The organism is Xanthomonas sp. WHRI 10207, assembly GCF_040202975.1.
Taxonomy (GTDB): domain Bacteria; phylum Pseudomonadota; class Gammaproteobacteria; order Xanthomonadales; family Xanthomonadaceae; genus Xanthomonas.
In genome coordinates, this window is record NZ_JBEGDX010000004.1 from 1 (window position 1) to 113,643 (window position 113,643).

Here is a 113,643-nt window from a genome sequence, read left to right on the forward strand (position 1 = left end):
CCTCGCCTGTGCTCCTGGAGACCGCTATCTGGTGGCTTACTGATTGCCGCTCGATTGCTTTTCTGCATGCCGACCTCTAGCCGTACGCGACCTGCAAATAGAGAGGTGCCGCCCGTGAGGCATTGCCCTCGCTGCAAGGGGCGACTCATGCCAGCGGAAGGTGACGCTGCCGCTGCCAACATGCCGGCGAGTGAGCTCGGCATAGCGTGTGACACTGGCACTGGCACTGGCACTGGCACTGACACTGACACTGAGGCATTGAGGCAGACGTACGATCATCGATCGAGCTTTATTGATCAACCTCGCTGTATTGGGTCGAATTCCGACAGAGGTGAGGCTGCTGCCGGCATTTCTCCGGCTAAAGGGATTTTTAAACAAGGGCTTGCCGAACGATGACGCGAAACCAGGCTGCAGTGACCGGATGACCCGATGCATTCCACGACGCCAACCTCGATTGGCGACCCAAGGCGCCTGGCTTGCTGGCCGCTTCATACGTGAATCGGCGGCACTTGATTGACCTGTTTCTATCCCAGGCATAAAAAACCCCGCTCTCGCGGGGTTTTTCTTGCCTGGCTGTGGATCAACCAGCCCTTCTTCAATCACCCAGTGTCAGCAGCGAGGCGTTGCCGCCTGCTGCGGTGGTGTTGACGGTGACAACCTTCTCCGTGGCGAAGCGCAGCAGATAGTGCGGGCCGCCGGCTTTTGGGCCGGTGCCGGAAAGGCCTTGGCCGCCGAAGGGCTGGACACCGACGACGGCGCCAATCTGATTACGGTTGACGTAGACGTTGCCGACGGCGACGCGCGATGTAATGCGCTCGATGGTGTCGTCGATGCGCGAATGCACGCCCAAGGTCAGGCCATAGCCAGTGGCGTTGATCTGGTCGATAACGGTATCGAGCTGGTCGGCTTTCCAGCGGATCACATGCAGAACGGGACCGAAAACCTCGCGTTGCAACTGGGTGAGCGACGTCAGTTCATAGGCACGCGGGGCAAAGAAGCTGCCGTGCGCGGTGACGTCCTCCAGCTTGGTGGTTCCGATGAGGCGGGCTTCGCGGTCCATACGAGCTGCGTGATCGTCGAGGATCTTGAGCGCATCTGCATCGATTACCGGGCCAACGTCGGTCGAAAGCAAGCCAGGGTCGCCGATCTTCAGCTCGCCCATGGCACCGGCGAGCATGGTCATGACCTTGTCGGCGATGTCGTCCTGGACGAACAACACGCGCGCCGCCGAGCAGCGTTGCCCGGCGGAGATGAAGGCGCTGGAAATTGCATCCTTCACCACGGCCTCGGGCAGCGATGACGAGTCGGCGATAAAGGCGTTTTGGCCACCGGTCTCGGCGATCAGCACGCCGATAGCGGCATCGCGCGCGGCCAGAGTGCGATTGATGATGCGCGCGGTTTCGGTGGAACCGGTGAACGCCACGCCCGCCACGCGCGGATCGTTGGTCAGTGCAGCACCCACGGTGGCGCCGTCACCAGGCAGGAATTGCACGGCGGCTTCCGGTACGCCGGCTTCGTGCAGCAGCTTCAATGCCGCATAGCCGATCAGATTGGTCTGCTCGGCGGGTTTGGCGATCACGCTGTTACCGGCAGCGAGCGCGGCGGCGACCTGGCCCAGGAAAATCGCGAGCGGGAAATTCCAGGGGCTGATGCAGACGAACACGCCGCGACCGTGCAATTGCAGTTCATTGGACTCGCCGGTCGGTCCGGGCAGGCGCTCGGGTGCGCCGAACTGAGCGCGCGCCTGACCAGCGTAATAGCGCAGGAAGTCGACTGCCTCGCGGACTTCGGCCACGGCATCGGGCAGCGTCTTGCCCGCTTCCTTGACGCAAATCGCCATGAACTCGGGCATGCGCGCCTCGAGCAAGTCGGCGGCGTGTTCCAGGATGGTGGCGCGGCTTGCCGCCGGGGTGCGGTTCCAGCCCGGTTGGGCTGCAGCGGCTGACGCCAGCGCCTTCTGCACGGTTGCAGGGTCGGCCGGTTGCCAGTGTCCCACCGTCTCGCGGCGATCGGCCGGGTTCAGCACTGCTTCGCTCTGGGTACTGATCACCGCGCCCGGTACCAGCGGAGCTGCCTTCCACGGTTTGACGGCGGCGTTGAGTTGCTCGGCCAGCTGCCGCAGATCGTTGTCGTTGGCGAGATTGGCGCCCATGGAGTTCTTCCTGTTCTGGTTCTGGCTGCGCAACAGATCGGTCGGCAGCGGGATCTTGGGGTGCGGGATGGAGACAAACGACGACACCGCCTCGACTGGATCGCGGATCAGGTCTTCGATGGCGACGTCCTCATCGGTAATGCGATTGACGAAGCTGGAGTTGGCGCCGTTTTCGAGCAGACGACGCACCAGGTAGGGCAGCAGATCTTCATGCGATCCAACTGGTGCATACACACGACACGGCAGCCCCAGACGATCGGCAGGAATCACCTCGGCATACAGGTCATCGCCCATGCCGTGCAGTTTCTGATGCTCATACGTCTTACCCGCTGAAATCGCACGTACCGCAGCGATGGTCTGCGCGTTGTGGGTGGCGAACATCGGATACAGCGCATCGCTGTGCGCAAACATGCGACGTGCGCAGGCCAGGTAAGACACATCGGTGTTCTGCTTGCGCGTAAACACCGGGTAGCCGGGGTGGCCTTCGATCTGCGCACGCTTGATCTCCGCATCCCAATAGGCGCCCTTGACCAGACGCACCGGAATGCGTCGGCCAACGCGCCGCGCCAGGTCGGCCAGGAAGTCGATCGTATAGGGCGTGCGCTTCTGATACGCCTGCACCGCCAGGCCATAGCCTTCCCAGCCATCCAGCGACGGGTCGGAAAAGGTGGCCTCTATGATGTCCAGCGACAGCTCCAGGCGATCGGCCTCTTCGGCATCGACGGTGTAGCCGATGCCATACGACTTGGCCAACTGCGCGAGTTCCAGCACGCCGGGCACAAGTTCGGCCATCACGCGTGCGCGCTTGGCATGCTCGTAGCGCGGATACAACGCAGAGAGCTTGATCGAAATGCTGGGCGCGGCGAACACATCGGTGCCGACGAAACTGCCGCTACGGCCGATCGCATGGATGGCATCGCGATACGCCTGCAAATAGCGCTGCGCATCCTTCATGGTCAATGCGCCTTCGCCGAGCATGTCGAACGAATAGCGGTAATCGGCGTTGTCGCCCTTGCGCGAACGCGACAACGCCTCGCCGATCGTGCGTCCCATGACGAACTGGTGGCCCATGATCTTCATCGCCTGCCGCACGGCCAGACGAATCACCGGCTCGCCGACGCGGCCGATCAGGCGCTTGAAGGCACTGGGTACATCGGCGCGGGTAAGGTCGTTGAGCTGCACCAGCCTGCCGGTGAGCATCAAGCCCCAGGTCGATGCGTTGACCAGCACCGAGTCGCTGCCGCCCATGTGCTTTTTCCAGTCCGCATCGCCGAGCTTGTCGCGGATCAGCTTGTCTGCGGTGTCCTGGTCGGGAATGCGCAGCAGTGCCTCGGCCACGCACATCAGCAGCACGCCTTCCTCGCTGCCCAGATCGTACTGGCGCATGAAGGCTTCGATCGCGCCCTGATCCTGTGCGCGTGCACGCACCCGGGTGACCAGATCGGCGGCGAGTGCCTGCACCTTGGCCTGCTCTGCGGCCGGCAAGCGCGCCTGGTCGAGTAGTTCGTGCACGTGCTCGGCTTCGTCCTTGAGCCAGGCAGCGGTGATGGCAGCGCGCAATGCGCCGGGCGCGGCCGGTAACTCGGGCGCGAGCAGCGGGTGCGCGGCGGCGGTGGAGGCAAGCGAGTCGAGCTGAGCGTTCATGCGAAAGGTGCCTGGGAATCCTTGCGCATTCTAGAGAGCAGGAGCACCCGCACACTTGTGTGGAAGCGGCAGCTTTCCCGCCGTTTTGTGCAGGTCGCCCAGGGATGTGATGGTGGACCCGCTCACGGGCCTGTGCCGTCCGCTGTTTGGATGAAGTATTTGATTTATGCGCATTTTTAGCTGCACTGCAGCAATTTGCTGATCGGCGGAAACGCTTGCCGCATGCGTTCGCGCGGGTCTACCATCGGGCTGTTCCCGCAGTCCGCTGCGTGTTGCCAATGATCGAAGTGCTGCCGTTGATGTCCGAAGGGGTTGGGACGCAATTGCGGTTGCGACCTCCGCGGGCGCTGTCGGCCAGGCAATTCGTGCTGTTGTTCGCAGTTCTGTCCGGAACGATGTGGGTCTTTGCGGGCCTGGGGTGGTGGACCGGTAATGTATTCGCGCCGGTATTCGCCCTGTTGCACAGTGGAATGGTGGCGCTGGCGCTACGGCAATTGTGGCGAAGTGGCGAGCGCGAAGAAGCGATCCGGGTAGGGGAGACTGCAGTTGAGGTGTTTCCGTCCGGGCATGCGCCACCAGCGTTTCAGGCACATCCGCACTGGGTGCGGTTATGCATGGAACGCGACGACAGGGTGCTGTTGGTGAGCAGCGGCAGGCAGATCGAGATCGGAAGTTTTCTCGGGCCGGCCGAACGTGTGGAACTGGCAGATACCCTGAAACGCTTGCTCGCGGCCGCCAATGGCCGTCACCGATGACGTAAGGGTCTAGGCAATGACGCAACGCAGCAGCTGGAAGTCGACGTACACAAGGTTGGGCCTGGCGATGGCAGCGCTGGTCGGCGCACCGGGCGCCTGGGCGCAATCGGCCGATCCCAAGGAATGGCAGCTCAATATGGGCCGCGGGGTGACGCAGACCGCACGCATGGCCTACGAGGCGCATATGGTGGCGCTGTGGGTGTGCGTGGTGATCGGCGTCCTGGTGTTCGGGGCGATGGGCTATGCGATGTTCAAGTTCCGCAAGTCCAAGGGCGCGGTGGCTGCACAGTTCAGCCACAACACGCGGGCAGAGGTGCTGTGGACGGTGATTCCGGTGTTGGTGCTGATTGCGATGGCGTGGCCGGCAACGGCCAAACTGATTGCGATGTATGACACTCGCGAGTCGGAAATGACCGTCAAGGTCACCGGCTATCAGTGGATGTGGAAGTACGAGTATCTGGGCCAGGGCGTGGAATTCACCAGCCGTCTGGCGCGCGAATCGGACCGCATCCGGCAGAGCGGCGAACGCCCTACCGCAGCGTCGCAACCGCATTATCTGCTCGATGTCGATAATCGCCTGGTGCTGCCGGTCAATACCAAGATCCGCTTCGTGATCACCGCCGACGACGTGATCCATGCGTGGTGGGTGCCTGCACTGGGTTGGAAGCAGGACGCCATCCCGGGCATCGTCAACGAGGCGTGGACCAATATCGAGCAGCCGGGCGTGTATCGCGGCCAGTGCGCGGAGTTGTGCGGCAAGGATCATGGCTTCATGCCGATCGTGGTCGAAGCGCTGCCCAAGGCCGAGTTCCAGCGTTGGCTGGCATCGCGTCGCAGCGCCACACCTGCAGCGCCCACGCCCGCAGCACCAGCGACAGCACCTACCGGTGAGGCTGCACCCGCGGCGGCACCGGCAGCACAAGCTGCCGCACCGACCGCCGCTCTCTAATACCGCTCGCAACCGCACCGCTTCACAGAGGTCGTTCCGTCATGGCGCATACCGCAGTCGATCACCACGGACACCATCAGCCCGGCTTCGTCGAGCGCTGGTTCTTTTCGACCAATCACAAGGATATCGGCACGCTGTACCTGCTGTTCTCCTTCGTGATGTTCATCATCGGCGCGGCGATGAGCGTGGTGATCCGCGCCGAACTCATGCAGCCCGGCCTGCAGTTCGTCAAGCCCGAATTCTTTAACCAGATGACCACCGTGCATGCACTGGTGATGATCTTCGGTGGGGTGATGCCGGCCTTCGTCGGTCTGGCGAACTGGATGATTCCGTTGCAGATCGGCGCGCCGGACATGGCATTGCCGCGCATGAACAACTGGTCGTTCTGGTTGCTGCCGGTCGCCTTTACCTTGTTGTTGTTGACGTTGTTCCTGCCCGGTGGTGCACCAGCCGGCGGCTGGACGCTGTATCCACCGCTGTCGCTGCAGGGTGGCTACAACGTGGCCTTCAGCGTGTTCGCGATCCACGTGGCTGGCGTCAGCTCGATCATGGGGGCGATCAACATCATCGCCACCGTGCTCAACATGCGTGCGCCGGGCATCGATCTGCTCAAGATGCCGATTTTCTGCTGGGCCTGGCTGATCACCGCGTTCCTGCTGATCGCGGTCATGCCGGTGTTGGCCGGTGCGGTCACGATGTTGCTGACCGACAAGTTCTTCGGCACCAGCTTCTTCAACGCGGCCGGCGGCGGCGACCCGGTGATGTACCAGCACATCTTCTGGTTCTTCGGGCACCCGGAGGTGTACATCATGATCCTGCCGGCGTTCGGCGTGGTCAGCGAAATCATCCCCACCTTCAGCCGCAAGCCGCTGTTCGGCTATCAGGCGATGGTCTATGCGATCGCCGCGATCGCGTTTTTGAGCTTCATTGTGTGGGCGCACCACATGTTCACCGTGGGCATGCCGCTCGGTGGTGAGATCTATTTCATGTTCGCCACGATGTTGATCTCCATCCCGACCGGGGTGAAGGTGTTCAACTGGGTCAGCACGATGTGGAAAGGCTCGCTGACGTTCGAATCGCCGATGCTGTGGGCGGTGGCGTTTGTGATCCTCTTCAGCATCGGTGGTTTTTCCGGCCTGATGCTGGCGATCGTGCCGGCAGACTTCCAGTATCACGATACGTATTTTGTGGTGGCGCATTTCCATTACGTGTTGGTCACCGGCGCGGTGTTTGCCTTGATTGCAGCGGTGTACTACTGGTGGCCGAAGTGGACCGGGCGCATGTACAACGAGGCCTGGGCCAAGTTCCATTTCTGGTGGACGATGATCTTCGTCAACCTGTTGTTCTTCCCGCAGCACTTCCTCGGCCTGGCCGGCATGCCGCGGCGCATCCCCGACTACAACGTGGTGTTTGCCGACTGGAATCTGGTCAGTTCGATCGGTGCGTTCGGCATGTTTGCTACGCCGTTCCTGATGGCTGCCATTCTGCTTGCGTCGCTACGCAGCGGTGCCCGCGCCGATGCGCGCGCCTGGGAAGGTGCAAAGGGTCTGGAGTGGACGGTGCCTTCGCCGGCGCCTGCACATACCTTCACCGTGCCGCCGGTCATCAAGCCTGGAGATCTTGCGCATGAAGACATCGGCCACTGAATCGGCGTCGGAGCCGGCGGTGACGCGTCTACTTTCCGCTGCCGAGCGGCAGGCGCAGCAGCGCCGCGCGGTGCGCCGCACGGCAATCACGGTGGGGATCATTGCGTTGCTGATCTATGCCGGCTTCATTGCCTCGGGCGTCATCGGCCGATGACTGCGCGCGCGCCCACGCATGCGCCGACCGCCGGCTTGTTCAAACTGCTGGGCGTGGTGCTAGGCGTCTTCGTGCTGACCTTTTCGCTGGTGCCGCTGTACCGCATCGCGTGCGAAAAAGTCTTCGGCATTCGCATGGAGCGTGCACCGGGTAGCACCCGCGAGGGTGCGTCCAATGCGGTGGGCGCTGGCAAACGCACGGTGCGGGTGGAGTTCGATGCCGGGGTCAATTCCAAACTGCCCTGGACGTTCCATCCCGAGCAAATGACGATGGACGTGGTGCCGGGGGAGCTCAACGAGGCACTGTATTTCGCGCGCAACGACAGCAAGCGGGCGGTGGTGGGTAGCGCAGTGCCGTCGGTTGCGCCGGCGCGTGCGTCGGGCTACTTCAACAAGACCGAATGTTTCTGTTTCACCGCGCAGACACTGCAGGCTGGGGAGACGCGCGACATGCCGCTGCGTTTCATCGTGGACCCTGCGTTGCCTGCGGAAGTCACCACGATCACCTTGTCCTACACGTTCTATCGCAACGACGCGCTGACCTCGGAACTGCAGGGCGGTGCCGTGTCCGGCACGCCGCGCGCGGCGCCGTAACCTTCATCCACCCGTACCACGACACGGAAGCAACGCCATGGCCGATCACAGTCCCAACGCCGATGCGTATTTCGTCCCGACGCAGAGTAAATGGCCCTTTGTCGGGTCGATTGCGATGTTCGTGATGATGATTGGCGTGGCCAGTTGGCTCAACGATGCGGCCTGGGGGCGCTGGACATTCTTCGCCGGCATGGCGATGTTGCTGGCGACCTTGTTCATGTGGTTTGGCGATGTCATCCGCGAGTCCAACGCCGGCAACTACAACCGCCAGGTGGACGGCTCGTTCCGCATGGGGATGGTGTGGTTCATTTTTTCCGAGGTGATGTTCTTTGGCGCCTTCTTCGGCGCCTTGTTCTACACGCGCGTGCTGACGCTGCCCTGGCTGGGCGGCGAAGGCGATGGCGTGATGACCAACGAACTGCTGTGGAACGGCTATTCCGCTGCCTGGCCGACCAATGGTCCGGGCACGATCGGCGGGCAATTCCAGACCATTCCGGCCTGGGGATTGCCGCTGATCAATACGCTGATCCTGCTCAGCTCCGGTGTGACGCTGACCATTGCGCATCACGCACTGAAAGGCGGCCGGCGCGGTGCGCTGCTGCTGTGGTTGGGGTTGACGGTGCTGCTGGGTTGCGTGTTTTTGTTCCTGCAGGCGGAGGAATACATCCACGCCTACACCGAACTCAATCTCACGCTGGGCTCGGGAATTTACGGCTCCACGTTCTTTATGCTCACCGGCTTCCACGGCATGCATGTGCTGCTAGGCACGATCATGCTGGCGGTGATGTGGCTACGCGCGGCCAAGGGCCACTTCAGCCGCGACAACCACTTCGCCTTTGAAGCGGCCGCATGGTACTGGCACTTCGTCGACGTGGTGTGGCTAGCGCTGTTCCTGTTCGTGTATGTGCTTTGAGAATCGGGAATCGGGAATCGGGAATCGCCAGAGCGAGCTTGCTTTTGCTTCTACGATTCCCTACTCCCGATTTTCCATTCCCGGCCGCGTCAGCGTCCGATGGCATGCGGCTTGATCCAGCCGGTGTAGATGCCGATGATCACGATGACGATCAATGCGACTGACAATCCAATGCGCCAGGTCAGTGCGTTGACGGTGCGTTTGGTCTGGCCGCGGTCGGTGAGCAGGTAGTAGAGACCGGCACCCAGGTTCCACAGGATCACGATCAGGAAGGCGACAATCAGCAGCGTCTTGAGCGAATCGTTCACAACAGCCCCGGTGGTCGTCGACGTGGTCCGGGCATTGCACGCTTTTTTGCGTCGCTTGTCATGACGCGCAAGCACACGGCGGTGTTGGGTTGGGCGCTGGCCGTGCTGGTCAGCGCGGGATTTGTTGCGCTCGGGCAGTGGCAATTGCAGCGCATGCACAGCAAGCAAGCGTTGTTGGAACGCGCCGCGCATGTGCGCGAGACACCGTTGACCCTGGTGCAGGCAGTGGCCGCGCGGCAGGAGTTGGCGTGGGTGAGCGGACGCGTAGGGTTCTTGCCGCAGCAGGTGCTGCTGGACAATCAATTGCATGCCGGACGTGCCGGTGTGCGCGTCTACCAGCTCGCCGCGGCGCAAGGCACATCGCATACGTTGCTGGTCGACCTGGGCTGGTTGCCGCTGCCGGCGAATCGGCAACTGCCGAGCATCACTGCACTGGAAGGTACGCGCGACCTGCAGGGGCTGTTGAGCGCGCCGCCGTCATCCGGTCTGGCAATCGGGCCGGCACTGGCGCCCACCGCCACGTCCAATACCTGGCTGGCGACACGGCTGGATGTGCAGGCGGTGCGCAGCACGCTGGGAAGGCGCGACATTTCGTCGCAGGTATTGCGCCTGGATCCAGTGGTGCCGGTCGGTTACGAGCGCGATCTGGAGATGCTTCCGAACACGTTGCCACCCGCGCGGCACTTGGGTTACGCGGTGCAATGGTTCGGTCTTGCAGCGGCGGTGCTGGCCACTGCAACGCTGCTGACCTGGCGTGCGCGGCGCCGTCGGCGGCGCGGGCACTGACCCGCGCGGCATGAGAAAATCGCCGGCATGACCTCTCCTACATCGGCCACGCCGCACTCGGTCAAACGCGGCCGCAGGATGCTGATTGCCCTGGCAGTGCTGTTCTTCGGCTCGATGTTGCTGGCCGGCGTGCTGCGCTTCTCCGGTTGGCAGCCGGCGTCGATGCGCAACAACGGACAATTGCTCAATCCGCCCGCCGACCTGCGTGCGCTGGTGCCGGTGCGCGCGGACGGGAAACCGTACGCGTGGGCACCTGGCGAGCGCATCTGGCGGATCGCGCTCGCCCCACCGGCAGACTGTGCGCAGCAATGCGTGGCATTGGCCGCGGAACTGGACAAGGTCTGGCAGCTGCTTGGGCATCGCGCGGACAAGGTGGAGGTGCTGTGGATCGGCACGCCGCCCGCCGGTCTGCCGCCGATGCCGGCCTTGCGCGTCCTGCGTGACGATGCCTCGCTGCGGCGCGCACTGCCGCGTGGCAACGATGCGGCCGGCGTGCCGGTGTATGTGATCGACCCCAACGGCTTCGTGATCCTGCGCTATGCCCCGGGTTTCGACCCGGCCGGCTTGCGTGCGGATCTGGTCAAGCTGCTGAAATTGATGTGAGCCCGTATCGATGAATCTGTTTGCGCCACCGGCATTGTTCCGCCACTTCCACCGCATGGCCTGGCTTGCGGCGCTGTTCACTGCGAGCACGATTTTGTTCGGCTCGTTCGTGCGCCTGTCCGATGCCGGCATGAGCTGTCCGGACTGGCCGACCTGCTATGGCCGCGTCACCTGGCCGCAGACTGCCGACGAAGCCAACACGCACGTGGCCAGCAAGATTCGCCCGCTGGAATCGCACAAGGCCTGGCGCGAGCAGGTGCACCGCTTCCTGGCCGGCGCGCTGGGCGTGGAAGTGTTGGTACTGGCGCTGCTGGCCGCGCGTCGCCGCCGCATGGGAATTGCGCAGGTCGTGTCGGCAGCGGCGCTGGTGGCGCTCTCGATCCCCTTGTACATGTCCGGCTGGCACACGCTGGCGATGGGTGTGGCAGCCGCGGGCGAGGCGATCCTGCTGCTGGCGGCGCTGCGCTGGAGCAATATCGATCTGGCACGTGCCGGCGTGCTGACGCTGGCGGTGGTGATCTTCCAGGCGCTTTTGGGCATGTGGACGGTGACGCTGCTGCTCAAGCCCATCGTGGTGATGGGCCATCTGCTCGGCGGCATGCTGATGTTTTCGCTGCTGGTCTGGATGGCGTGGCGAGCGACCCATTTGCCGATCACGCTGGCCGACGCCTCGCGGCTGAAGTGGCTGCTGCGTCTGGGCGTGGCGGTGCTGGGCCTGCAGATCGCGCTGGGCGGCTGGGTCAGCTCCAACTATGCGGCGCTGGCCTGCGGCGGCGGTAGCTGGTCTGCGGACAACTTCCCGCGTTGCGTCAGCCAGTGGTGGCCGACGCATGATTTCCGCGAAGGCTTCACGCTGTGGCGCGGGATCGGTGTGGATTACGAAGGCGGCGTGCTCGATGGTGCGGCGCGTATCGCCATCCAGATGGCGCATCGCTTGTGGGCGATCGCGACCGCCCTGTATCTGTGGTGGCTGGCGTGGCGCTTGTCGCGTTCGCCGGGGATGCGCGTGTGGGCGACGGCGCTGGCGGTGCTGGTGGCGGTGCAGGTGACGCTGGGCATGCTCAACGTCAAGCTGGCCTTGCCGCTGGAAGTGTCGGTGCTGCATAACGGTGGCGCGGTGGCATTGCTGTTCGTGCTGGTGTCGCTATTGGCGCGGCTGCGCGCGCCGGAATGAGCATGGCTGTCAGTGCACGCGATTACTGGGATCTGACCAAACCAAAGGTGGTGGCACTGATCGTGTTCACCGCGCTGGTGGGCATGTTCCTGGCCATTCCCGGCGTACCGACCTGGGCACAGGTGCGTGCGGGCACGTTGGGGTTTGTGGGGATCTGGCTGGCCGCCTCGGCGGCGGCAGCAATCAATCAATTACTCGATGCCAAGATCGACGCGCAGATGGCGCGTACGTCCTGGCGTCCGTTGGTGGTGGGCAAGGTGCGGCCGTGGCAGGTGATGGTCTTTGCCAGCGTACTGATCGTGATCTCCATGACCATGTTGGTGGTCTGGGTGAACGTCATCACCGCGGTGCTGACCTTCGCCTCGATGATCGGCTATGCGGTGATCTACACCGTTTACTTGAAACGGGCGACCTCGCAGAACATCGTGATCGGCGGGCTGGCCGGCGCCACGCCGCCGATGCTGGGCTGGGCGGCGGTCACCGGGCTGCCGACCACGGCCGACTGGATCAATGCTTCGATCCTGGTGCTGATCATCTTCATCTGGACGCCGCCGCACTTCTGGGCGCTGGCGATTTTCCGGCGTGCCGATTACGCCAAGGCGGCGATCCCGATGTTGCCGGTGACCCACGGTGTGCCGCACACGCGCAAGCAGATCCTCATCTACACGATCGTGTTGGCGATCGTGACGTTGCTGCCGGTGGCAGTGGGCATGAGTGGGGTGTTTTATCTCGGCGGCGCGGTGGTGCTCAACGCGGTATTCCTCTGGTATGCGTGGCGCATGCTGGACCCGCCGGACGAACTATTTTCGATGAAGATGTTCGGCTATTCCATCGTGTATCTGATGGCGTTGTTCGCGTTCCTGATGGTGGATCACCTGCTGTTACCGTGGGTGCGGTGAGAACCGCGGCAGACATCTGAGGCAGCCCGATTGCCGCTGCGCAGATGCCTGCCGGGTTGTGCAGGCTCAGCTTAGCCAGCTACTGCACGCGCTGGTGTTCTTGCTGTCGCAGCTGGCCTGCATTTTCTGCCGGAGTCGTGCCAGCACCGCGTTGCCTTCCTGGTGATGCTGCTTGCTCCAGGTTTTCAATGAGGCGCCCAGCCGGTCGAAGCGCTGACGGGTGCGCTGACGGTAGCCATCGGACTGTGCGGCCAGCTCGCCGATCACCTGGGTGGCGGCTGCTTCAATGCCGGCGGTGTCGTCGGGGCTAAGCCGGATCAGTCCGTCCACATACATCACGCCCCACTGCATGCGGGTCGCGGGGCCGTCGGCAGTTTCATAGCCCTTCTTGAGCCAGGACGCCGCGGTCTTGCGATCGCCGCGTTCTTCGGCGAGCTGGGAGAGTTCCGCCATGTAGTAGTACGGGGTCTTGCTGCGTCCCAGTTCGGCCAGCAGCAATTGCTCGGCGGCGCTGCTGTCGCCTACCCCGCTCAACAACGAAGCCGCGCCGCTGATGATGGATTGCCGTTCCTCGGTGGTCTTGGCCGCGTCTACTGCCGTTTGCACGCGCTGGTGCACGGCAGCGACCACCGCTGCCGGCAACGGCGGTTGTGGTCCCTTCGGCTCGGTCTCGGTCGGCTGCCCTTGTGCAAGGCGTGCAAGTTGCATCTTCGCGTACGCAGTGCCCAAGCGGTCGCTGATCGACACGCTGGTATCGGCATAGACGGTGTCCAATGCCAGATCGAGCTTGGTCGACAGGGCGGCACGTTCGTCGGCGTCGGTGCTGGCCGCACCGACCAGACGCGCGGCGACGTAGCTCAGCGTGCCGAGGTTCGCGCGCAGTTCGGCCGGATCGGCCAGGACCGCTTCCAACAGGGTGCGATAAGCCGGGTCTGGCGCGGGGGGCTTTTCTGCTGCGGCCAGCGCCGAGAGCGCAAACCGGTGTTGCAGTGCCGGTTGCGGGGCGGCCTTGGACAGGCGTGCGAGCAACCCGGCGGCGTCATCGGCCTTGATCAGCCGGTCGTCCATGCCCCAGGCATAGTTGCTGAGCACGGCCCAATCGTCCGCGCTGAGTTCCTGCGGTGCGCGCTGCGCCTTGTCCAACAGCTGTTTGACGGTGGTGGTGCTGGTGGCCGCCACCCGCAGCACATCGGCAAGACGGGCGTTGTCGCTATCGCCGGCCAGACGGGTGATTTCGCTGCGGTCCGCGCGTAGCACGATGATGGTGGGGTAGCCCTTGATGCCGAATTGCTCGCCCCAGGCCTGCGCGCCCTGCGAGTCGCCATCCAGGTGCACCGCGACGAACTGCCGCGTGCGCGCGATGAACGCCGGATCCTTGAACAAGGTGGCCTTCAACTGGTTGCACGGTGGGCACCAGGCCGCGCCCCAGTACAGCAGGATCGGCTTGCCGCTTTCCTTGGCTTCGGCAAACGCGTCTTCGACATCGCCTTCGTGCCAGGCGATCCCGGTGTCTGCGGCAGGTGCGGCGGCGGGTGTGATGTGTGCGGGTGCCGACGGTGGCGCGGGCTTGTTGCAGGCGGTCAGGGTCGCAAGCACCGCAAGCAGTGCGATCAAGGACGGGGAAGGGCGTCGGCGGGACAGCTTCATGGGATCACCAGGGGAGGCGGCAGGGGATAGATCAGCGACTCTGGCGAGCGGGGCTGCGCCCGCGCCGATGGAGGTCATGACCGTTGTATCTCTGCACACACGCCGGCAACGGCATCCGATGCGAATTGTTGTTACGCGCAACGCACCGGTCTGGGTACGTTCGACGGCCAGCGCACGGCCCATCGTGCGAGCGCAGGCGGTCGCATCGGCGCCGCCTGATCGCCGGGGTTCCCGCTTCAGTGGCGGCCGGTGGCCGGCGGCGGATCGCCCGGCGCGTTAAGCGCGTAACGCGCGGCCACGAACGCGCACACGATCAGCTGCAACTGGTGATACAGCATGATCGGCAACACGATCGCACCCAGGCCGCCACCGGCAAACATCACCTTGGCCATCGGCACACCGGTGGCCAGGCTCTTTTTCGAGCCGCAAAACACAATGGCGATTTCGTCGGCGCGGTTGAAGCCAAGCCGGCGCGCAAGGAAGGTGATCGACAGCATGGCCACTGCCAGCAACAGCGCCGCAGCGCCCAGCACCGCGAGCAATGCCGGCAGTGGGGTCTTCTGCCACAGTCCTTCGTTCACCGATGCGCTGAAGGCGGTGTAGACCACCAGCAGGATCGTGCCCTGATCGGTGTAGCGCAGCACTGCGCGATGGCGCTCGACCCAGCCGCCGATCCACGGGCGCATGAAATGGCCAGCCAAAAACGGCACCAGCAGTTGCAGCAGGATCTTGCCGATGGCCTCGGCCGGGTGCGCCATCGCGCCCTGGCTGCCGACCATCGCGCCCATCAGCAACGGGGTGAAAAACACGCCCAGCAAGCTGGAAAGCGAGGCCGCGCACACCGCGGCCGGCACGTTACCGCGCGCCATCGAGGTAAAGGCGATCGACGACTGCACCGTGGAGGGCAGTGCGCACAAGAACAGCACCCCGATGTACAGTTCCGGCGTCAGTGCGATATGCGCCACTGGTTTGAACAACAGGCCGAGCAATGGAAACAGCACGAACGTGCAGGCCAGGATCACCAGATGCAGGCGCCAATGCAGCGCGCCGGCCTTGACCGCTTCGCGCGACAGCCGTGCTCCGTGCAGGAAGAACAGCGCAGCGATCGCCACATCGGTGACATCGTCCATGATCGCGGCGGCAGCGCCGGAGACCGGCAACAACGAGGCAAGCGTGACCGTGCACAGCAGCGCGAGGGTGAAAGGGTCAATGCGCAACCGCGCCAGCAGCTTCTTCATCGAGATCCGACGGTATCGCGCGAACGTGCGCGGGGAGCGGATCATTCTACGACGCGTGTGGGCGCTGCCTAATAGCGGTCAACACAACGACTGCGCAGCCGTCATGCGGGCGCGGCCTGTGCTCGGTGCGGCATGTACCACTCGGACACGCCGGTTCTGAGCGCGCCGTCCACATCCGCCCGACGACTGCTCGCTACGTGTTGTTAGCCGCTCTAAGCCTGAGTCGTTGTTGCCGCCGGTGTCCCCGCCGGGTCTCAGCGCTGCGGTTCGACGCCGAGTTGCTTGCTTACCGCCGCTTCCAGCGATGGCTGCATGCCGGCATCGCGCCCGATCTGCAGCGCCTGTTCGGGGTTGGCGCCTTCGCGTGCGGCGAGCAGGGCCAGCAGCGCGCCGGCGCGATTGCCGCTGGCGCAATGCAGTAACACCGTGCCCTGCTGTTGTTGATTGAGCACCCGCTGCAAGGCGCGTGCGGCCTCTGGCGTGAGTGCATCGGCGTTGCGGATCGGTAGGCGGACATAGCGCAGACCCAATGCGTCGGCGGCTGCGATTTCGTCGTAACCGCGTGGCTCCTCGGGGGCGCGTAAATCGATCACGGTGGTAACGCCCTGGGCAGCGGCATCGCGCAGGTGTGCCTGCGTGGGCTGGCCGGAACTGATGAGATTGCGGGTGGTGCCTGTGGGCGTTGCCTGCGCCAACGCAGCGCCGCTGAGCAGCGCAATGCACCAGGCCGCATGGCGTAGGCACTGGAGCATCACAACGCTGCGAGCGCCTTCAGCAACTCGCGCATTTCGTATTTGTCGGTGTTGTCCAGGCCCTGCGCGCGCTGTTTGGTCTGCAGTTCTTCCACGCGCTGACGCAGTAACTGTTTGTCGAGTTGGGCGACGACGTCATGCAACTCGATCGCCCAGCTGTGCTCGTCGCCGGGGAGCTCCTGCGCGGCCAGCTTCTGCAGCGCAACCAGTTCCTCGCGCTCGGCGAAGTGTTCCAGCAGCGCGCCGGTGCTGATTTCCGGCCGTTGCCGCACCAGCGCCAGCAGCTCCATCAACAGCTCGATGCCGGGCAGGCGTAACCCGGAAAAATCGTGGTCGCCTTCCAGGCTCATCGCCAGTGAGGGTTGTTGCAACAGGATGGCGATCGACGCACGCACCAGGCTGCGTTTCTGCGTGGGCGCCGCCATACGCGCAGGCGGCCGCGCTTTGGACGAGGACTGCTGCGCGGACATGCTCGCACCGACGCCGGTCATGCGCGCCAGTTCCTGCTTCATCAGATCGCCGAAGGCGCCTTCGGGAATCTGCGCCAGCATCGGCTTGGCACGCTCGGCCAGGCGCGCTTTGCCATCGAGCGTGTGCAGATTGATCTCGCGCGACATTTCGTCGAAAAAGAACTGCGACAGCGGTGTGGCCTGTTTCAGGCGCTGATCGAAGGCCTGCGCACCTTCCTTGCGCACGATGGTGTCCGGGTCTTCGCCATCGGGCAGGAACAGGAAGAACGCCTGGCGGCCGTCCTTCATGCGCGGCAGCACCGATTCGAGCGCGCGCCACCCAGCCTTGCGGCCGGCGTTGTCGCCATCGAAGCAGAAGTACACATCCGGCGCATTGCGGAACAGCAGTTCGGCATGTTCGGGCGTGGTGGCAGTGCCCAACGTGGCCACCGCCTGGGTGACGCCGAACTGGAACAGCGAGACCACGTCCATGTAGCCCTCCACCACGATCAGCCGCTCGATCTTCTGGTTGGCCTGGCGCACCTGCCACAGGCCATACAGCTCGCGGCCCTTGTGGAACAGTGCGGTTTCCGGCGAATTGAGGTACTTCGGTCCCGGGTCGCGTCCATCGGCCGGCGCGCCCATGATGCGACCGCCGAAGGCGATCACCCGGCCACGGCGATCAAAGATCGGGAACATCACCCGATCGCGGAATTTGTCGTAGACATGGCCGCGGTCGTTTTTGGAAAACAGCCCGGCGCGTTCGAGCACGCTCATGCGGCGCGCATCGGTGCCCAGGGTGTCCTTCAATGCGCTGTAGCCATCGGGCGCATAGCCGATCTGGAAACGCGCGCGGTTATCGGCGTCCACGCCGCGCCCATCCAGATACTCGGCCGCGCGCGCGCTGCCTTCGAGCTGACGCTGGAAGAACTTGGTGGCCGCTTCCAGTGCCGAATACAACTCGCGGCTATCGTCCTGCTGCTGCGGTGTGCGCTGTTGGGTATCGCGCGGAATTTCCATGCCGGCGCGCTTGGCCAGCTCGTCGACCGCATCGAGAAATTCGAGGCGGTCGTAATTCATCAAAAAGCTGATCGCGGTGCCATGCGCGCCGCAGCCGAAGCAGTGATAGAACTGTTTGGTCGGCGAGACCGTGAACGAGGCCGAGCGCTCGTCGTGGAACGGGCAACGCGCCGAATACTCCTTGCCCTGACGCTTGAGCGGCACGCGGCCGCCCACCACTTCGACGATGTCGGTGCGTGCAAGCAGTTCGTCGATGAATGCGTCGGGGATGCGGGCCATCCCGCTAGGATATCGCAGCGGCCAGCGGCCGCCTTGTTTTAGAGGACGTCGGTATGCGCTAGCGATGCCCGCATCAGCTCACGCTCAGCTGTGCTGCGACGACGTCGGCTGCGGGGCTGCGGAAACCGCCTGCGCATCGGCTGGCGGCACCATGATCGGCGGGTGCTCCGGGTCCACGCCTGCTTCGCGCAACTTGCGATGCGAGCGCACCCGCTCGTCGATCACCGCGGTGATCAATGCACCGACGAAGAACACCACCGAGGCGTAATACATCCACACCAGAAGGATCACCAGCGTGCCCATCGAGCCGTACGCGCTGCCGGGCGCCGCAGTGGCGATATACACGCCAATGGCATAACGGCCCAGCGCAAACAGCAGTGCGGTGATGATGCCGCCCAGAAACGCCTGACGCCAATCGACCGTGCGGTCGGGCAGATAGCGATACAAAAACGCGAACGCCAACGAATACAGGGCCAGCGTGGTGACGTAGCCCACGGCCGGCAGCACCGACGGCAGGCGTGCAAACACCACCTGCAACGCAGTGGTGGCGATCATCGACACGATCAGCAAAAAGCCCAACGCCAGAATCACACCGAACGAGAACACGCGCTTTTTCAGCCACGCCATCAGGCCGTCCAGCCGCTCTTTGTCGGTACGGAAAATCAGGTTCAGGGCGTTCTGCAACTGCGCAAACACCGCAGTGGCGCCGATGAACAGCAGCAGCGTGCTCCACAAGCCCGCCAGTGAACCCACGCCGGGCTGAGCGGTGGCGTTGCGGATGATGGTCTGGGCGACTTCGGCCGCGCTGCTGCCGGCCAGTTGCGCAACCTGCTGCACCAACGCCTCCTGCGCAGGCGGATACAGCGAGGCCGTCAGCCACAACAGCAGCACCAGCAGTGGTGCCAGCGACAGGAGTGCGTAAAACGACAACGACGCGGCCTGCGTCATGACGTCGATTTCGATAAAGCGGTTCAGCAGGGCCATCGGCACGCTGCGTTGCAGGCGGCTCACATGCTTGTGCAGATAGGCGGTTGAAAGCGTCGTCACCGGCGGGAACATCCTTGGCGCATACCGTTGTGCGCGCAGGTGGGTCGGAGCAAGGTCGGTATGCGGAAGAACCTTGCCTACGCCTGCGCTGGCGCACCCGTTCTAGCAGGGCCTGCTCGAAGGAGGGGTGAAAGCACGCGCGTGGCGGTGCTGCGTGAGTGGGGTTGCGCGCGATGCGTGGGCGCAGCATGCGATGCAGCCGCTGGGTCGCGCCGTTGGCGACAGCGCTGGGGCTGCGGCGTACGCAGTGTTTGGCGGGCGATGCCTGCAACGGCGGTGACGCGCGGGAGCCAGCCCGGACTGCGGCAACCCAACTGGGGGCCAGCATCTGCAAGGGGAAACTGGCCGATGATGCATCACCGACGCGTTACAGCCCGACACCACCACGCAACGTCCGCAGTGCCCCGGCCGTTGGCGCAGGGCAATGCGGACGCGTGGATCAGCCTGCCAGGTGCTGCTTGACCAGGGTCGAGACCAGGCCCATGTCGGCCTGACCGGCCAGCTTGGGCTTGAGTGCGCCCATCAGCTTGCCGATGTCGGCCGGGCTGCTGGCACCTGTTTCGGTGATGGCGGCCTGGATGGCGGCGACGATTTCGGCTTCGCCCATCTTGGCCGGCAGGTAGCGTTCGATCACCACGATTTCCTCGCGCTCGATTTGCGCCAGGTCCTCGCGTGCGGCGGCTTCGAACTGGGTGACCGAGTCCTTGCGCTGCTTGACCATCTTGTCGAGCACGGCGATCACTGCGGCGTCGTCCATCTCGATGCGCTCGTCCACTTCCTTCTGCTTGATCGCGGCGTTGATCAGCCGGATCACGCCCAGGCTGTGCTTGTCGCCGGACTTCATGGCGGCCTTCATGTCATCGGTGAGCTGCTGCTTGAGGGGCATGTGGTGACTCCTGGTTACGTGGTGAGGGGGTGCCGACGCGCTGCGGCTGGCAACGCGCACCGGCGAAACAGATGGGGCGGGCGAGATGGCTGTGCCCGGCGCGGGGCCGGCGGCGCATCGCCCATGACGGATTTCGATCCGGTCAGCGGACCAATACAAAAAGCCGGCGACGCTTACGCGTGCCGGCTCTTGGGTTCTCTTTCGATGAGTCGCGCCTACAGCGCAGACCCACCGGCAAGAACCGCGTTCGATCAGTACAAGCGCTGGCGCTTGGTGACGTCGCGCGAGGAACGACGCAACTGACGCTTCACAGCAGCGGCAGCCTTGCGCTTACGCTCCTGGGTCGGCTTTTCATAGAACTCGCGCTTGCGGGTTTCGGCCAGCACGCCGGCCTTTTCGCAGGTGCGCTTGAAACGGCGGAGCGCAAATTCGAAGGGCTCGTTCTCGCGGACTTTAACGCTGGGCATGGGTTCTCCAGATAATGGGATTTCCGTCCGGGAGCCCCGGGCGGGTGCGAGCGGACTCGCGTGACGGAATTTCCGGGTTGCCCCGGCGAGCCGCGCATTATAACGACTTGCCAACGACCTGCAAGCCCCTGCCGCAATTTGTGTCGAGAAGCCCGCCAGAGCGTGCGCTTGCGCCCGATCCGGCGCTGTGGATGCGGGCGCGCAGCATATCGCCAGCGGCGCATCTGCGCAGCACAAAAGCTGCGAAAATAGACGCTTGTTCTGCTTGCCGAGCTGCCGTGAAAGTCCTTGGGATCGAATCATCGTGCGATGAGACCGGCGTGGCGGTCTACGACACCGCCTTGTCCGGCGTGCCGGCGCTGCGCGCCCATGCGGTCTACAGCCAGATCGCGCTGCATGCCGAATACGGCGGCGTGGTGCCGGAGCTGGCCAGCCGCGACCATGTGCGCAAGCTGCTGCCGCTGATCCGCCAGACCCTGGACGAGGCCGGGTTGCGTATCGACGAACTGGATGGGGTGGCTTACACCGCCGGCCCTGGCCTGGTCGGCGCACTCTTAGTAGGTGCCGGCGTGGCGCGCTCGCTGGCCTGGGCGCTGGATGTGCCGGCGATCGGCGTGCATCACATGGAAGGCCATCTGCTGGCGCCGTTGATGGAAGACGACCCGCCGCAGCCGCCGTTCGTGGCGCTTCTGGTCTCCGGCGGGCACACCCAGCTGGTGTCGGTGAAGGCGCTCGGGCATTACGAGGTCCTGGGCGAGACCCTGGACGATGCGGCGGGCGAGGCCTTCGACAAGACCGCCAAGATGATGGGCCTGCCGTATCCGGGCGGGCCGCAGCTAGCGGCGCTGGCCGAAACCGGCACGCCGGGACGCTATAAGTTCGCGCGGCCGATGACTGACCGGCCAGGCCTGGATTTCAGTTTCAGCGGGCTCAAGACCCAGGTGCTGCTGGCCTGGCGCGCCAGCGACCAATCCGACACCACGCGGGCGGATATTGCGCGCGGCTTCGAAGATGCGGTGGTGGAGACGCTGGCGATCAAATGCCTGCGCGCGCTGGATGCGGCCGGCTGCACTACGCTGGTGGTGGCCGGCGGGGTGGGCGCCAACAAGCGCCTGCGCGCGCAACTGCACGAGGCCGCGCAGCGTCGGGGTGGCCGGGTCTGCTTCCCGCGGCCGGCCCTGTGCACCGACAACGGTGCCATGATCGCCTTCGCCGGCGCGCTGCGCCTTGAGGCTGGCGAGCGTGCCGGGGCCGAGGTGCATGTGACGCCGCGCTGGGATATGGCGAGCTTGCCGCCGCTGGCGGCGCGGGAATCGGAACTAGGGAATCGGGAATAGTTAACAGCTTTACTCCGACCCTGTCCGTCGTGCGCGCCGTGCTCTTGCTTCTACCGATTCCCCATTCCCCATTCTCGACTCCTGATTCCCCATGGATAAAGTGTTTATTGAAGGTCTGGACATCGATGCGCTGATCGGCATCTACGACTGGGAGCGGCGGATCCGGCAGACCTTGCGGTTCGATCTGGAGATGGGGTTCGACAACCGCATTCCGGCGGCCAGCGACGACATTGCCGACACCTTGAACTACAAGGCGGTGAGCAAGCGCCTGATCGAATTCGTGCAGGCCTCCGACTTCGGGCTGGTCGAAACGCTGGCCGAGCGCTGCGCGGCGATCGTGCTGGACGAGTTTGGCGTGCACTGGCTGCGGCTGAAACTGAGCAAGCCCGGCGCGGTGCGCGGCGCGCAGGCGGTTGGCGTGATCATCGAGCGCGCACGCCCGAACCTGAAGATGACAGACCACTCATAGCGGACTGCGGGCGGGCGATGACGTCGATTCCTGGCGACAATGCGTCCGCAAAGCGTGCGCTAGATGTCTCCAATCCCGAATATCCGCTCCCGAAACTTGCATCATCGCGGTCGCGTCAGGCTAGAATTGCCGGCCATGTAAACGTTTTCTCAAGGATCTCATGGCTGCTGATCGCATCGAAACCCTGATTGCCCGGATGACCGTCGAAGAGAAGGTCGGACAGTTGGGTGTGTTCGCCGACATGGTGCGGCCGTTCGCACCGGACGTGAATCCCGAAGCCAATGTGCTCAACGCCGACGAGGTGCTGCAGCAGGTGCGGCAGGGCAGGGTGGGCTCGCTGTTCAATGGCGTTGGCGCCGCGCTGGGCGTGCAGATCCAGAAGGTGGCGGTCGAAGAAAGCCGCCTGGGCATTCCGGTGATCCTGGCCGCGGACGTGATTCACGGCATGCGCACGGTGTTCCCGATCCCGTTGGGCGAAGCGGCCAGCTTCGAGCCCGAGTTGGCCGAGCGCACCGCGCGCGCCACCGCGATCGAAGCCACCGCCGCCGGCCTGCACTGGACCTACGCACCGGCGGTGGACATCGCGCGCGACCAGCGCTGGGGCCGTGGCGCGGAAGGCGCCGGCGAAGACGTATTACTGGGCGCCGCGTTTGCCGCCGCGCGCGTGCGCGGTTTTCAGGGCGGCGACCTCACCGCCGACGATTGCCTGCTGGCGACCCCGAAGCACTTTGCCGCCTATGGTGCGGTGGCGGCGGGCATGGAATACAACACCGTCGATATCGCGCCGCAGACGCTGCGCGATGTGCATCTTCCGCCGTTCAAGGCCGCTTTCGATGCCGGCGCATTGACGGTGATGTCTTCCTTCAACGACATCAACGGCGTGCCGGCCAGTGCCAACCACGAATTGCTGACCGAGATCCTGCGCGGTGAATGGCAGTTTCCGGGCGTGGTGATTTCCGACTACACCGCCGATATGGAATTGATCGCGCACGGCTACGCCGCCGATGAGCGCGATGCGACCAAGAAGGCGTTTCTGGCCGGGTTGGACCTGAGCATGCAGAGCGGTTTCTATGCCGCACATCTGCCGTCGCTGGTGGAAAGCGGCGAGGTGCCGATGGCCACGCTGGATGCCAGCGTGCGTCGCATGTTGCAGCTGAAAGAGGCCATTGGCCTGTTCGACAATCCGTATCGCTCGCTGGACCCGGCGCGCGAAGCCGATAATGCTCACTTGCCTGCACACGATGCGTTGTCGCGCGATGCGGCGCGGCGTTCGATCGTGTTGCTGAAGAACGACGGCGCGCTGCTGCCGCTGAAGAAGAGCGGGCAGCGGATCGCGTTGATTGGCCCGTTCGTGCAGGACCGCGAGAACATCGAAGGGTGCTGGACATTGTTCGGCGACAAGGCACGTTACGTGACCCTGGAGCAGGGCGTGCGCGCCGTGGTCGGCACCGATGATCTGAGCGTTGTGCAGGGCTGTGGCCTGGAAGAGGCGCTGCCGGGCGGTATTTCGGCGGCCATCGATGCCGCACAGGCCGCCGATGTGGTGGTGCTGGCACTCGGCGAGCCGCAGCGCTTCAGCGGCGAGGCGCAGTCGCGTACCGACATTACGTTGCCGCCGGCGCAGCAGGCGCTGGCCGAAGCGGTTGCCGCCACCGGCACGCCCATCGTGGTGCTGTTGCGCAACGGCCGCGCGTTGGCGCTGCATGGCGCGGTACGCGACGCCGAGGCGATTGCGGTGACGTGGTATCTGGGCACCCAGACCGGCACCGGCGTGGCCGATGTGTTGTTCGGCGACTACAACCCGTCCGCGCGCCTGCCGATCAGCTTTCCGCAGGTCACCGGGCAGCAGCCATATTTCTACAATCATCTGCGCACCGGCCGTCCCGAGCTGCCGACGTTGTCCGAATACAAGGCGCGTTGGCGCGAAATGCCCAACGAACCGCTGTATCCGTTTGGGCATGGCCTGAGCTACACCACGTTTGCCTATGCGCAGCCCCAGTTGAGCGCCGCGCAACTTGGTTGGGGCGACACGCTGACCATCACCACGCGCGTGACCAATACCGGAACCGTGACCGGCGAAGAAGTGGTGCAGTTGTATGTGCACGATCGCGTGGCAAGCCGGGTGCGCCCGGTGCGCGAGCTCAAGGGGTTCCGCAAGGTGTTGTTGCAACCCGGCCAACACAAGGATGTGGTGTTCACGCTGACGCGCGATGCGCTGGCGTTTACCAATCCCAAGGGCGTGTTCGGTGCAGAGCCCGGCGTGTTCGATGTGTGGGTGTGCGCGTCGGCCAAGAGTGGCGAAGCGGTGACGTTCGAGTTGCTTGGCGCCTGAGCGCGCTGGTCAAGGCGGTGGTGTGCCGTCGCGTCGATAGGCAGTCTGCTGCAATGAGATCGCGTGCAAGACGTGACCAACGCCACTGACTGTAGCTTGTGCTGTTAGCGGCAAGTAGCGCGTGATGGGGCAGGGGGAGCGTGGCCTGGCCTGCTGTCGCAGCGCAGGTGCGTGTTGAGATTGGCGCACCCATGCATGCACGCGTTGAGTCATCGTCGCTGCGGAGACAAGCGCGTCCAAGCGCGTTAGCACACAGGCTTACGCTGGCAGTGACAGATTGCGTTTGTGGCGCATGCAGCGCGCCGGCGAGACAGAATCGCCGCCATTGATGTGACTGCTGACGGACGGCAGAACGCGCGCCGAGACGCCGCGGTGCACTGCCTGCGTGCATCGACGCGCAGGCAGTGCCGGCACTGGCCTATCTCAGGCCGATCACGCGTCGTTTTCGACCGCAGCCTTGCTCTTGGGCGTGAGCTTGAGCAGACGCCCGGTGCTGCCGCTGGCTTCGTCTTCCAGCAACCACAGCGCGCCGTCGGGACCTTGCTCCACTTCGCGGATGCGTGCGCCCATGTCGTAGCGGGCCACTTCGCGTGGCTGATCGCCCAGCGAGACCTGCACCAGCGCCATCGACGACAGGCCGCCGATAAAGCCCTGGCCGCGCCACGCCGGGAACTGCGCGCCGTTGTAGATCACAAAACCTGCCGGCGAGATCACTGGCGTCCAGCTGATCTTGGGCGCGGCAAACTCCGGGCGCGTGTTGTGGTCGGGAATCGGCCGGCCGTCATAGTGGTCGCCATTGGAGACGATCGGGTAGCCATAGTTGGCGCCGCGCTGGATCAGGTTGAGCTCATCGCCGCCGGCCGGACCCATCTCGTGTTCCCACAACCGGCCCCTGCCGTCGAATGCGATGCCCAGGATGTTGCGATGCCCCAGCGACCACACCTGTGCAGCCACGCCACCCTGCGCGGCGAACGGATTGTCGGCCGGTACGCTGCCGTCGTCGTTGAGGCGGATCAATTTGCCGAGATTGGCTTTCATGTCCTGCGCCGGATCGAACTTCTGGCGCTCGCTGGAGGTGATCCACAGCTTGCCATCGGGGCCGAAAGCGAGCCGATGGCCGAAGTGGCCATTACCGGACACCTTGGGGCTCTGACGCCAGATCACCTTGAGGTCGGACAAGGTGCCGCCACCGGTAGCATCCAATGTGAGCTTGGCACGCGCGACTGCCGCGCCGCGGATGTCGCCCTGGCCCGGTTCGGCGTAGCTCACATAGACCAGGCCATTCTTGGCGAAGCGCGGATGGGCCAGAACATCGCCAAACCCGCCCTGGCCGCCGTAAGCGACCGCCGGCACACCGGTCACGGCGCTCTTGCGATTGGTCTTGGGGTCCAGACGCATCAATGCGCCGCGCTTTTCGCTGACCAACAGCGTGCCATCGGGCAGGAAGGTCATCGCCCAGGGTTCGTCGAAGTCGGCAACGGTGGTGGCCTGGAATGGCCATTGCGCCTTGGGAATGGAGGCGGCCGGGGCGGCCGCAGGTGCGGCCAGCGCGGCGCCGGTGGCGAACAGAGTGGCCGAACAGGCCAGAGCAAGCAGACGACGGATAGACATGAGGTCCTCCAGGGGATAGGCACGGTCACGCTGCAGCCCTCCCACAACGTGTTCCGCGTCGGGTTTTCAAGTACCTTACACGACGCTAGCGGGGCCGCCCTGTCGCAGATCACTCTCCGCAGGTCGGCCGCGTCTCACATCGTTGTTTCATCCTGCAGTTTCACCATGAAAAGGAGTTTCCATGGCCACGCAAAAAACCTCGCCCGCCTTTATCGCTGCGTCGTGGGCTGCCTTGTTGGCAGGCAGCGCTGCGTATCTGATCGGCTTATGGAACGCGCAGATGTTGCTCAACGAGAAGGGCTACTACTTCACGCTGCTGTTGTTTGGTCTGTTCGCCTCGGTGTCATTGCAAAAAAGCGTGCGTGACCGCGCGGACGGGATTCCGGTGACAGGTCTTTACTATGCCATCTGCTGGTTCTCGCTGATCATCGCCCTGGTGCTGCTGGCGATCGGCTTGATCAACGCAACGTTGCTGCTGAGCGAAAAAGGCTTTTATGCAATGGCGTATGCGTTGAGCCTGTTTGGCGCAGTCGCCGTGCAGAAAAATACGCGCGATGCGATGGATGCAGACGCAACCCAGCACACCTCGCGTGTCGCACCGCCGCCGCTCGACTGACGGAAAACTCTCTTGTTGATACAACAACGCCACCTCGACGGTGGCGTTGTTTGTTTACGGCTTTGGCTTGCTGTCGCCCGAGACGAAATCCGCTGCGTTTTCCCACGCGCGCTTGACCGCGTGTCGGGCCTTGCTCCAACTCAGGCCATCGGTGCCGCGCTTGGCTTCCCAATCGCGATGCAGTTCGGCTTCGACCTGATCGTAGGCGCGCGCATTCTCGCGGATCCGTGCTTCATGCCCGACCAGATAAGCGCTTTCGTAATCTTCGTAACGGTCGCCTTCGGTGTAATACGGCTCTTCAGTAAAACGTTCACGCCAATAGCTGGATACGTTCTGGCTGCGGTCTTCGTCCGGCGCGCGGCCTGGAATCTGATACGGCACGTTCATGCTCGTCTCCGTCATTGCGAATGTGCGGACCAACTTAGGCAGCGGCGTGTTAACAGCGCGGCACGCGGGGTGACGGTTGGGTCAAGGCGACGTTGCAGCTTCGCTCATGCATCGCTCCAAACAGGCGTGCTGCGTTTATCCGCGTGCGATGCCTTTCATACCGCAGCAGACGCTGCCTCATACGGCAGCGGCTTGGCGCCGGCAGCGACGATTGACGGCTCCGCGGCCTGCAGCGCCTGTTCGTCGGCATCGATGACGACCAAGATGCGGCCGGCTTCGATTTCGTCCTCGAACTGACGACGCACCGGGTCGGGCACGGTGGCGCCGATCAGGGCCGACGACCAACTGCCCACCAGCGCGCCGGCCAGTGCCATGACGCCAACGCCGGCCAGGGTCAGGCCGATTGGCGGCACAGCGACTGCCACCAGGCCTGCCACCAACCCGGCCGCGCCACCGGTGGCCGCGCCGCGCGCTGCGGCCGGTACAAAATCAGTTTTGGCGTCCTTGCGCTCGTCCGGTACGTCGTGCAGTTCGATATCCGAGCGGGCGATCAGCGACAACGCCTCATTGTCGATGCCGGCGCTGCGTGCGGACTGCAGTACGCGTTGCGCGCTTTCAAGATCAGGTGTGCTGTAGACGCGACGCAGTTTCATCGCAAGCTCCCATGCAAGTGAGAGTGCAGCGTTGGGCGTGCCTGGTTAGACCTGCGTGAGCGCGGCGCGAGCGTGTTGCGAAGCTGCTACACCGTCTTGCGCGGAAACAGGTAAAACGCCCAGCCCACCAGCAATGCCACGCCTGCCGCTGCCAGATTTTGCCAGCTGGCGCTGGCCAGCAAGCCGAGCGACAGCAACAACGCAGCGATGGGAATGAGTGGGCCTCCCGGCAATCGTAGCGTGTCGGTACGTTGCCGATAGCGGCGCGCCAGTACGATCACCGCCGCCGCCGTGCCGATGTAGGCGAACAAGCGCGTGACCATCGACAGCAGCGCCAGCTGGGTGAACGAGCCCGACAATGCGAGCGCCAGCGACAACACGCCCTGGGTGAGCACCGCGGCTGCGGGGGTATGAAAGCGCGGATGCACGCGTGCCAGAAACGCCGGCCCGTAACCGTCCTGCGCGAGCGCGAACAGAAAGCGCGGACCGAGCATCACTGTGTTGCTGGTCGTGCCCAGGATGGAAATGGTGGCGCCCACGGTGAGAATCAGCGCCAGCGCCTCGCCGCCGAAGCCGCTGGCCGCATCCGCCAACGGGGTGGGCGAAGCCGCAAGATTGGGCAACGTCCCTTGCGCGACGACCTGTACGGCGGCATAGATCACGGTCACCGTGACTATCATGGTGATGAGCGCAAATGGCACGTCGCGGCGCGGGTTGCGGTATTCGCCGGCCGCTGCAGGAATGTTTTCGAAACCTGCATACGCAAACAGCAGCAGCAGGGCGGCCTCGCCGAGATTGCCCAGGTCGCGCAGGTCAGGAGATTTGCCGGCAAACGCCCACGACCAATCCACATAGAACAGCCCGATTGCCACGAACAACAGCAACGGCACCAGTTTGCCGATCACCAGGGCGATGCCGGTGCGCGCAGCCGACTTGACGCCGATGACGTTGATCGCGGTCAGCACACCTAGCGAGCCGACCACGACCAAGGTGCGCGCCCATGCATCGGTGGAAGCGGTGGGCCAGAACCGCGCCACCGCATCGGCCAGCCCGTTGCTCAAGGCCGCTGCCGAACTGATACGGGTGAGCCAGATCATCCAGCCGATCTGAAACCCGACAAAGGGGCCAAACGCCTCGCGCGTGTAGAGGTAACTGCCGCCGGGCGTATCGAAATAGCTTGCCGCCTGCGCGTAACACAGCACCAGCAAGGCCACCGCCAGCCCGGCCAGCATCACCGCCCACAGGCTCATCGGCCCCAGCAGTGCCGCGGTGGCTGCGGGCAATAGATAGATGCCGCTGCCGATAACATCGTTGATCGATAAGCCGACGATCTGCCAGCGGCTGACCACACGCACCAGGCCGGTGCTATCGGACGGGGGCGCCGGCGTGCTCATGGTGCGGCCTCGACCAGCTCGGGCAACTGCCACTGCGCTTGCAGGCGCGCGTAGTCGGCGCGCGGCAGCAACACGAAGAGCGGCTTGTCCGCGGGTTTCAACCAGGCCAGCAGACGCTGCATGTCTGCCGGCTGCATCGCCGTGCAGCCGGCGGTGAACTGCCCCGGAGTGCGCCACAGATGCGCAAAGATGCAGCTGCCGCGCCCGGCAATATTGTTGGGGTTATGCGCGATGACGAAACCTTCGCGATACCGCGCATCGCCGGGATGGCGCAGGTCCAGGCGCATCGGCTCGGTGGAACCGGCCACCGCCGCTTTACCGACCTGCGCGGCATCGACGATGCGGTTGTACAGCGGCGAGCTGGGCACATCCATGCAGTAATGCGTGGCGCTCATCGCCTGATACGGCATGGCGCTGTCGATGCTGGCGGAATAGCCAAATGCCGGGCCGATGGCAAAGACCCCGGCCGGGCTGCGGCCATCGCCTTCGCGCTTCTGTGGGCCTTGCGATTGCGCCGGGTGCAGACCTTCGCCCCAGGCGCTGCCATGCCGGCCGAGTGCGACCGCAAAGCCTGGCGCGGCCGGCGTCCATTGGCCATCGACACGCGTAAAGGTCTGCAGCCGCGCCTGGGTGCTGTTCCAGTCCGGCGTGGTCACCACGATCAGTGCGCGTGCCTGCTGCAGCGCTTCGATCGGTTCGCCTGCGGCGGCGCCATTGCTACACAGTGCCAGCGCCAGGAGCAGGGTGTATCGCAACAGGATGGCAAGGCGCATGCGGGCTCCGGACGGCAGGGGACGAACTGGTGAGAGTGGCGATGCATCTGTGTGGATGACGGCACGCCTACCGTAACCGATGGTGTCGGGTGGGGCAGGCCTACTGTACCCAGCAATGCGCGTGTGTGGCGCATGGCGATGTCGACTGCATGTGCGTCTTTACAGTGCTGCGCTGGAATCACGATCGCTGCGTGCGTCGTTTTTGTACGGCATGGATCGCGCAAGCGGCTGGTTAGGAAATGCGCATATTCCTAATCGCGTGCTCGGTTACTTGCCGCCCGACATGCCGCTTGCAACGGCCAAGTCAGTCGGGCAACAGCTCCAACCCGCGGATACGGCGGATACCCAGCCCCGGCGAATCGTCGATATGGATCTGCGCCTCATCGAACTGCACGCCGCCCTCGGTGGGGTCGAACTGTCCCAGCGCCGGCGCATCCAGATCGGCCAGGGTGATGCTGTCTGCCTTGGCCACCGCCAGATGCACGGCTGCCGCAACGCTGATGCTGGATTCGATCATGCATCCGATCATGCACGGCACGCCGTACAGCGCAGCGATATCGGCGATGCGGATGGCACTGGACAGGCCGCCGGTCTTCATCAGTTTGATGTTGACGATGTCGGCCGCGCGACGCTGGAGAAGGTCGATCACCTGCGATGGTGAGAACACGCTTTCGTCGGCCATCACCGGGGTGTCGATACGCGCGGTGACGAAGGCCAGGCCATCGATATCGGCGGCCTTGACCGGTTGTTCGAGCAATTCCAGCACGATGCCGGCGTCCTCCAGCGTACGCATGCTGCGCACCGCCTGTTTGGGTGTCCAGCCCTGGTTGGCATCCAGGCGCAGCGATGCGCTCCCATCGACGGCTGCGTGGATCGCCTTGACGCGTTCCACATCCGACGCGCTGTCCTTACCCACTTTGATCTTCAGCGATCGATAGCCGCGCGCCAATGCCGCCTGCGCCTGCGCGACCATGATGTCGATGCTATCGGCACTGATGGTGATGTCGGTGGTGATACGCGGCGTGCCGCCGCCGAGCAACTGATAGAGCGGCGCACCGAAGGACTGCGCCCATAGATCGTAGAGCGCGATTTCCACCGCGGCCTTGGCGCTGGTATTGCGTTCCAGCGCATGCTGCACCAGACCGCACAGCCGATTGAGATCGGCTACATCCTGGCCGATCAAACGCGGTGCGATGCACTGCTGGATCGCGGCAATGATGCTGCCGTGCGTATCGCCGGTGATCGGCGCGGTCGCCGGTGCCGCGCCGTACCCGATATGTCCGCTATCGGTTTGCAGCAGCACTACCACGTCTTCGATCGCCTGCACGGTGCGCACCGCGGTCTTGAACGGTGTTTTCAATGGCACGCGCAGCATGCCGAGGCGGAAGCCGGTGATCTTCATGGGGAGCCGATCGGCGCGATGCGCTGGATGCGAGTGATGTGGTCGATGAAGGGTGTGCCATCGGTGGCCAGCAATGGCAACAGCGGCGTCACCGAAACGCCGTTCAAGCGCGCGCGCTGCACACTGCCATCGGCAGCGCGATAGTTGGCGCCGGCGACATCGTGAATCACCCACGGTGTGCCGTGCTCATGCCCGATCACCAACATCACGTGACCGGGGATATAGATCAGGTCGCCGATGCGCAGCAGCGCCAGCTGCTGCAGACGTTGCGACCGCGGCGCGCGTGCATCGAACGCAACAGTGCGCAGCACCGGGCTGCGCGCCTGATCGCCGGTATTGCGTGGCAGCGCAATCCCCAGACTGCGATAGATATCCAGCACAAACCCACTGCAATCGCGGGCGTCGTAATCGTTGCCCCAGCCGTAGCGTTCGCCCAGAAACTTGAACGCCTGGCGCAGCAATGCGGCATCGGTCGCGGGCAAGGGGGCAATGCGCACATCGGCGCCACGCGGGATCAGGGCAGGCAGCAGTTGCAAGCGACCATCGGCATCGCGCACTGGGAGTTGCACTACGTGGGCCGCCAGCGGCAGTTGTCCGTTGACCGGCTGTTGCGGTGGCCAGTCGGCATGCAGGGGTAGGCTGGTGCCCATGTCCAGCGACAGTGCCGAGAGGGCAGGCAGTTCGGGGGTGTACGCGGTTTGCACGCGTGCACCGGTGACGAGTATGCGTGGGCTGCGGTGCGCGTACTGCAGCACCTGCTCGCGACGGCCTTCGGCGATCTTGTCGGCAGCGATCCACGCCGCGTAGTTGGCCGCAAGCACAAACCGCCACGCGCCATCGGCACTGGTGTGCAGCACAGCCACCGGCATGCCTGGATACAGCGCGGACTCCTGAAAGCGGTCGATATCAAGATCGTCGGGACTGGTGAACACGCGCTGGGAGGTAGGGAAGGTGCGCAGTGCCGCGCGCTGGACGACCAGTGCGAAGTGCGGTGCCACGTTTTCAGGAATTGCGTCCAATGCCAGCGTGCGGCGCAGCTCCGACAGGCGCGCTGCGTCGATACGCTGTCCATCCGTACCGTACAACGCACGGGTTGGTGGCGCCGACAGCGCCTCGATCCGCGCTCGCACTGCAGCGCTGGGCATGACCTTGGGCAGCTGCGGCAGATCGTGCATGGACGCATCGTCGCGCAACAGGCGGGCATTGAAGGTTGCGATCTGTGCGGCGTTCAAATGCGGCGCCTGCGCATTGCCGCTGCGCTGGATCCAGTAGTCCGGCGTCAGTTGCGCGTCGCTGACGGCGAAGGGTGCGGCTTGCGAAGCGGACATGCTCGCGGGCGCGGCGCCGCACGGCAGCGCGAGTGCGATCAGCAGCAACGTCAGCAGGCGGCGCAACAGTGGCATGAAAAGCTCTGGATGAATGCATGTGGCGTGCAGTGCAGCGTGGAGGGAACAACAGCGTGCCGGCCTCCTTTTGCTGCAACTGCGAGCCTGATCGGGAGTGTACGCGGGACGCCTCGCGGTGCGGAGACTGCCAGCGGTGATCGCTTTGCAACGTCGCGTGATTCCCTGAGGTGTGATGACATGCTGCTGCCATGGGAGACGCGTCGGTCGAGTGGTCGTTGCCGCGCGCCTTGCCGCCGCGCCAACGCTGGCGCGTTGCCTTGCCACCCGCACCTGCGGCACTCGGCAGACCATACCGTTGCCGGAAGCTGCATGCCGCAGCGGTCGCGGGCGAAGGTTTGCGACCAGTCATACATAACTGCAGTGGCTGTCAGCGGACGCGGCCACGACGCGGAATCGGCATCGCCTCTCGTACACTGCAGTTGTACGCGTCTGTGTCCATCTGGCGACTGCTTGCCACCTGGTGTCAGCCGCTCTGAATGCCCGTCAAGAGAAACCCGATGTCGCCTATTTCCCAATCGTGTTCATCGGCCTGGCTGCGGGCACTGGTCTGCCTGGCTGCGTTGTCGCTGGGTGCTTGCGCGCATGCGCCGCAGCGCAACCCGCTTGCGCAGTGGGTGCCGTCGCCCAATTACGACACCCGGCGGCCGATTCTGATCGTGCTGCACTTCACCGACCAGCACTCGGTGCAGCAGAGCCTGAGCACGTTGCGTGGGCGCAACAGCGGCGGCCGCGTCAGTGCGCATTACCTGATCGGCGAGGATGGGCAGCGCTACCAATTGGTCAGCGACGCGCAGCGCGCCTGGCATGGCGGTTCCGGTCGCTGGGGCACCATCACCGACATCAATTCGGCTTCGATCGGCATTGAACTGGACAACGACGGCAGCGAAGCGTTCGCGCCAGCGCAGATCGACAGCCTGCTGGTCTTGCTGCAAGACCTGTGCACGCGTCTGCGGATCCCGCGCACCCAGATCGTCGGTCATGAAGACGTCGCTCCTACACGCAAGAACGACCCGGGCCCGCTGTTTCCCTGGAAACGACTGGCCGATGCCGGCTTCGGCCGCTGGCCCGCGCCGGACGCTCCGCCGGCACCGGCAGGCTTCGATCCATGGCAGGCGCTTGCATTGCTGGGCTATAGCCTCGACGACCCCGCCGCCACGCTGCAGGCCTTCCATCACCACTATCGCGGCAACACCGCCAGTACGCTGGATGCCGAGGATCTGCGGATCCTGCATGCGCTGACACGACTTACCACTTCTCCCGCTGTGCCACTGACTCCGGGTGAGCTCGAAGCCAAGTGACGCGGTGCATCATCGCGCGGGAAGACGGGTTCCATTGGCGGCATAGCGGGCCGCGTTAGGTGTGGAAGTAGGTGGGTGCCTTTCGTGATTGCTGCGCTTTTGTAAATCCACTGGATCTGCAGCGCATTCTTGATAGGATTTTCCCCCGCCAACAATTGAAAGGATGTCGCGTGATGAGTCTCAGGAAGACAGCACTGTGGGCGGCAACGATGCTGGTCCTTGCCGGTTGTTCGGACAAGGCCAGCGACACGGCGCAGGCCGGCGCGCCGCCTGCGCCTACCGAGACGGCAGCCGCAACACCGACGACGTCTCCCGCAGCGCAGCCCCAGCAGGTGGCCACTGAGGTGCCGGCTCCTGGGCAAGTGCTGAACGACGTTTATGGAATGAAGGGCGACGGCTCAGCGTCCTACACCGTCGACAACGGTGCGCTGGCCACTTTCTGGTATGGCTATCGCTTCGACTTGGGCGGCAAGCACTACTACACCGGCTTCGCCAATGCCGGGCCCGGAAAGTATGGCAAGGCAGAGGAAAGCGACGGCCCAGATCCCGGTGTTGGGGTCAGCATTAGCCAGGCGACGTATGTGCTGGACGCAGTGCACGGCAAGCCGACCTGGACGCTGTTCCACGCCCAGCAGTGGGCCGGCGATTTCGGCGCGAACGAGAAAGCCGATCCACTCGATGAGAAACGCAAATCGCAAAGCACCGAAACCAAGGACGGCCACCTGCTTCTGGCGGTGCCGACCACACGGTTCGCAACCGGCGTCAGCATCCTGGGCTTCGCTATTTTCAGCTTCGACCCGAACAAGAACGACCTCGGCGATTACAAGGGCTGGGTTTACTTGGGTACCGTTGCGACCGGTGAAGACAACAGCGCAGCGTGCGACGACGGCGGGACGATGAAATGCGCCTCCAGCAGCGGGACGCTGAGCTTTGAACCGGACAAGACTGGTTCCATGCCGACGCTGCGCGTTGTCATGACAGGCACTGCCGTCTCCGGTCCAGGCAAGGTCCGTGTCCTGGACGCCGCCGATACGGTGACCTACACCTTCGACGCGTCCAAGCAGCAGTACACCCCGCCGCTGGATCAGTGAGCACCTTCTGCCATCTGGCTTTTCGGCGGATGCGCCGGCCAGATGGCGGTAGCTCGAAGAACTGGTTAAGCTACTCCAACGGGGCCTGATGTTCAGGCGGGTTATTCGTGAGCGGCAATGGATGCTGCACTCGCCCGATAGACCGGATGAAATTGCCGGTTTGTGGCTTGCCAAGCGCAGCCACCATTGCCGCCCCCGGTGCCGGGGCTGGACTTGATCGTTATTGTCCGTTCCGCCCCACAAGCAGCTGCGCTGCCTGTGGGCCGCGCCGTGTATGTGGAGTCACAGGATGGTGGCATGCGGCGGCCGCAACCGGCAGCAGTGCACGTCAGCTGGAGGCTTTCGTCTTCTTAACGACAACAGGATGTTATGGCTATGTCCAGTGAAAAAGCGGTCGTCGCAGTGACCGATGTGGCGCCCTACGCAGTTAGCGTGCTTTATCTGATTTACGGCATTGACGGAGATGGGGCTACCTCGTACGAGATCGATAATGGCGCGGTGGCAACCTTCTGGTGCGGTCAGCATTTTGAGCTTGAAGGCAAGCATTACTACACCGGCTTTGCGTACGCGTCGCCGAACAAGTATGGCAACGACCCTGCAGAGACGTTTCCAGATCCAGGCCAAGGCGTGTCCATCAGCCAAGCCACCTTTCAGCTGGTCGCGCCGGGCAGTGAGCGGCCGTGGATGCTGTTCCATGCGCAGCAGCACGTAGGCACCTTTGGCGGCTACGAGCGCGCCGATGCATTCGATGACAAACGTCCAACCCAATCGTTTGTACTGAATAACGGGCATCTGTTATTGGCAGTGCCGACGTCCAGCTTCAGTAATGGCGTGACCAGCAATGGACTGGCCTTGTTTACGTTCGATCCTTACAAGAACGATCTGGGCGATTATCAGGGTTGGGTCTACCGCGGCACGCTTCCGGCAGGTGAAGACAACGGAGCCTCTGTGGATGAAGAGGGTGGCGTTCCGCATGTCACCAGTACGGGAAATTTGCGCGTGCAATTCGATACAGATGCACCCATGCCCGCGCTGGAGGTCGCACTGCAAGGTACCGCCATCGCCGGCTCAGGTGAGATCCGCGTGCTTGGAGCAGGAGACATCGTGCGCTACGGCTACGACCAGCCAAGCGGCCAATACGTGCCTGTTGCAGGCTAAAAGTAGGGCAGTGCGGACGCTGCAGCTGCCGCATTGCGAAGTAAGAATGTTGCATCAACCGTTTTGTTAACCGCGAACTCAAGCTAAAGGACGAGCTCGGTTGACTCTGGCGGCACATGCCGCTGTTTCTCAACCTCAAGGAGTAAGACGAGATGGCCCGCGATTACACGAAATCCGAAAACTTGAACATCATCGAAAGCGAAGCAAAGCAGCGCCACATTCCGGTGGATGACTTCATGCGGTTTGCCTATATCGAAACCGGCGGAAAGTTCGACGAACAAGCCAGCCGTGGACCAAGAGGAGCCAAGGGCTTGTTCCAGTTTACGCCTGGTACTGCCGAGGCCTACGGTATCCGTGGTCAGGAACTCGACGCGGTCGCGAATACGGATGCGGCGGCACGGTTGTATCAGGACAACCAGAAGTCACTGACTCGGCAGCACGATCGCGACCACAATCCTTATCTGTCTGGCAAGCCTCAGCCAGATGGCCTGGACATGTATATGGCACATCAGCAAGGTGCTGCCGGGTATCGCTCGATCCAGGCTGCCGTTGCTACCGGGGATTTCGTGCGAGGCGACACGCGCTCCAACATCCTCAACAATGTTCCTGGCGAAAAAGATCGGGCCGGTGCAAAACAGTTTGAGGCATACACCGGCTCGTCCTTGGCAGACTTCAAGAAGATGTCCGATCAGGACATGGCCAAGACCTTCGTCAAGTATTGGGACACCAAATTCGACCATATCTCGATCCCCGAAAAGGGTATCAAGCCGGTCTCTCCGGGTCAGACGTCGGATCGAGCACCTGAGACAGTGCCGCAGCGGACCCAGACCCCGACGCAGGCCACGCCAGCTGCACCCAAGCAAGATGCTGATGGCATCAAGCTCACCGCCGCGCACGCGATGGGCATCGAGCATGACGATGTGAAGTACGCCATCAACATCAAGGGGCACAAGCTTTACCACCCCGGCGTGGACGGCAAGCATCTGGATCAGGGCTATATCGACTGCTCCGGGTGGGTGACCGAGCTGCAGAACGCCACCATGCGCGAGATCAATCAGAAAGCCGGCCAAGACGTGTTTGGGCGTCAGGATATGCTCGTGCAGGGCATGACCGGCTCGGGCGGCATCGTCAAGAAGGCCTTCGACAGTTCCGGGGTGCTACTGCAAGGCCAGGACGTATTCAAGCCGGGAGCGTTGAAGGAAGGCATGGTCATCGGCGTGGATGCCGGTAATACCAAGCACGAGCACTGGAAAGGCATCGACCACATCCTGATGGTGGTGCGTGATCCGAAGAGTGGCGAGCTGCAGGTCAGCCAATCCAGTGGCACCAAGGGTGTTAACACCCTGCCGCTGGACGATTATCTGGCAGCGAACAAGAACGCAAAACTATTTGTATCCGATCCTATCGCCAAGGCACGCGAACTTCTGCAGGACAGGCAGCAGACGCAGTCTCACAGTCAGGACGCACGCGATTCACTGAAGCCAGGCCAGCAGGGAAGCGATGTCAAAGAAATGCAGCAGAGCCTGATCGCACTGGGTATCAAGGACAACAGCGGCAACCTACTCAGCGGCACCGGTTTCTATGGCGACAAGACCAAGGAAGTTGTCGCAAATCTGCAGCGCGAAAAGGGTGTCGAGCCGACCGGGATTGCAGACAAAGCAACGCTTGAGGCACTGAACAAGCAGCAGGCCCAGGGTAAGTCGGCTACTGATCCGGGGCGTCACACCACTGCTGCCGTCAGCGATAACCCGCTGATGAAGCAGGCGATGGACCAACTTGAAAAGCATGGTCCCAATGGCGGTTTCAAGAATCGTGACGAAATGCAGCGGGCGGCTGGTCAGGTCGCGTTCGAAGCCAAGGTCAGCGGGATGTCGCGGATCGATGATCTGGTGGCAAGTACCGACGGCAAGGGTTTGATTGCGGTGCAGCGCAATCCGAACAATCCGCTCGACGTCAATCGTGCGTACGTGGACAAACAGCAGGCCGCAACTGTGCCGCTGGAGCAGAGCCAGCAGCAACTGGCGTCCGAAACTCAGCGGCAAACGCAGGAAGACCAGCGAACGCAGGCGGCAACGCAGGCTGCTCCGTCGCGGTAAGCGTTGGGATACCGACCGTGCCCCACCAGGCGCGGTCGGTATCACGGAGGCCTTACGCATCGACGTGCCGCACGATGATCGCGTCACGCCACGGTGGCTTTGTAACAACGTGGGCGGCGCCGTGTGAAGTCGCGACGCGCGAAGCGTTGGTTGGTGCACGCGTATTGCCGGCATCGCCAGGATGAGTTGCCTGAGTGGATGCATTTGAGCAGTGCCAGGGACCTGATCCGCATCTCGCATCTCGCATCTCAAGTAGCAAATCCAAAATCCCAAATCCCAAATCCCGGCACAAATAGGTTCGGGTCGGACCATCCGCGTAACAGCGAGCTGCCGCAATCCTGACACGACCTATAGTGTCCAGATGTAGGTCGACCTGCGTAGACCGCGTCAGCCACAGATCGCCCAGGCAATTCCTGGGGCATCGATCGCCTATGCTTCGCAAATGACACATCCACCCCTAGTCCACATTCCGGTGATTCCTTCGAGCTGCCAAAAGCTTGCTCTGCCGTGGCTGTTACTTACAGGGTCGTTGGTAAGCACATGCTTCGCTGCCACCGCAGCGCCGGTCATTTCGCCGGCGACCACTGCTGCAGAAGCTGGCCTGATCGATGTGCGCACGCTTGCGCTGGAGATCGTCGTCGACATGCGCTATGCGGGAAGCGATAACTTCACCGGACGCGTGGTGCCTGGGTATCTCGCACCGCGGTGTTATCTGTTACACCCGGCAGCCGAGGCGTTGGCCAAGGTGACGCGTACGCTCAAGGCAGCGGGATATCGCTTGCAGGTGTTCGACTGTTATCGGCCTGTGCGTGCGGTGCATGCATTCGTGGCATGGGCGGCGGATCTGCAGGATCAATCGACCAAGCCGCAGTACTACCCACGTGTGGACAAGCGGGCGCTGTTGGGCGACTACATCGCCGAGACCTCTGGACATAGCCGCGGCGCGACCCTGGACCTGGGCTTGCTCGACTGCCGGCGCGGTGCGTGTGATGCGGTGGAGATGGGCACCGATTTCGATTTCTTCGATCCGCGTGCGCATACCGATGCACCCGAGATCAGCAGCGCGCAGCGTGCGCATCGCCAGCATCTGTTGCGTGCGATGGCCGCCGAGGGATTTGCCAACTATCCGATGGAATGGTGGCATTTCACCTTCCGTCCCGAGCCCACGCCTGATACCGCTTACGATGTACCGGTGGACTGAGCGCGCCCACGCTCGGCCGCAACGGCTGCCGGTCTGGTTCTACGCGTGCAGTCGGTCCATCACTCGTACACTGCGGTCTTTGGCGCGGTGTTTGCCGCTTGGTCGGCCAACCGTCACGGTGCGCCTGCCGCTTGAGGAATCGTCATGTCCGACCCGGAACGCTTTTTGGATATTGCCTGCCCGTATTGCGGGGAGTGGATTACGCTGACGCTGGATCTCAGTGGTGGCGATCAGCAGTACATCGAAGATTGCCAGGTGTGCTGCAAGCCGATTTCGGTCAACGTGCAATGGGACGAGGATGGCGAGGCGCAGGTGACCGCGCGTGGTCAGGACGACTGAAGCGGCGTTGCCTACCAGACCTTTGCTCTCAGAGGCAGCAGATCGGGTGACCTGCCGTACTCTCCTTCATGCAGACGCCTGGCACGCAGTCGCTGCTGCCTCGTTCGCGCGCTCGTCCACCAATTCGGCTTGCGCCCGGATCCCTTGCCCTTAGCCGCTAGACTGGCACGCCTGCTGCCTGGATCGTCACGATGAACCTGCCCCTGCACTTCGGCCTGCTCGGTTCGCTGGAGGCCGGCTTGATCGCGCTGGTGCTTGGGGTGCTGTTGTTCGCCGCAGTCGAGTACATCGGCCGACGTCTGCAATTCACCCACGGCCACACGCTGGGAATCGCCTGCCTGCTTGCCGTGGCCATCGGTGCCGGCTACGACATCTGGAATCTCGTCTACACCAGCATCGTCCGGCTGGAGTCGCCGCTGTATGCGCGGCTGGCATTGGCAAAGATTCACGACCCCAACGAACTGGGCTCGCGCGTCGTCCTCGAAGTGGCCGGTGCGATCGCCGGCGTTGTCTTGGGTTGGAAACTGTTCAGTTCTGGAAGCTGGGACGACGATACCCCGAACGCCTGAGACATATCGAAAAAATGCGGCGCAGTTCGCAAAAATTTCCACGTTGAATGCGCTGCTTCTGTTTGACTCACCAGCCGCTAACAGGCGGCTACGCACAACGCTCGGCGCTGTGGTTAAAAGGATGTTTTGCCGGAAATCAGCGCAGGTTGAGCGTTCATTTGCGATGGGTAGGGTGGTGCCATGTGCGGCGACACCGTGCATTCCCAAGCCAAGGAGACCACCCAAATGAAGAATCGCAACCGCATCTCGCTGCTCGCCGCCACTGCCGCTCTTGCTGCCGTTCTGGCGCTGCCGGCCATGGCGCAAAGCACCTCTCAGGATGCCGCAGCGCAGTCGGGAAGTTCGGCAACCGGAGCTCCGACCGGTAGTTCGAATTCCGGCGGTGGTGGGCAGACCTGGGCCAGCGTGGATACCGACAGCGACGGCGCGATCAGCAAGCAGGAAGCGCAGGTCAACGCAGGGCTCGCGCAGATTTTCGACCAGGCCGATGGCAACACCGACGGTAAGTTGACCCCGGATGAGTACAAGGCATTCGTCGCCAAGCAGCAGGGTGGTGGCGCAGCCGGCTCGCAGGGGAACTGATCGGCACAGTCGCGAGACATCCCTTGGATTTCCATCGATCGAAGAGGAGTAGCGTCTGGATGAGAAACAGCGAATGAGCCGCGTGCCGTAGAGCAGGCGCGCCATCGAACAGGATGGACACACGGGAGCGGCCTGCCAGGGTTGCTCCCGTTTTCTTTACGTCATCCCCGTTACGGTGAAACGGTCCAACTCCGGCTTTCTTCCCATGTTGCAGCTGCGCGTTACCTTACTGGCCGGCCTGTGCAGTCCGCTGCTCGCGTTCGCCGCGCCGCCGGAGTTGCCGCCGGCCACCGCGCAGCAACCGCTTGTGCCGCCTGGCAGCAATGCTCCGGCTATGTCGCCCTTGCCGATCGAGCCGCCGCCTTCTGCAACGACTCCGCTGTTACCCACCGATCCCTCTGGTCCGCCCCGCGCCCGGAGCGGTGCCGAGTCCTCCGTGGCGTCGCCTGCCGGGACGCTGGCGCCGCGCAGCTTCCGCAGCCTGGATCGCGATGCCGACGGCTCGCTGACGCCGACAGAGGCCGGTGCCGACCCGATCCTGCGCGAGAAGTTCGGCGACTTCGACAGCAACGGCGACGGACGCCTGTCGCGCGATGAATTTGCCAGCTATCAACCCGGACCGGGCGACGCCGCGGGCGACTGACCGCAGCAGCGCGTTGGTGCGCTGCTAGACTTGCGCGATGACTCCTTTTGCACAGCGCGACGGCCAGGCGATTCAACTGGTCGGCTTCGATGGCGACGATACCCTCTGGAAAAGCGAGGACTATTACCGCAGCGCCGAAGCGGATTTCGAAGCGATCCTGGCCGGCTATCTCGACCTGGGCGACAGTCGCATGCAGCAGCACCTGCTGGCAGTGGAGCGGCGCAACCTGAAGGTGTTCGGTTACGGCGCCAAGGGCATGACGCTGTCGATGATCGAAACCGCCATCGAACTGACCGACGCCCGCATCGACGCGCGCGACATTCAGCGCATCGTCGAGATCGGACGCGCCACGCTGCAGCATCCGGTAGACGTGATCGCCGGGGTGCGTGAGGCGGTCAGCGCCATCGCCGCCGACTATGCGGTGGTGTTGATCACCAAGGGCGACCTGTTCCATCAGGAGCAGAAGATCGCGCAGTCCGGCCTGACCGATTTGTTCCCGCGAGTCGAAGTGGTGTCCGAGAAGGATCCACAGACCTACGCGCGCGTGCTCGGCGAATTCGACCTGCCGGCGCAGCGCTTCGTGATGATCGGCAACTCGTTGCGCTCCGACGTGGAGCCGGTGCTGGCGATCGGCGGCTGGGGCATCTACACCCCCTACGCGGTGACCTGGGCGCATGAGCAAGAGCACAGCGTCGCTGCCGACGAGCCGCGCATGCGCGAAGTGCCCGATGCCGCAGGCTGGCCGGCCGCCGTGCATGCGCTGGATGCGCTGGCTGGGCGGCACGCGCTAAGCTAAGCGCCGCGGCACGCGTCTGCGGTTAGAAGGAGCGGTCGCGACCGCTTGGGATACGTGCTCCGTGCCGACGCGCCTTAAACGGTCGCACTGCCGTGGCAATGGCTGGATCTTCCACGTCAGCTGCAGTGGCCAGGGCGGTCGTTACTGCGTCGCCGGTTTGCAGATGCTATGAATCGACATGCGGGCACATTGCGGTGCCCGTCAACAGGACGTTCCGGCCAGCAGGCGTGCATGGCCGACTTTGGAGGGATTGCCCATGAACATGTTGTCCGTCACCCATCGTGCAGTGCTGGCCGTTGCGCTGGGGCTGCTCGCCGGCACCACGCCGCTTGTGGCTGCCGAGCTCGAAGAAGAAATCATCAACCCCAGCGAGGTGATCTTTCGCGACGGGCAGCCGTACTACGAAGATGCGGGCGACTATGTGCGTCTTCGCACGCGCAAGGTGGGTGGGGAGATCATGTATTTCCGCACCGTCCGCTTCGACAGCGAACAAGGCTATGTGGATGCGCACGGTGAGAGCATCGCGAAATTGCAGTCCCGCCCGACTGCAAGCGACCGCAGTTCTGCGTTTTCGGCCGATCGATATTCCGACGTCCGCTACGGCGGTGGCTATGGCGGTTACGGCTATGGCCGCGAACTACGGTTTGGTGCATCGCGCAACCGTCCGTATGGGCAGATCTACTACGGCAACGGCCTGTATGGGCCGGACCCTTACAGCAGCCCGCACAATCGCGATGCGCGCCAGCGTTACATCGGTCCCGGCTACGTGGGCTCTTGCGATCTGAGCGGCTGCCGCGAAGTGCGCACCATCGGCTTCTACGATCTGCGCTGACACGCGTGTGGCCTGACACCGGCGCGAGCATGCGGCATCATCGGGGCATGCCTGTCTTACGCTCACCTCGGTTGCGATCGCTGCCATTGCTGGCGGCCATGCTGGTTCCGGTGCTGGCGCTCGCGCAGGGCGTGCCTGCGCCTGCTGCCGGTAGCCAGGCGCAGGAGGCCGCGCCGGCGGTGATGCCCGGTACCGGCGATGCCTGGGTGGACCAGCATCTGGCCGACATGGGGAGCTATGCGCAGCGCTACCCCGACAGTTTTATCGATGAGGTGGCGCGCTACACCCAGACCCCGCGCGGCTACGTGCAGGCACTGTTGCAGGTGCACGGCTGGCATGCCGGCGACATCTATTTCGCCTGCGCGTGGGCCCACACAGTGCAGCTGTCGTGCCGCGACAGCGTGCGCGCCTACACGCGCGACCATCATGACGGGTGGGCAGGCGTGATCACACGGCTGTCGGTGGAGCCGGATAGCGCGCATGTCCGCGCGCTGCGGCATGCCATCGTCGCCAGTTACGACCGTTGGGAACGGCCGATCACCCTGGACGCGCTGCTGCGTCGCCAGCTCGGCGATCATGCGCAGCGGCTGGAGGCTGCGCGCGAGTCCAGCGAAGCGGCCGACGCCGCAGCGCAGGCGGGGTTGTAACGCGCAAGGCATGTCGCCAGCCCAGGTGCCCGTCGGCTGTCTACGCGCCAACGCGCGGATGCGATGCTGCCGTGCAGCTGGTCGCCGCAGGGCGTGGTCGGCGAGAATGCGCTAACGCTGGCATCGGCCGGCCTCTGCCAAGACCACGCCATGCGCGATACCGTGTTTGTCTCTCCCGATCACATTCGCAGCCTGTTCGCGCAGGCGATGTCGGACATGTATCGCACCGAGGTGCCGTTGTACGGCGACCTGATGACGCTGGTGGCGCAGGTCAACGCGCAGGTACTGGATGCCGATCCGGCATTGGCGGCGCGGCTGCAGCGCAACGATGAGCGCGCACGGTTGGATCTGGAGCGGCACGGCGCCATCCGGGTCGGCACGGCGGCCGAACTGGCCACCTTGGGCCGCCTGTTCGCGGTGATGGGCATGCACCCGGTGGGCTATTACGACCTCTCCGTGGCAGGCGTGCCGGTGCATTCCACCGCGTTCCGCCCGATCGACGAGGCAGCGCTGTCGGCCAATCCGTTCCGCGTGTTCACCTCGCTGCTGCGGCTGGAACTGATCGAGGACGCCGCGTTGCGCGCGCAGGCCGCGCAGATCCTGGAGCAGCGGCAGATCTTCACCAGCGGTGTCGTGGAGTTGATCGAACAGCGCGAGCGTGTCGGCGGGCTGGATGCCGAGCAGGCGCGGCGCTTCGTGGCCGAAGCGCTGGAAACCTTCCGCTGGCATGGCGATGCCACGGTGTCGTTGCCCACCTACCGCGCGCTGAGCGATGCGCACAAGTTGATTGCCGATGTGGTGAGTTTCCACGGCCCGCATATCAATCATCTGACGCCGCGGACGTTGGATATCGATGCGGCGCAGGCGCAGATGCAGCGCGCCGGCATCGATGCGAAGGCGGTGATCGAAGGGCCGCCGCGTCGGCGCGTGCCGATCCTGCTGCGCCAGACCAGTTTCAAGGCGCTGGAAGAGCCGGTGGGCTTTGTCGGCGACGGCGGGCAGCCCGAGCACGGCACGCACACCGCGCGCTTTGGCGAGATCGAACAGCGCGGGCTTGCGCTGACGCCCAAGGGTCGCGCGCTGTACGACGCGCTATTGGCGCAGGCACGCGATGCCGAGGGTGCCGGCAGCACCGGCGTCGATTACGCCACACGCCTGCAAACCGCGTTCGTGGCCTTTCCCGACGACGAGGCGCTGCTGCGTCAGGAAGGGCTGGGTTATTTCCGCTACGCGCTGACCGATGCCGGCCGCGCCGATCCGGCACAGGTAGCTGCAATGCCGGCGGAAACTGCCATCGCGCTCGGCCTGGTCAGTGCCGATCCGATCATCTATGAAGATTTTTTGCCCGTCAGCGCGGCCGGCATCTTCCAGTCCAATCTTGGCGGTGCCGAGCAACGCGCGTACGCCGCGCATTCGAGCAAGCGCAGTTTCGAGCAGGCGTTGGGCGCGCAGGTGCATGACGAGTTCGCGCTGTATGCGCAGCTGGAACGCGCATCGTTGCTGGCGTTGGTGGTGTAAGGCAGCACCAATCGACGGTATCAGGTGGGTGTGTGAGGTAGCGGTATCCCGCAGTTTCAGTTGCTGCATGCAATATCGCCCAACTGCACGCACGACGAAGGGCGACTGATAAAGCTCTCAGCGCTGTCTCGATAGCGGCGGCGTGTTGGCCACACGCCCCTGCTTTGACGAATGGGTTGGTGTTGGAGGGAAGTGACATCGATCGGATAGAACTAAGCTGATCAGACCGCACCCAATCGAACTACTGCGCTCCATCCCCTGCTTGTAACCACGCACACCGACCATCTCCACTGGTCCTTGCCCGCCCACCGTCGCGGGACCTTACGCGGCATGGATGCCGCGCAAGAGCTGACAATGACGTACTTGTAGCGTGTCCCGCGATGGTGGGCGGGCAAGGGCGCTGCAACGCAGCCGAAGACCATCTGCTCTGTACTCCGCGGCATCTCAACACCGTTCGATTACCTCACAAAGGCGAGAGAGGTCTTGAGCTTCAGCGTTGCTTGGATGTTCCGAAGCCGAGTGCGTCGAGGGCGCGCTGCCCTCACCGCTGGCGGGACACGCCGTGAATCCGTCTCTGGAGGCTCGGTGGCGGCATCCATGCCGCCACACGGTCCCGCGAGCGGCGAGGACACAGCACCAGAGAGTTGATCGGTAGCTTTGTTTAAAACCCTGCACACCGACACTCTCGACTGGTCCTTGCCCGCTCACCGTCGCGGGACCTTACGCGGCATGGATGCCGCGTAAGAGCTTACAAGGACGTACTTGCAGCGTGTCCTGCGATGGTGAGCGGGCAAGGGCCTTGCAGCCAAGCCGCAGATCAGCCGCTCCACAACCGCAACGCATCCACACCGTTCAATCACTACTCTTCGGTATTTGTCAGCGCAGCCTCAGTGCGCCGACGCCGCCGGGCGACGTGCCGCCGCGCGTTCTGCACGTCGTGCGCGCGCACGCGCGCGGCGCGCTTTCCAACGCTCGCTCAGGCACGAGAAGATCACATACAGCGCCGGGGTGCTGAGCAAGGTCAGGCTCTGCGAAAACACCAGGCCGCCGATCATCGCGATGCCGAGCGGGCGGCGCAGTTCCGAGCCTTCGCCCAGGCCCACCGCCAGCGGCACCGCCGCCAGAATCGCCACCATCGTGGTCATCATGATCGGGCGGAAGCGCACGATCGACGCTTCGCGGGCGGCCGCGCGCGCATCCATGCCATGCACGCGCTGCGCGACCAAGGCGAAGTCGATCATCATGATCGCGTTCTTTTTGACGATGCCGATCAGCAGCACCAACGCAATCATCGAGATCACCGACAGCTCGGTGTTGGTGAGAAACAACGCCAGCAGCGCGCCCACGCCGGCCGCCGGCAGAGTGGACAGGATGGTCACCGGGTGGATCAGGCTCTCGTAGAGCATGCCCAGCACGATGTAGACGGTGAGCACGGCAGCCAGCAACAACACCCCCATCGAATTGGGGCTGAGCTGCACATTGAAGCTGTTGTCGCCGCTGAGGCGGATACCGTCTGGCATGCGCAATCCGTCCACCGTGGACTTGATGATCAGATCCGCCTCGCCGGTGCTCACGCCCGGGGCGAGGTTGTAGCTCAGATCCATCGTGGTGTACTGGTTTTCGTGGATGATCTGCGGCGGCGCCAGGCCGGGGGTCTGGGTGGCCACCGCGGTGATCGGCACCATCTGCCCGGCACGGTTGGGCACGAAGATCTGATCCAGCGCCTTGGGCGTGGCGGTCTGCGAGGGCAGTGCGTTGACCACCACGCTGTACTGGTTGAGATCGGAGTAGATGGTGGAAATCGAGCGCTGGCCGAAGGCGCCATACAACGCGCCGTCGATCGCACCGACCGTGATCCCCAGGCGCGCGGCCTTGGCGCGGTCGATCACGATGTTCTGACGCAGCCCGGCGGTATCCACGTCGGTGCCGACATCGCGCAGTCGTGTGTTTTTCTTCAACGCCGCCTGCAGCTTGGGCAGCCATTGCTGCAGCTGTACAAGATCGTTGCCCTGCAGCGACACGCGGTATTGCGCGCCCTGGCTGGTGCCGCCGCCGCCGTCGCTGGGCAGGTCCTGGATGGCGCGCAGGCGCAGGTCCAGATCCGGGTAGCGGTCGGCTTTGGCGCTCAGGCGTGCGACCACCTGCGCGGTGGTGTCGCGGCGGCCCTCGTTGCGTTTTTTTAACTCGATGTTGAACGACGCGCTCGACCCCTGGCGGCCGGAACCCAGCCGCGCGCCCACGGTTTTCACCGCCGGGTCGGCCATCAGCATGTCGGTGATGCGGCGCTGGCGGCTGACCATGTCGGCGAACGACACCGTGGCGCTGGAATTGGCGCGGCCCCAGATCAGGCCGGTGTCCTGCGCGGGAAACGAGCCTTTCTTGACTGCGCTGCCGAGAAAAATGGTGGCGGCGATCAACAGCAACGGCGTCAGTGACAGCAGCAGTGCGTGGCGCAACGAAAAGTCCAGCGCCACGGTGTAAATGGCGAGCATGCGCTCGTGCATGCGGTCCAGCCAGGCGCCGAAACGGCCGGGTTTTTCCGGCTCGGTATGCGCCGACAGGAAGCGGCTGCACAGCGCCGGGGTCAAGGTCAGCGACACCAGCATCGACACTACGATCGCCGCCACCAGGGTCACGGTGAATTCGCGGAAAAACGCGCCGACCATGCCGCTGGCAAACAGCATCGGAATGAACACCGCCACCAGCGAGGCAGTGATCGACACGATGGTGAAGCCGATCTCGCGCGCACCGGTCAGGGCGGCCTCCAGACGTGGCATGCCTTCGTCCAGATGCCGCATGACGTTCTCGATCACCACGATTGCATCGTCGACCACAAAGCCAATGGCGATCACCAGCGCCAGCAGGCTCAAGTTGTTCAAGGTGAAGCCCAGCACGTACATCACCAGCGCCGAGCCGGCCAGCGACAACGGCACGGTGACCGCGGCAATGAGCGTGGGCGCGAGCCGGCGCAGGAACAGCGCCATGGTCAGCACCACCATCGCCAGGCTGATCATCAGCGTGGCCTGCACCTCGTGCAGCGAGGCGCGGATGGTGGGCGTGCGGTCGAAGTAGGGCGTGAGCGTGGTGCCGGGCTGCAGGTAGGCGCGCAACTCGGGAATCTGCGTTTTGACCTGGTCCACGGTCTCGACGATGTTGGCGCCGGCGCGGGTAAAGGCATACATCACCACCGCCGGTTTGCCGTTGAACCAGGCGGCTTGATACGCATCCTGCTGGCCGTCGTAGACGGTTGCCACATCGCCCAGCCGCACGATGCGCCCGTTGGATTGGGTGGAGATCGCCAACTGCGCGAAATCGGCGGCCTTGGCCACCGAATCGTTGGCGATGATGGCCATGGTGGTGTTGCCGTCGGACAGGAATCCGGTCGGCGAGGTGACGTTGGCGGCGCGCACTGCGTTGCGTAGGTCGTCCGGGGTCAGCCCGAGTGCGTTGAGCGCACGCAGGTCCACGTCCACGCGCACTGCCGGCGTGGACGCACCGGCGATATCCACCGAGCTGATGCCGGTGATCTGGCGCAAGCGCTGCGCCAGCAGCGAATCGGCCACGTTGTAGAGCTCATCGGCCGACTGGGTGTCCGAGGTCAAGGCGATGGCGATGACCGGGTCGTCGTTCGGATTGGCCTTGGAGTAAATCGGCGTGCCGAGCCCGGAAGGCAGGTCCGATTGCGATGCATTGATCGCGGTCTGGATGTCCTGTGCGGCCGAATCGATGTTGCGATTGCTCTGGAATACCAGCACCACCAGGCTGCTGCTCTCCGAACTGGACGAGCGCATGCGGTCGATGCCCGGCAGCTGGCCCAGGTGGCGTTCCAGTGGCGCGGTGACGGTGGAGGCCATGGTGCTGGCATCGGCGCCGGACTGCGTGGCGTGCACGAAGATCACCGGGATCTGGATGTTCGGCAATGCCGCCACGCCCAGCCGCAGATAGCACATCAATCCGATCACGAACAAACCGATCGCCAGCAACGAGGTGCCGATCGGGCGCTTGATGAAGGGCGCGGAGATGTTCATGCCTGTGGCGCCGGGAATCGGGAATCGGGAGTCGGGAATCGGCAAGCAAGGCCAACGCAACGCCCGAGTGCGCGCGTGGGCAGGCGAGGCCGCAGGCCGGCAATCCGATCAGCAATCGCTGCACCAGTTCTCATGCAGGGCGCTCCGAGGTGGGTGCGGGGTTTGCGCCATCGCGGCGTGCGGCACGCTGCGCACGCCATGCCCGCAAGCGCTCGCCGGCGCGTTCCATGTACAGATAGATCACCGGGGTGGTGTACAGCGTCACCAGCTGCGACAGCAACAGGCCACCTACAATCGCGATGCCGAGCGGGCGACGCAGTTCCGAGCCGATGCCGGTGCCCAGTGCCAGCGGCAACGCGCCCAGCATGGCGGCGGCGGTGGTCATCATGATCGGGCGGAAACGCAGCAGGCAGGCGCGGCGGATCGCCTCGTGCGCGTTGGCGCCTTCGCGGCGGGCGTCGATGGCGAAGTCGATCATCATGATCGCGTTCTTCTTGACGATGCCGATCAGCAGCACGATGCCGACGATGCCGTCCACCGACAGGCTCAGCCCGCACATCATCAACGCCAGCAACGCGCCGACACCGGCCGGCGGCAAGGTGGAGATGATCGTCAGCGGGTGGATATAGCTTTCGTACAACACGCCCAGCACGATGTAGATCACCAAGATCGAGGCCAGCAGCAACCACACGATATCGGTCTGGCTGCCGGTGAACTCGGCCGCCTTGCCGACGAACTGCGCATGCACCTGGGTCGGGATCTTGAGGTCTTCGCGTGCCTTTTCGATCGCTGCTACCGCCTGCGACAACGAGTGCCCCGGCGCCAGATTGAACGAGATGGTCACCGCCGGCAGCTGCTGCTGGTGGCTCACCACCAATGGCGTGTTGGTGACCTTGGCTTCGGCCAGCGAGGCCAGCGGAATGATGCTGCCGGCGCCGACCACGATGCCGGTGTTCTGGTTGCCCACGCCGGTGGCGGTGGACGAGTTGGACGAGGTCACCTGGCCGAAGCTGGTGGCATTGGTGCCGGTCAGTGCGCCGCTGCCGTTGCTGGCCACCGCCAGCTGATTCATCAACGCGGTGCTGCTGCGGAATTCCGGCGCCACTTCCAGCACCACGCGGTACTGATTGAGCTCGGTGAAGATGGTGGAGATCTGGCGCTGGCCGAAGGCGTCGTACAGCGTGTCGTCGATGGTCTGCATCGGCACGCCGAGCATGCTGGCCTTGTCGCGGTCGATGGTCAGCTCCAGCGCACGTCCCTGATTGGCCAGGTTGTTGTCCACATCGGCCAGCTCGGGCAGCTTGCGCATCGCCTCGGTCATGCGCCCGGCCCAGGTGGCCAGCTCGGTGCTGTCCACGTCCGAGATCGAATACTGGTATTCGGTGGCGGCCACGCGGGTGTCCAGGGTGACGTCCTGCACCGGCTTGAGGAACAGTGCCACGCCCGGAATGCCGGACACGGCCTTTTGCAGGCGCGGCAGCACCTCGTCCAGGCCGTCGCGGTCGCCGCGCGTCTTCAGCACGATCGACAACTGGCCCTGGTTGAGGGTCGGGTTCATGGTGCCGGCGCCGATGAAGGCGGCCACGCCGGTCACCGCCGGGTCTTTCTGCAGCGCGGCGGCCACCGCCTGGGTGCGCTGCTCCATCTGCGGGAAGGCCACGTTCTGGTCGGCCTGCACCACGCCGGTGATCAGGCCGGTGTCCTGCTCGGGCAGCAGGCCCTTGGGGATCGCCACGTACAGCACCACCGTCAACGCCACCGCGCCGATCGCCACCGCCAGGGTCAGCGGCTGGTGCGCCAGCACCCAGTCCAGGCTGCGCTCGTACGCGCCCACCGTGCGCGTCCACAGATTGGTCTTGCCGGCCGCTGTTGCGCGTTCGTGCGCGTCCTCGCCTTCGGGCAGAGCGTCGGGCTTGAGCAGGTAGGCGCACATCATCGGCGTCAGCGTCAGCGACACCAGCATCGAGATCACCACCGCAATCGACAGCACCCACGCAAATTCATGGAACAACCGACCGGTGACGCCCGGCATCAGCAGCAGCGGCAGGAACACCGCCACCAGCGACACGGTCAGCGACAACACGGTGAAGCCGATCTGCTTGGCGCCGATTTCTGCCGCTTCCGGACCCGTCTTGCCCTGTTCGATGTAGCGCACGATGTTTTCGATCATCACGATCGCATCGTCGACCACGAACCCGGTCGCCACCACCAGCGCCATCAGCGACAGGTTGTCCAGCGACATGCCGGCGAACGCCATCACCCCGAAGGTGCCGGCCAGCGACAGCGGTACTGCCACCGAGGGAATGATGGTGGCCCACAGCCGGCGCAGGAACACGAAGATCACCGCCACCACCAGCGCGATGGTCAGCACCAGGGTGAACTTCACCTCGTGCACCGAGGCGCGGATGGTTTCGGTGCGGTCGGAGAACACCTCCAGATGCACGTCGGCCGGCAACACCGATTGCAGCTGCGGCAGGATGCTGCGGATCTGCTCCACCGTCTGCACGATGTTGGCGCCCGGCTGGCGGCGGATTTCCAGCAGCACCGCCGGCTTGCCATCGGCCCACGCGGCGAGCTGGTCGTTTTCTACCCCGTCCACCACGTTGGCCACATCGGCCAGCCGCACCGGGCGGCCGTTGGCGAAGCTGATGATGGTCTCGCGGTACTGCGCCGCATCGGTGAGCTGGTCGTTGGTGCCGATGCTGTAGGACTGGGTCTTGCCGTTGAGCGAACCCTTTGGCGCACTGACATTGGTCTGGGTCAGCGCGCTGCGCAGCGACTCCATGGTCAGGCCCATGTTCGACAGCTGCGCCGGGTTGACCTGGATGCGCACGGCCGGGCGCACGTTGCCGGCGATCGACACCAGGCCCACGCCCGGCACCTGCGACAGGCGCTGGGCCAGGATCGCATCGGCGTAGCGGTTGACCTCGCGCAGCGGCAGCGAATCGGAGGTGAGCTTGAGAGTGAGGATGGCCGCATCGGCCGGATTGACCCGGTTGTAGACCGGCTGGTACGGCAGCGACGAGGGCAGGGTGGCCTGGCGGATCGCCGCCTGCACGTCCTGCGAGGCGATGTCGATGTCGCGGTCCATCGAGAACTGCAGAATGATCGTGGACAGGCCCGCCGACGAATCGGAAGTCATCATCTGCAAGCCGGAGATCTGCCCGAACTGGCGTTCCAGCGGCGTGGTCACCAGCGAGGCCATGGTGGTCGCGTTGGCGCCGGGGTACTGGGTGGTCACGACCAGGCTGGGCGCGTCGATTTCCGGCAATGCCGACACCGGCAATTGCCGGTAGCCCAGGATGCCCAGCAGCAGGACGCCCGCCATCAACAACGAGGTGGCGATGGGGCGGCGGATGAAGATGGTCGAAAAGCCCACGGGGGAGTCCTTGCTGAAGACGTCAATCGGTGCCGGCGCGCAGGGCGCCGACGCGCACTGGCGACGGGGTGTCCCGTCGCCAGTGGTCAGGCATTAGCGCGGGCCGCCGCCACGTCGGCCGCCGCTGCCGCCGCCCTTCTGCTTGTCCTGCGCCGCCTTGAGTTCGGCTTCGGTGGGCTCGGGCGGGGTTTCGCCCGGCTTGAGCGCGCTGACCTTGCTGCCCGGCTTGAGCCGGAACTGGCCTTCGGTGACCACGCGCTCGCCGGGCTTGAGGCCCTTGGTGACCTGCACATGGCTGTCGTCCACTTCCACGCCCTGCAACACGGTGCGCATCTGCGCGGTGTTGTCGTTGCCCACCACGTAGACGTAATCGCCTTCAGGGCCACGCTGCACGGCCTGGGTCGGCACCACGGTGCCGCCGGAGATGGTGCGCAGTTGCAGCCGCACGTTGACGAACTGCCCCGGCCACAACGCGTTGTCGGTGTTGTCGAAGATCGCGCGCGCGCCAAAGGTGCCGCTGTCGGCGGCGATGCGGTTATCGATGACATCCAGCTTGCCGTCGCCGCTGATGACGTGGGCATCGCCGCGGTCCAGCGCCGCCACATCCAGCGGGGTGGCCGCCTGGCCGCTGCGCACCGCCTGCAGCTCGCGCTCGGGCAGGTTGAAGGACACGTAGATCGGGCGGATCTGGGTCAGCGTGACGATGGTGGAGCTGGCGCTGACGATATTGCCCACGTCCACGCCACGGATGCCGGCAATGCCGTCGATCGGCGCGGTGACGCGGGTGAACTGCAATTGCACCTGCGCCGAGCGCATCTGCGCATCATTGGCCGACACCGCCGCCTCGTACTGCGCCACCTGGTTGCGTTGGGTGTCCAGGTCGGTGCGCGAGACGTATTGCTTGTAGGCCGGGTCGTTGGAGCGCTGGTAGTTCACCCGCGCCGTCGCCAGCAGCGACTGATTCTGCCGCTTGGCCGCCAGCGCCTGGTCGTAGCTGGCCTGCAAGGTGCGCGGATCGATCTGGGCCAGCAGCTCGCCCTTCTTCACTTCCTGGCCTTCCTTGAAATTCAGGCTCATCAGCTGGCCGCCAACCTGCGGGCTGACCGTGACCGTGTTGAGCGCGGTCACCGTGCCCAGCGCGCTGGCATAGACCGGCACGTCCTGGGTCGTGGCGGGCACCACCGTCACCGGCACCGGGCCGCTGTTTTCGGTGCCATTGCCATCCGGCGCGTCCGCCCCTTTGCCGCGATTGCCCCCGCCCATCATCCGCATTGCGACAAACACCACGACGAGCACCGCTACGACCAGCAGTGTGATCTTCCAAAAACGCGACATGCGACAACTCCTGAGGGCGGGCCGGGCGCTTGGGGCGACCGTGGGGCGGCATTGCGAAGCATATCGTTGCGTCCGGGCAATTGAGCGTTACTGAAGTAACGGCTCATCGAACGAAACGCCCGCATGGTTCACGGATGCGTGCAGCGGCAACGCGTCAGTGGCGCTGCGGTTGACCGCCGGGCTGAATCGGTCCCCACCATGGCCCGGGAGCCGGTGGCGCCGGCCAACCAGGCCTTCGCCACCGGCCACGCTGCGCTCTGGCGGTGCGGTGCACTACAGTGAAGGCCACTCATTGGAGGATTCTCGATGCGCCATTCCCGCCTGCTGACCAGCGCGCTGCTGCTGGCTCTGCCTACGCTTGCCGCCGCACAGGCCGCGCCACGGCCCGAGGTCCAGACCGTTGCCAGCACGTTGCAGCCCAAGGTGGTGCAGTGGCGCCGCGACTTCCACCAGCATCCGGAGCTGTCCAACCGCGAAGAGCGCACCGCCGCCACCGTGGCCGCGCAGCTGCGCAAGCTCGGCCTCAAGCCGCGCACCGGCATCGCCCATCACGGCGTGGTGGCGATCATCAAGGGCGGCAAGCCCGGCCCCAGGATCGCGCTGCGCGCGGACATGGACGCGCTGCCGGTCAAAGAGCAGACCGGGCTGGCCTTCGCCTCCAAGGCCACCGCCGAGTACCGTGGCGAGCAGGTCGGGGTGATGCATGCCTGCGGCCACGACGCCCACACCGCCATCCTGCTCGGCGTGGCCGAAGCGCTGGTGGGTATGCGCGACCAGCTGCCCGGCGAAGTGATGCTGATCTTCCAGCCCTCCGAAGAAGGCGCGCCCGGCAACGAAGAAGGCGGCGCCTCGCTGATGCTCAAGGAAGGCCTGTTTGCCGACTTCAAGCCGCAGGCGGTGTTCGGCCTGCATGTGTTCTCCAGCGTGCAGGCCGGCAAGATCGCCGTGCGCAGCGGCCCGCTGATGGCGGCCTCTGACCGCTTTGCGATCAAGATGATCGGCCGCCAGACCCACGGGTCGGCGCCGTGGAACGGCATCGACCCGATCGTGGCCAGCGCCGACATGATTTCCACCGCGCAGACGGTGATCAGCCGCCGCGCCAACCTGTCCAAGCAGCCGGCGGTGTTGAGCTTTGGCGCGATCAAGGGCGGCATCCGCTACAACATCATCCCCGACGATGTGGAAATGGTCGGCACCATCCGCACCTTCGACGAAGGCATGCGCCAGCAGATCTTTGCCGACCTCAAAAACGTGGCCGAGCACACCGCCGCCGCACACGGCGCCAAGGTGGATGCGAAGGTGCCCGACCAGGACGGCAACCCGGCTACGGTCAACGACCCGGCCCTGACCGCCAAGATGCTGCCCAGCCTGCAGGCCGTGGTGGGCGCCGACAACGTGTACGAGCCGCCGCTGCAGATGGGCGCCGAAGACTTCTCGTTCTACGCTCAGCAGGTGCCGTCGATGTTCTTCTTCGTCGGTTCCACCGCCCAGGGGATCGACCCGGCCACCGCGCCCAGCAACCATTCGCCGCAGTTCCTGCTGGACGAATCCTCGCTGGACGTGGGCCTGCGCGCGCTGTTGCAGGTGTCGCTGGATTATCTGCATCAAGCTGAGACAGGCTGAATCGGGAATCGGGAATCGTGAATCGTGAATCGGGAATCGGGAATCGTGTGCAGTTGCACGATTCCCGCTGACCGTTGCCAATCAAGTGGGGCGGCGGGCTGCTTGAGGATCCGCTACTGCTGTCGCCAGCTCGGTGCTCCAGTGTCCGCCATATAGCTCACGGCCAGTCGGCTCGGCCTAAAATGGCGCGATGAATACCCCAGAAGATTCCACCCTCGGTCGTGAGGTCGCTTACCCCAGCGGCTACGATCCGTCGCTGCTGTTTCCCATTCCGCGCGCGGCCGGTCGCGAGGCGATCGGCCTGACCGGCGCGTTGCCGTTCATCGGCCGCGACCGCTGGCACGCCTACGAGCTGAGCTGGCTGGATGCACAGGGCAAGCCGTGCGTGGCCACGGCCACCTTGCATGTGCCCTTCGATTCGCCGTCGTTGATCGAATCCAAATCGCTCAAGCTGTATCTCAACTCGCTCAATGCCACGCGCTTCAACAGTGCCGAAGCGGTGCGCACGCGCATCGTCACCGACCTGTCCACGCGCGCCGGCGCCGATGTATCGGTGGAATTCGGTTTGCCGCCGATCGATGCGGTGGGCGAAGGCGAGTCGATCGATACCCTGGATGTCAGCATCGACGATTACGGCCCGCCCAATGCGGCGTATCTGCGTGCGCAGACAGCGGCGGCCGTGGAAGAAGTGCTGACTTCTGCATTGCTCAAATCCAATTGCCCGGTGACCGGCCAACCGGATTGGGCCAGCGTCACGCTGCGCTATCGGGGCGCGCCGATCGACCGCGAAGGCCTGCTGCGCTATCTGGTGAGTTTCCGCGACCACGCCGAGTTTCATGAGCAATGCGTGGAGCGTATTTTCAATGACGTGCTGACCCGTTGCGCCCCTGAGTGGCTGGTGGTCGAGGCGCGTTATACCCGGCGTGGCGGGCTGGATATCAACCCGCTGCGTAGCTCGCCCAGCGTGCCCACGCCGCTGTCGATCTTTCGAGATTTGCGCCAGTAATCGGTCGCGTTCGAGGATCGCGCCAGCTTCACGGCGGCGCGATCCACGCTTAACAGCGCTCCGCGCACCCTGCAATCCTCGTGATGCACGAAGGAACGCAGCAATGAGTGCTGATAAAAAAGCAGATTTCTCCAACGTCACGTCGTCGGTCGATAGCACCGCCGACGTGACGCCTGCGCCGGATTTTTCCAACGTGCGCACCAGCGTGCAAAGCACCGCAGAGCTGGTCGAGGAATCGGTCACTGTGCAGGCAGGTGACAGTCTGTCCAGCATCGCCAAACGTAACTTGGGTGATGGCGCATTGTGGCCGCGTATTTTCGAAGCCAACCGCGAAACGCTCAAGGATCCGGACAAGATTTTCCCGGGGCAGGTCCTGCGTTTGCCGCACAAAGCGTAGCTGCCCGCGCGATCGCCACTGCATTGCAAGGCGCGTGGCGCGACGCGTGTGCGTCTTGCAAAAACATTCCAGAAACAACGATCTTTTCGATCATCGGAGATTGATCCATGCGTACCAAATCCGTTTCCAGCACCCTCGTGATTGCGCTTGCCGGCGTGCTCGCATTATCCGGTTGCAAGAAGGACGAAGACGCCAGCGTTTCGAAGGATCCCACCTCCGGCGCTGCCACTGAGGCGATGCCGGGTCCGGCCGCCACGCCGCCGGCCAGCGACCAAGCCGGGCAAAGCACCGCGACCGGCGCCGCCAGCACCGACACCGCAGCCGCGATGGGTTCTGCGGTGAGCGTCTCCAGCGTCGTAGTCGGGACCAAGGCCGCCGCCGACAAGACAGTGACACCGTCCGCCACCGTCGGCGCCAAGGACACCATCATTGTGTCGGTCAAGACCGATGGCAGCGCGAGCAACGTAGCGGTCTCGGCCAAGCTCACCTATCAGGACGGCCAGGTGGCCGGCGAGCAGAACGCCACGCTGACCACCACGGGTGCAGAAACCACCAATCTCAGCTTCAGCAAACCCGATGGCTGGCCCGCCGGCACGTACACCGCGCAGGTCATGGTCGACGGTAAACCGGCAGGTAGCCCGCAGACCATTACGGTCAAATAAGTGCCGTAATTGGCAGCCACCTGTGGCGACGGCTCTCTACGTGAGCGCCGTGATGTCTGCAGCCGGCAACGTCCGCCCGCACCAAACCGCAGCACAAGGCGCAATCGCAAGATTGCGCCTTTTTGCTATGCATTCATTCGGCAACGGATTCGTTACAGCTGCATCCATGTCGATTGGCCGTGTGGCGGGATGAAGCGTCCGCCTGTGGTCGCTTTACCCGGGCGCGGCTCAGACGCGACAATGCCGTGCTGATCCAATGCCGCGTCCGCCGCGCTGGCCGATCGGCGTGCCGCTAGCGACCCCCGTCGTGCACGCCAACGTCAACGTCGCCGGGCATCGGCGCTCCTCCCGACCACAAGAGCCATCGCACCTCATGTCGAAGACACCGAAGATCCTCTACACGCTCACCGACGAAGCTCCCTTCCTGGCCACGCAGTCGCTGCTGCCGATCATCGATGCCTACACCGATACCGCCGGGATCGTGGTCGAAACGCGCGATATCTCGCTCGCCGGTCGCATTCTGTCGTTGTTCCCCGAGAGCCTGACCGACGCGCAGAAGATCGCCGACGACCTCGCAGAACTGGGCGAACTGGCCACCACGCCGGAAGCCAACATCATCAAGCTGCCCAACATCAGCGCTTCGGTGCCGCAGCTCAAGGCCGCGATCAAGGAACTGCAGGCCCAGGGCTATGCGTTGCCGGCGTATCCGGACGAGCCCAAGGACGCCGCGGAAAAAGACATCAAGGCGCGCTACGACAAGGTCAAGGGTAGTGCGGTGAATCCGGTGCTGCGCGAAGGCAATTCCGATCGCCGCGCACCGCTGTCGGTCAAGAACTACGCACGCAAGCATCCGCACCGCATGGGCAAGTGGAGCAGCGATTCCAAATCGCACGTGGCGCACATGGACGACGGCGATTTCTTCGGCAGCGAACAGTCCACCACGCTGGCCGAGGCCGGCACGCTGAAGATCGAATTCGTCGCTGCCGATGGCAGCAGCAGCGTGCTCAAGGACAAGGTTGCAGTGAAGGCCGGCGAGATCGTCGATGCCGCCGTGCTGAGCAAGCGCGCGCTGGCCAGCTTCATCGACGCGCAGATCGCCGATGCCAAGGCCCGCGACGTGCTGTTCTCGGTGCATCTGAAAGCCACCATGATGAAGGTCTCCGACCCGGTGCTGTTCGGCGTGGTGGTCGGCGAGTTCTACAAGGACACGCTGAGCAAGCACGCCGACGCGCTCAAGTCGGTCGGCTTCGACCCCAACAACGGTATCGGCGATCTGTACGCGCGCATCGGCGCGTTGCCGGACGCGCAGCAGGCGCAGATCAAGGCCGATATCCAGGCCGAATATGCGCAGCGTCCGGGCCTGGCGATGGTCAATTCGGACAAGGGCATCACCAGCCTGCATGTGCCCAGCGACGTGATCGTCGACGCCTCGATGCCGGCGATGATTCGCGACTCCGGCCAGATGTGGAATGCGCAAGGCAAGCTGCAAGACACCAAGGCAGTGATTCCGGACCGTTGCTATGCCGGCGTGTATCAAGCGGTGATCGACGACTGCCGCAAGCACGGCGCTTTCGACCCGTCCACCATGGGCTCGGTGCCGAACGTCGGCCTGATGGCGCAGAAGGCCGAAGAATACGGCTCGCACGACAAGACCTTCCAGCTGTCGGCTGCCGGCACCGTCAAGGTCACCGATGCCAATGGCAAGACGGTGTTCGAGCATGCGGTGGAAGCCGGCGATTTGTGGCGCATGTGCCAGGTCAAGGACGCACCGATCCAGGACTGGGTGAAGCTGGCGGTCGAACGCGCACGCCTGAGCGATACCCCGGCCGTGTTCTGGCTGGACGAGGCGCGCGCGCATGACGCGCAGGTCATCGCCAAGGTCGAGACGTATCTCAAGGATCACGACACCAATGGTCTGGACATCCGTATCCTGCCGCCGGTGGAAGCCACCACCTTCTCGCTGGAGCGCATCCGCAAGGGCCAGGACACCATCTCGGTCACCGGCAACGTGCTGCGCGATTACCTCACCGACCTGTTCCCGATCATGGAGCTGGGCACCAGCGCCAAGATGCTCTCCATCGTGCCGCTGATGGCAGGTGGCGGCCTGTTTGAGACTGGCGCCGGCGGCTCGGCGCCCAAGCACGTGCAGCAGTTCGTCGAAGAGAACTGCCTGCGCTGGGATTCGCTGGGCGAATTCCTGGCGCTGGCCGCGTCGCTGGAACATTTGGGCAACCGTTACAACAACCCGTCGGCCACCGTGCTGGCCAAGGCGTTGGACGTGGCCAACGGCCAGTTCCTGGACAACAACAAGTCGCCGGCGCGCAAGGTGGGCGAGCTCGACAACCGCGGCAGCCATTTCTATCTGGCGATGTATTGGGCGCAGGCCCTGGCCGCGCAAACCGAAGACACCGCATTGCAGGCCAAGTTCGCACCGCTGGCCAAGGCGCTGACCGAGAACGAAGCCACCATCGTGGCCGAGCTCAACGGCGCACAGGGCAAGCCGGTGGATATCGGTGGCTACTACCACCCGGACCTGGCCAAGGTCAGCGAGGCGATGCGCCCGAGCAAGACCTTCAATGACGTACTGGCGACGTTGAAGGCCTGATCCCCGCGCACCGCATGGCGGTGCGTGCAGTCAGTGCGATATGCAGGGCCCGCCTCGTTGACAGGCGGGCCTTGTCGTTTCAGCGAAAGGGCGACAGCGCGGTCATTGCCCGGACCAAGCGGCGTGCACGCCGCGCCATGCGGTGCTCGGCGTGCTGCTGAGGTGTCGCCGCGCTCGCCACCGCCGCGCGTAGCGCGGTCTGCTCTGTCGCTTCGGCTTGGGCTTCGATTTCGGTTCCGGCCTCGACCTCGGCTTTGGCTTCCACTGCCGTGCCTGCTTCTGCCAATTGCCGTGCAAGCGCCACGTCGGCAATGTGCCCGTGCTGGAACAGCAACTCGGTAAAGATGCGCATGATCCTGCTCCCACTTGAGTGGAAGCCACAGTAGGCGCAGGCTTGGCCCTGCAAAAGCGAGGTTTTTGCAAGTCTGTATTGAATTCCATTCAAGGGTGAGCCATGTCGCGTCCGCCGCTCCACGCATTGCAGGGCTTCGTCAGTGCGGTGCGTCTTGGCAATCTGTCGCGCGCTGCCGCGTCGATGCATCTCACCGTCAGCGCGCTCAGTCACCAGGTGCGTGCACTCGAACAGCGCCTGGGCTATCGGTTGCTGCAGCGGCACGCGCGCGGCGTCAGCGCCACGCCGCAGGGGCAGCAATTGCTCGACCGCATCGCCCCACATCTGGATGCGATTGCCGAGGCGTTCCAGCCGTTCGCCGCGCGCCGCGAGGACACGCTCACCCTGAGCATTACCCCGTCGATGGCCTCGGCGTGGCTGGTGCCTCGCCTCAGCGATTTTCTGGCGGCCCATCCCACCATCGAGATCAATCTGCTTTCCAGCGAGCGACTGGTGGATTTCGAGCGCCAGCCGGACGTGGATGCGGCCATGCGCATCGGCGCCGGGCAATGGCAGGGCGTGATCGCCGAACCGTTGTTCGACGAATGGCTGGTGCCGATGGCCAGCCCTGCGCTGATCGCGCGCATGGGTGGCATCGATGCGCAGCCGCTGCAGCAATGGCCGCTGCTGGGCGACCCGGATGGCGACTGGCCGCGCTGGTTTGCGACCTTCGGTGGCGAGCCGCCACGTCGCTATGCCGCCGTGCTCGACGACTCCGAGTCCCATCACCGTGCCGCGTTAGATGGCGTCGGCGTGGCGATGGGGCGGGTGACGCGCGCACGCCTGTTGCTGGCATCCGGTCAGCTGGTGGCGCTGTCCGCGCAACGGCTCAAGACCAGCTGGTCGCATTACCTGGTGTACCCGCCACGGTCGGCCGCACACACCGGTTTTCTCGCGTTTCGCGCATGGCTGCAAACACAGGCGCGCGAACATGCCGCGCACGCGCAGCAGGCAGCGATCATCCCGCCTGCTGCGCTGCCCGCCCCGCGTCGCCGCAAGCGCTGAGTACACTGCTGCCATGAGCCAGCTCCCGCTACCGCCGCAATCCGAACGCCGTGCGCTGGCGATCGCGCACGCCGTGTACGAAGCGTTCGAGGACTACCACGCGCGGTTTTCCGAGATCACCGCACGTGCCAAGCAGCGCTTCGAAGCACGCGATTGGAGCGCTGCGCGCGATGACGCCGTCGCACGTATCGCGCTCTACGACCAGTACATCACCGAATGCATGCTGCGCCTGCGCGCCGTTCTGCTGGGTCAGGCGCACGACCGCGCGTTATGGATGCGCGCACGCAGTCATTACGCCACGTTGCTGGCTGGGTTGATCGATCAGGAGTTGTACAAGACCTTCTACAACACGCTGACGCGGCGTTACTTCGGCACCCATGGCGTGGATGCCGATATCGAATTCATCGCGCTGGATATCGAACCCACCGATGCCATCACCGTGCCGGTCGCACGGCATACCTACGCCGTGTCGCCGGGTCGGCTGACCGACATGCTGGTGCGCGTGCTGGGCGATTACGCATTCGCCGTGCCGTATGCGCACCGCACCCGCTGCGCGGCGGCTATTGCGGTGCGTCTGCTCGACGATCTGGCGCATTGGGGCGAGCACCCGGTGCGCAGTGTCGAACTGCTGGAAACGGTGTTCTATCGCGAACGTCGCGCGTATCTGGTCGGGCGTGTGTTCGGCGAGCATCGGTTTTCGCCGTGCGTGATCGCGCTGATCAACGACGGTGCCGGCTTGCGCGCCGAAGCGGTGCTGACCAAGCGCAGCGATGTCGCACAACTGTTCAGTAACTCGCGCAGTTATTTTCAGGCCGATCTGTCCACGGTCGGCGATGCGGTGGTGTTTCTGCGCAGCCTGCTGACCCACAAGCCGGTCGACGAGCTCTACACCATGCTGGGCCGCGCCAAGCAGGGCAAGACCGAGCGCTATCGCACGTTTTTCAGCCATTTTCAGGCGCAGCCGTCCGAGCAGCTGGTGCATGCCGATGGCACACCCGGCATGGTCATGGTGGTGTTTACGCTGCCCAGTTATCCGCTGGTGTTCAAGCTCATTCGCGACCGTTTCGCCTATCCCAAGACCATGAGCCGCGCGCAGGTCGAAGGGAAATACGAGTTGGTGTTCCAGCTCGATCGCATCGGCCGCCTGCTCGACGCACAGCCGTACCGATTTCTGCGCTTTCCCAAGGCGCGCTTCTCGCCAGCGTTGCTGGAAGAGCTGCAGACCAGCTGCGCGATGAGCCTGAGCGAGGACGGCGACGATGTCCTGATTGCGCTGTGCTACGTGCAACGGCGGCTGCGCCCGCTCAATTTGTACCTGCGCGAACAACTGCCCGAAGCCGCGCATGCCGCCGCGCTGGACTATGGCCAGGCGATCAAGGACATGGCGCGCAACAACATCTTTCCCGGCGACATGTTGCTGAAGAACTTCGGCATCACCCGCCATCAGCGCGCGGTGTTCTACGACTACGACGAACTGTGCCTGATCACCGACTGCACCTTTCGCGACTGGCCCACGCCCACCACCTACGAAGAACAACTCGCCGCCGAACCCTGGTTCCACGTCGGCCCACGCGATGTGTTTCCCGAGCGCTTCGCCTTGTTCATGGGCTTGCCGGCCTCGCAACTGGAGGCGGTCAAACACATCCACCCGGAACTGTTCGACGCGCAGTGGTGGCGCAACCTGCAAGCCCGGCTGCGCGAAGACGATTATCCGGATACCCCGCCGTATGCGGAGTCGCGGCGGCTTGCCTAGGCCGTTTCGTTTACAGCGGCAGGCTGGTAAAACGTGCGATCAACCAATGGAGTAAGACAATGCAGTGGAAGCAACGTATAGGTATGGGCATCCTTTTTTCGCTGGCAGCGATGGGCGTGGCGCACGCCAAACCGGACGCTGCGCGTCTGCAGATCGAAGCAAGCATGAATGTCACCGGCGAGTTGACGCTGACCCCCGACGGCACCGTGACCGCGGTGGCGCTCGTCGACGAGGAGCGTTTGCCTGCAGCTGTCCGCGAGCGCATCAAGCACTCGGTGGCCGCGTGGCGGTTCGATCCGGTCAAGGACGATGGCAATGCCTTGCCGGCGCGGCTGCCGATGAGCTTGCTGCTGGTCGCCAAGCCTGGCGATGACAATCAATATCGGGTGTCGATCCGCAGCGCGCATTTCGGCGGCCAGACCCCGCAGGGCGTCAGCGCACAACCCAACGGGATGGCGCCGCCGCCCTATCCGGCCAATGCCTTCAGGGGCGGCGCTACCGGCGTGGTCTACCTGCTGCTCAAGATCGGACGCGATGGCAAGGTGGAAGATGTGGTTGCCGAACAGGTCAACCTCACCGCACTGGTTCCCGAGTCCAAGCGTGCGCGATGGCGCAAGGAATTTGCCGACGCCTCCATTGCCAAGGCGCGCAGCTGGACCTTCACTCCGGCCACTGCCGGGTCTGAGCGCAATGCGCCGTTCTGGGAGATGCGCGTGCCGGTGACGTTCGACATCGCAGCGTCCGAGAAGGACCTGGATGCCAAGCAGAAAAAATGGCAGTCGTATCTCCCGGGCCCGCGTCAGACCGCGTCGTGGCGAATGCAGAACGACGCAGCCGCGACGACCGACAGCCCGGACGCACTGCCGGGATCGGGATTGTTTTCCGTCCGCGGCGAAGGCGTACGCCTGCTCACGCCGCTGCAGGAAGGCTGAGACGACTGGCGGTTCTGAATCGGCGCGGCGGGTGTCGCGCAGTCGGCCCGCCATCAGATCAGCCCTCAGATCAGCCATCCGACGGCCGCTTGCACCACATACGGCCGTCGAGCTCTCGGTCAACACGGCAGTTGATCGGCAACGACCGCGCGCCAGTTCGAGCGAGCTCGGAAGACCAGGTGCTTTCTCACGCGAACGCCGCCCACAAAAAAGCCCCGCAGTGCGGGGCTTTCTCGTCGCGCTAATCCAGACCGACCTCAGCGCTTCATCGAACTGAAGAACTCGTCGTTGGACTTGGTGGTCTTCATCTTGTCCAGCAGGAATTCCATCGCTGCGATTTCGTCCATCGGATGCAGCAGCTTGCGCAGGATCCAGATCTTCTGCAGCAGCTCCGGCTCGATCAACAGATCTTCGCGACGTGTGCCCGAGCGGTTGATATCGATCGCCGGGTAGACACGCTTTTCGGTGATGCGACGGTTCAAATGCACTTCGCTGTTGCCGGTGCCCTTGAACTCTTCGTAGATCACCTCGTCCATCTTGCTGCCGGTCTCGACCAGCGCCGTGGCAATGATGGTCAGCGAGCCGCCTTCTTCCACGTTACGTGCCGCACCGAAGAAACGCTTCGGGCGGTGCAGCGCGTTGGCGTCCACACCACCGGTGAGCACCTTGCCGGAGCTGGGCACCACGTTGTTGTAGGCACGTGCCAGGCGGGTGATCGAGTCGAGCAGGATCACCACGTCCTTCTTGTGCTCGACCAGGCGCTTGGCCCGCTCGATCACCATCTCGGCGACCTGCACGTGGCGTGCGGCCGGCTCGTCGAAGGTGGAGGAGATGACCTCGCCGCGCACGGTGCGCTGCATTTCGGTCACTTCTTCCGGGCGCTCGTCGATCAGCAACACGATCATGTGCACTTCGGGATGATTGCTGGTGATGGCCGTGGCCACCTGCTGCATCATCATCGTCTTACCGGCCTTGGGCGGGGAGACGATCAGCGCACGCTGACCCTTACCCTGCGGTGCCATCAGATCCAGGATGCGGCCGGTGATGTCCTCGGTGGACCCATCGCCACGTTCCAGACGGAACCGGCGACGCGGGAACAGCGGGGTCAGGTTCTCGAACAGCACCTTGTTCTTGCTCGCTTCCAGCGGCTCACCATTGATGGTGTCCACGATCGACAGCGCGAAATAGCGCTCGCCATCCTTGGGGAAGCGGATGCGGCCGGACAAATGATCGCCGGTGCGCAGATTGAAGCGGCGGATCTGGCTGGGCGAGATATAGGTATCGTCCGGGCCGGCCAGGTAGCTGGCTTCGGCGGCACGCAGGAAACCGAAGCCGTCCGGCAGGATTTCCAGCACGCCGTCGGCGGCAACGCCTTCGCCATGGCGGGTCAGCACCTTGAGCAGGGCGAAGATCACGTCCTGCTTGCGCGCGCGCGCCACGCCTTCCTGGATGTTGAGCTGATCGGCGATGTCCAGCAGCTTCTGCGCCGGCATCCGCTTGAGATCGCTCAGCGAATACACCGGGAAGCCTTCTGGCACGGCCGGATGCGGACGCGCGATGAACGGCTCGTTGCTGCCATCGGAGGAGGGCATGCCGCCGCTTTCGTTGCCGAACCGATCGCGCGGGCCGCGGTCGCGACGGTTGCGGAACCGGTCACGGCGGTTGCCCTGCTGGTTCTGCCCCTGACCCTGGCCTTGCTGATTCTGACCAGCGTTCTGGCCCTGGCCCGGCTGCTGGCCTTGACCCTGACCTTGGGGCTGGCCCTGGCTTTGCGCCTGATTCTGGTTCTGCTGTTGCTGCGCCTGATTGAAGCGCTGCTGCTGCGACTGGCCGCCTTCGCGGGGCTCGCCGTGGCTGTCGCCGCCCTGGCTGTTACCGGGCGAACTGCCGGCGCCTGCGCCATCGCCGAACGTCTGCGCCGATGCCGAATCGGCAGCGTGCGACGGTGCCTGCGGGGCGCGTGGAGCGTCGGGTGCGGGGCTGGCGGGCAAGGGCAGATTGGACTGCTGTGCGCCGGCATCGTCATGGGAGGCGGCGGTCTTGCTCACGCGCGGCTTGCGCACGCGCTTCTCGACGGGAGCGTCGACGCTGCTCCCGGTATCGGAGGAAGGATGATCGGACAAGTGCGTGATTCCTCGCTAAGGTGCGAGCGCCCGGCTGGGGGGCGAACTATTGGTAGATGGGAGTCTAGAAGAAGTTTCTAGAGGGGTACGGCGGCGCACGAACGTGTGCCGGACCAACTGACACTATCACCGCGACGCGCAACCGCGCAAGCGTCCGCCGTGGCAGGGTTTAACTACCGGCGAACCGCAGGGCGCCCATCGCTGGACGCCCGTTCACTCAGGCAGCCGCGCCGCCCAGGGTCTTGTCGATCATCTGGGTCAGCTGGCCCTTGCCGACCGCCCCGATCTGGCTTGCCTGCACTTGCCCGTCCTTGAACAGCAACAGCATCGGGATCGAGCGCACGTGGTATTTGATGGCCAGGGCGCGGTTCTGGTCCACATTGACCTTGGCAACCTTGAGCCTGCCCTGGTATGTATCGGCCAGATCGTCCAGCACCGGTGCGATCATCTTGCACGGGCCACACCATTCGGCCCAGAAATCCACCAGGACCGGTTCGCCGGATTGCAGTACTGCTGTATCGAAGTCGGCATCGCCGACATGTTGAACCTTGTCGCTCACGTTGGGTCTCCTGGAAACCAAACGGCCCACCCGGATCGGGCAGGCCGCCACATTGCGTTAAACTGGGGCATTGCGCGACTGAATCAAGTGTCAGTCCTGAAGCCGCGCTGTCCGCCACAAGAGCCGCAGTTTGCGACGCTGTCGGCATCGATGCAAGCCGCGCCCGGGCTGCCCAGGGCGCCTCACGAAGACGGAATAATGAGCGACAAACCGCTGACCGATTTGACTTTTTCCTCGTTCGACCTACAGCCGGCGTTGGTTGCCGGGCTGGAGAGCGCCGGGTTTACCCGCTGTACCCCGATCCAGGCATTGACCTTGCCGGTCGCGCTGCCGGGCGGCGATGTCGCCGGCCAGGCCCAGACCGGCACCGGCAAGACGCTGGCGTTTTTGGTGACGGTGATGAACCGCCTGCTGATCCGCCCGGCGCTGGCCGACCGCAAGCCGGAAGACCCGCGCGCGCTGATCCTGGCGCCCACCCGCGAGCTGGCGATCCAGATCCACAAGGACGCGGTCAAGTTCGGCGCCGACCTGGGCCTGCGCTTTGCGCTGGTCTACGGCGGGGTGGACTACGACAAGCAGCGCGAGCTGCTGCAGCAGGGTGTGGACGTGATCATCGCCACCCCGGGCCGGCTGATCGACTACGTCAAGCAGCACAAGGTGGTCTCGCTGCATGCCTGCGAGATCTGCGTGCTGGACGAAGCCGACCGCATGTTCGACCTGGGCTTCATCAAGGACATCCGCTTCCTGCTGCGGCGCATGCCCGAGCGCGGTACCCGCCAGACGCTGCTGTTCTCGGCCACGCTGAGCCACCGCGTGCTGGAGCTGGCCTACGAGCACATGAACGAGCCGGAAAAGCTCGTGGTCGAGACCGAAACCATCACCGCCGCACGCGTACGTCAGCGCATCTACTTCCCGTCTGACGAAGAGAAGCAGACGCTGCTGCTGGGCCTGCTGTCGCGCAGCGAAGGTGCGCGCACCATGGTGTTCGTCAACACCAAGGCGTTCGTCGAGCGCGTGGCACGCACCCTGGAGCGCCACGGTTATCGCGTCGGTGTGTTGTCCGGCGACGTGCCGCAGAAGAAGCGCGAGTCGCTGCTCAACCGCTTCCAGAAGGGCCAGTTGGAGATCCTGGTCGCCACCGACGTGGCCGCGCGCGGCCTGCACATCGACGGGGTCAAGTACGTCTACAACTACGACCTGCCGTTCGATGCCGAAGATTACGTGCACCGCATCGGCCGCACCGCGCGTCTGGGCGAAGAGGGCGATGCGATCAGCTTCGCCTGCGAGCGCTACGCGATGAGCCTGCCGGACATCGAGGCCTACATCGATCAGAAGATCCCGGTCGAGCCGGTGACCACCGAGCTGCTGACACCGTTGCCGCGTGCGGCGCGCGTGGCGGTGGAAGGCGAAGAGGTCGATGAAGACGCTGGCGACAGCGTGGGCACCATCTTCCGCGAGGCGCGCGAGCAGCGTGCGGCCGAAGAACAGCGCCGTGGTGGTGGTCGCAGCGGTCCGGGCGGCGCATCGCGCAGTGGCAGTGGCGGCAGCCGTCGCGATGGTGGCAGTGCCGATAGCAAGCCGCGTCCGCGTCGCAAGCCGCGCGTCGAGGGCGAGGCTCCGGTTGCTGCGGCAGCTGCAGCGGTCCCACCGGTAATTGCTGACGCCGCTGCCGTTGCGCCGTCCATCGACGTCGAGGGCGAGCGTGCACCGCGCAAGCGTCGTCGCCGTCGCAACGGCCGTCCGGTCGAAGGCGCCGAGCCGGTCGCATCCACGCCGGTGCCCGCACCCGCCGCGCCGCGCAAGCCGACCCAGGTGGTCGCCAAGCCAGTGCGTGCCGCCGCCACGCCGGGCGGCAGTCCGTCGCTGCTGAGCAGGATCGGCCGCCGTCTGCGTTCGCTGGTCTCGGGCAACTGACCACTGGCGGCATCAATCGCATCGCCGGTCTTCGGCGATGCGACGTAAGCGCTGGCGCTCCGGCATAATCGCTGGATGACCGTTCTGCGTTTCGACAACGTCAGCAAGCACTACGCCGGGGGCCACCAGGCGCTGACCGATGTCAGCTTCGAAGTGGCCGATGGCGAGATGCTGTTCGTGACCGGCCACTCCGGTGCCGGCAAAAGTACCTTGCTCAAATTGATCCACCTCAGCGAGCGTCCCAGCCAGGGCGCCGTGCTGTTGGGCGAGCGCAACCTGCTCAAGGTGCGTGGCCGGCAGATTCCGCTGCATCGTCGTCAGGTAGGCGCGGTCTATCAGGACCATCGTCTGCTCAACGACCGCAGCATCGCCGAGAACGTGGCATTGCCGTTGATCCTGCGCGGCACCCGTCGCGCCGAGATCGGCAAGCGGGTGCGCTCTGCATTGGAACGCATCGGCTTGGCTCATCGCGAAAAAGCCTTGCCGTCGCAGCTGTCGGCGGGCGAGCAGCAACGCGTGGGGATTGCGCGTGCCATCGTCGGTGAGCCGCGCCTGCTGGTGGCCGATGAGCCCACCGGCAATCTCGACCCGGCACTGGCCGCCGAAATCATGCAGTTGTTTGCCGAGTTGCCCGCGCGCGGTACCAGCGTGCTGGTGGTCAGCCACGACCTTGCCTTGCTCAAGCAGATGCGCAAGCGGGTGCTGATCCTGGATCACGGCCGCCTGGTCGACGACATCTCGCCGCAGGATCTGGCCGAATGAGCAAGCTCGCCAATACCGAAGCCGTGGCGCCGTCGCGCTTCGGCGTGTGGATCGACCACCACCTGCACAGCATCGCCTTCAGCCTGGGCCGCGCGATGCGCAAGCCATGGGCAACGCTGCTGACCATCGTGGTGATGGCCTTGGCGCTGGCGCTGGCGCTGCCGCTGGGGCTGTCGATCGCGCTGGACAACGTCAAGCTGTTGGCCGGCAGCGTGCAGCAGTCGCGCGAGATCAATCTGTTCCTCAAGGTCGATGTCGCCGCCGATGCCGCGCAGACGCTAGCCGGCGAGTTGCGTGCGCGCCCCGATGTGGCCCAGGTGACGCTGCGCACACCGGAGCAGGGGCTCGCCGCGTTGCGCGAGAGCGCAAAACTCGACGAAGCCGCCGATGCCCTGGGCGAGAATCCGCTGCCCACGCTGCTGATCGTCACCCCCACCGATGCGGCCGACGACGCGCAGCTGGCTAGCGCGTTGCAGGCCTTGCCGCAGACCGACCAGGTGCAGCACGACGCGTTGTGGCGCAAGCGTCTGGATGGCTGGCTGCATTTCGGCGAACGCCTGGTGCAGGTGCTGTCGGCGCTGCTTGGCATCGGCGCGGTGCTGGTGGTCGGCAACACCGTGCGGCTGGATATCCAGTCGCGGCGCGAAGAGATCGGCGTGCTGCAATTGCTCGGTGCCAGCGATGGCTTCATCCGTCGCCCGTTCCTGTATCTGGGTGCGTGGTACGGGCTGGGCGCTGGCGCTGTTGCGCTCGCTCTCATCGCCGCCTCGGGCTTGGCATTGCGCGCGCCATTGGCCACATTGGCCGATAGCTACGGCAGTTCCTTTACCCTGCACGGGCTGGATCTGCTGCATTCTGTGATGGTGCTGATCGGCACCCTGGTGCTGGGTTGGCTGGGCGCCTGGCTGGTGACCGGCCATTTCCTTCGTCAGACCCGTCCCACCGAGACCTGAGGCCTGCCATGCATCCACCAGATCTCAAACACCTGATCAGCGACGCACCACGTGTGATGGTCGTCGATGGTTCGAAGCTGGTACGCAAGCTCATTGCCGACGTGCTCCGGCGCGACCTGCCCAATGTGCAGGTGATCGGTTGCGCCAGCATTGCCGAAGCGCGCGCTGCGCTGGAGTCCGGTGCGGTGGATCTGGTCACCACCTCGCTGTCCTTGCCCGATGGCGATGGCCTGACCCTGGCGCGCAGCGTGCGCGAAGCGGCCGGGCAGGCCTATGTGCCGGTGATCGTGGTCTCCGGCGATGCGCAGCAGCATCTGGTCGAGCGTCGTTTTACCGAGTACGTCACCGATTATTTCGACAAGGCGCTGGGCCATGAAGCCCTGGCGACCTTTATCCGCGGTTATGTGCAGCCAGAGCCGGTAGTGGGCGCCACCGTGCTCTACATCGAAGACAGCCGCGTGGTGGCCGAGGCGACCAAGCGCATGCTCGAGCGCCAGAGCCTGAAAGTGGTGCACGTACTCACCGCCGAGGATGCGTTTGCGCTGCTTACCGCCGAATCGCTGGGCCGCACCGAGCGCCGCATCGACGTGGTGCTGACCGACGTGACCCTGAAAGGCGAGCTCAACGGCCGCGATGTGGTCGAGCGCATCCGCATCGATTTCGCCTACGGCAAGCGCCGCCTGCCGGTGCTGGTGATGACCGGCGACACCAATCCGCGCAATCAGTCCGAACTGCTGCGCGCCGGCGCCAACGATCTGGTGCAAAAACCCATCGAAGAGCGCCTGCTGGTGACCAAGGTGTTGTTTCAGTTGCGGCTGGCACGCCTGGAAGACCAGGCCATCACCCTATGACCGAAGTGGAAGGGCGTATCCAGCTGGAACCGTCGTGGAAGGCAAAGGTGGGCGACTGGTTGCTGCGCCCGGAGATGCAGGAGCTGTCGGCCTTTCTGCGCCAGCGCAAGGCGGCTGGCGCGCGGGTGTTTCCGCCCGGCCCGCAGATGTTTGCCGCCTTCGATGCCACCCCGTTCGAGCAGGTCAAGGTGGTGATCCTGGGCCAGGATCCGTACCACGGTGAGGGCCAGGCGCACGGGCTGTGTTTTTCGGTCCTGCCCGGCGTGCCGGTGCCGCCGTCGCTGCTCAATATCTACAAAGAGATTCAGGACGACCTCGGCATCCCGCGTCCCGATCACGGCTATCTGATGCCGTGGGCGCGCCAGGGCGTGTTGCTGCTCAATGCGGTGCTGACGGTGGAACAGGGCCGGGCAGGCGCTCACCAGAACAAGGGCTGGGAAGGTTTCACCGACCATGTGGTGGAGACGCTCAACCGCGAGCGCGAAGGCCTGGTGTTCCTGCTCTGGGGCAGCTACGCGCAGTCCAAGGGCAAGGTCATCGACCAGGCACGCCACCGCGTGTTCAAGGCGCCGCATCCTTCGCCGCTGTCGGCGCATCGCGGCTTTCTGGGATGCAAGCATTTCTCCAAGACCAACGAGCACCTGCAGCGCCGCGGTATCCAACCGGTCGATTGGTCATTGCCGCCGCGCAACGCCTTGGATACAACGTCGGCCGCCGGCTGAACAACCCTGCCGCACGCGCATTTCGCCACAGGTTTGTCACGGTCTGGGCAGGGGCGCAGTGGTAGCGTAGCGCTTGAATTCGGGGAGCTGCGCGGTAGAACGCCGCCAAGGCTGAAAGCCCGAACGTCCTATAAATGGAACGCTGGGAACTCTTTCTGTACCCGGCAGTCCAATAGTTCGACTGCTAAGATGGTGCCTATGAACCAGACTACCTCGACTGCCCTTGTGGCAAACAATCTCCCGATTCCCAGTGCGCTCGGTTCGCTGGACGCCTACATCGGTGCCGTGCACCAGATCCCGGTGCTGTCGGTCGATGAGGAACAGAATCTGGCCCGCCGCTTCCGCGACGAGCTGGATCTGGACGCAGCGCGTGAATTGGTCCATTCCCATCTGCGCTTCGTGGTGCACGTGGCCCGCGGTTACAACGGCTACGGCCTGCCGCTGGGCGACCTGATCCAGGAAGGCAATATCGGCCTGATGAAGGCGGTCAAGCGCTTCGACCCCGAAATGGGCGTGCGCCTGGTCAGCTTCGCGGTGCACTGGATCCGTGCCGAGATGCACGAGTTCATTTTGAAGAACTGGCGCATCGTCAAGGTCGCCACGACCAAGGCGCAGCGCAAACTGTTCTTCAACCTGCGCAAGTCCAAGACCCGTCTGGGCTGGCTCAACGCCTCCGAAGTGACCGCGGTCGCCAAGGACCTGAACGTCTCCGAGCGTGAAGTGATGGAGATGGAGTCGCGCCTGTCCGGCCGCGATATCGGCTTCGACGCGTCGTCGGATGAAGATGACGATCATGGTCCGCCGTCGCCGGTCAGCTATCTGGTGGCTAATGAGGAAGATCCGTCGCAGGCCTATGAGCGGCACGACAGCGAAGACAACCAGCTGCAGTTGCTGCGCGAAGGCATGGCCGGTCTGGATACGCGCTCGCGCGACATCGTCAAGCGCCGTTGGCTGGATTCGGAGTCCAAGGTAACGCTGCAGGAGCTGGCCGACGAATACGGCGTGTCGGCCGAGCGTATCCGCCAGATCGAGGCGAACGCGCTGAAGAAGATGAAGGCACTGTTCGTCGCCTGATCGGTTCGATCAAGCGCGGAACAAGTTGTACAAACGGCCCGGTTCTCCGGGCCGTTTGCGTTGCGGGTCGGCAGCGCAAACAGTTTCGTAGAAGCTGATGCACCGTCCGGATGATGCGGACGGTATCGCGGCTTTGGTCGACAACGACTAGTCCGGCAAGCGGGCCACCGGCAGATGCCAGCCATAACGGATCGCCATGAAACGCAGGCCAAAGCACACGCCGGCACCGGTTGCCAGCGACCAGGCTTGCGGCACGCCGAGCACGTGACCGACGGCCACCAGGCCGCCGCCGGCAAGCGCGGCGACCGCATACAACTCCGCTTGCAAGACTACCGGTGTGCGGGCGACCAGCAGGTCGCGTGCGATGCCGCCACCGATGCCGCTGAGCATGCCCAACAAGGTGGCGCTCAGTGGGCTGAGGTTGTAGTCCAGCGCCTTGCTGGTGCCGTAGACCGCAAACAGCGCCAGACCCGCCGCGTCGAAAATCTGCACCGGGTTGCGCAGGCGCTCCACTGCCGCGTGCCAGTAAAACCCGGCGACGCCGGCCAGGCAGGCGGTGAGCAGATACTGCGGGTGGACCAGTGCCGCCGGCGGGGTGGCGCCGATCAACACATCGCGCACGATGCCGCCGGAGACAGCGGCCGCGCACGACAACACCAGCACGCCGAACAGGTCCAGGCGGTTGCGCACTGCCACGGTCGCGCCGCTCAGGGCGAACACGAAGGTGCCGAGCAGATCCAGCAGGAACAGGACAGTTGCCACACGTAGACCGTCGAATCAGGCCGCACAGCATCGCGCACGGCCGGTGGCGCTGTCATCCGTCCTTGGTGTTGGGCGGCGGGTCGTCGGTTGCGCCACCGAAGATGATGCGTGCGGCGCGTTGGTAGCTCCAGTACGCCATCGCCCAGTTCACCAACACCACGAAGCGGTTGCGGAAGCCGATCAGGAAGTAGACGTGCGCGGCCAGCCAGAACCACCACGCCACGATGCCGGATAGCTTGAGCTTGCCCACGTGCACGATGGCGGCCATGCGGCCGATGGTGGCCAGGTTGCCGAAGTCCTGATACCGGAACGCGGCCGCCGTCTGACCGCGCTGGCGCGCACGGATCGCCTTGGCGATGTGTTTGCCCATCTGCTTGGCTGCCGGCGCCACGCCCGGCACCGGGCGACCGTTCTGCTGCACCGACGCCAGATCGCCGCCGACGAAGATCTCCGGGTGGCCGGGCACGCTCAGGTCCGGCGCCACCAGCACGCGGCCGGCGCGATCCAGCGGCACGCCCAGCGTGCGCGCCAGCGGCGAGGCGGCCACGCCGGCGGCCCACACCACGGTGCGCGCGGGGACGAAGCTGTCGCCAAGCTGGTAACCCAGCGCATCGATATGGGTCACCGGCGTGCCGGTGTGGACTTCCACGCCAAGCCGCTCCAGCTGCTTGCGCGCCTTGTCGGTGAGATCGTCGGGGAACGACGGCAACACGCGCGGGCCGGCTTCGACCAGGCGCACGCGCGCCTGGCGCGGGTCGATGTGGCGGAATTCGTTCTTGAGCGTATGGCGTGCGATCTCGGCCAGGGTGCCGGCCAGCTCGACACCGGTGGGGCCGCCGCCGACTACCGCAAAGCTCAGCCAGGCCGCACGCGCGGCTGGGTCGGATTCGGCCTCGGCTCGCTCGAAGGCCAGCAGCAGCTTGCGGCGCAGGACTAGCGCGTCGTAGAGGGTTTTCAGGCCGGGCGCATGTTCGGCCCATTGGTCGTTGCCGAAGTAGGCATGGGTGGCGCCGGTGGCCAGCAGCAGCATGTCGTAGCCAAGCGTCTTGCCATCGGTCAGTACCACTTCGCGACGGGTTGGCGCGATTTCGGCCACATCGCCAAGCAGCACTTCGACATTGCGCTGCTCGCGCAGGATATGGCGCAGCGGTGCGGCGATATCCGGTGCCGACAGCCCGGCGGTGGCGACCTGGTACAGCAACGGCTGGAATAGATGGTGGTTTTGCCGGTCGATCAAGGTGATGCGGATGGCGGGGTCATCGAGCGCGCGGGTCGCCCACAAGCCGGCGAAACCGCCGCCGACCACAACCAGATGCAAGGGAGCGGGGGAGGGAGATGAGGTCATCGTAGGTCCGATGGAAGGCAACGCGGGCACGACAGGATGCCAAATTCCCAATGAACATGACGCGTTGGCGCCGCGTAGCTGCGGCATCATGTCGCATCCACTTCTGACGGCCATCGCATGTCCTCATTGCCACCGCCCTTGCCGCCGCTGTCGCCAGCCGCCATGCCCACCGCGGCGCCGGCTGTCCCGCCCGCGCCTGTGGCCAAGAAAAAGCTCAGCAGCGTGGCGATCGGCCTGATCGGCGTGCTGGCTTGCGCAACGCTGTTCGGGATCGTGGTCCTGGCAGCGAGCGTGTGGCTGCTCGGCATCGGCTGGTCGCTGTTTACCGATCAGGCGCGTACTGCACTGCAAGCCGACGCCGTGGTGCAGGAACATATCGGCCAGATCCACACGATGCGGGTCGATCTGTACCGCACGAGTCTGGCGCAGGGAAGCGAGGAGTTTGTGTTCAATGTGGAGGGCGATCGCGGCGCCGGCCGCGTGCAGGCCACCTGGGTCAGTGCCGACTCCGAGCAGGAGATTCTGACCGACGGAGAACTCATCATGCGCGATGGCAGGCACTTCGCGCTGCCGGCCGCTGACGATAGCGAGCTCGAAACCGAAACCGAAACCGAATCGGAAATAGAAGCCGACTCGGAGATGCAAACCGACGCGGGCACGTCTGTGGAGGAACGCGCATGACCGACAATCCCGACAAACGGATCGCCTTGTTGATCGATGCCGACAATGCGCCGGCTGGCAAGATCGATGTGGTGCTGGCGGAAGTGGCGCGTTATGGCGTGGCCAACGTGCGCCGCGCCTACGGCAACTGGAAGAGCCCGCACCTGAAAGGCTGGGAAGCGGCCTTGCACGATTATGCGATTCGTCCGATCCAGCAGTTTGCCTATAGCTCCGGCAAGAACGCCTCGGATATGGCGATGGTGATCGATGCGATGGACCTGCTGTATGCGCGCAATCTGGATGGGTTTGCGATCGTCTCCAGCGATGCGGATTTCACCCCGCTGGTGATGCGCCTGCTCACCGATGGCATGAAGGTCTATGGTTTTGGCGAGAAGAAAACCCCGGCGCCGTTCGTCAATGCCTGCTCCAAATTCACCTACGTGGAAGCGCTGGGCGAGCAAGCCGCCGCGGCCCGCGATACCGCGGCCGGGCGCAAGGATGCCACCGCGCTGCGCAGCGATACGCGCCTGGTGCAGATGCTGCGCAACGCCATCGTCAGCGCATGCGAGGACGATGGTTGGGCCTTGTTGAGCGCGGTGGGCAAGCAGGTGGCTAACCAGGCTTCGTTCGATCCACGCAATTACGGCTATCGCAAACTCAGCGATCTGGTGCGCGCGATCGGCCTGTTCGAGCTCAAGCTGGACGAGCAGGCCTTGTGGGTACGCGATACGCCCAAGGGCAGCGACAACCGTGCGAAAACTGCCGTGCCTGCCGTTGCACCGGAACCACAAGCCACCCCCAAGCGTGCAGCGCGCGCAACAGCCAAACCTGCCACAGGAAAATGACGATGACGCACGACGCGATGGCTCCCGCTGCACAGCCGACGATCACGCTCTGGGGGCGTCGTAATTCCAGCAATGTGCGCAAGGTGTTGTGGTGTGCCGAAGAAGCCGGTGTGGCCTATACGTCGATCGAAGTGGGCGGCGCCTTCGGTGGCAATGACACGCCGGCCTATCGCGCGCTGAATCCGAACGGCGTGGTACCGACCTTGCAGGATGGCGCGGTGGTGGTGTGGGAATCCAATGCGATCGTGCGGTATCTCGCCGCGCAATACGCGCCCGCGTTGTATCCGTCATCGCCGGCCGAGCGCGCAGTGGGCGACCGCTGGATGGACTGGACCACCTCCACCTTTGCCAGCGTGTTTCGCGACCTGTTCTGGGGCGTGTTGCGCACACCCGAGGCCGAGCGCGATGCCGTACGTATCGCTGCGGCGCTGGCGCAGTCGGGCGAGCTGCTGGCACGCGCCGATGCGGCGTTGGCGCAGCAGCCGTATCTGTCCGGCGAGCGTTTTGCGATGGGCGATATTCCGCTGGGCAGTTTCATCTACGCATGGTTCGAAATGCCGATCGAGCGGCCTGCGTTGCCGCATTTGCACGCGTGGTATCAGCGCTTGCGCACACGGCCTGCATACCAACGCGGCGTGATGACGGCGCTGACCTGAGTTTCGAGCCACCGCTCAGGCCAGCGTTGTTTATTGCAGGCAGCGAACGCGTCGCCGACCTCACACGTTTCTCCAGTGAAGTGGGCCTTGTACATCGCGCGGCGCTGATAGCGCGCGTTGTCGTAGGAGCGCACCTGGGCGCGACGCAACGTGACCGGGAATGCCCTCGCGCCCAGGTGCGCTCCTACAGAACCTGGGTACACCGCGCCACGTGCGTCTGGCTGCAACTCCGTCTGCGATACGCCCAGCGCTAATACAGATCGATCGGGTCCACATCCAGCGACCAGCGCACGCGGCGCGCCTGCGGAAGCGCATAGATGGCCGGTAGCTGCGCATCGAGCAGGCGATGCAGCGCTGAGCGTTGCTGCGCGGACAGCAACAACTGGGTGCGCTGGAAACCGGCGCGGCGCGGCATCGGCGCAGGCATCGGGCCATAGCATTCCACCTCTGCAAACGCGGGCGATTGTGCGCTGGTGTCGGCCGTGGCCAGTTCGCGCACCGCCATCAGGAACTGGTTGGCCGCCGCGACATCCTTGGCTTCGGCGCGGAACAGCGCCAGATGCGCAAACGGCGGAAAGCCGGCGGCCTCGCGCTGCTGCAGTTCGGCATCGGCGAAAGCGTGGTAGCCGCCATTGACCAGGGTCTGCAGCAGCGGGTGTTCGGGATGGTGGGTCTGCAGCCAGACCTCGCCGGGGCGATCGGCGCGCCCGGCGCGCCCGGCCACCTGGATCAGCTGCTGGGAAAGTTTTTCGGCGGCACGAAAGTCGGCGGAGAACAGGCCTTCGTCGATGCCGACCACCACCACCATGGTCAACCGCGGCAGGTCGTGGCCCTTGGCCAGTATCTGGGTGCCGACCAGGATGCCGGCATCGGTGCCGAGCCGGGCGAGCTGGGTTTCCAGGCTGTCGCGGCGCTGGGTGGTGCTGCGGTCGATGCGCACCACCGGGAATGCCGGAAACGCCTCGGTCAGCCGTTCTTCCAGGCGCTCGGTACCGATGCCCTGCGGCTGCAAGGCCAGGCTGGCGCAGGCCGGGCAGGCCAGCGGCGCCTGCTGGCGGGCGCCGCAGTGGTGGCACTGCAGGCGGCGGCCGCCGGCGTGCACGGTCATCGGGGTCTGGTGCAGCGGCGTGCTGCAGCGCTGGCAGGCAGCGGTCCAGCCGCAGTCGTGGCATAGCAGCACCGGCGCATAGCCGCGGCGGTTCTTGAACACCAGCACCTGCTCGCCGCGCGCCAGGGTGGCGCCGATGCCGGCCAGCACCTCCGGCGACAAGCCGTCCTTGAGCGGGCGCTTGCGCACGTCCAGCACACGCACACGCGGCGGGCGCGCGTCGCCGGCGCGCTGCGACAACCGCAGGTGCTGGTAGCGGCCGGAATAGGCGTTGTGCAGGCTTTCCAGCGACGGGGTCGCGCTGCCCAGGATCACCGGCACGTCCAGCGCCTTGCCACGCACCAGGGCAAAGTCGCGGGCGTGGTAGCGGATGCCGTCCTGTTGCTTGTAGCTGCCGTCGTGTTCCTCATCGATCACGATCAGCCCGGCGTTGGGCAGCGGGGTGAACACCGCCGAACGGGTGCCGACGATCAGTTTGGCTTCGCCGCGCCAGGCCGCTGCCCAGACGCGGGCGCGCTCGCCATCGGACAGGCCCGAATGCAGCGCATGCACCGGCACGCCCAGGCGCGCGCGGAAGCGGCCGAGCGTCTGCGGGGTCAGGCCGATTTCCGGGACCAGCACCAGCGCCTGCTTGCCGGCGGCCAGGCAGTCGGCAATCGCCTGCAGGTAGACCTCGGTCTTGCCGCTGCCAGTCACGCCGTCGAGCAGATAGGTGGCAAAGCCGGTGTGCGCCCGGATCGCGGCGGCGGCAGCGCGTTGTTCGTCGTTGAGTGCAGGACCAGTGCCGGGCCGTGGCGCGATGGCATCGGCCGGCACCGCCACGCGTTCGGCGTGGCCGCGCTTGGCCAGGCTGCGTGCGGCCTCGCGCCACTGTGGCAGCAGCGGGTCCAGCTGTTCTTCGCCCACCGCACCGGTCTGCAACAGGGCGGCGAGCAGGGCGGGCCGGCTGCCTGCGCGCAGGCTGCTCGCCCCGGTACGCCCGGCCTCGGTGAGCTGCCAGGCCCAGGCATGGGTGTCGGCCAGCGGCTCGCCGCGCCGTAGCGGGCCGGGCAGGGCACTGGCCTGGGCCTCGCCGAGGGGAGCATGGGTATAACGGGCCAGCCACTGCAGCGAGCGGGCCAGTTCATCCACCAGCAGCGGCGCCTGGTCGCACCATTCCAGCGCCGCGCGCAGACCATCGGCCGATGCCAGCTGGCCGATCTCCACCACCACCCCGATCAACTCGCGCGACCCGAACGGCACCCGCACACGGCAGCCGACCTGCGTTGGATCGGTCAGCGGGGCGTCGGCAGGTGGCAGGTAATCGAACAGCTGGGGCAGCGGCACCGGCAAGGCGACGCGCAAAGTGAGGACGGTGGAAGGCATGCGCTCAGTCTACCGACACTGTCCAGCACCCCCGCCTTGCGCAATTTCACTCGTGAAGACGGTGTGATCACTTGCAGCGCCTTTCTGTGACCCAAGTGATAAATACGACGTAAACCTATGTGAGGCCTGAGGAAACGGGTTTATCCACACTGCCTGTGGATAAGCCTGTGAATTAGTCTCGTGCTCCACGCGGTGAAGGCGGATTCACTTGCCTTGGCAACCTCTTGGACATTTTTTCGCCACACATCGAAATTGAATATATATCAATAACTTAGGCGTGAAACACGATTGCAATAAAGAAAAAACAACAGTTGACAGACGGTCGCGTATCGGTGTGTCTGCCGCTGTGCACAACGTACGCGGGTAGCGCTCGCGACCGGATCGAGGGTCGTGCGATCTGTCAAGCGGTCGGCGTGGCGGACGTGCGTCGGTATCATGCCGGCCGATGCTGGAGTTCACATGACCGTAGTCCCCGACGCCCCCGTTACCCCCGCCGCACTATCAGCCTTTCTGCGGGGTGTGGAACGCCGGGGCTTGGTACTGGCGCAGCTGCAATGCGGCGACGTGGCGGCAGCCGAGCGGGCGTTGGCGGCTGCCCTGCGCGCTTTCAGCAGCCAGGCAGCGGGACGACCGATGGCCGGCTGGCCGATGCGCTTCTGGAGCCTGCTGGCAACCGCGCCGCCACTGCGCCGCGAGCCCATGCCTGGCACCTGGCTGCCGCCCTTCACCGTACTGGGCCGGATGCAGACCCCCGACCGGCTGGCGCTGCTGCTGCGGATCGTGGCCGGGCTGGAAGAGGAGGCCGCCAGCGACGTGCAGGGCATCGCGGTGGCGGATTATCGGCAGTCGCTGGCGCGTGCTTGTCCGCGCGACTCGGCCGGCAATCCCGATGCACAGGCGTGGCGGGTGCTGGCCGAGGCGGCGCAAACGGAGCTGCGCGATCTCACCCCGTCCCAGCTGACCCGGCTCAGCCAGTTGCGCGACGCCTCGCTGGCCGGCGTCGCGCTGCAACCCGCCATCCCGGCAGAGGCGCCGCCCGCGCCACGCCGCGCCACCCCGGCACGGGTCCGCCCCAGGCGGCAATGGCACTGGCCACAGCTGGATCGGCGCCACGCCGGTATTGCCCTGGGGGGGCTCGCGCTGGTGCTGCTGCTGACGGTGCTGGGCTGGTGGTGGACCCACCGACGGCCCAGCTTGCCGCCTGAGCCGGTCTCGCAGGCGCCGGCCGGCGTGCTGCATGTCACCGATGCCGCGCCAGTGGTGGTGGAAGAACTGCCGGCGTCCGACCTGCCGGAGGCTCCTGCCGCCCCGGGTATGGATCCGCGCGACCAGACGATGCTGGCCGACCCGGACCTGGAGTTGGCGCGTGCGGCCGACTTTTACGCCTGGTACGCCGCCGGCCACCCGGTGCCGGCGGACGAATCCGGCGCGCATGCCACCGCGGCTGAGCAGCCCTCCGCCCCTCTGGAGACGGTCGATGACGACAATTAAGTGGTTCGGCCTGCTGATGCTCGCCAGTGCCGGCATCGCCGGCGCGCAGGCCCTGCCAGCGGCATTGGACGAAAGCGGGCACACCGAACCTGCCAGCGCCCCCGCCCCGGCGGCAGCGCCAAGCGCCGCGCAGCAACGCGCGCGCTGGGCGGCACTGACGCCGGCACAGCAGGCCGACCTGCGCGCGCGCTATGCCGCGTGGAAAGACCTGACCGCCACCGACAGTGTGGTGTTGCGGCAGGCGCGCGAACGGCTGCACAGCCTGCCCGAGGACCAGCAGCGCGCCTTGCGCACCCAGTTCAGCACGATGGATCGCCTGCATCGCGATGGTTGGCGTCTGGGGTCGCAGGTGGGCGCGTTCTATCCGCAGCTGCAGCCGCTGATGGGCTATGTGCCGGTCGACCAGCGCGAGCGCCTGCTGGCGGTGCTACGCAGCCTGGATGCCGGCCAGCTGGAACAGCTGGCGGTCCTCGCCCAACGCACCCCGCCGCAGGATCGCGATGGGTTACGCGATGCCTTGCTGGCCGAAGCCCCGGCCACCCGCAGCGCCTGGCTGAAGCGGCAACTGGCGCGCTGATCGCCGACCTGCGCTGCATTGCCGCGCGTTGGCGCGGCAAGTGCTCATCGACCTGCGTCGTGCGAACAACGTGGCCGTCAGTCCGCATCCTGGATTGCACCGCGCGGTCGGGCCGCTACGGCTGCAGTGCCGCAGCCATATGGCGAGGCATCAAAGACGCGCCAGACTCGCCACCATCAAGAACGCGGCAGCAAACGTGACCACGACGAAATAGATGCTGCCCAGGCCGAGGTATTTCAGCACCGTGGCTGACCACGATTGGCCGTACACGTGGCGCTGCATCCCCAGCAGATACAGCGGCATCGACACTGCCAGCCCGAACTGGAGCAGGCCGATGCTCCAGGCGATGGGGGGAGCCACCTGCGTCACCGATTCCCTGAGCAGCGACAGCAGCAGCATCGCCAGCAGGTTCAGGCAAAGAAACGCATGGCTATACAGCGCCACCACCAGATGCTCCAGATACACCCGCCCGCTGCGCAGGTAGAACACGCGCAACAACAGCGCAAACAACGGCACCAGCACCAGCAAGGTGGATGGCACCGCCGCAAAGAACGCGTTGTAGAGCAGTTGCGGATTGCTGCGCAGGCGCGGCAGGTTGGCGCGGATGTGGTCCAGCTGCACGTTGAGCCAGCGGTTGGCGAACTGCGGCAACGGCGCAACGGTCAGCGGGTTGCTGACCGGGTCCCAGGGTTTGTCTCCCAACGAAAAGAACGTGCTGTTGTCTGGGGCATCGACCGCCGGCGCAGCGCTTTCCAGCCGCGCGCCCTGGTGCAGTTGCGCCAACCGCTTGCGCGCCTCGCTCTCAGCGCGGGCGATGCCGGCATCCACGCCGTCGCGCGCGATGCCTGCTGGCACTACCTTGCGGGTCTGGGTGAGTGTGTCGACGATCTGCGCACGCACCGCTTCCACCTGCGCCGGCGTGCGCGCATGCGCGAAGTCCTTCGGTACGGCGTTGTGCGTGGTGCCGGGCGCTGCGAAGTCGTCGTCAGAGGCATGCACTGCGATGCGTGCAATGAAAAAGGTCAACAGGCTCACCACCAGAAACAGCCGCATCGGCGCGACATAGCGCACCCGTTGCCCACTCAGAAACCGCAGCGCCACGCGGCCGGGCACCAGTAGATCGCGCAAGGTGCGGAAGATGCGCCCATCCAGGTGCCAGAACGACTCGAAGACTTCTTCCACCGCGTGCGCGACGCTGCGCACCGGGCTATGCGCGCTTTGCCCGCAGGCGTGGCAAAACGCGCCTTGCAATGCGGTGGAACAGTTTTCACAGTCCGATGGATGCAATGCGGTCGGGTGCAGGGACATGAGCCAGGTCCAGTTGGCGGTGATGGAGAGGCCACGTGCCCGATGCGATACCGCGAAGGTCCACGCCTGGCACACGGTACAGCGTCAGCATGCGGCTGCCGGGAAACATCGGCAGCTGCTGTTTGTTGCCGCGCACATAGCAGCGAGCGCGGCGGGAACTGCCCAGGCGCGCGTCAGGGCGCAATCGGAAAGTACGCGTAAGATAGCGGCCCCACGCGACCCGGTGCCAGCGCCTCCCGGCACGGCCGTAGTCCGCGCAGCAATCGGTGTGTCATGTCTGTTTCTCCTGCCCCCGCGTCCGCGACGCCAGGCTTCGCCGCGGAAGTGCGCACCACCGGCCTGCTGGCCTTGCCGCTGGTGCTCGGTCACGTCTCTACCGGCTTGATCGGGTTTGTCGACAACGTCATCGCCGGCCACCACGGCACTGCGACGCTGGCGGCGGTGACCATCGGCACCGCGCTGCTGTGGCTGCCGATGCTGGTGCCGATCGGGACGCTCATTTCCTTGACCGCCTCGGTGTCGCAATTGCGCGGCGCCGGGCGTGAGCGCGAGATAGGCCCGTTGTTTCGCCAGGCGTTGTGGCTGTCGCTGGGGCTGAGCGCATTGATGTTCGCGTTTCTGAGCGTGGTGCCGCCGCTGCTGCCCACCTTCGGGATCGCGCCGGACATCGTGCCGGGTGCCACCGACTTTCTGCACGCGGTGCGTTGGGGCGTGCCGGCGCTGACGTTCTACTTCTGCATGCGCTATCTCAGCGAAGGCATGCACTGGACGCTGCCGACCATGCTGCTGGGGTTTGGCGGCTTGCTGGTGCTGGCGCCGCTGGGCTATGTGCTGACCTACGGCAAGTTCGGGTTTGCCGAGCACGGCGCCGAAGGCCTGGGCATGGCCTCGGCCATCACCATGTGGGTGCAGGCCAGCGTGTTCGCGCTGTATCTATGGCGCGCGCGGCGCTTTGCGCACCTGGAGTTGTTCACCCATCTGGAAGGGCCGCGTTGGCGCGCCATCGGCGATCTGTTGCGCACCGGCCTGCCGATCGGCATCACCGTGCTGATGGAAGGCGGCCTGTTTATCGTCACTGCGTTGTTGATCGGCCGGCTGGGCTCGACCGAAGCGGCGGCGCACCAGATCGCCATCAATGTGGCGCAGCTGTGCTTCATGGTGCCGATGGGCGTGGCCGAGGCCACCACCGTGCGCGTCGGTCACGCGGTGGGGCGTGGCGATCCGTTGGCCATTCGGCGTGCCACCTGGGCCGGTTACGCCATCGTGCTGGGCACGCAGGCGTTGTCGGCCAGTGCGCTGCTGCTTGGCCACGACGCCATCGTCGGTGTGTATACCAACGATGTGACGGTGGCCGCGCTGGCGTCGGTGTTGCTGCTGTTTGCCGCCACCTTCCAGTTTCCCGACGGTATCCAGGTGCTCTCGGCCGGCGCGCTGCGCGGGCTCAAGGACACCCGCGTGCCGATGTTCCTGGCGATGTTCTCGTATTGGGGCGTGGGCATGCCAATCGGCGCCGGGCTCGGCCTGGGATTGGGCTGGGGGCCGCAAGGCATGTGGATCGGCCTGATCCTGGGCCTGACCACCGCGTCGATTCTGATGGGCCTGCGTTTCCGGCAGACCAGCCGGCGGCTGACTGCCGACGCGACCCCCTGACTTTCAGCGCATGCCGTGGGCGGTGCGCAGCCGGTATGCTGGGCAGCATTACGTACATGCAGCGTCTTTTCGACGGAGTTTTCCATGAACCACCCCGTGCGTCGCAGTCCCATCGCCAGTTTCTTCGTCGGCCTGTGGGACGTGATGAATTTCACCCGGCGCCTGATCTTCAATCTGGTGTTTTTCGGTTTCCTGTTCCTGATGCTGCTGGTGCTCGTGGTAGCGATGGCGCGCGGCGACGGCATCAAGCCGCTGGCCGAGCGCACAACCTTGGTCATCAACCCCGAAGGCACCCTGGTCGAGCAGTTCAGCGCCGACCCGGTGAGCCGTTCGCTGGCCAAGGCCGTGGGCGACAAGAGCGCCGAAGAGGTGCAGTTGCGCGACCTGGTGCGGGTGATCGAAGCGGCCGGCAAGGACCGCAAGATCGAGCGGGTGTTGTTGAATCTGGACAAGCTGCAGCCGTCCGGCTTCGCTTCGCAGCGCGAAGTGGCCGCCGCATTGCAGAAGCTGCGTGCTTCCGGCAAGCAGATCGTGGCCTTCAGCGAGAGCATGAGTCAGGGCCAGTACCTGCTCGCCGCGCAGGCCAACGAGGTCTATCTGGATCCGATGGGCAGCGTGCTGCTGGAAGGGCTTGGGCGCTATCGCCAGTACTTCCGCGAAGGCTTGCAGGACAAGCTCGGCGTGGACGTGCACTTGTTCCGCGTGGGCGAATACAAGTCCGCTGCCGAGCCGTACATCCTCGACGCAGCCTCGGCCGATGCCAAGGAAGCGGACCTGTTCTGGATGAACGACGTGTGGCAGCGCTACCTGGCCGACGTCGGCACCGCGCGCAAGCTCACCCCGGCGCAGCTGACCGCCGGCATCGACACGCTGCCTGAAGGCGTGGTGGCGGCAGGTGGCGATCTGGCCAAGTTCGCGCTGCAGCAGAAACTGGTCGACGGGCTCAAAACCCGCGAAGACGTCGATGCGCTGCTGACCAAGCGTGGCGTGGCCGATAGCGATGCCGACAGCGGCTTCCGCAATATCGGCTTCAACGATTATCTGAGTCAGTTGCAGGCACAGCGCTCGCCGATGGACAGCCGTCCGCAGGTGGCCGTTGTTGTGGCGGCCGGCGAGATCAGCGGCGGCGAGCAGCCGGCCGGCCGCATCGGTGGCGAATCCACCGCCGCGTTGCTGCGCCAGGCGCGCGACGACGAAAAGGTCAAGGCGGTGGTGCTGCGCGTGGATTCGCCGGGCGGTGAAGTGTTCGCCTCCGAGCAGATCCGTCGCGAAGTGGTCGCGCTCAAGCAGGCCGGCAAGCCGGTGGTGGTGTCGATGGGCGATCTGGCCGCTTCGGGCGGGTACTGGATCAGCATGAACGCCGATCGCATCTATGCCGACCCGTCGACCATCAGCGGCTCGATCGGCATCTTCGGCATGGTGCCGAATCTGACCCGCGCGCTGGACAAGATCGGCGTGCACACCGACGGCGTGGGCACCACGCGGTTTGCCGGCGCGTTCGACATCACCCGTCCACTGGACCCGGCCGCCGGGCAGGTCATCCAGGCGGTGATCAACAAGGGCTATGCCGATTTCACCGGCAAGGTCGCGCAGGCGCGTCACCAGTCGGTGGAGGCCATCGACAAGGTCGCCCGCGGGCGCGTGTGGAGCGGTGCGCAGGCCAAGCAGCATGGCTTGGTGGATGCGTTCGGCGGCATGCAGGACGCGGTGGCCGATGCGGCCAATCGCGCCAAATTGAGCAAGGGCAAGTTCCGCGTGCACTACGTGGAAAAGCCGGCCACGCCGTTCTCGCAGTTCATGAGCGGATTTGCCGGCAGCCGCATGGGTGCGTGGATGCTGAGCGACTCGGGCATGGCGCGTGCCATGTTGGCGCGCTCGCTGCCGGAAGTGGGCACGCAGCTGCGTTTCGTCGAAAGCGCCGTGCACGACAGCAAGGCCGGTGGCACGCCGGTCAAGGCGCTGGCGTACTGCTTCTGCGGGTTCTGAGGCGGCAAACCACGCCACTGACTGTAGCGATGACGCCGGCCCTGTGCCGGCGTCGTTGTTTTTGTGTCGCCTGATGCTTAGCTCATGCGAGCCGCCTGATAGCGGCGTCGCGGTGTTGATCCCGCCTATCGCGCCTCGCGCTTACTGCGTGGCGGCGTCGATGGCCTTGCGCTGATCTTCCGCAGCCTGGTCGGTAGCGGCCTGCACCGCGTGCGCCTTGTTCAATGGCTGCTGGATGTGGTCGCGCAAGGCGGTGGCCTGCGGGTCGGGCTTTTGGTCGGTGGGCGCCGGTTGCGGGCGCTGACAGGCAGCCAGCGGCAACGTCAAAATGGCGGCAAGCATCCAGTGAAGTTTCATCGTCGTGACCTCGCGAGCGGTGGCGGTATCCTAACGCCGGTGCCGCAGCTGCGCGTCAACTGCGCTGCAGCGACCGTTTTTCCGCGTTTTGAAAGAGGATCACCCACGTGACAACGCAGCGTTGGCGGCTGGATGGACAGACCGCGCTCATCACCGGCGCCAGTGCCGGCATTGGATTGGCCATCGCACGCGAACTGCTCGGCTTCGGGGCGGATCTGCTGATGGTGGCGCGCGATGCCGATGCGTTGGCGCAGGCACGCGACGAACTGGCCGAAGAATTTCCCGAGCGCGAGCTGCATGGGCTGGCGGCCGATGTGTCCGACGATGAAGAGCGTCGCGCGATCCTGGACTGGGTGGAAGACCACGCCGATGGCCTGCATCTGCTGATCAACAATGCCGGCGGCAACATCACCCGCGCCGCGATCGATTACACCGAAGACGAGTGGCGCGGCATCTTCGAAACCAACGTGTTCTCTGCATTCGAATTGTCGCGGTATGCGCATCCGCTGCTGACCCGGCATGCCGCCTCGGCCATCGTCAATGTGGGCAGCGTCTCGGGCATCACCCATGTGCGCAGCGGCGCGCCGTACGGCATGACCAAGGCCGCGTTGCAGCAGATGACGCGCAACCTGGCGGTGGAATGGGCCGAGGACGGTATCCGCGTCAACGCGGTCGCGCCGTGGTACATCCGCACGCGCCGCACCTCCGGCCCGTTGTCGGATCCGGATTACTACGAGCAGGTGATCGACCGCACCCCGATGCGCCGCATTGGCGAACCCGAAGAAGTCGCCGCAGCCGTAGGCTTTTTGTGCCTGCCTGCCGCCAGCTACATCACCGGCGAATGCATCGCGGTGGATGGCGGGTTTCTGCGCTACGGGTTCTAGCCTCACCGGCACACGATGCGGCCACCGGTGCCGGCCGCAGGCACGGGCTCGCGTGACGCCTGTCAGCTCCTTGCGCGCTGTGATGATGGCAGACGTTGGCCGGATGTTGCCGCGAGTGAGGGGAGTCTTTGCTACGTAAGCAGAAGGAGCCCCGGGTCGGCAGGAGATGCATCCCTTCCCCCGCATCGCGGGGGAAGGTGCCCGAAGCGCGGATGGGGGCGTAGGTGATGCGCAGGCATGACGCACTCGCCACCGATCTGCTTCCGCACCCAACCGGTGCCGGCCGCAAGCAAGTGCTCGCGTGACGCCTTTCAGCTCCTTGCGCGCTGTGGTGATGGCAGACGTTGGCCGGGTGTTGCCGCGAGTGAGGGGAGTCTTTGCTATGTAAGCAAAAGGAACCCCGGGTCGGCAGGAGATGCATCCCTTCCCCCGCATCGCGGGGGAAGGTGCCCGAAGGGCGGATGGGGGTATCGGTGATGTGCAGGCATGACGCACTCGCCATCGATCTGCTTCCGCACCCAACCGGTGCCGGCCGCAAGCAAGTGCTCGCGTGACGCCTGTCAGCTCCTTGCGCGCTGTGATGATGGCAGGCGTTGGCCGGATGTTGCCGCGAGTGAGGGGAGTCTTTGCTACGTAAGCAGGAGGAACCCCGCGTCGGCAGGAGATGCATCCCTTCCCCCGCATCGCGGGGGAAGGTGCCCGAAGGGCGGATGGGGGCATCGGTCATGTGCAGGCATGACGCACTCGCCATCGATCGCCTTCCCGCACGCAGCCCTGCAGAGTCAGTCAGGGCGCAGCGGATGGATTGGCACAGCGGCTTTCGTCCAGCACCCGGCGCATCTGGTCGTAGCGCTGCTTGCGCTCTGCCGATTGCGCCTCGTCGGAGAAACGCCAGGTCGCCTCAGCCTGCTCGGCGCGTTTGCGCCAGGCTTCGCACAAGCTCTGATCCGGCACCGGTGCGCAGCGGTCGGTGACCACTTCGCAGGCGCTGCCGCCGCCGGTTGCCGGCCCGCCGGCCAGATTGGTGGTCTGCATCGGCAGGCAGCGTGTGGCCGGTTCGCGGTCTTCGGTGAAGTAGCGGCCATTGTCGTGTGCGGTGCATTCGAACAACGGCGGCGGAGGCAGCGTGGAGGTGGGCGTCAGCGGCGCTGGCGTCGATGCAGCTGCCGGCGCAGCAGGCACGGCAGCAGGAATAGCGGGCGGCTGCCGTGCAGCTGGCGCAGCACGTACTGGCGCGGGTGCAGGCGTGCCGCCCGGTGCAAACGGCACCGCCGCCGGTGCGGTCATCATTTTCTTTTGTTGCTGCATGCCCTTCGGGCACGGCATGTTCTGCACGGTGAGCGCGCCGGAGGGATCGGTGCAGCGGTAGATGGCCACGTCCTGGGCGTTGGCGCCCGATACCCAGCCCAGCAACAGCATCAGCCACAAGGCGCGGCTCATGCGCCGCCGCAGTCGCGTTGCTGACGCGCTTCGATGCCACGTTGTTCGCGGCTGAGATCCTGGCGTTCGCTCTGCAGCGCGCTGTTGTAGCGACGGATCAACTCCCAGCGGCGGTCTGCCAGCCGCGCGCAGACCTCTTGTTCGGGCAGGGCATGGCACTCGTCGCGGATCTGCACATTGCCGTAAGGCACGATCACCGTGCCGCCGTAGCCGCCGCCGTGGTAACTGTCCTGATAGCCGCCCTGGTAGCTACCGCCGCCAAAGCTGGCACTGCCGCGGATGCTGCCCCGCCCGGCGCCGCCCTGCACCGCAATCGCCGGGCGCGGGTTGACCGAGATCGGCGGACGCTGGATGCCGCCGCCGCTGATCGGCGGGCCAACCGCATTGCCCACGTAGGCCGGCCCCCAGGTCGGCACCCAGCGCGGATTGCCTTCCGGGCTGTCGCTGGTATAGCGCTCGCCGTCTTCGGTGGTGCACTCGTACATCGGCTGCGGTGGTTGCACGGTAACGATGCGCACTTCGCGCGACGGCGCGGCCGGAACGGGGACAGGTGCCTCCACGCGTTGCGGTCGCGGCGGCGGGTCCTGCGGGCGCTGCATGTCCAGCACCTGCTGGCGACCGCTGCTGCACGGCGCATCCTGCAGAGCCACGGTCCCGGTACTGCTGACGCAGCGGTAGATCCGCACGTTCGGGTCCGGCTTGGCGGCGGTGCTCGCTGCCAAGGCAGGCAGCGCGCAGGCCAGCAACAAAAAGGTTGGAAGAGTGCGCATGCGCCGAGTGTGCGCGCTTGGCGGCCGCGCAGCAAAGTGTGCGGACTGGCGCTGCTCAGGCCCGCGTGCGGGAAAGCGGGCGGGCCGGTGGATTCTGCGTCTGGGGCGTGGCGATGTGGCCGTCCGGCGGCCTGCTGCGTGACGTTGTCAGTGAGAGCTGGCGCTAGACCTGGAGCACGGCGATCTATGTAAGCGGGTTTGAAAGCGCCCTCGCCATGACATCACGTCGGTGCGCACCAGCAGCAGCTTGTTGTGATTGAAGCGGTGACCTTCCGGCGCGTAGGCGCCGTGCACGATCTTCATGGTGCCGGTCGTCTCTCACCCGCCAGACGCCCGCTGCTGCGGTGCCAGAGGCCGCCCACATGCCGCAGGCTCAGTCGCGCAGGCTCTGACCGCTGCGCGCATCGCGGATCGGGGTGGGCTGCGCCAGCCCGCCGACATCGCCCGCCACCACGCCATCGATGGTCGCCAGCAGCGCCGGGTCCAGGGCGTCGCGGCTGCGTGCTGGTGGCTCGCCGGCCAGGTTGGCGCTTGTGGACACCAGTGGCGCCCCCCAGGCCGCGCACAGCGCTGCCACGACCGGGTGCGCGCTGATGCGTACGGCCAGCCCATCATGCGTGCCGGTGACCCAGCGCGGCGCACGGGTGGTGATCGGCAGGATCCAGGTATGTGGGCCGGGCCAGCTGGCCAACACTTCATCCCGGCGGGCCGGCTCCAGCGCGTCGAGATCGACCCAGTCGCGCAGCACCTCGATGCCGGATGCCACCACGATCACACCCTTGTCGACCGGGCGCCGCTTGATCTCCAGCAGGCGTAGCACGGCGGCCTCCTGTGCCGGGTCGCAGCCCAGCCCCCAGACCGCTTCGGTCGGGTAGGCGATCACGCCACCCTTCTGCAGGGTGGCGACGGCGCTGTCCAGGCCTAGCGCGTGATCCATGCGGGGCCTCAGCCTGCCGCCTTGCTCACGGTTTTCTTGACCACGCGCTTGACGGCTTTCTTGGCCGCAGTCTTCTTGGCCGGCGCCTTCTTCGCAGCGGTCTTGGTGGCCGCTTTCTTCACCGCAGTCTTCTTGGCTGCGGCGTCTTTCGCTGCGGCATCCTTGGCCACCTTGGCCGAATCCTTCACTGCATTCTTCTTGAGCGTTGCCTTCTTGGCGCCGAAGCCCTTGCGCACCGGCTTGCCGGTGTCGGCCAGCAACTGCTGCACTTCCTCGAAGGTCAGCGACGCCGGCTCGCGGTCCTTCGGGATCTTGCCATTGAGCTTGCCATCGCTGATGTACGGGCCGAAGCGGCCGTTGAGCACCTGGATGTCGCTGCCGTCGAATTCCTTGATCACCCGGTTGCGCGCGATCTCTTCCTTCTCTTCGATCAGGAATACCGCACGCTCCAGATCGATGGTGTACGGGTCGTCTTCTTTCTTCAGCGACGCATACACGGTGCCACGGCGTGCAAACGGCCCGAACCGGCCGATGCCGACGCTGACGTCCTGCTCCTTGTCCTGGCCCAACGCGCGCGGCATCTTGAACAGTTCCAGCGCGTCCTCGATCGAGATCGAATAGATGCTCTGGCCCGGACGCAGCGAGGCGAACGTGGGCTTTTCTTCGTCTTCCACGGTGCCGATCTGCACCATCGGGCCGAAACGGCCGATGCGCGCGCTGACTTCCTTGCCGCTGACCGGGTCGGCGCCAAGCACGCGCACGCTGCCGGCGTCGGTCTTGTCCAGCGAATCCTTCTTGTCCTCGACCAGTTCCTTGAACGGGCCCCAGAACTTCTCCATCAACGGAATCCACTCGGCTTCGCCGCGCGACACCGCATCCAGATCGTCTTCCAGATTGGCAGTGAAGTCGTAGTCCACGTAGCGGGTGAAGTGCCCGGACAGGAACTTGGACACCGCGCGGCCGACGTCGGTCGGGCGGAAGCTGCGGCCTTCCATTTCCACGTATTTGCGGAACTGCAGGGTCTGAATGATCGAGGCGTAGGTGGACGGACGGCCGATGCCGTATTCCTCCAGCGCCTTGACCAGCGCCGCTTCGGTGAAGCGCGGCGGCGGCTGGGTGAAATGCTGATCGGTGACGATGCGGTCCAGCGGGATGTTGTCGCCGGCTTTCATCAGCGGCAGCTTGCGGCCTTCGTCCTCGTCCTCGCTGCTCTTGGTGTCCTTGCCTTCTTCATAGACCGCCAAAAAGCCCGACACCACCACGGTGGTGCCGCTGGCGCGGAACACGTGGTCGCTGCCGGCCGACAGATCGACGCTGACGGTATTGAGCGTGGCCGGAATCATCTGGCAGGCCACTGCGCGGCGCCAGATCAATTCGTACAGGCGGCGCTCGTCGTCAGACAAAAAGCGCGCGACCTGCGCAGGCGTGCGCAACGCGGAGGTCGGGCGTACCGCTTCGTGGGCTTCCTGCGCGTTCTTGGATTTGGTGGTGTAGGCGTTGGGCTGATCCGGCAACGACGCGGTGCCGAAATCGCGCGCGATCACGTCGCGGATCTCCGCCAGTGCGTCCTGCGACAGATTCACCGAGTCGGTACGCATATAGCTGATCAGACCGACCGAGCCTTCGTCGCCGAGCGCCACACCTTCGTACAACTTCTGCGCCACCTGCATGGTCTTGCGGGTGGTGAAGCCGAGCTTGCGCGACGCCTCCTGCTGCAGCGTGGAGGTGGTGAACGGCGGAGCAGGGCGGCGCTTGCGCTCCTTGCTGGCCACATCGGTGACATGCAGCACGCCTTGCGCGGCTTGCTGGATGCGCAGACGCGCGGCCTCAGCGGTGTCGCCGTCGGTCACGGTGAATTGTTCGAACTTCTGCCCGTCCAGCTTGATCAGGCGGGCGTTGAACGGCTGCGAGGGATGCCGGCAATGCGCATCGATGGACCAGTATTCGCGCGCGATGAAGGCTTCGATCTCTTCTTCGCGCTCGACGATCATGCGTAGCGCCGGCGACTGCACGCGGCCGGCCGACAGCCCGCGCTGCACCTTGCGCCACAGCACCGGCGACAGGTTGAAGCCGACCAGATAGTCCAGTGCGCGGCGAGCCTGCTGCGCGTCCACCAGATCGACGGCGATCGCACGCGGCTTGAGCATGGCTTCCTTGATCGCGCGCGGCGTGATCTCGGTGAACACCACCCGCTGCATGGTCTTGTTCTCAAGCAGGCCGCGCTCTTTCAGGATCTCGGCGATATGCCAGCTGATCGCCTCACCCTCGCGGTCCGGGTCGGTTGCCAGATAGATGTCGTCGGCGCTCTTGGCGGCACGGGCGATGGCTTCGACATGCTTCTCGTTTTTCTCGATCAGGTCGTAACGCATCGCAAAGCCGTTATCTGGATCGACCGCACCCTCCTTGGGGACGAGGTCGCGCACGTGCCCATACGAGGCCAGGACGGTGAAGTCCTTGCCGAGGTATTTATTGATCGTCTTGGCCTTGGCGGGCGATTCGACGATGAGCAGGTGCTTGGGCATGGTGGCAAATTCTTGGGGCGGAGCCCGGGGGGCAGGTAGCGTGGCCTAATTGGCCGGTTGAGGGAAGCAGATCGGCCGTTTCCCACACGTTAACGCCCGGGGAGTACTCCCGGGCGTTCAGTTCTCTTATTAGAAAGATCACGGCGGACGCCGCCGTGTCAAGCGGCGGGCGCGGCGAACTGTTAGCTCTGGCTCATTCCGATCGTCGCCAGCATGATCACCACGACCACGATCGACAACACCAGCATCACCCCGTAAATGGCCAGCACCACGATCGACACCGTGTCCAGACCGCGCGACTGCAGCTCCGGGCGGTCGGTGAAGGCCCAGCGGTCCACAACCAGCGTGTCGCAGATCTTGTCGTGCGGAGTCTGCTTGCGCTGCGACATGCCGGCCATAAAGGCTGCCACGACCGCGCCGATCCCCAGGGTGAGGACGCTGATCAGCATGTAGGCCAGATAGCGCAACACATTGCGCCAGAACCCGACCCGCGCTCCGTTGCTGTCGGCGCGCACGACCTTGATGCCGCAAGCGAGCTTGCCCAGGCTGGCCTGAAGCCGGCTGGACTGCATCCAGGCGAAATACAGCGTGGGGATGGCCAGGCCGATGCCGTAGGACATCACCACAATGGCGATGCCCAGCGCACTGCCGTCGTCCATCGACGACGCGGAATCGCCCATGCTGGTGCCGAGCGCCACGACGAACACCAGCGGAATCACGATCAGATAGACCGCGAAGGTGGTGATCAGGCTATCCAGGATGCTGGCCGCCACACGCCGCCATAGGCCTGCGTAGACCACTGGCGCGTCATGGGTGACGACTGCAGCAGCGGGCAATGCCGCTACCGGGGTGTCCCAGGCACTTGGCAACGGCGTGGCGGCCTGGGCTTGCGGCGGTGGGGTGGTAGCAGCGGTCGCCGCTGGGGTTGGCGCATGCACGGCGGGATCCACAGCGCCAGGCGTGCCGGGCCACGACTCGTTGCCCTCGGACGCGACCGGCGCAGAGGCGGTCAATTGACCGGCTGGTGCGTGCTCAGCCGTGTGCGGCGCATGGTCTGCGGCGTCCACAGGCGCGCCCGTCAAGGACACGGTCTCCTGCGATGCACTGGAGTGAGTCGGAGATGGACCGGGTCCGGACAGCGCATCCGCATCCGCCGCGGCAGACTCTGCCTGTCTTGACCAGGCCTGCGACGCAAGGTCCGTCGCCGGGGCTACGGCAACCGGTGTCGCATCCCGGAGCGCGGTGTCAGCAGGCAGTGCGACGGCTGGCGCAGCCTCGCCCTGTTCGGGCATTGGCGCATCTGCGGCGGCGGGCGGGGATGCTGGCGCCTGCGTGTCCAGGCCCAGTTCGGACGCAATCTCGCTCAGGGTCACCCACTGCGGCAGACCTTCGCGCCAGACCAGACTGGTGTGATCGATGATGCCCTGCGACAGGCGCGCGGCAAGCGTGTCCGTGTCGACCGGCCCCTGGCGTTGCCGCTGTGCGTCGGCGTAGTACCACTGCGTCATGATGTCCCCTTGGATGATGCGTTGTGCGTGCAGCGACCGGTCAGCCGCGGCAGTCCTGCGGAAGTTGGTTGTCGTCGATCTCGGAACTGCACTCCCAGGTGCCGGCATCCGCATCGAAATCCAGCCACAGCGCCTTGCCGTCGATCTTGGGCGAGCCGGGCGCATGCAGCAGCGCCTCGACGCCGCAGGCGCTGGTGTCGAAACGGCCGATCTGCACGCTGGTCAGGGTGCCGTTGGCGTAGTGCTCGGGCGTCTGGAAGCCGGTATCCCCATTCTCCGGGCAACGGCCTTCGCGCGCGAGAAAGTCGGCGATCTGCGGCTTCAGTGGCGCCAATGCAGCAACTGCCGCGGTGACCTTGGCGCGGGTCTGATAGTCCTTGTAGGCCGGCAATGCGATCGCCGCGAGGATGCCGATCATGGCAACGACCACAAACAAGCCTGCCACCGCGCCCAACACCAACAGCAGTGGCCATGCTGGCCCCTTGGCAGGTTGGCGCAGGTGCGGTGACGCAGGGTTGACCGGCGGGGCGCCCGCTGCTGCCATTGGTAATGGCGGCGGGACCGTAGTGGCATGCAGATCGGTGGAGATCGGCGGGCCGAGCGCGTCGGCACAAGCAGCCAGCGGCAGCCACTGCTCCAGACCTTCGCGCCAGACCAGCGTGTCCAGGGCAATCTGACGATCGCGATACAGACCCAGCAGAACCTCGTCGGCCACCGGGCCACGCCGCTGGCGGTTGCCTTCGGCGTAATACCAACTGCTCATCCCCGTCCCCTCGCACGCACGTCCGTGGCGGCTTCAGCCTTCAGTGTACGGGTTCAGGCTCGTCCAGGAACATCTGGGTTTCCATCCAGGCATAGGCCGCTTCCGCGCCCGGCTGGTTGAACAACACCATCAGCACCACCCATTTGAGGTCGTCCAGATCCAGCTCGTCCTGGTCCAACGCCATGGCGCGGTCCAGCACCAACTCGCGTTGGTCGGCATCGAGAATGCGGTGTTGTTCGAGGAACAGCAGAAATCCACGGCAATCGACATCGAGCTTGTCCAGCTCCGGGCCGTGATAGATACGCACGGGGCCATCGACATGCGGACGCGCCACACTTGGGCGCTGCTCGGAGAGCGCGTCCAGCCAGTCGAACGCCTTGCTGATTTCTGCGGGACTGAAGCCGGCCTGGATCAGGCCATTCTGAAGCGAGTCACGGTCACGGACCAGGTCCGCGTCTTCGCTGAAATAATGTTCAAACAGGTAAAGCAGTACATCGAGAATGCTCTCTTTCATTGCCCCTCGGCCTGCGTCGCGCGACGCTGTGGAGGTGAAGAAACTAGGGATTGCGGGTATAGCGACCGTGCTCGGTGACCACGTCTCCCTCCAGTTCCATGATGAGCAGCATGGAGGACAGCGCGGCGGCCGTCAATCCGGTGCGTTCGACCAGGGAATCCATAGGAGTAGGGTCGTGGCCTAGTGCCTGCCACAAGCGCTGGTAGTCGGGGTCCGGGCGCGTGGAAGTGGTGGTGCGCGTCGTCCTGGGCACCTGAGTGGGGGCGGCCAGGCGCTCGCGCAAGGCGGTGGCCAACTCGCCCGACAGCAGTTGTAGTCCCTCGATGACCTGGGCCGGTTCCTGCGCCAGCGTTGCGCCCTGGCGGATCAAGTGGTGGCAGCCACGCGCGAGCGGGTTGTGCAGCGAGCCGGGCAGGGCGAACACCTCGCGCCCGGCCTCGGCCGCCAGGCGCGCGGTGATCAGCGCGCCCGAGCGCATCGCCGCCTCGACCACCAAGGTGCCCAGCGCCAGCCCGGCAATGATCCGGTTGCGCGCCGGGAAATGCGCGGCCACCGGCCCGGTGCCGGGCAGGTATTCGCTGACCACTGCGCCGCGTGCGGCAATGCGATCGCGCAATGCCTGGTGATGCGCGGGATAAGCCACGTCGGCACCGGTGCCGACCACCGCCACTGTGATGCCGTCAGGCTGGGCGAGCGCGGCGTCGTGTGCGATCGCATCTACGCCGGCGGCCATCCCGCTGACGATGCCCAGGCCTGCAGATGCCAGGCTCGATGCGAAGGCGCGGGTGTGGTCGCGTCCGCCAGCGGTGGCGGAGCGGCTGCCGACCACGGCCACGCCGGGATGCCAGAGTGCGTTGGGGTCGCCGTCCACGAACAGCGCCAGCGGCGGGTTGGCGATGTGGCGCAGCAGTGCCGGGTAGTCCGGGTCTTGCCAGCCGATCAGGTGGTGGCCGGGTTGTTCGCACCAGCGCAGCGCCGCATCCAGTGCTTGCGGGTCGGGCGTCTGCAGCCGTTCCGATTGCAGGTCGTCGCAGCCAGCCGCGCGCCAGGCGCCGGGCCCGGCAGTCAGAACGTCGGACAGGCTGGCGAAAGAGCTCAGCAGCGCGCGACGCGGTGGGCTGCGGCCGCCAGCCAACAGCAACATCAACATTGCGCGCAGATCGGGAGAGGTGGGGGCCATGCGCACAGCCTGGGCCGAAAACGACGACGGCGCCCTCAGGCGCCGTCGCGTTACCGCATCGGACTTTCAGATTACTGCGCGTCAGGATGCTTGACGAAGTAGCCCAGGCCGGTTGGCTTGACGCTTTCCATCACCAGCGCATAGCTGACCTTGTCGAAGGTGCGGAACACCATCGCGTGCGAGGCATATTCATCAGGCAGGCCGACGGTGGAGCCGGACGGGCCGCTGAAATCGTCATCGGTACGCGAGAAGCGCGAATGCTTCACGCGGTCGCTGACGGTGCGTCCCTTGCGCCAGATCGAGAACACCGTGCCGTTGTTGATGCCTTCGCGCGCGCCGCCGGAAATGGCGATCACGTCGCGGGTACCGCCAACGATGAAGGCGTCGGAAATGGCCAGCACGCGCAGCTCGGTCTGCAGCGCCTGGTCGGACGGCGGATGCGGGATGAACTGCAGATCGTACGGCTGCGCTTCCACTGCCACGATGCGATCGCCGGCGCGCACTTCGCGGCCGCTGTCCTGCAGCAGCAAGGTCGCCGCCTTGGAATTGCCGCCCGCCGCGCTGCGGGTGATGGTGCCGACGTTGACCTGCGCCATCTCATAGCCGAGGAACTCACGGCGCGTGCTCGGCGCGATGAAGTTCTTCCAGATGTTGCCGGAGCCGGCGGTGATGTTGCCCGCGATATCCAGGTCTTCGTTGTGCTTGGGCAGGCTGAACTTCACGGTCGGACGCACCACCGCAAAGCGCTGGCCCGGCTGCGCGTCTTCCAGACCGACCACATAAGCGACCTGCCCGGTGGTGGCGCGCGAGCGTCCGCCTTCCAGGCCGACCACGTAGGGCAGCTCGTCGAAGTCTTCGACCACGCGAAGATTCTTCAGGAACGGCTCGACATCGGCCAGCGGAATCGCGTTGATCGGCGCTTCCTGGCGCGGGCCGGGCTGGATCATGCCTTTCCCCACACGGTCCAGGTAGGCCAGGCTGATCACGTCACCCGGATAGATCAGGTGCGGATTCTGGATCTGTGGATTGGCTTGCCAAATTTCTGGCCACAGCCATGGTTTTTGCAAAAAACGCCCAGCAATGTCCCAAAGGGTATCCCCCTTGCGGACCACATAGGTGTCTGGATGCTCGCCCACCGCTTGCGCGGCAGCGTAGGTCGCGACGGTCAGCATCGCCGCAGCGACGACCGTACGAAGTCGGTTCAACATGAGTGCCTTCTTGCCTGATTCCCCAACAGGTCCGCGCACTATAGTCCAGAAACCGGGGCGCCACGCAAGCATTGCGCTAGAATGCCCCCGTCTTGCCGGCGCCGCGCCGGTGTTTCTGGACGGGTAACCCCATGGCTTTGCTCCCTATTCTCGAATTTCCCGATCCGCGGCTGCGCACCAAAGCCGTGCCGGTCGATGCGACCGAAGTCACCAGCCCGGCGTTCCAGACGCTGCTGGATGACATGTTCCAGACCATGTACGAGGCGCCCGGCATCGGCCTGGCTGCCAGTCAGGTGGATGTGCACAAGCGCTTCCTGGTGATCGACGTCAGCGAGGAAAAGAACACCCCGCAGGTGTTCGTCAACCCGGAAATCATCACCAGGCAGGGCGAGCAGGTGTATCAGGAAGGCTGCCTGTCGGTGCCGAGCATTTTTGCCGATGTCAGCCGCGCCGATGCGATCACCCTGCGTTATCTCGACCGTCATGGGCAGCCTCACGAGCTGAGCACCGATGGCCTGCTGGCGGTATGCATCCAGCACGAGATGGACCACCTGGACGGCAAGCTGTTCGTGGATTACCTGTCGCCGCTCAAGCGCGAAATGGTGCGCAAGAAGCTGGCCAAAATGCGCAAGCATGTGGCTTGAGGGCGGGGATTGGGTGTTCGGGAGTGGGGATTGGCGAATGCGGTCCCCGTGCACGTGTTGACGCCGGTGTCCAGTCCGTTTGTTCAATAAACCTGATCGACGGCGTCATGCATGGGACGCGAGGTCGTGTGTCTCTGCACAGACCTGGTTTGAAGTCCGGCCTGTCCATCCCGGCGACTGAAAGCACCGGCCAACCGCTGTTGCCAATTCCCAATCCCACTTCCCCAATCCCCACTCATCGGCCCGCCGATTCCATTCGGCTGCGTCACCCGCGGTTGCCAATCCCCAATTCCGACTCCCGAATCCCAGCCCTATGAGAATTGTCTTCGCCGGTACGCCGGACTTCGCTGTCGCCTCATTACGCGTTGCCGCGCAACGGCATGAAGTGGTGGCGGTGTATACGCAGCCGGATCGGCCGGCCGGTCGCGGTCGCGGGCTGACGCCGTCGCCGGTGAAGCTGGAGGCGATCGCGCGCGGCATTCCGGTGTACCAGCCGCAGACGCTGCGCTCGCCCGAGGCGCTGGCCACGCTGCGCGGACTCAATGCCGATCTGATGGTGGTGGTGGCCTACGGGCTGATCCTGCCCAAGGCGGTGCTGGCTGCGCCGACTCACGGCTGCTGGAATGTGCATGCCTCGCTGCTGCCGCGCTGGCGTGGCGCCGCGCCGATCCAGCGTGCGATCGAGGCCGGCGATACCGAAACCGGCGTGTGCCTGATGCAGATGGAAGCCGGTCTGGACACCGGCCCGGTGCTGTTGTCGCAACGCATCGAGATCGGTGAGCAGGAAACCGGCGGCCAGCTGCACGACCGCCTGGCCGCGCTGGGCGCGCAGGTGCTGTCCGATGGCCTGGGCTTGCTGCGTGCCGGCATTCGCCCGGTGGCGCAAGCGCAGCCGGCCGAGGGCGTCACCTACGCGCACAAGCTGGACAAGGCGCAGGCGCGGCTGGACTGGGCGCAGCCGGCGCAGGAACTGGCGCGACGCGTGCGTGCGTTCAATCCGTGGCCGGTGGCCGAGGCCACGCTGGCCGGCGAGCGGGTGCGTCTGCATGGCGCGGTGGCGCTCGAGTTGGCCCATCAACAGCCGCCGGGCACCCTGTTGGCCGCCAGCAAGCAGGGCATCGACATCGCCTGCGGGCAGGGCGCGCTGCGGGTGCGCGTGTTGCAGCGTGAGGGCGGCAAGGCGATCACCGCCGCCGATTACCTCAACGCGCGCCGCGACCTGCCGGCGCTGCGCTGATGGCCGCCGACACCGCGGCGGCCGGCGTCGCCTCACGGCTGGCGGCAGCGAAGGTGCTCACGGCCGTGTTCGACCAGGGCCGTTCGTTGAAGGCCGAACTGACCGCTGCGCTGCCTGGCATTGCCGATCCGCGCGATCGCGCGCTGGTGGAGGCGATCTGTTTTGCGGTGCTGCGGCGCCGCCCGGCCTACGACGTCGCCTTGCGGCAATGGCTGGAACGCCCGCTGCCGCCGCGCGATGCCGAACTCAAGGCATTGTTGATGGCCGGCTTCGCTCAGCTCGACGTGCTGCAACTGCCCGCGCACGCGGCGCTGTCGGCCACCGTGGAGGCGTGCCGCGCGCTGGGCCGGCCGCGCCAGGCCGGCATGGTCAACGCGATCCTGCGGCGTGCGCAGCGCGAAGGATTTCCGGCAGTCTCGGACGATGCCGGTTGGCCGTCGTGGTTGCGCAAGCAGCTGCGTGCCGATTGGGGCGAGCAGGCCGAAGCGATCTTCGTCGCAAGCGCGCAGATGGCGCCGATGTGGCTGCGCGTGCATCGCGGGCGCAGCGACCCAGCCGCCTATGTGGCGCGGCTGGCAGAGGTGGGCATCTCCGCACAGATCGACACTGTGCTGCCTGATGCGCTGCGGTTGCACAGTGCGGTGCCGGTGAGCCAGTTGCCGGGCTTTGCCGACGGCGAGGTCTCGGTGCAGGACGGCTCCGCGCAGCAAGTGGCCGATGCGCTGACGCTGACGCTGACGCCGGCGGCGCGGGTACTCGATGCCTGCGCTGCGCCCGGTGGCAAGGCGGCGCATCTGCTGGAGCGTTACCCGCAGTTGCAGCTCACCGCGCTGGATGTGGATGCGCGCCGGCTGGAACGTGTGCAACAGACGTTGCAGCGCACCGTGCCGAACGCGCAGGTCGCGCTGCATGCCGCCGATGCGGCCGACCCGGCGGCATGGTGGGACGGTCAGCCCTTCGATGCGGTACTGCTGGATGCGCCGTGTTCGGCCACCGGCGTGGTGCGTCGTCAGCCGGATGTGCTGTTGCACCGCCGCGCCGACGACATCGATGCGCTGTGCGCCCTGCAGGCGCGTTTGCTGGATGCGACGTGGCGCACGTTGCGTCCGGGCGGCCAGCTGCTTTACACCACCTGCTCGCTGCTGGCGCGCGAGAACCGGGGGCAGGTCGAGGCCTTCCTGCAACGCACGCCCGATGCGCAGGCGCAGCCCTTGGTTGCGCAGTTCGGCCATGCGGCGGGCCCGGGACGTCAGCGGTTTCCCGGCGAGCAGTACTGCGACGGTTTCTTCTACGCGCTTTTGCTAAAAGCTTCCTGATCGCGCGCCGATGCCGGCGCTCCCTTTTCGCGTCCCATTGCCGCCCGCCATGCTCAAGACCCGTGCTTCAAAGGATTTCTGGTTGCTGGCCATCACCGCGGTACTGGTGATCGGTGCCGGGCTGGGGTTGCGTGACCCCTGGCCGTCGGACGAGCCGCGTTTTGCGCTGGTCGCCAAGCAGATGGTGCTGAGCGGGGACTGGTTGTTCCCGCATCGCGGCAACGAGCTGTATTCGGACAAGCCGCCGATGCTGATGTGGCTGCAGGCGCTGTTCTACACGCTGCTTGGCAATTGGCGGGTGGCGTTCCTGCTGCCGTCGCTGCTCGCGGCGCTGGGCACGCTGGCCTGTGTGTACGACCTGGGGCGGCGGCTATGGACCCGGCGGGTGGGGGTGTATGCCGCGTGGCTGCTGTTGTTCACCCTGCACTTCACCTTTCAGGCCAAGAAGGCGCAGATCGACCCGCTGGTGGTGTTCTGGATCACGCTGGCCAACTACGGGCTGCTGCGGCATCTGTTGCTGGGCCCGGCCTGGCGCTGGTGGACGCTGGGCTGGTTTGCCGCCGGGTTGGGTGTGATCACCAAGGGCGTGGGCATCATCGCGCTGCTGATGCTGATCCCGGCCGGCATTGCCGCCGCACGCGGTTGGCCGGGTGTGCGCGTGCATGTGCGCGACCGTCGCTTCTGGCTCGGGCCGCTGTTCTTCTTCGTGGCGATCGCGCTGTGGTTCGTGCCGATGATGGTCACCGCGCTGACCGCCGGCCAGCCCGAATACCGGGTGTATCTCAACGACATCCTGCTGCGCCAGACCGCCAAGCGCTACGCCAGTTCGTGGGATCACGCGCAGCCGATCTGGTACCACCTGCAGAGCATGGCCACGATGTGGATGCCGACCGTCCTGCTGTTGCCATGGGCGATTCCGGCGTGGCGGCGACGGTTGCGCCGGCGCGATGCGCACTATCTGCTGCCGTTGGCGTGGTGGCTGCTGGTGCTGGTGTTCTTCACCATCCCCAGCGGCAAGCGCGATGTCTACATCCTGCCAGCGCTGCCGATGTTCTGCCTGGCGCTGGCGCCGTTGGCCGCGGGTTTGCTGCGCCGGGTCGGGGTGCAGCGGGTGCTGTTCGGTTTTGCGCTGCTGCTGACTGTGGTCTTCGCCGCGGGCGGGGCGGCGATGCTGATCGGGCACCCCGGATTCGAGCAGAAGATCATGGATAGCCGCGGGGTCGGCAACGAAGCCACCGACTCGCTGGGCTGGCTGCTGCTGGCGGTGGGTACCTGGGGCGTAGCGAGCCTGCTGCTGTTGCGCGTGCGCCGCTCCGCGCTGGCGGTGGTGTCGCTGCTGGGCGCGTGGTGGGTGGCGTTCGGGCTGGTCTGCTACCCGATCTTCAATGATTCCAGTTCGGCCGGTGCGGTGATGCGCGAGGTCGGGCGCCGTATCGGCCCGGATGCCCAGCTCGGCCTGGTGGCATGGAAGGAGCAGAACCTGCTGATGGCCGACCGCCCGGCGCAGACCTTCGGCTTCAAGGTGCCATGGGAAGAACAGCTGCGGCGCGGCGTGGCCTGGCAGGCCGAGCAACCGGGGCAGCGTTGGCTGATGGCGCAGGAGACGGCGCTGCTGGGCTGCGTGGACCGCAGTCGCAGCCAGCTGGTCGGTGTGGCCAATCGACGTCGTTGGTGGCTGGTACCGGGCGATGCGGTGCGCGGCGACTGCGTGGCCAGCTCCACGGAGCGGGCGGTCGAAGAAAAGGAACAGGGCAACCTGGACGTCGAATGAGCCCTGCACACGCGCATTTCAGGTCCTGCCTGCATCACGCCACTGCAGTGACTGGCGATTGTCTAGCAGTCATTCATGCGGGACATCGTTAGCTTGGGCGGCGTCGCTGACGCGCAGTGCCTGTCTCGCCCCCTTCCGCCACCGATCTTTCAATGAATTCACTGCGTACCCAGCCCACTTCGCTCCCGCAGTCCGCACCCGTGGCATCGCGCGCGGGCGTGGGCATCGCCGAGCTGGGGGTGTTCACGCTGACCGCGTTGGTGGTGAGCATGCCCAGCGGCTTGCTGCCGTTCGGCCTGTGCCTGTTGCTTGGCTCGCTGGTCGGCTGGCGCAGCCTGCGTGCCGGCATCGCGGCGCGCAGCGGCGCGTTGCGCGCGGTGGGGTGGCTGACGGTGGTCGTGATCGCAATGTCGCTGCTGTCGATCGCCTTGTTCGAGCACGGCCTGCGCGATGTCGACAACCGCTCGCGCTTTCTGGTGCTGCCCTGGGCGGCGTTATGGGCTTACGCCTTGCAACCCCGCCAGGTCTGGCTGTGGCGGGGCGCATTGGCCGGCGTGTTTGCGGCCATGTTGATCGCATTGCTGCAGGTGATGAATGGCGCCGACCGTGCAGAAGGCTTTACCAATGCGATTGTGTTTGCCGACATCGCGCTGATGTTGCTGGTGGTGGTGGCGTTTTGTCGTCCGGTCGGCGCTGTGCGCTGGCTGGTCGCTGCGGGGGTCGCAGCGGTGGTGGTGATCGTGCTCAGCGGCAGCCGCGGCGTGTGGCTGGCGTTGCTGGCCACCGTGGGCGTGCTGGCCTGGGGCGCGCCGTGGCATAGCGCGCGCATGCGGCTGCTGACCTTCGTCGGCGGTGCGGTGCTGGCGGTGGGCGTGGTCGTCAGCGTGCCCGCATTGACCGACCAGATGCGCCTGGGCGAGTTGCAGAGCGATCTGCAACGCTACGAAGTGGGCGACAGCGATTCGTCTGCCGGGGCCCGCATCGAACGCCTGCATGTGGCCTGGGATACCTTGCGCGCGCATCCGCTGACCGGCGTCGGTGTAGGTCGGTTCGATGATGCGATGCGCGAGTTGCCGGTCTGTGCCAGCGGCACCTGGCTGCTGCGCTGCCATCTGGGCCATGCGCATAACGATCTGGCCGAATGGGGTGCCACCCAGGGCGTGCCCGGGCTGTTGCTGCTGATTGCGGTCTATGGCGTGCCGCTGTGGGTGTTCGTGCGCTTGCATCGGCGCAGCGGGCAGGTGCAGTTCCGCGGGCCGGCGGCGGCCGGGGTGATGATCGTGATCAGCTATGCGCTGTGCGGGTTGACCCAGTCGATGTTCGCGCACCAGGTCTCGGCAAGCTTCTACTCGGCGATGGTCGGCATATTGGTGGGCCTGGCTGCACGTCAGGCACAGCCGGCAATGCCGAAGGCTCTCGGCAACGCGTAGTGAGCGGATGTGAGTTGGAGACGCTTCGCGTGTTCGGAAACTGATCGGCTGGAGTGCGGCCAACAAGCATCAAGACCTGCGCAAGCCGTCATGCGTCTGCCCGCCCATGCGAAGCGACTCATCTGTGCGACGAGTACGTGGCCACCGAGCGCATCGGTCGCGCCGCCTGGCGATGAGCGCAGCAGCCGTGCTGACCGCGCTCAGTCGCTGCGTTGATCCGCGGCGCGCGGCGGGTCCTGTACCGGCTGGTTGTGCTGTAGCAGCCACAGCATGATGGTCTTCTGGCGCACGTAGTTGGCACGCACGTAGGCGTAGATCAACCCGTGCCAGCCATCGCGAAACCCGCCGCGCAGCAGATAGCCGCGCCAGAAGCGCCAGGCCGGCGCCAACACCAGCTTGCTCCAGGTCGCGCGCTTGCCGCGGGCGTAGTCGTGCTCGGCCATCATCTGTGCGTAGCGCTGGGTCTTGGCCAGCTGCTGCATCAGCGACCTATAGGGGTAGTGGACCAGGTCGCCGCGCAAGGTGACCACGGCACCATCGACGCTGGCCGCTTCGTGGATCTCGCGCTTGCCGCGCCAGCCGCCACGGCGTCGGTCGAACAGGCGCAGCACGCGGTCCGGATACGCATTGCCGTGGCGCAAGAAGCGGCCGAAATATTCGGAAAGCCGCGCGAACCGGTAGCCGGCCGTGTCGGCAAAGCCGGCATCGCGTGCCGCCAGGATCGATGCGCGCAAGCTGTCGCTGATGCGTTCGTCCGCATCCAGGCACAGCACCCAGTCGTGGCCGGCCTGCGCCACGCAATACGCCTTCTGGCTGCGGTAGCCATCGAAGGCGCGTTGCAGCACGCGCGCGCCATGCGCGCTGGCAATGGCAGCAGTGGCATCGGTGGAACCGGAGTCCACCACCACGATCTCATCGCAGAACGCCAGCGAGGTCAGGCAGTCGCGTAGGCGATCGGCCTCGTTGAACGCGATAATGCAGGCGCTAATGCGAGGCCGTTCGTCGGGTGCGGTCGAAGAGGACATGTGATGGCCGATTACCTGCTGTTCGCAACGGAGCGTTACGCGTTGCCTATTCTGGCGCCATTGGCGCAGGCATTACAGGCCCGCGGCGACACGGTTGCCGCCTGGTACGAAGGCGGTGCGCGCGGACTGGTGCTGCCGGGCGTACGCGAAGTGGGGTTGCGCGAGGCGCTGGCCCTGCGTCCGCGTGCGGTATTCAGTGCTGCCAACTGGGTGCCGCCGTTTATCTCTGGCGCCAAGGTGCAGCTTTTCCACGGCTTCAATGTGCAAAAGCGCGAGGACAATCGCGGCCATTTCCGCGTGCGCGGCTTGTTCGATCTGTATTGCACGCAAGGCCCGGTCACCACTGCGCCGTTTCGTGCACTGGCGGCGCGCGAGGGCCATTTTGCGGTGGTGGAAACCGGCTGGCCCAAGCTCGATCCGGTGTTTCGCGATGACGGCGGTCACAGCGCCACGCTGCGTGCGCCCGCTAACGGGCGGCCGGTGATCCTGTTCGGTTCCACCTTCACCGAGCGCCTGAGCGCGGCACCTGTGCTGTATGAGGAAATCGCCGCCGATATCGCGCGCGGTGCGCACTACTGGCTGCTCACCTTGCATCCCAAATGCGCGCCGGAGTTATTCGACCGCTATCGCGCGCTGGCTGGCGCCAATGCGCGGTTTGTCGAGCCCGAAGAGGTCGTGGCGGCGCAGCGTGCGGCCGATGTGCTGGTCTCCGATACCTCGTCGATCGTCTCCGAGTTCGTGGTGCAGCACAAACCGGTGGTGACCTTCCGCAACCGCGTGCCGCAGCCGCATATGCTGGACTTTCAGCAGCCGGCGCAGTTGCCGCAGCAACTGGCGCGCGTGCTGGCGCCGGATGCCGAACTACGCAGCGCGCTGGCCAGTTATGCCGATGCGATCCATCCGTATCGCGATGGCAGATCGTCCGAACGGGTGATTGCCGCCACCGAGGATTTCATCGCCGGCAAGCTCGGCACGCTGCGACGCAAGCCGCTGGGCGCCCTGTGGCGTGGCCTGCAGATTCGGCGCGAACTCGGCTATTGGGGTCCGGCGCAGCGCTGATCGTCGGTCGTGGGCGATCTCCCTGCCGATCAGCGAGGCTGGTCCAATCAGCTATCACCAATCAGCTATCACCAATCACCAATCAGCAATCAGCAATCAGCAATCAGCAATCAGCAATCACCAGCGCAGCTTGCGCCGTGCCAGCGCAGCGCCCAGTTGCGTTTGCAGCGCCTGCGCCTGCGCCAAAGGCACAAAGCGCAAGCGCAAGGCCGGGCCGGTGGGACTGGCGCCGGCGGTGTCCAGCCACAGCGTGGCAGTGCCGGTCAGGCGATCCAGCGGCGAGCGTTGTAATTGCAGCGCCTGCAGCTTGTCCAGTTCGGCCAGCCGCCACCAGCGCTTCCACCAGCCGCCGCGTACCGCCACATAGCGCGCGTCCACCGCATAGCCCATGCGGTGCACTTGGCGATGCGCCTTGAAGGCGCTCCACGGTAGCCACAGCAGCAGCCACGCAGCCTGACTGCCGAACTGCCACGCCAGCCCGATCACCAGCGGCAGCAACATCAGCAGCGTCGGCAGGCTCAGCCGCCACCAGCAGTGCGTGGCGATCGCCTGCCACTGCGCCGGCGGCCACGCAATACCCGGCAGCAGACGCTGCAACAAGGCATCGCACCGCTGCGGCTCGGCGATCGGTGCCAGCTCTTTCAGCGCGCTATCGTGGTTGTCGCCGGTGTTGGTCACGGCGGTATCCACGCGCAGCTGGCGGCGGCCAAACAGGCGATGCAGCCGGCTTTCGTACACCGTCCACGACTGGATCCGTCGCAGTGCCACGCTGCTGCGGATACGCGTCAGCAGGCCGCGCTCCACGGTGAGGCGCCGCTCCGATTCGCTGAGATGAAAGCCGTGGTATTGAGCCACGGCCAGGGCCACCGAGAGCGCGCGCATGGCCAGCAGCACCGCCACAACGGCGATCGTCACCAGGATCGTGGTGACGGCTGCACCCGGATGGATCTGGTTGACGTAGCGGTACGCGATCTCGCCATTGGTCTCGATAAAGCTGGACGCCACCCGGCGCGGAATCATCTGATAGATCACGCCGAAACTGGCCGCGACCACCACCATGCCGCGGTTAGAAATCAGGCCCAGCCGGATCACTTCGCCCATGGGCAGGCGCAACAAGGTGGTGCGGTCGTCGGTCTGCACGGCAGCTGCAGCTGCATCGGCGTGGTGGGCGCGGCGCCGTATCAGATCTTCCAGCGCCAGCGCCTGATCCAGTCGCAGCACGCGCATTTCTGCTTCGGGTTTGTGCCCGCCGGCCGATTCCAGCCGCACTTCCGCCACACCGGCCAACCGGTGCAGCAGCGATTGATGCACCACCACGTTGTGGATGCGGGCGAATGGAATGTCGCGCCGGCTGCGCTCCAGCAGGCCGCTGCGGATCGCCACGCTGTCTTGCCCGATGCGATAGCGATAGGTGAAGTAACGCAGCACCGAAATCGCCACCAGCACGGCGATCACCACGGCGGTGGCGATGTGGTCGGCAAAATCGCGGCTGCCGTCGCGGCTGCCGAACACGACCAAGGCGACCAACGGAATCAGGAACTGGCGAATCTGCTGCAGCAGCACGAACACCCACGACAGCGGATGCAGCCGCTGCTCGTCGTGGCCGGGGTGTTCGATGGCATTCACAGCGCGTCGTCGTGATGATCGAGCTGGCGGGCGAGGCGGTCGCGCAGATGTTCGGCATCGGCCTGATCCAGGCCGGACAGCGCCACCGCATTGAGCCGGCTGCCGGCGGTGTGCACCACCAGCGTGGTCAGGTGTGTGGCGCGTTCGATCGGGCCGCGGCGCAGATCCACGTGCTGCACGCGCGAGATCGGCACGCGCGTGTCGCTCTGCCACAGATGCCCGCGTTGCAGCGCCAGGCCATGCTGGTCGAGTTTCCATAGCGTGAGCCGGTGCCGTTTGACTGCCAGCCATGCGCACAGCATCGCCAGCACCAGCGTCACGCCCAGCACCGCCGGCCAGTAGTGCCAGGCATGCAGCGCAGTGACGGCGACACCGGCCGCGATCAGGCCGGCACAGCCACCGCCAAGTGCGCCATTGACCGCGGCCACGTAGGCGCCACGGCGTGGTAACTGCTGCCAGTGCGCGTGATCCACCGGCGGTGTGTCGGCAGGCGCGGCGCTGACCAGGATGTCGGGGTGCGGCGGTGGAGCGTCGTGCACGAGGCGTGCCTGCAGAAGCGGTGCGCAAGCATAGCCGGGTGCCCGGTCAGGGCGCATCCGCTCTGGCCTTGGGTTGCGAGGAACTGGGTTGGATGGCTGACAGAGGACGTCGTGGTGCAGCCGGCAACCACGCACGGGAGTCGAGATTGCTCTTTGAGCGGCTAACGAAACGTAGCGAGCAGTCGTCAGGTGGGTGTGGACGGCATGCTCAGAACCGGAGTGAGTGGTGCATGCAGCACCGATCACCGGCCGCGCCCGCCTGGTGGTTGCGCAGTCGTTTTGTTAGCCGGTCTTCGTCACGCGCGTATTTGCGCTGGGACACCCAAGCCGACACCCACGCCGATGGCGCACAGCGATGGCGATCGAAACACGGAACTTCGTCAGGCATACGTCAAAAGTGGGCACGCATCAGGCGCCGATGGCCGGATGCATCGGCCCGGGCACGTACCGCCTGCGTGCCAGCGGCACCTAGCCAGGCAGCCTGCTGCCCGCGCTTACTGTGCAGCCAGAATCAGCGCATCCACATCCAGCGCATGGCCGGCGCGGCTGGCCTTGGTGCGCAGATACTGCTCGTTTTCAGGGGTGATATCGCCGGTGATCGGGATGCGATCTTCGACAGCGATCCCGGCGGCGCGCAGCCGCTCGGCCTTGGCCGGGTTATTGGTCAGCAGGCGGATGCGGCCGATGCCCAGGCCGCGCAACATCGCCACCGCGCTGCCGTAGCGGCGCTCGTCCGGGCCGAAGCCCAGCTGCGCATCGGCATCGATGGTGTCCAGGCCTGCATGCTGGTAGCCGTAGGCGCGCATCTTGGCGGCGATGCCGGTGCCGCGGCCTTCCTGATCCAGATACAGCAGCACACCGCCGCCGAGATCCTTCAACTTGGCCAGGCCGTGTCGCAGCTGGTCGCCGCAGTCGCACTTGAGCGAGCCGAACAGGTCGCCGGTGAGGCATGACGAGTGCACGCGCACCGGTACCGCGCCCGACAGGTCGGGCTGGCCCACCACGATCGCCACCTGGTCGCGCTGTGCGACGCCGCCGCGGAACACCACGAATTCGCTCATGCCCAGGCCGCGCAATGGCACCGGCGTGCGGGTGACGAGCTCAAAGCCGGCCGCTGCCGATTTGGTGCAGCCACTGCTCAGGTCGTCCAGGCTCAGCGACTGGCATCCGGCAAAGGCGGCGTGGGCGTGCACGTCGCGCAGCTCCACGGCCAGCAGGGCCGGCAGCAGCAATCCCAGCCGCGCGATCTCCACCCCGCCGGCATCCAGCGCATCGCCAGCCGCCCACTGCGCCGGCACCGGGGTGTCGCGCAGATAGGCCAGTGCGGCGAGTTGGTCGTAGCTGTAGTCGGCCAGGGCCACGCGCGCGCCCTGCGGCGCAGTCAGCCCCAGCACCTGGGCGCGGGTCGGCGTGACGAACAGATAGTGGCGGCCCTGCGCGGCACGTGCGAACGCGGCATACGATTGCGCCGTGCTGCTGTCCAACGCCAATACCGCACGCGCCTGCCCATCGGCGGCGGTCAACAGCACCGGCCGGCCGGCGCGCAACTCGGACGCGGCGCGCTCGCAGCGGATGGCTGCCGGGTCGCCGAAGGCCTGTGCGCTGGGGGAGGGGACGGGGCTGCTCATGCACGACTCCAGATGGGGATTGCCACGGCCGCTTCAAGGCGGACGCCGCCGCGCCAGTGCCGGCCGCATGCCGCCATTGTCGCGTGGTTCGCAACTGGCGGCTGCCAGCATCGGGTGGAACGCTGCATCCAGTGGCTGCGATTGAGTGACAGCACAGGCGCCGATTGGTTGTGCGCCGCGCGCGTTGTTCAGCGCCCGGCAATGCTTTCTAATTCGATCACCTCTCAGCTCAGCGGATCCCATGCGTCTTATCGACTGCAGCGAAGCGCGTCACGCCAGCGCGATCCTGGACATCTTCAACGAGGCCATTGCCAACTCGACCGCGTTGTACGACTACCGGCCGCGTCTGCCGGAGAGCATGGTGGGCTGGTTCGCCACCAAGCGCGCGGGTGGATTTCCGGTGATCGGTGTCGAAGATGCCGATGGCACGCTGATGGGCTTTGCCAGCTACGGCACCTTTCGCGCCTGGCCGGCGTTCAAGTACAGCGTCGAACATTCGATCTATGTGCACCAGGATCATCGCGGCAAAGGCCTGGGGCGCACGTTGTTGCAAGCGCTGATCGCCGCGGCCGAGCAGCGCGGCGTGCATGTGCTGGTCGGTGGCATCGATGCCAGCAACCAGGCCAGTGTCGCGCTGCACGAACAGTTCGGCTTCACCCATGCCGGCACCGTGCGCGAGGCCGGGTTCAAGTTCGGGCGCTGGCTGGATCTGGCGTTCTATCAACGCATTCTGGCCACGCCCGCAGACCCGCACGACGACTGACGCACCCGCCCCGGCTGCCGCGCTCGATCAGGCGGGCGCGGCGCGACGATCAATGCGGATGCCGCTCGGTCGCGTAGGGATTGGCCTCGCCGCTGCCGGGTGGGCGCAGCGTGTAGCGCTTGTAGGTCCACTGATACTGCGCCGGGTCGCGCCGGGCGATCTGTTCGATGCCGGCATTGAGTGCGCTGGCGGCACGCACCGGGTCGGGGTCGGCCACTGCCGGGTCGGCCGGTTGCACGTGCAGGGCAAACTGCAGGTCCCCGCCAGCGCGTTCGCACCAGCCGTACAGCACGGTGGCGCCGGTGCGCTCGGCCAGCCGGTTGACCAGGGTCATGGTCAAGGCCGGGATGCCGAAGAACGGCGCAAACACGCCATCGCCCATCTTCGGCTGCTGGTCGGGCAGGATGCCGACCGCGCCGCCGTCCTTGAGCACCTTGAACAACTGCCGCACCGCCGGGCCTTCGGCACGCACCTGGCGCACGTTGTCGCCGCCGCGCGCCAGCTGCAGAAACCCATCGACCGCCTCCGACTCGGGCGGCCGGTACACGATGGCGATCGGCCCGCGCTCGGACAGCCACTGGTTGAGCAGTTCCCAGTTGCCGAAGTGCGGCGCCGCCACGATCACGCCACGTCCGGAGGCCAGCGCCGCGTCGTAGAGCTCCTGCCCATTGCGTTGCAGGCGCGCCAGGTTGTCGGCCGGCGGGCGGGTCCAGGTGCGCAGCACTTCCAGGGTCTGGCGCGCGGTCGATTGCAGGATTTGCGCGTGCAGCTGCGCGCGCTGCGCGGCGGGTAACTCCGGGTAGGCCAGTTCCAGGTTGCGGCGGGCCACGCGGGCTTCGCGCGCGTTGAGCTTGCGCCAGCTCCAGGCCAGCGCATCGGCCACGCGTTTGAGCAGCGGCCACGGCAGGCGGCCCACGGTGGCGGCGGTGGCATAGAGCAGTCGGGCGCGGACATCAGGTTTCATCCACGCAATTCTAAACAGCGCAGCCGGCGAAGGCCCGCGCGTGACAGTGCGGACAGCGCTGGGCATGCTGCGCGGCACAGTTTGCTGGGCGAGAAAGCCGATGCTTGCATTGATTCAACGCGTTACCCGGGCCTCGGTCAGTGTCGAGGGCCAGGTCGTCGGGCAAATCGGCCCCGGGTTGCTGGCGCTGGTCGGCGTGGAGCCCGGCGACAGCGACGCG

At 65.3% G+C, this 113,643-nt stretch carries 98 protein-coding genes and 2 other RNA genes (1 of these 100 only partly in view); 58 read left to right on the forward strand and 42 right to left on the reverse strand.

Annotated elements, in window-relative coordinates; genetic code table 11:
* Window positions 1-595 precede the first annotated feature (595 nt).
* Window positions 596-3,796, reverse strand: coding sequence for a bifunctional proline dehydrogenase/L-glutamate gamma-semialdehyde dehydrogenase PutA (gene putA, locus ABQU90_RS14230; protein WP_323522620.1), 3,201 nt, complete (start codon window positions 3,794-3,796; stop codon window positions 596-598).
* Window positions 3,797-4,074: 278 nt separating this feature from the next.
* On the opposite strand from putA, the gene ABQU90_RS14235 reads away from it, so the two are divergent.
* From ABQU90_RS14235 to ABQU90_RS14260, 6 genes are read left to right on the forward strand one after another with little or no spacing between them, the layout of a single operon-like run.
* Window positions 4,075-4,551 (forward strand): DUF2244 domain-containing protein, encoded by a 477-nt coding sequence (locus ABQU90_RS14235; protein WP_055847435.1) that lies wholly within the window; start codon window positions 4,075-4,077, stop codon window positions 4,549-4,551.
* Window positions 4,552-4,567: 16 nt separating this feature from the next.
* Window positions 4,568-5,500 (forward strand): cytochrome c oxidase subunit II, encoded by a 933-nt coding sequence (gene coxB / locus ABQU90_RS14240; protein WP_323522619.1) that lies wholly within the window; start codon window positions 4,568-4,570, stop codon window positions 5,498-5,500.
* Window positions 5,501-5,541: 41 nt separating this feature from the next.
* Window positions 5,542-7,146: a cytochrome c oxidase subunit I gene (gene ctaD / locus ABQU90_RS14245; RefSeq protein WP_046964238.1), complete on the forward strand. Its 1,605-nt coding sequence runs from the start codon at window positions 5,542-5,544 to the stop codon at window positions 7,144-7,146.
* The gene (locus ABQU90_RS14250; RefSeq protein WP_003484652.1) at window positions 7,127-7,300 is read left to right on the forward strand and encodes a hypothetical protein; all 174 of its coding nucleotides are present in this window, start codon (window positions 7,127-7,129) and stop codon (window positions 7,298-7,300) included. The genes ctaD and ABQU90_RS14250 overlap by 20 nt, the downstream gene beginning before the upstream one ends.
* Complete coding sequence (locus tag ABQU90_RS14255) at window positions 7,297-7,893, forward strand: cytochrome c oxidase assembly protein (protein WP_115514114.1); 597 nt, start codon at window positions 7,297-7,299, stop codon at window positions 7,891-7,893. Before ABQU90_RS14250 ends, ABQU90_RS14255 begins: the two co-directional genes overlap by 4 nt.
* A 37-nt stretch (window positions 7,894-7,930) precedes the next feature.
* A complete protein-coding gene (locus ABQU90_RS14260; protein ID WP_039408675.1) occupies window positions 7,931-8,806 on the forward strand; it encodes a cytochrome c oxidase subunit 3 in 876 nt (291 codons plus the stop codon).
* A gap of 89 nt (window positions 8,807-8,895) precedes the next feature.
* Here ABQU90_RS14260 and ABQU90_RS14265 read toward each other — a convergent pair whose 3' ends face one another.
* Window positions 8,896-9,114 (reverse strand): twin transmembrane helix small protein, encoded by a 219-nt coding sequence (locus tag ABQU90_RS14265; protein ID WP_323522618.1) that lies wholly within the window; start codon window positions 9,112-9,114, stop codon window positions 8,896-8,898.
* A gap of 60 nt (window positions 9,115-9,174) precedes the next feature.
* Between ABQU90_RS14265 and ABQU90_RS14270 the strand changes: the two genes are divergently transcribed.
* From ABQU90_RS14270 to cyoE, 4 genes are read left to right on the forward strand one after another with little or no spacing between them, the layout of a single operon-like run.
* Window positions 9,175-9,900, forward strand: coding sequence for an SURF1 family protein (locus ABQU90_RS14270; RefSeq protein WP_323522617.1), 726 nt, complete (start codon window positions 9,175-9,177; stop codon window positions 9,898-9,900).
* A 27-nt stretch (window positions 9,901-9,927) separates the two neighbouring features.
* A complete protein-coding gene (locus tag ABQU90_RS14275) occupies window positions 9,928-10,503 on the forward strand; it encodes a redox-active disulfide-containing membrane protein (RefSeq protein ID WP_115554777.1) in 576 nt (191 codons plus the stop codon).
* A gap of 10 nt (window positions 10,504-10,513) precedes the next feature.
* On the forward strand, window positions 10,514-11,677 hold the full coding sequence (locus ABQU90_RS14280) for a COX15/CtaA family protein (protein ID WP_055847452.1): 1,164 nt from the start codon (window positions 10,514-10,516) through the stop codon (window positions 11,675-11,677).
* A gap of 2 nt (window positions 11,678-11,679) precedes the next feature.
* Window positions 11,680-12,576 carry a heme o synthase gene (cyoE, locus tag ABQU90_RS14285; protein ID WP_055847455.1) on the forward strand — a complete coding sequence of 299 codons (897 nt, stop codon included), beginning with the start codon at window positions 11,680-11,682 and terminating at the stop codon, window positions 12,574-12,576.
* Between the two features lie 66 nt (window positions 12,577-12,642).
* On the opposite strand, the gene ABQU90_RS14290 is transcribed toward cyoE, so the two are convergent.
* A complete protein-coding gene (locus ABQU90_RS14290) occupies window positions 12,643-14,223 on the reverse strand; it encodes a thioredoxin family protein (RefSeq protein ID WP_323522616.1) in 1,581 nt (526 codons plus the stop codon).
* A gap of 236 nt (window positions 14,224-14,459) precedes the next feature.
* The gene (locus ABQU90_RS14295; RefSeq protein ID WP_323522615.1) at window positions 14,460-15,506 is read right to left on the reverse strand and encodes a bile acid:sodium symporter family protein; all 1,047 of its coding nucleotides are present in this window, start codon (window positions 15,504-15,506) and stop codon (window positions 14,460-14,462) included.
* 87 nt (window positions 15,507-15,593) lie between these two features.
* On the opposite strand from ABQU90_RS14295, the gene ABQU90_RS14300 reads away from it, so the two are divergent.
* Window positions 15,594-15,670, forward strand: a non-coding RNA gene (locus ABQU90_RS14300) — sX9 sRNA.
* 45 nt (window positions 15,671-15,715) lie between these two features.
* Here ABQU90_RS14300 and ABQU90_RS14305 read toward each other — a convergent pair.
* The 5 genes from ABQU90_RS14305 to rpsU all read right to left on the reverse strand — a co-directional run bounded on the left by ABQU90_RS14305 (window position 15,716) and on the right by rpsU (window position 20,361).
* Complete coding sequence (locus ABQU90_RS14305) at window positions 15,716-16,213, reverse strand: fused DSP-PTPase phosphatase/NAD kinase-like protein (protein WP_323522614.1); 498 nt, start codon at window positions 16,211-16,213, stop codon at window positions 15,716-15,718.
* On the reverse strand, window positions 16,213-17,961 hold the full coding sequence (gene dnaG, locus ABQU90_RS14310; RefSeq protein ID WP_115559223.1) for a DNA primase: 1,749 nt from the start codon (window positions 17,959-17,961) through the stop codon (window positions 16,213-16,215). Before dnaG ends, ABQU90_RS14305 begins: the two co-directional genes overlap by 1 nt.
* Before the next feature lie 84 nt (window positions 17,962-18,045).
* Window positions 18,046-19,008, reverse strand: a complete 963-nt coding sequence (locus ABQU90_RS14315; RefSeq protein ID WP_323522613.1) for a YihY/virulence factor BrkB family protein — start codon at window positions 19,006-19,008, stop codon at window positions 18,046-18,048.
* A 439-nt stretch (window positions 19,009-19,447) separates the two neighbouring features.
* Window positions 19,448-19,894, reverse strand: a complete 447-nt coding sequence (locus ABQU90_RS14320; protein ID WP_055847470.1) for a GatB/YqeY domain-containing protein — start codon at window positions 19,892-19,894, stop codon at window positions 19,448-19,450.
* A gap of 251 nt (window positions 19,895-20,145) precedes the next feature.
* Complete coding sequence (gene rpsU, locus ABQU90_RS14325) at window positions 20,146-20,361, reverse strand: 30S ribosomal protein S21 (protein WP_002808376.1); 216 nt, start codon at window positions 20,359-20,361, stop codon at window positions 20,146-20,148.
* Window positions 20,362-20,639: 278 nt separating this feature from the next.
* Between rpsU and tsaD the strand changes: the two genes are divergently transcribed.
* From tsaD to ABQU90_RS14340, 3 genes are all read left to right on the forward strand, one after another.
* Window positions 20,640-21,698: a tRNA (adenosine(37)-N6)-threonylcarbamoyltransferase complex transferase subunit TsaD gene (gene tsaD, locus ABQU90_RS14330; protein ID WP_055847474.1), complete on the forward strand. Its 1,059-nt coding sequence runs from the start codon at window positions 20,640-20,642 to the stop codon at window positions 21,696-21,698.
* 91 nt (window positions 21,699-21,789) lie between these two features.
* Entirely contained in the window at window positions 21,790-22,167 is a 378-nt protein-coding gene (folB, locus tag ABQU90_RS14335) for a dihydroneopterin aldolase (RefSeq protein WP_055847477.1), read from the forward strand.
* 160 nt (window positions 22,168-22,327) lie between these two features.
* A complete protein-coding gene (locus ABQU90_RS14340) occupies window positions 22,328-24,499 on the forward strand; it encodes a glycoside hydrolase family 3 N-terminal domain-containing protein (RefSeq protein ID WP_323522612.1) in 2,172 nt (723 codons plus the stop codon).
* Between the two features lie 432 nt (window positions 24,500-24,931).
* Here ABQU90_RS14340 and ABQU90_RS14345 read toward each other — a convergent pair whose 3' ends face one another.
* Complete coding sequence (locus ABQU90_RS14345; protein ID WP_055847481.1) at window positions 24,932-26,110, reverse strand: PQQ-dependent sugar dehydrogenase; 1,179 nt, start codon at window positions 26,108-26,110, stop codon at window positions 24,932-24,934.
* Between the two features lie 181 nt (window positions 26,111-26,291).
* On the opposite strand from ABQU90_RS14345, the gene yiaA reads away from it, so the two are divergent.
* Complete coding sequence (yiaA, locus tag ABQU90_RS14350) at window positions 26,292-26,726, forward strand: inner membrane protein YiaA (protein ID WP_055847483.1); 435 nt, start codon at window positions 26,292-26,294, stop codon at window positions 26,724-26,726.
* 54 nt (window positions 26,727-26,780) lie between these two features.
* On the opposite strand, the gene ABQU90_RS14355 is transcribed toward yiaA, so the two are convergent.
* From ABQU90_RS14355 to ABQU90_RS14380, 6 genes are all read right to left on the reverse strand, one after another.
* The gene (locus tag ABQU90_RS14355; protein WP_055847486.1) at window positions 26,781-27,113 is read right to left on the reverse strand and encodes a hypothetical protein; all 333 of its coding nucleotides are present in this window, start codon (window positions 27,111-27,113) and stop codon (window positions 26,781-26,783) included.
* Between the two features lie 155 nt (window positions 27,114-27,268).
* Window positions 27,269-27,766 carry a hypothetical protein gene (locus tag ABQU90_RS14360; protein ID WP_055847490.1) on the reverse strand — a complete coding sequence of 166 codons (498 nt, stop codon included), beginning with the start codon at window positions 27,764-27,766 and terminating at the stop codon, window positions 27,269-27,271.
* An 86-nt stretch (window positions 27,767-27,852) separates the two neighbouring features.
* Window positions 27,853-29,160, reverse strand: coding sequence for an APC family permease (locus tag ABQU90_RS14365; protein WP_115514100.1), 1,308 nt, complete (start codon window positions 29,158-29,160; stop codon window positions 27,853-27,855).
* Window positions 29,157-29,933 (reverse strand): L,D-transpeptidase family protein, encoded by a 777-nt coding sequence (locus ABQU90_RS14370; RefSeq protein WP_323522611.1) that lies wholly within the window; start codon window positions 29,931-29,933, stop codon window positions 29,157-29,159. Before ABQU90_RS14370 ends, ABQU90_RS14365 begins: the two co-directional genes overlap by 4 nt.
* Before the next feature lie 304 nt (window positions 29,934-30,237).
* The gene (locus ABQU90_RS14375; protein ID WP_323522610.1) at window positions 30,238-31,335 is read right to left on the reverse strand and encodes a dipeptide epimerase; all 1,098 of its coding nucleotides are present in this window, start codon (window positions 31,333-31,335) and stop codon (window positions 30,238-30,240) included.
* Window positions 31,332-32,738, reverse strand: coding sequence for an SH3 domain-containing protein (locus ABQU90_RS14380; RefSeq protein WP_323522609.1), 1,407 nt, complete (start codon window positions 32,736-32,738; stop codon window positions 31,332-31,334). The genes ABQU90_RS14375 and ABQU90_RS14380 overlap by 4 nt, the downstream gene beginning before the upstream one ends.
* A 500-nt stretch (window positions 32,739-33,238) precedes the next feature.
* Between ABQU90_RS14380 and ABQU90_RS14385 the strand changes: the two genes are divergently transcribed.
* The 13 genes from ABQU90_RS14385 to hglS all read left to right on the forward strand — a co-directional run bounded on the left by ABQU90_RS14385 (window position 33,239) and on the right by hglS (window position 45,511).
* A complete protein-coding gene (locus ABQU90_RS14385) occupies window positions 33,239-34,039 on the forward strand; it encodes an N-acetylmuramoyl-L-alanine amidase (protein WP_323522608.1) in 801 nt (266 codons plus the stop codon).
* Between the two features lie 173 nt (window positions 34,040-34,212).
* On the forward strand, window positions 34,213-35,130 hold the full coding sequence (locus ABQU90_RS14390) for a hypothetical protein (protein WP_323522607.1): 918 nt from the start codon (window positions 34,213-34,215) through the stop codon (window positions 35,128-35,130).
* A gap of 375 nt (window positions 35,131-35,505) precedes the next feature.
* Entirely contained in the window at window positions 35,506-36,288 is a 783-nt protein-coding gene (locus ABQU90_RS14395; protein WP_323522606.1) for a hypothetical protein, read from the forward strand.
* Window positions 36,289-36,440: 152 nt separating this feature from the next.
* A complete protein-coding gene (locus ABQU90_RS14400) occupies window positions 36,441-38,384 on the forward strand; it encodes an XVIPCD domain-containing protein (RefSeq protein ID WP_323522605.1) in 1,944 nt (647 codons plus the stop codon).
* 529 nt (window positions 38,385-38,913) lie between these two features.
* Window positions 38,914-39,585, forward strand: coding sequence for a M15 family metallopeptidase (locus ABQU90_RS14405; protein WP_323522604.1), 672 nt, complete (start codon window positions 38,914-38,916; stop codon window positions 39,583-39,585).
* A 144-nt stretch (window positions 39,586-39,729) separates the two neighbouring features.
* Window positions 39,730-39,924, forward strand: a complete 195-nt coding sequence (locus ABQU90_RS14410) for a CPXCG motif-containing cysteine-rich protein (RefSeq protein ID WP_055847510.1) — start codon at window positions 39,730-39,732, stop codon at window positions 39,922-39,924.
* Between the two features lie 191 nt (window positions 39,925-40,115).
* Window positions 40,116-40,493 (forward strand): hypothetical protein, encoded by a 378-nt coding sequence (locus ABQU90_RS14415; RefSeq protein ID WP_323522603.1) that lies wholly within the window; start codon window positions 40,116-40,118, stop codon window positions 40,491-40,493.
* A 225-nt stretch (window positions 40,494-40,718) separates the two neighbouring features.
* On the forward strand, window positions 40,719-41,075 hold the full coding sequence (locus ABQU90_RS14420) for an EF-hand domain-containing protein (RefSeq protein ID WP_323522602.1): 357 nt from the start codon (window positions 40,719-40,721) through the stop codon (window positions 41,073-41,075).
* Window positions 41,076-41,313: 238 nt separating this feature from the next.
* Window positions 41,314-41,718, forward strand: a complete 405-nt coding sequence (locus tag ABQU90_RS14425; protein WP_323522629.1) for an EF-hand domain-containing protein — start codon at window positions 41,314-41,316, stop codon at window positions 41,716-41,718.
* A gap of 37 nt (window positions 41,719-41,755) precedes the next feature.
* Complete coding sequence (locus ABQU90_RS14430; RefSeq protein ID WP_115554760.1) at window positions 41,756-42,514, forward strand: HAD family hydrolase; 759 nt, start codon at window positions 41,756-41,758, stop codon at window positions 42,512-42,514.
* A gap of 256 nt (window positions 42,515-42,770) precedes the next feature.
* Window positions 42,771-43,346, forward strand: coding sequence for a hypothetical protein (locus ABQU90_RS14435; protein ID WP_323522601.1), 576 nt, complete (start codon window positions 42,771-42,773; stop codon window positions 43,344-43,346).
* Window positions 43,347-43,375: 29 nt separating this feature from the next.
* Window positions 43,376-43,993 (forward strand): hypothetical protein, encoded by a 618-nt coding sequence (locus ABQU90_RS14440; protein ID WP_323522600.1) that lies wholly within the window; start codon window positions 43,376-43,378, stop codon window positions 43,991-43,993.
* 150 nt (window positions 43,994-44,143) lie between these two features.
* Window positions 44,144-45,511: a 2-oxoadipate dioxygenase/decarboxylase HglS gene (gene hglS / locus ABQU90_RS14445; protein WP_323522599.1), complete on the forward strand. Its 1,368-nt coding sequence runs from the start codon at window positions 44,144-44,146 to the stop codon at window positions 45,509-45,511.
* An 887-nt stretch (window positions 45,512-46,398) separates the two neighbouring features.
* Here the strand turns inward: hglS and ABQU90_RS14450 are convergent.
* The 3 genes from ABQU90_RS14450 to ABQU90_RS14460 all read right to left on the reverse strand — a co-directional run bounded on the left by ABQU90_RS14450 (window position 46,399) and on the right by ABQU90_RS14460 (window position 54,253).
* Entirely contained in the window at window positions 46,399-49,539 is a 3,141-nt protein-coding gene (locus tag ABQU90_RS14450; protein WP_323522598.1) for an efflux RND transporter permease subunit, read from the reverse strand.
* Between the two features lie 130 nt (window positions 49,540-49,669).
* Window positions 49,670-52,918 (reverse strand): efflux RND transporter permease subunit, encoded by a 3,249-nt coding sequence (locus tag ABQU90_RS14455; protein WP_323522597.1) that lies wholly within the window; start codon window positions 52,916-52,918, stop codon window positions 49,670-49,672.
* Between the two features lie 93 nt (window positions 52,919-53,011).
* On the reverse strand, window positions 53,012-54,253 hold the full coding sequence (locus ABQU90_RS14460; protein ID WP_323522596.1) for an efflux RND transporter periplasmic adaptor subunit: 1,242 nt from the start codon (window positions 54,251-54,253) through the stop codon (window positions 53,012-53,014).
* Window positions 54,254-54,559: 306 nt separating this feature from the next.
* Here ABQU90_RS14460 and ABQU90_RS14465 point away from each other — a divergent pair, with 306 nt between their 5' ends.
* The 5 genes from ABQU90_RS14465 to ABQU90_RS14485 all read left to right on the forward strand — a co-directional run bounded on the left by ABQU90_RS14465 (window position 54,560) and on the right by ABQU90_RS14485 (window position 60,546).
* Entirely contained in the window at window positions 54,560-55,876 is a 1,317-nt protein-coding gene (locus ABQU90_RS14465; protein WP_323522595.1) for a M20 family metallopeptidase, read from the forward strand.
* 190 nt (window positions 55,877-56,066) lie between these two features.
* A complete protein-coding gene (queF, locus tag ABQU90_RS14470) occupies window positions 56,067-56,882 on the forward strand; it encodes an NADPH-dependent 7-cyano-7-deazaguanine reductase QueF (RefSeq protein ID WP_115514083.1) in 816 nt (271 codons plus the stop codon).
* 103 nt (window positions 56,883-56,985) lie between these two features.
* On the forward strand, window positions 56,986-57,279 hold the full coding sequence (locus ABQU90_RS14475) for a LysM peptidoglycan-binding domain-containing protein (RefSeq protein WP_323522594.1): 294 nt from the start codon (window positions 56,986-56,988) through the stop codon (window positions 57,277-57,279).
* 107 nt (window positions 57,280-57,386) lie between these two features.
* The gene (locus ABQU90_RS14480; RefSeq protein WP_323522593.1) at window positions 57,387-57,941 is read left to right on the forward strand and encodes a hypothetical protein; all 555 of its coding nucleotides are present in this window, start codon (window positions 57,387-57,389) and stop codon (window positions 57,939-57,941) included.
* A gap of 373 nt (window positions 57,942-58,314) precedes the next feature.
* Window positions 58,315-60,546 (forward strand): NADP-dependent isocitrate dehydrogenase, encoded by a 2,232-nt coding sequence (locus ABQU90_RS14485; protein ID WP_323522592.1) that lies wholly within the window; start codon window positions 58,315-58,317, stop codon window positions 60,544-60,546.
* A 79-nt stretch (window positions 60,547-60,625) separates the two neighbouring features.
* Here the strand turns inward: ABQU90_RS14485 and ABQU90_RS14490 are convergent, their stop codons facing one another.
* Window positions 60,626-60,898 carry a hypothetical protein gene (locus tag ABQU90_RS14490; RefSeq protein ID WP_323522628.1) on the reverse strand — a complete coding sequence of 91 codons (273 nt, stop codon included), beginning with the start codon at window positions 60,896-60,898 and terminating at the stop codon, window positions 60,626-60,628.
* Window positions 60,899-61,000: 102 nt separating this feature from the next.
* Between ABQU90_RS14490 and ABQU90_RS14495 the strand changes: the two genes are divergently transcribed.
* From ABQU90_RS14495 to ABQU90_RS14505, 3 genes are read left to right on the forward strand one after another with little or no spacing between them, the layout of a single operon-like run.
* Entirely contained in the window at window positions 61,001-61,942 is a 942-nt protein-coding gene (locus ABQU90_RS14495; RefSeq protein ID WP_323522591.1) for a LysR substrate-binding domain-containing protein, read from the forward strand.
* A gap of 13 nt (window positions 61,943-61,955) precedes the next feature.
* Window positions 61,956-63,695 (forward strand): bifunctional isocitrate dehydrogenase kinase/phosphatase, encoded by a 1,740-nt coding sequence (aceK, locus tag ABQU90_RS14500; protein WP_115529194.1) that lies wholly within the window; start codon window positions 61,956-61,958, stop codon window positions 63,693-63,695.
* Window positions 63,696-63,754: 59 nt separating this feature from the next.
* Complete coding sequence (locus ABQU90_RS14505) at window positions 63,755-64,627, forward strand: energy transducer TonB (protein ID WP_323522590.1); 873 nt, start codon at window positions 63,755-63,757, stop codon at window positions 64,625-64,627.
* 257 nt (window positions 64,628-64,884) lie between these two features.
* Here the strand turns inward: ABQU90_RS14505 and rho are convergent, their stop codons facing one another.
* On the reverse strand, window positions 64,885-66,750 hold the full coding sequence (rho, locus tag ABQU90_RS14510; protein WP_323522589.1) for a transcription termination factor Rho: 1,866 nt from the start codon (window positions 66,748-66,750) through the stop codon (window positions 64,885-64,887).
* Window positions 66,751-66,967: 217 nt separating this feature from the next.
* A complete protein-coding gene (trxA, locus tag ABQU90_RS14515) occupies window positions 66,968-67,309 on the reverse strand; it encodes a thioredoxin TrxA (protein ID WP_046964286.1) in 342 nt (113 codons plus the stop codon).
* 198 nt (window positions 67,310-67,507) lie between these two features.
* On the opposite strand from trxA, the gene rhlB reads away from it, so the two are divergent.
* From rhlB to rpoH, 6 genes are all read left to right on the forward strand, one after another.
* Entirely contained in the window at window positions 67,508-69,223 is a 1,716-nt protein-coding gene (rhlB, locus tag ABQU90_RS14520) for an ATP-dependent RNA helicase RhlB (RefSeq protein WP_323522588.1), read from the forward strand.
* 75 nt (window positions 69,224-69,298) lie between these two features.
* The gene (gene ftsE / locus ABQU90_RS14525; RefSeq protein WP_003484499.1) at window positions 69,299-69,985 is read left to right on the forward strand and encodes a cell division ATP-binding protein FtsE; all 687 of its coding nucleotides are present in this window, start codon (window positions 69,299-69,301) and stop codon (window positions 69,983-69,985) included.
* Entirely contained in the window at window positions 69,982-70,938 is a 957-nt protein-coding gene (gene ftsX / locus ABQU90_RS14530) for a permease-like cell division protein FtsX (RefSeq protein WP_323522587.1), read from the forward strand. Before ftsE ends, ftsX begins: the two co-directional genes overlap by 4 nt.
* An 8-nt stretch (window positions 70,939-70,946) precedes the next feature.
* Complete coding sequence (locus ABQU90_RS14535; protein WP_055847573.1) at window positions 70,947-71,789, forward strand: response regulator; 843 nt, start codon at window positions 70,947-70,949, stop codon at window positions 71,787-71,789.
* Window positions 71,786-72,511, forward strand: coding sequence for a uracil-DNA glycosylase (gene ung / locus ABQU90_RS14540; protein WP_115563027.1), 726 nt, complete (start codon window positions 71,786-71,788; stop codon window positions 72,509-72,511). The genes ABQU90_RS14535 and ung overlap by 4 nt, the downstream gene beginning before the upstream one ends.
* A 198-nt stretch (window positions 72,512-72,709) precedes the next feature.
* Window positions 72,710-73,585, forward strand: coding sequence for an RNA polymerase sigma factor RpoH (rpoH, locus tag ABQU90_RS14545; RefSeq protein ID WP_005987961.1), 876 nt, complete (start codon window positions 72,710-72,712; stop codon window positions 73,583-73,585).
* A 147-nt stretch (window positions 73,586-73,732) separates the two neighbouring features.
* Here the strand turns inward: rpoH and ABQU90_RS14550 are convergent, their stop codons facing one another.
* Window positions 73,733-74,347 (reverse strand): trimeric intracellular cation channel family protein, encoded by a 615-nt coding sequence (locus tag ABQU90_RS14550; RefSeq protein WP_323522586.1) that lies wholly within the window; start codon window positions 74,345-74,347, stop codon window positions 73,733-73,735.
* A gap of 52 nt (window positions 74,348-74,399) precedes the next feature.
* The gene (locus ABQU90_RS14555; protein ID WP_055847588.1) at window positions 74,400-75,692 is read right to left on the reverse strand and encodes an NAD(P)/FAD-dependent oxidoreductase; all 1,293 of its coding nucleotides are present in this window, start codon (window positions 75,690-75,692) and stop codon (window positions 74,400-74,402) included.
* A gap of 117 nt (window positions 75,693-75,809) precedes the next feature.
* Between ABQU90_RS14555 and ABQU90_RS14560 the strand changes: the two genes are divergently transcribed.
* The 3 genes from ABQU90_RS14560 to ABQU90_RS14570 are packed head-to-tail and all read left to right on the forward strand — an operon-like array spanning window position 75,810 to window position 77,853.
* Window positions 75,810-76,373, forward strand: coding sequence for a hypothetical protein (locus tag ABQU90_RS14560; RefSeq protein ID WP_323522585.1), 564 nt, complete (start codon window positions 75,810-75,812; stop codon window positions 76,371-76,373).
* A complete protein-coding gene (locus ABQU90_RS14565; RefSeq protein ID WP_115563024.1) occupies window positions 76,370-77,197 on the forward strand; it encodes an NYN domain-containing protein in 828 nt (275 codons plus the stop codon). The genes ABQU90_RS14560 and ABQU90_RS14565 overlap by 4 nt, the downstream gene beginning before the upstream one ends.
* A 2-nt stretch (window positions 77,198-77,199) precedes the next feature.
* Window positions 77,200-77,853, forward strand: a complete 654-nt coding sequence (locus tag ABQU90_RS14570; protein ID WP_323522584.1) for a glutathione S-transferase family protein — start codon at window positions 77,200-77,202, stop codon at window positions 77,851-77,853.
* 250 nt (window positions 77,854-78,103) lie between these two features.
* Here ABQU90_RS14570 and ABQU90_RS14575 read toward each other — a convergent pair whose 3' ends face one another.
* The gene (locus tag ABQU90_RS14575) at window positions 78,104-80,326 is read right to left on the reverse strand and encodes a primosomal protein N' (protein ID WP_323522583.1); all 2,223 of its coding nucleotides are present in this window, start codon (window positions 80,324-80,326) and stop codon (window positions 78,104-78,106) included.
* Between the two features lie 459 nt (window positions 80,327-80,785).
* Between ABQU90_RS14575 and ABQU90_RS14580 the strand changes: the two genes are divergently transcribed.
* Both ABQU90_RS14580 and ABQU90_RS14585 read left to right on the forward strand, forming a co-directional pair.
* Complete coding sequence (locus tag ABQU90_RS14580; RefSeq protein ID WP_323522582.1) at window positions 80,786-81,817, forward strand: hypothetical protein; 1,032 nt, start codon at window positions 80,786-80,788, stop codon at window positions 81,815-81,817.
* The gene (locus tag ABQU90_RS14585; RefSeq protein WP_323522581.1) at window positions 81,804-82,394 is read left to right on the forward strand and encodes a DUF3106 domain-containing protein; all 591 of its coding nucleotides are present in this window, start codon (window positions 81,804-81,806) and stop codon (window positions 82,392-82,394) included. The genes ABQU90_RS14580 and ABQU90_RS14585 overlap by 14 nt, the downstream gene beginning before the upstream one ends.
* A 150-nt stretch (window positions 82,395-82,544) precedes the next feature.
* Here the strand turns inward: ABQU90_RS14585 and ABQU90_RS14590 are convergent, their stop codons facing one another.
* The gene (locus ABQU90_RS14590; protein WP_323522580.1) at window positions 82,545-83,702 is read right to left on the reverse strand and encodes a DUF3667 domain-containing protein; all 1,158 of its coding nucleotides are present in this window, start codon (window positions 83,700-83,702) and stop codon (window positions 82,545-82,547) included.
* 273 nt (window positions 83,703-83,975) lie between these two features.
* Here ABQU90_RS14590 and ABQU90_RS14595 point away from each other — a divergent pair, with 273 nt between their 5' ends.
* Window positions 83,976-85,352 carry an MATE family efflux transporter gene (locus tag ABQU90_RS14595; protein WP_055847614.1) on the forward strand — a complete coding sequence of 459 codons (1,377 nt, stop codon included), beginning with the start codon at window positions 83,976-83,978 and terminating at the stop codon, window positions 85,350-85,352.
* An 84-nt stretch (window positions 85,353-85,436) separates the two neighbouring features.
* A complete protein-coding gene (gene sppA / locus ABQU90_RS14600) occupies window positions 85,437-87,338 on the forward strand; it encodes a signal peptide peptidase SppA (protein WP_323522579.1) in 1,902 nt (633 codons plus the stop codon).
* Between the two features lie 141 nt (window positions 87,339-87,479).
* Here sppA and ABQU90_RS14605 read toward each other — a convergent pair whose 3' ends face one another.
* Complete coding sequence (locus ABQU90_RS14605; RefSeq protein ID WP_115554738.1) at window positions 87,480-87,695, reverse strand: hypothetical protein; 216 nt, start codon at window positions 87,693-87,695, stop codon at window positions 87,480-87,482.
* A gap of 107 nt (window positions 87,696-87,802) precedes the next feature.
* Between ABQU90_RS14605 and ABQU90_RS14610 the strand changes: the two genes are divergently transcribed.
* A complete protein-coding gene (locus ABQU90_RS14610) occupies window positions 87,803-88,579 on the forward strand; it encodes an SDR family oxidoreductase (RefSeq protein ID WP_055847620.1) in 777 nt (258 codons plus the stop codon).
* A gap of 786 nt (window positions 88,580-89,365) precedes the next feature.
* Here ABQU90_RS14610 and ABQU90_RS14615 read toward each other — a convergent pair.
* The 9 genes from ABQU90_RS14615 to ABQU90_RS14655 all read right to left on the reverse strand — a co-directional run bounded on the left by ABQU90_RS14615 (window position 89,366) and on the right by ABQU90_RS14655 (window position 99,421).
* Window positions 89,366-90,019, reverse strand: coding sequence for a DUF4124 domain-containing protein (locus ABQU90_RS14615; RefSeq protein WP_323522578.1), 654 nt, complete (start codon window positions 90,017-90,019; stop codon window positions 89,366-89,368).
* Window positions 90,016-90,789: a DUF4124 domain-containing protein gene (locus tag ABQU90_RS14620; protein WP_323522577.1), complete on the reverse strand. Its 774-nt coding sequence runs from the start codon at window positions 90,787-90,789 to the stop codon at window positions 90,016-90,018. The genes ABQU90_RS14615 and ABQU90_RS14620 overlap by 4 nt, the downstream gene beginning before the upstream one ends.
* Window positions 90,790-91,162: 373 nt before the next feature.
* Entirely contained in the window at window positions 91,163-91,726 is a 564-nt protein-coding gene (tsaC, locus tag ABQU90_RS14625; RefSeq protein ID WP_323522576.1) for an L-threonylcarbamoyladenylate synthase type 1 TsaC, read from the reverse strand.
* An 8-nt stretch (window positions 91,727-91,734) separates the two neighbouring features.
* Window positions 91,735-94,248, reverse strand: a complete 2,514-nt coding sequence (locus tag ABQU90_RS14630; RefSeq protein ID WP_323522575.1) for a DNA topoisomerase I — start codon at window positions 94,246-94,248, stop codon at window positions 91,735-91,737.
* Between the two features lie 182 nt (window positions 94,249-94,430).
* Window positions 94,431-95,756 carry an RDD family protein gene (locus ABQU90_RS14635; RefSeq protein WP_323522574.1) on the reverse strand — a complete coding sequence of 442 codons (1,326 nt, stop codon included), beginning with the start codon at window positions 95,754-95,756 and terminating at the stop codon, window positions 94,431-94,433.
* Window positions 95,757-95,796: 40 nt separating this feature from the next.
* Complete coding sequence (locus ABQU90_RS14640; protein ID WP_323515071.1) at window positions 95,797-96,519, reverse strand: pilin; 723 nt, start codon at window positions 96,517-96,519, stop codon at window positions 95,797-95,799.
* A gap of 40 nt (window positions 96,520-96,559) precedes the next feature.
* Window positions 96,560-97,033: a DUF494 family protein gene (locus ABQU90_RS14645; protein ID WP_003484452.1), complete on the reverse strand. Its 474-nt coding sequence runs from the start codon at window positions 97,031-97,033 to the stop codon at window positions 96,560-96,562.
* Between the two features lie 43 nt (window positions 97,034-97,076).
* Window positions 97,077-98,213: a DNA-processing protein DprA gene (dprA, locus tag ABQU90_RS14650; protein ID WP_055847641.1), complete on the reverse strand. Its 1,137-nt coding sequence runs from the start codon at window positions 98,211-98,213 to the stop codon at window positions 97,077-97,079.
* Window positions 98,214-98,284: 71 nt separating this feature from the next.
* Window positions 98,285-99,421 carry a LysM peptidoglycan-binding domain-containing protein gene (locus tag ABQU90_RS14655; protein WP_323522573.1) on the reverse strand — a complete coding sequence of 379 codons (1,137 nt, stop codon included), beginning with the start codon at window positions 99,419-99,421 and terminating at the stop codon, window positions 98,285-98,287.
* A 131-nt stretch (window positions 99,422-99,552) separates the two neighbouring features.
* On the opposite strand from ABQU90_RS14655, the gene def reads away from it, so the two are divergent.
* From def to ABQU90_RS14680, 5 genes are all read left to right on the forward strand, one after another.
* Complete coding sequence (gene def, locus ABQU90_RS14660) at window positions 99,553-100,065, forward strand: peptide deformylase (protein WP_115514054.1); 513 nt, start codon at window positions 99,553-99,555, stop codon at window positions 100,063-100,065.
* A gap of 313 nt (window positions 100,066-100,378) precedes the next feature.
* The gene (gene fmt, locus ABQU90_RS14665) at window positions 100,379-101,302 is read left to right on the forward strand and encodes a methionyl-tRNA formyltransferase (RefSeq protein ID WP_115554730.1); all 924 of its coding nucleotides are present in this window, start codon (window positions 100,379-100,381) and stop codon (window positions 101,300-101,302) included.
* The gene (gene rsmB / locus ABQU90_RS14670) at window positions 101,302-102,618 is read left to right on the forward strand and encodes a 16S rRNA (cytosine(967)-C(5))-methyltransferase RsmB (RefSeq protein ID WP_323522572.1); all 1,317 of its coding nucleotides are present in this window, start codon (window positions 101,302-101,304) and stop codon (window positions 102,616-102,618) included. Before fmt ends, rsmB begins: the two co-directional genes overlap by 1 nt.
* A 49-nt stretch (window positions 102,619-102,667) precedes the next feature.
* On the forward strand, window positions 102,668-104,389 hold the full coding sequence (locus tag ABQU90_RS14675) for an ArnT family glycosyltransferase (protein WP_323522571.1): 1,722 nt from the start codon (window positions 102,668-102,670) through the stop codon (window positions 104,387-104,389).
* A gap of 152 nt (window positions 104,390-104,541) precedes the next feature.
* Complete coding sequence (locus ABQU90_RS14680) at window positions 104,542-105,819, forward strand: O-antigen ligase family protein (RefSeq protein WP_323522570.1); 1,278 nt, start codon at window positions 104,542-104,544, stop codon at window positions 105,817-105,819.
* A gap of 200 nt (window positions 105,820-106,019) precedes the next feature.
* On the opposite strand, the gene ABQU90_RS14685 is transcribed toward ABQU90_RS14680, so the two are convergent.
* Window positions 106,020-106,844 (reverse strand): glycosyltransferase family 2 protein, encoded by an 825-nt coding sequence (locus tag ABQU90_RS14685; protein ID WP_323522569.1) that lies wholly within the window; start codon window positions 106,842-106,844, stop codon window positions 106,020-106,022.
* Between ABQU90_RS14685 and ABQU90_RS14690 the strand changes: the two genes are divergently transcribed.
* A complete protein-coding gene (locus ABQU90_RS14690; protein WP_323522568.1) occupies window positions 106,845-107,903 on the forward strand; it encodes a CDP-glycerol glycerophosphotransferase family protein in 1,059 nt (352 codons plus the stop codon). It abuts the gene before it with no gap.
* A gap of 117 nt (window positions 107,904-108,020) precedes the next feature.
* On the opposite strand, the gene ABQU90_RS14695 is transcribed toward ABQU90_RS14690, so the two are convergent.
* The 4 genes from ABQU90_RS14695 to ribA form a co-directional block, all read right to left on the reverse strand.
* Window positions 108,021-109,529 carry a PH domain-containing protein gene (locus ABQU90_RS14695; protein ID WP_323522567.1) on the reverse strand — a complete coding sequence of 503 codons (1,509 nt, stop codon included), beginning with the start codon at window positions 109,527-109,529 and terminating at the stop codon, window positions 108,021-108,023.
* A complete protein-coding gene (locus ABQU90_RS14700) occupies window positions 109,526-110,002 on the reverse strand; it encodes a PH domain-containing protein (RefSeq protein ID WP_316692705.1) in 477 nt (158 codons plus the stop codon). The genes ABQU90_RS14695 and ABQU90_RS14700 overlap by 4 nt, the downstream gene beginning before the upstream one ends.
* Before the next feature lie 225 nt (window positions 110,003-110,227).
* Window positions 110,228-110,300: non-coding RNA, sX9 sRNA (locus tag ABQU90_RS14705), on the reverse strand.
* Window positions 110,301-110,562: 262 nt separating this feature from the next.
* On the reverse strand, window positions 110,563-111,696 hold the full coding sequence (gene ribA, locus ABQU90_RS14710) for a GTP cyclohydrolase II RibA (RefSeq protein ID WP_323522566.1): 1,134 nt from the start codon (window positions 111,694-111,696) through the stop codon (window positions 110,563-110,565).
* A 241-nt stretch (window positions 111,697-111,937) separates the two neighbouring features.
* Between ribA and ABQU90_RS14715 the strand changes: the two genes are divergently transcribed.
* A complete protein-coding gene (locus ABQU90_RS14715) occupies window positions 111,938-112,459 on the forward strand; it encodes a GNAT family N-acetyltransferase (protein WP_055847672.1) in 522 nt (173 codons plus the stop codon).
* 49 nt (window positions 112,460-112,508) lie between these two features.
* Here ABQU90_RS14715 and ABQU90_RS14720 read toward each other — a convergent pair whose 3' ends face one another.
* The gene (locus ABQU90_RS14720) at window positions 112,509-113,525 is read right to left on the reverse strand and encodes a lauroyl acyltransferase (RefSeq protein ID WP_323522627.1); all 1,017 of its coding nucleotides are present in this window, start codon (window positions 113,523-113,525) and stop codon (window positions 112,509-112,511) included.
* Between ABQU90_RS14720 and dtd the strand changes: the two genes are divergently transcribed.
* Window positions 113,524-113,643, forward strand: partial view of a D-aminoacyl-tRNA deacylase gene (dtd, locus tag ABQU90_RS14725; RefSeq protein ID WP_311239047.1) — the 5' end (the start) only. It continues 321 nt past the right edge of the window; the window shows 120 of its 441 coding nt (coding positions 1-120); its start codon is at window positions 113,524-113,526; its stop codon lies off the right edge, out of view. The two genes, ABQU90_RS14720 and dtd, sit on opposite strands and share 2 nt — an antisense overlap.

What these genes read in the sequence shown, in the direction of transcription:
- putA (WP_323522620.1), bottom strand. Translation starts at nt 3,796, where the DNA reads ATGAACGCTCAGCTCGACTCGCTTGCCTCCACCGCCGCCGCGCACCCG.
- ABQU90_RS14235 (WP_055847435.1), top strand. Translation starts at nt 4,075, where the DNA reads ATGATCGAAGTGCTGCCGTTGATGTCCGAAGGGGTTGGGACGCAATTG.
- coxB (WP_323522619.1), top strand. Translation starts at nt 4,568, where the DNA reads ATGACGCAACGCAGCAGCTGGAAGTCGACGTACACAAGGTTGGGCCTG.
- ctaD (WP_046964238.1), top strand. Translation starts at nt 5,542, where the DNA reads ATGGCGCATACCGCAGTCGATCACCACGGACACCATCAGCCCGGCTTC.
- ABQU90_RS14250 (WP_003484652.1), top strand. Translation starts at nt 7,127, where the DNA reads ATGAAGACATCGGCCACTGAATCGGCGTCGGAGCCGGCGGTGACGCGT.
- ABQU90_RS14255 (WP_115514114.1), top strand. Translation starts at nt 7,297, where the DNA reads ATGACTGCGCGCGCGCCCACGCATGCGCCGACCGCCGGCTTGTTCAAA.
- ABQU90_RS14260 (WP_039408675.1), top strand. Translation starts at nt 7,931, where the DNA reads ATGGCCGATCACAGTCCCAACGCCGATGCGTATTTCGTCCCGACGCAG.
- ABQU90_RS14270 (WP_323522617.1), top strand. Translation starts at nt 9,175, where the DNA reads ATGACGCGCAAGCACACGGCGGTGTTGGGTTGGGCGCTGGCCGTGCTG.
- ABQU90_RS14275 (WP_115554777.1), top strand. Translation starts at nt 9,928, where the DNA reads ATGACCTCTCCTACATCGGCCACGCCGCACTCGGTCAAACGCGGCCGC.
- ABQU90_RS14280 (WP_055847452.1), top strand. Translation starts at nt 10,514, where the DNA reads ATGAATCTGTTTGCGCCACCGGCATTGTTCCGCCACTTCCACCGCATG.
- cyoE (WP_055847455.1), top strand. Translation starts at nt 11,680, where the DNA reads ATGGCTGTCAGTGCACGCGATTACTGGGATCTGACCAAACCAAAGGTG.
- ABQU90_RS14290 (WP_323522616.1), bottom strand. Translation starts at nt 14,223, where the DNA reads ATGAAGCTGTCCCGCCGACGCCCTTCCCCGTCCTTGATCGCACTGCTT.
- ABQU90_RS14295 (WP_323522615.1), bottom strand. Translation starts at nt 15,506, where the DNA reads ATGATCCGCTCCCCGCGCACGTTCGCGCGATACCGTCGGATCTCGATG.
- ABQU90_RS14305 (WP_323522614.1), bottom strand. Translation starts at nt 16,213, where the DNA reads ATGCTCCAGTGCCTACGCCATGCGGCCTGGTGCATTGCGCTGCTCAGC.
- dnaG (WP_115559223.1), bottom strand. Translation starts at nt 17,961, where the DNA reads ATGGCCCGCATCCCCGACGCATTCATCGACGAACTGCTTGCACGCACC.
- ABQU90_RS14320 (WP_055847470.1), bottom strand. Translation starts at nt 19,894, where the DNA reads ATGCCCCTCAAGCAGCAGCTCACCGATGACATGAAGGCCGCCATGAAG.
- rpsU (WP_002808376.1), bottom strand. Translation starts at nt 20,361, where the DNA reads ATGCCCAGCGTTAAAGTCCGCGAGAACGAGCCCTTCGAATTTGCGCTC.
- folB (WP_055847477.1), top strand. Translation starts at nt 21,790, where the DNA reads ATGGATAAAGTGTTTATTGAAGGTCTGGACATCGATGCGCTGATCGGC.
- ABQU90_RS14340 (WP_323522612.1), top strand. Translation starts at nt 22,328, where the DNA reads ATGGCTGCTGATCGCATCGAAACCCTGATTGCCCGGATGACCGTCGAA.
- ABQU90_RS14345 (WP_055847481.1), bottom strand. Translation starts at nt 26,110, where the DNA reads ATGTCTATCCGTCGTCTGCTTGCTCTGGCCTGTTCGGCCACTCTGTTC.
- yiaA (WP_055847483.1), top strand. Translation starts at nt 26,292, where the DNA reads ATGGCCACGCAAAAAACCTCGCCCGCCTTTATCGCTGCGTCGTGGGCT.
- ABQU90_RS14355 (WP_055847486.1), bottom strand. Translation starts at nt 27,113, where the DNA reads ATGAACGTGCCGTATCAGATTCCAGGCCGCGCGCCGGACGAAGACCGC.
- ABQU90_RS14360 (WP_055847490.1), bottom strand. Translation starts at nt 27,766, where the DNA reads ATGAAACTGCGTCGCGTCTACAGCACACCTGATCTTGAAAGCGCGCAA.
- ABQU90_RS14365 (WP_115514100.1), bottom strand. Translation starts at nt 29,160, where the DNA reads ATGAGCACGCCGGCGCCCCCGTCCGATAGCACCGGCCTGGTGCGTGTG.
- ABQU90_RS14370 (WP_323522611.1), bottom strand. Translation starts at nt 29,933, where the DNA reads ATGCGCCTTGCCATCCTGTTGCGATACACCCTGCTCCTGGCGCTGGCA.
- ABQU90_RS14375 (WP_323522610.1), bottom strand. Translation starts at nt 31,335, where the DNA reads ATGAAGATCACCGGCTTCCGCCTCGGCATGCTGCGCGTGCCATTGAAA.
- ABQU90_RS14380 (WP_323522609.1), bottom strand. Translation starts at nt 32,738, where the DNA reads ATGCCACTGTTGCGCCGCCTGCTGACGTTGCTGCTGATCGCACTCGCG.
- ABQU90_RS14385 (WP_323522608.1), top strand. Translation starts at nt 33,239, where the DNA reads ATGTCGCCTATTTCCCAATCGTGTTCATCGGCCTGGCTGCGGGCACTG.
- ABQU90_RS14390 (WP_323522607.1), top strand. Translation starts at nt 34,213, where the DNA reads ATGAGTCTCAGGAAGACAGCACTGTGGGCGGCAACGATGCTGGTCCTT.
- ABQU90_RS14395 (WP_323522606.1), top strand. Translation starts at nt 35,506, where the DNA reads ATGTCCAGTGAAAAAGCGGTCGTCGCAGTGACCGATGTGGCGCCCTAC.
- ABQU90_RS14400 (WP_323522605.1), top strand. Translation starts at nt 36,441, where the DNA reads ATGGCCCGCGATTACACGAAATCCGAAAACTTGAACATCATCGAAAGC.
- ABQU90_RS14410 (WP_055847510.1), top strand. Translation starts at nt 39,730, where the DNA reads ATGTCCGACCCGGAACGCTTTTTGGATATTGCCTGCCCGTATTGCGGG.
- ABQU90_RS14415 (WP_323522603.1), top strand. Translation starts at nt 40,116, where the DNA reads ATGAACCTGCCCCTGCACTTCGGCCTGCTCGGTTCGCTGGAGGCCGGC.
- ABQU90_RS14420 (WP_323522602.1), top strand. Translation starts at nt 40,719, where the DNA reads ATGAAGAATCGCAACCGCATCTCGCTGCTCGCCGCCACTGCCGCTCTT.
- ABQU90_RS14430 (WP_115554760.1), top strand. Translation starts at nt 41,756, where the DNA reads ATGACTCCTTTTGCACAGCGCGACGGCCAGGCGATTCAACTGGTCGGC.
- ABQU90_RS14435 (WP_323522601.1), top strand. Translation starts at nt 42,771, where the DNA reads ATGAACATGTTGTCCGTCACCCATCGTGCAGTGCTGGCCGTTGCGCTG.
- ABQU90_RS14440 (WP_323522600.1), top strand. Translation starts at nt 43,376, where the DNA reads ATGCGGCATCATCGGGGCATGCCTGTCTTACGCTCACCTCGGTTGCGA.
- hglS (WP_323522599.1), top strand. Translation starts at nt 44,144, where the DNA reads ATGCGCGATACCGTGTTTGTCTCTCCCGATCACATTCGCAGCCTGTTC.
- ABQU90_RS14450 (WP_323522598.1), bottom strand. Translation starts at nt 49,539, where the DNA reads ATGAACATCTCCGCGCCCTTCATCAAGCGCCCGATCGGCACCTCGTTG.
- ABQU90_RS14460 (WP_323522596.1), bottom strand. Translation starts at nt 54,253, where the DNA reads ATGTCGCGTTTTTGGAAGATCACACTGCTGGTCGTAGCGGTGCTCGTC.
- ABQU90_RS14465 (WP_323522595.1), top strand. Translation starts at nt 54,560, where the DNA reads ATGCGCCATTCCCGCCTGCTGACCAGCGCGCTGCTGCTGGCTCTGCCT.
- queF (WP_115514083.1), top strand. Translation starts at nt 56,067, where the DNA reads ATGAATACCCCAGAAGATTCCACCCTCGGTCGTGAGGTCGCTTACCCC.
- ABQU90_RS14475 (WP_323522594.1), top strand. Translation starts at nt 56,986, where the DNA reads ATGAGTGCTGATAAAAAAGCAGATTTCTCCAACGTCACGTCGTCGGTC.
- ABQU90_RS14480 (WP_323522593.1), top strand. Translation starts at nt 57,387, where the DNA reads ATGCGTACCAAATCCGTTTCCAGCACCCTCGTGATTGCGCTTGCCGGC.
- ABQU90_RS14485 (WP_323522592.1), top strand. Translation starts at nt 58,315, where the DNA reads ATGTCGAAGACACCGAAGATCCTCTACACGCTCACCGACGAAGCTCCC.
- ABQU90_RS14490 (WP_323522628.1), bottom strand. Translation starts at nt 60,898, where the DNA reads ATGCGCATCTTTACCGAGTTGCTGTTCCAGCACGGGCACATTGCCGAC.
- ABQU90_RS14495 (WP_323522591.1), top strand. Translation starts at nt 61,001, where the DNA reads ATGTCGCGTCCGCCGCTCCACGCATTGCAGGGCTTCGTCAGTGCGGTG.
- aceK (WP_115529194.1), top strand. Translation starts at nt 61,956, where the DNA reads ATGAGCCAGCTCCCGCTACCGCCGCAATCCGAACGCCGTGCGCTGGCG.
- ABQU90_RS14505 (WP_323522590.1), top strand. Translation starts at nt 63,755, where the DNA reads ATGCAGTGGAAGCAACGTATAGGTATGGGCATCCTTTTTTCGCTGGCA.
- rhlB (WP_323522588.1), top strand. Translation starts at nt 67,508, where the DNA reads ATGAGCGACAAACCGCTGACCGATTTGACTTTTTCCTCGTTCGACCTA.
- ftsE (WP_003484499.1), top strand. Translation starts at nt 69,299, where the DNA reads ATGACCGTTCTGCGTTTCGACAACGTCAGCAAGCACTACGCCGGGGGC.
- ftsX (WP_323522587.1), top strand. Translation starts at nt 69,982, where the DNA reads ATGAGCAAGCTCGCCAATACCGAAGCCGTGGCGCCGTCGCGCTTCGGC.
- ABQU90_RS14535 (WP_055847573.1), top strand. Translation starts at nt 70,947, where the DNA reads ATGCATCCACCAGATCTCAAACACCTGATCAGCGACGCACCACGTGTG.
- ung (WP_115563027.1), top strand. Translation starts at nt 71,786, where the DNA reads ATGACCGAAGTGGAAGGGCGTATCCAGCTGGAACCGTCGTGGAAGGCA.
- rpoH (WP_005987961.1), top strand. Translation starts at nt 72,710, where the DNA reads ATGAACCAGACTACCTCGACTGCCCTTGTGGCAAACAATCTCCCGATT.
- ABQU90_RS14555 (WP_055847588.1), bottom strand. Translation starts at nt 75,692, where the DNA reads ATGACCTCATCTCCCTCCCCCGCTCCCTTGCATCTGGTTGTGGTCGGC.
- ABQU90_RS14560 (WP_323522585.1), top strand. Translation starts at nt 75,810, where the DNA reads ATGTCCTCATTGCCACCGCCCTTGCCGCCGCTGTCGCCAGCCGCCATG.
- ABQU90_RS14565 (WP_115563024.1), top strand. Translation starts at nt 76,370, where the DNA reads ATGACCGACAATCCCGACAAACGGATCGCCTTGTTGATCGATGCCGAC.
- ABQU90_RS14570 (WP_323522584.1), top strand. Translation starts at nt 77,200, where the DNA reads ATGACGCACGACGCGATGGCTCCCGCTGCACAGCCGACGATCACGCTC.
- ABQU90_RS14575 (WP_323522583.1), bottom strand. Translation starts at nt 80,326, where the DNA reads ATGCCTTCCACCGTCCTCACTTTGCGCGTCGCCTTGCCGGTGCCGCTG.
- ABQU90_RS14580 (WP_323522582.1), top strand. Translation starts at nt 80,786, where the DNA reads ATGACCGTAGTCCCCGACGCCCCCGTTACCCCCGCCGCACTATCAGCC.
- ABQU90_RS14585 (WP_323522581.1), top strand. Translation starts at nt 81,804, where the DNA reads ATGACGACAATTAAGTGGTTCGGCCTGCTGATGCTCGCCAGTGCCGGC.
- ABQU90_RS14590 (WP_323522580.1), bottom strand. Translation starts at nt 83,702, where the DNA reads ATGTCCCTGCACCCGACCGCATTGCATCCATCGGACTGTGAAAACTGT.
- ABQU90_RS14595 (WP_055847614.1), top strand. Translation starts at nt 83,976, where the DNA reads ATGTCTGTTTCTCCTGCCCCCGCGTCCGCGACGCCAGGCTTCGCCGCG.
- sppA (WP_323522579.1), top strand. Translation starts at nt 85,437, where the DNA reads ATGAACCACCCCGTGCGTCGCAGTCCCATCGCCAGTTTCTTCGTCGGC.
- ABQU90_RS14605 (WP_115554738.1), bottom strand. Translation starts at nt 87,695, where the DNA reads ATGAAACTTCACTGGATGCTTGCCGCCATTTTGACGTTGCCGCTGGCT.
- ABQU90_RS14615 (WP_323522578.1), bottom strand. Translation starts at nt 90,019, where the DNA reads ATGAGCCGCGCCTTGTGGCTGATGCTGTTGCTGGGCTGGGTATCGGGC.
- ABQU90_RS14620 (WP_323522577.1), bottom strand. Translation starts at nt 90,789, where the DNA reads ATGCGCACTCTTCCAACCTTTTTGTTGCTGGCCTGCGCGCTGCCTGCC.
- tsaC (WP_323522576.1), bottom strand. Translation starts at nt 91,726, where the DNA reads ATGGATCACGCGCTAGGCCTGGACAGCGCCGTCGCCACCCTGCAGAAG.
- ABQU90_RS14630 (WP_323522575.1), bottom strand. Translation starts at nt 94,248, where the DNA reads ATGCCCAAGCACCTGCTCATCGTCGAATCGCCCGCCAAGGCCAAGACG.
- ABQU90_RS14635 (WP_323522574.1), bottom strand. Translation starts at nt 95,756, where the DNA reads ATGACGCAGTGGTACTACGCCGACGCACAGCGGCAACGCCAGGGGCCG.
- ABQU90_RS14640 (WP_323515071.1), bottom strand. Translation starts at nt 96,519, where the DNA reads ATGAGCAGTTGGTATTACGCCGAAGGCAACCGCCAGCGGCGTGGCCCG.
- ABQU90_RS14645 (WP_003484452.1), bottom strand. Translation starts at nt 97,033, where the DNA reads ATGAAAGAGAGCATTCTCGATGTACTGCTTTACCTGTTTGAACATTAT.
- dprA (WP_055847641.1), bottom strand. Translation starts at nt 98,213, where the DNA reads ATGGCCCCCACCTCTCCCGATCTGCGCGCAATGTTGATGTTGCTGTTG.
- ABQU90_RS14655 (WP_323522573.1), bottom strand. Translation starts at nt 99,421, where the DNA reads ATGTTGAACCGACTTCGTACGGTCGTCGCTGCGGCGATGCTGACCGTC.
- def (WP_115514054.1), top strand. Translation starts at nt 99,553, where the DNA reads ATGGCTTTGCTCCCTATTCTCGAATTTCCCGATCCGCGGCTGCGCACC.
- fmt (WP_115554730.1), top strand. Translation starts at nt 100,379, where the DNA reads ATGAGAATTGTCTTCGCCGGTACGCCGGACTTCGCTGTCGCCTCATTA.
- rsmB (WP_323522572.1), top strand. Translation starts at nt 101,302, where the DNA reads ATGGCCGCCGACACCGCGGCGGCCGGCGTCGCCTCACGGCTGGCGGCA.
- ABQU90_RS14675 (WP_323522571.1), top strand. Translation starts at nt 102,668, where the DNA reads ATGCTCAAGACCCGTGCTTCAAAGGATTTCTGGTTGCTGGCCATCACC.
- ABQU90_RS14680 (WP_323522570.1), top strand. Translation starts at nt 104,542, where the DNA reads ATGAATTCACTGCGTACCCAGCCCACTTCGCTCCCGCAGTCCGCACCC.
- ABQU90_RS14685 (WP_323522569.1), bottom strand. Translation starts at nt 106,844, where the DNA reads ATGTCCTCTTCGACCGCACCCGACGAACGGCCTCGCATTAGCGCCTGC.
- ribA (WP_323522566.1), bottom strand. Translation starts at nt 111,696, where the DNA reads ATGAGCAGCCCCGTCCCCTCCCCCAGCGCACAGGCCTTCGGCGACCCG.
- ABQU90_RS14715 (WP_055847672.1), top strand. Translation starts at nt 111,938, where the DNA reads ATGCGTCTTATCGACTGCAGCGAAGCGCGTCACGCCAGCGCGATCCTG.